Source organism: Pseudoalteromonas piratica (assembly GCF_000788395.1).
Lineage (GTDB): Bacteria > Pseudomonadota > Gammaproteobacteria > Enterobacterales > Alteromonadaceae > Pseudoalteromonas > Pseudoalteromonas piratica.
In genome coordinates this window covers 173,015-288,357 of record NZ_CP009888.1, presented here as the reverse complement: position 1 = coordinate 288,357, position 115,343 = coordinate 173,015, and the positions used below count along the sequence as shown (strand labels likewise).

At 40.8% G+C, this 115,343-nt stretch carries 89 protein-coding genes, 1 tRNA gene and 1 riboswitch (2 of these 91 running past the window's edge); of the genes, 47 read left to right on the top strand and 43 right to left on the bottom strand.

The features are described from left to right. The 3 genes from aroQ to cutA form a co-directional block, all read right to left on the bottom strand. Positions 1-395: the 5' portion of a type II 3-dehydroquinate dehydratase gene (aroQ, locus tag OM33_RS01210; protein ID WP_038637674.1), read on the bottom strand. It extends 46 nt beyond the left edge of the window; 395 of the gene's 441 nt are visible here — the first part of the coding sequence; the start codon lies at positions 393-395; the stop codon falls past the left edge of the window. 182 nt (positions 396-577) lie between these two features. Next, entirely contained in the window at positions 578-2,383 is a 1,806-nt protein-coding gene (locus tag OM33_RS01205) for a protein-disulfide reductase DsbD (RefSeq protein WP_038637672.1), read from the bottom strand. Further along, on the bottom strand, positions 2,383-2,700 hold the full coding sequence (cutA, locus tag OM33_RS01200) for a divalent-cation tolerance protein CutA (protein ID WP_038637669.1): 318 nt from the start codon (positions 2,698-2,700) through the stop codon (positions 2,383-2,385). Before cutA ends, OM33_RS01205 begins: the two co-directional genes overlap by 1 nt. 180 nt (positions 2,701-2,880) lie before the next feature. Between cutA and OM33_RS01195 the strand changes: the two genes are divergently transcribed. The 3 genes from OM33_RS01195 to groL all read left to right on the top strand — a co-directional run bounded on the left by OM33_RS01195 (position 2,881) and on the right by groL (position 5,489). Beyond that, positions 2,881-3,384 carry an FxsA family protein gene (locus OM33_RS01195; protein WP_038637666.1) on the top strand — a complete coding sequence of 168 codons (504 nt, stop codon included), beginning with the start codon at positions 2,881-2,883 and terminating at the stop codon, positions 3,382-3,384. Positions 3,385-3,504: 120 nt separating this feature from the next. Then, positions 3,505-3,792 carry a co-chaperone GroES gene (locus OM33_RS01190; RefSeq protein WP_010562115.1) on the top strand — a complete coding sequence of 96 codons (288 nt, stop codon included), beginning with the start codon at positions 3,505-3,507 and terminating at the stop codon, positions 3,790-3,792. Positions 3,793-3,842: 50 nt separating this feature from the next. Beyond that, a complete protein-coding gene (gene groL, locus OM33_RS01185; RefSeq protein ID WP_038637663.1) occupies positions 3,843-5,489 on the top strand; it encodes a chaperonin GroEL in 1,647 nt (548 codons plus the stop codon). A 723-nt stretch (positions 5,490-6,212) separates the two neighbouring features. On the opposite strand, the gene OM33_RS01180 is transcribed toward groL, so the two are convergent. From OM33_RS01180 to OM33_RS01160, 5 genes are read right to left on the bottom strand one after another with little or no spacing between them, the layout of a single operon-like run. Further along, positions 6,213-6,497 (bottom strand): hypothetical protein, encoded by a 285-nt coding sequence (locus OM33_RS01180; RefSeq protein ID WP_038637660.1) that lies wholly within the window; start codon positions 6,495-6,497, stop codon positions 6,213-6,215. Next, the gene (locus OM33_RS01175) at positions 6,494-8,167 is read right to left on the bottom strand and encodes a hypothetical protein (RefSeq protein WP_038637658.1); all 1,674 of its coding nucleotides are present in this window, start codon (positions 8,165-8,167) and stop codon (positions 6,494-6,496) included. Before OM33_RS01175 ends, OM33_RS01180 begins: the two co-directional genes overlap by 4 nt. Next, the gene (locus OM33_RS01170; RefSeq protein WP_052140848.1) at positions 8,167-9,318 is read right to left on the bottom strand and encodes a VWA domain-containing protein; all 1,152 of its coding nucleotides are present in this window, start codon (positions 9,316-9,318) and stop codon (positions 8,167-8,169) included. The genes OM33_RS01175 and OM33_RS01170 overlap by 1 nt, the downstream gene beginning before the upstream one ends. Continuing rightward, a complete protein-coding gene (locus OM33_RS01165) occupies positions 9,311-11,695 on the bottom strand; it encodes a DUF5682 family protein (protein ID WP_038637656.1) in 2,385 nt (794 codons plus the stop codon). The genes OM33_RS01170 and OM33_RS01165 overlap by 8 nt, the downstream gene beginning before the upstream one ends. Positions 11,696-11,698: 3 nt before the next feature. After that, positions 11,699-12,775 (bottom strand): ATP-binding protein, encoded by a 1,077-nt coding sequence (locus OM33_RS01160; protein WP_038637652.1) that lies wholly within the window; start codon positions 12,773-12,775, stop codon positions 11,699-11,701. A 157-nt stretch (positions 12,776-12,932) separates the two neighbouring features. On the opposite strand from OM33_RS01160, the gene OM33_RS01155 reads away from it, so the two are divergent. Then, positions 12,933-15,938, top strand: coding sequence for a DUF4132 domain-containing protein (locus OM33_RS01155; RefSeq protein ID WP_038637649.1), 3,006 nt, complete (start codon positions 12,933-12,935; stop codon positions 15,936-15,938). 190 nt (positions 15,939-16,128) lie between these two features. Then, entirely contained in the window at positions 16,129-16,623 is a 495-nt protein-coding gene (locus OM33_RS01150) for a DUF3016 domain-containing protein (protein WP_038637646.1), read from the top strand. A 13-nt stretch (positions 16,624-16,636) separates the two neighbouring features. Here OM33_RS01150 and OM33_RS01145 read toward each other — a convergent pair whose 3' ends face one another. After that, the gene (locus tag OM33_RS01145) at positions 16,637-16,945 is read right to left on the bottom strand and encodes a hypothetical protein (RefSeq protein ID WP_038637643.1); all 309 of its coding nucleotides are present in this window, start codon (positions 16,943-16,945) and stop codon (positions 16,637-16,639) included. Between the two features lie 42 nt (positions 16,946-16,987). Further along, positions 16,988-17,281, bottom strand: a complete 294-nt coding sequence (locus tag OM33_RS01140; protein ID WP_038637640.1) for a hypothetical protein — start codon at positions 17,279-17,281, stop codon at positions 16,988-16,990. 73 nt (positions 17,282-17,354) lie between these two features. Between OM33_RS01140 and OM33_RS01135 the strand changes: the two genes are divergently transcribed. After that, positions 17,355-17,561 (top strand): hypothetical protein, encoded by a 207-nt coding sequence (locus tag OM33_RS01135; RefSeq protein WP_038642861.1) that lies wholly within the window; start codon positions 17,355-17,357, stop codon positions 17,559-17,561. Between the two features lie 124 nt (positions 17,562-17,685). Here the strand turns inward: OM33_RS01135 and epmB are convergent, their stop codons facing one another. Beyond that, positions 17,686-18,708, bottom strand: a complete 1,023-nt coding sequence (gene epmB, locus OM33_RS01130; protein WP_038637638.1) for an EF-P beta-lysylation protein EpmB — start codon at positions 18,706-18,708, stop codon at positions 17,686-17,688. 42 nt (positions 18,709-18,750) lie between these two features. Between epmB and efp the strand changes: the two genes are divergently transcribed. Continuing rightward, entirely contained in the window at positions 18,751-19,320 is a 570-nt protein-coding gene (gene efp / locus OM33_RS01125; RefSeq protein ID WP_038637634.1) for an elongation factor P, read from the top strand. A gap of 83 nt (positions 19,321-19,403) precedes the next feature. Beyond that, positions 19,404-20,375: an elongation factor P--(R)-beta-lysine ligase gene (gene epmA / locus OM33_RS01120; RefSeq protein WP_038637631.1), complete on the top strand. Its 972-nt coding sequence runs from the start codon at positions 19,404-19,406 to the stop codon at positions 20,373-20,375. Positions 20,376-20,450: 75 nt separating this feature from the next. Here the strand turns inward: epmA and OM33_RS01115 are convergent, their stop codons facing one another. The 5 genes from OM33_RS01115 to OM33_RS01095 all read right to left on the bottom strand — a co-directional run bounded on the left by OM33_RS01115 (position 20,451) and on the right by OM33_RS01095 (position 24,148). Next, positions 20,451-21,671, bottom strand: a complete 1,221-nt coding sequence (locus OM33_RS01115; protein WP_081990981.1) for a methyl-accepting chemotaxis protein — start codon at positions 21,669-21,671, stop codon at positions 20,451-20,453. A gap of 28 nt (positions 21,672-21,699) precedes the next feature. Continuing rightward, a complete protein-coding gene (locus OM33_RS01110) occupies positions 21,700-22,212 on the bottom strand; it encodes a hypothetical protein (protein ID WP_038637628.1) in 513 nt (170 codons plus the stop codon). Positions 22,213-22,252: 40 nt separating this feature from the next. After that, entirely contained in the window at positions 22,253-22,954 is a 702-nt protein-coding gene (locus OM33_RS01105; protein WP_038637625.1) for a glycerophosphodiester phosphodiesterase, read from the bottom strand. 136 nt (positions 22,955-23,090) lie between these two features. After that, positions 23,091-23,963 carry a DMT family transporter gene (locus OM33_RS01100; protein ID WP_038637622.1) on the bottom strand — a complete coding sequence of 291 codons (873 nt, stop codon included), beginning with the start codon at positions 23,961-23,963 and terminating at the stop codon, positions 23,091-23,093. A gap of 109 nt (positions 23,964-24,072) precedes the next feature. Beyond that, a tRNA-Ala gene (locus tag OM33_RS01095) sits at positions 24,073-24,148 on the bottom strand. Positions 24,149-24,289: 141 nt separating this feature from the next. Between OM33_RS01095 and OM33_RS01090 the strand changes: the two genes are divergently transcribed. The 3 genes from OM33_RS01090 to OM33_RS01080 are packed head-to-tail and all read left to right on the top strand — an operon-like array spanning position 24,290 to position 25,957. Continuing rightward, the gene (locus OM33_RS01090) at positions 24,290-25,081 is read left to right on the top strand and encodes a class I SAM-dependent methyltransferase (RefSeq protein ID WP_038637619.1); all 792 of its coding nucleotides are present in this window, start codon (positions 24,290-24,292) and stop codon (positions 25,079-25,081) included. Continuing rightward, the gene (locus tag OM33_RS01085; RefSeq protein ID WP_038637615.1) at positions 25,078-25,476 is read left to right on the top strand and encodes a hypothetical protein; all 399 of its coding nucleotides are present in this window, start codon (positions 25,078-25,080) and stop codon (positions 25,474-25,476) included. The genes OM33_RS01090 and OM33_RS01085 overlap by 4 nt, the downstream gene beginning before the upstream one ends. Further along, positions 25,466-25,957, top strand: a complete 492-nt coding sequence (locus OM33_RS01080; protein WP_038637612.1) for a prolyl-tRNA synthetase associated domain-containing protein — start codon at positions 25,466-25,468, stop codon at positions 25,955-25,957. Before OM33_RS01085 ends, OM33_RS01080 begins: the two co-directional genes overlap by 11 nt. Here OM33_RS01080 and OM33_RS01075 read toward each other — a convergent pair. Next, complete coding sequence (locus OM33_RS01075; RefSeq protein WP_038637609.1) at positions 25,943-27,085, bottom strand: MFS transporter; 1,143 nt, start codon at positions 27,083-27,085, stop codon at positions 25,943-25,945. The genes OM33_RS01080 and OM33_RS01075 overlap by 15 nt on opposite strands. Before the next feature lie 178 nt (positions 27,086-27,263). On the opposite strand from OM33_RS01075, the gene OM33_RS01070 reads away from it, so the two are divergent. The 3 genes from OM33_RS01070 (at position 27,264) to OM33_RS01060 (ending at position 29,643) form a co-directional block, all read left to right on the top strand. Beyond that, positions 27,264-27,806 carry a DUF2058 domain-containing protein gene (locus OM33_RS01070; RefSeq protein WP_010562096.1) on the top strand — a complete coding sequence of 181 codons (543 nt, stop codon included), beginning with the start codon at positions 27,264-27,266 and terminating at the stop codon, positions 27,804-27,806. Positions 27,807-28,103: 297 nt separating this feature from the next. Then, the gene (locus OM33_RS01065; protein ID WP_234402730.1) at positions 28,104-28,376 is read left to right on the top strand and encodes a c-type cytochrome; all 273 of its coding nucleotides are present in this window, start codon (positions 28,104-28,106) and stop codon (positions 28,374-28,376) included. 82 nt (positions 28,377-28,458) lie between these two features. Further along, positions 28,459-29,643: a BaiN/RdsA family NAD(P)/FAD-dependent oxidoreductase gene (locus OM33_RS01060; RefSeq protein ID WP_038637602.1), complete on the top strand. Its 1,185-nt coding sequence runs from the start codon at positions 28,459-28,461 to the stop codon at positions 29,641-29,643. Here the strand turns inward: OM33_RS01060 and OM33_RS01055 are convergent. After that, positions 29,640-32,414, bottom strand: a complete 2,775-nt coding sequence (locus tag OM33_RS01055; RefSeq protein WP_038637599.1) for a serine/threonine-protein kinase — start codon at positions 32,412-32,414, stop codon at positions 29,640-29,642. The two genes, OM33_RS01060 and OM33_RS01055, sit on opposite strands and share 4 nt — an antisense overlap. Positions 32,415-32,418: 4 nt before the next feature. Continuing rightward, a complete protein-coding gene (locus OM33_RS01050) occupies positions 32,419-32,916 on the bottom strand; it encodes an ECF-type sigma factor (protein WP_038637596.1) in 498 nt (165 codons plus the stop codon). 175 nt (positions 32,917-33,091) lie between these two features. Here OM33_RS01050 and OM33_RS01045 point away from each other — a divergent pair, with 175 nt between their 5' ends. Next, a complete protein-coding gene (locus OM33_RS01045; RefSeq protein WP_038637593.1) occupies positions 33,092-40,081 on the top strand; it encodes an Ig-like domain-containing protein in 6,990 nt (2,329 codons plus the stop codon). A gap of 87 nt (positions 40,082-40,168) precedes the next feature. On the opposite strand, the gene OM33_RS01040 is transcribed toward OM33_RS01045, so the two are convergent. From OM33_RS01040 to recQ, 4 genes are all read right to left on the bottom strand, one after another. Then, the gene (locus tag OM33_RS01040) at positions 40,169-41,893 is read right to left on the bottom strand and encodes a BamA/TamA family outer membrane protein (protein WP_052140847.1); all 1,725 of its coding nucleotides are present in this window, start codon (positions 41,891-41,893) and stop codon (positions 40,169-40,171) included. Between the two features lie 120 nt (positions 41,894-42,013). Then, positions 42,014-43,282, bottom strand: coding sequence for a metal-dependent hydrolase family protein (locus OM33_RS01035; RefSeq protein ID WP_038637590.1), 1,269 nt, complete (start codon positions 43,280-43,282; stop codon positions 42,014-42,016). 61 nt (positions 43,283-43,343) lie between these two features. After that, the gene (locus OM33_RS01030) at positions 43,344-43,619 is read right to left on the bottom strand and encodes a DUF3630 family protein (RefSeq protein ID WP_038637587.1); all 276 of its coding nucleotides are present in this window, start codon (positions 43,617-43,619) and stop codon (positions 43,344-43,346) included. A 14-nt stretch (positions 43,620-43,633) separates the two neighbouring features. Continuing rightward, positions 43,634-45,457, bottom strand: coding sequence for a DNA helicase RecQ (gene recQ / locus OM33_RS01025; protein WP_052140846.1), 1,824 nt, complete (start codon positions 45,455-45,457; stop codon positions 43,634-43,636). A 158-nt stretch (positions 45,458-45,615) separates the two neighbouring features. Between recQ and rarD the strand changes: the two genes are divergently transcribed. Then, the gene (rarD, locus tag OM33_RS01020) at positions 45,616-46,494 is read left to right on the top strand and encodes an EamA family transporter RarD (protein ID WP_038637584.1); all 879 of its coding nucleotides are present in this window, start codon (positions 45,616-45,618) and stop codon (positions 46,492-46,494) included. Position 46,495: 1 nt separating this feature from the next. Here the strand turns inward: rarD and OM33_RS01015 are convergent, their stop codons facing one another. Continuing rightward, positions 46,496-47,731: a GGDEF domain-containing response regulator gene (locus OM33_RS01015; RefSeq protein ID WP_038637581.1), complete on the bottom strand. Its 1,236-nt coding sequence runs from the start codon at positions 47,729-47,731 to the stop codon at positions 46,496-46,498. 289 nt (positions 47,732-48,020) lie between these two features. Here OM33_RS01015 and OM33_RS01010 point away from each other — a divergent pair, with 289 nt between their 5' ends. Beyond that, complete coding sequence (locus OM33_RS01010; protein ID WP_038637577.1) at positions 48,021-48,956, top strand: porin; 936 nt, start codon at positions 48,021-48,023, stop codon at positions 48,954-48,956. A gap of 63 nt (positions 48,957-49,019) precedes the next feature. Here the strand turns inward: OM33_RS01010 and hemH are convergent, their stop codons facing one another. Further along, positions 49,020-50,039 (bottom strand): ferrochelatase, encoded by a 1,020-nt coding sequence (hemH, locus tag OM33_RS01005; RefSeq protein WP_038637574.1) that lies wholly within the window; start codon positions 50,037-50,039, stop codon positions 49,020-49,022. 210 nt (positions 50,040-50,249) lie between these two features. Between hemH and OM33_RS01000 the strand changes: the two genes are divergently transcribed. Next, on the top strand, positions 50,250-51,458 hold the full coding sequence (locus OM33_RS01000; protein ID WP_038637571.1) for an alkaline phosphatase family protein: 1,209 nt from the start codon (positions 50,250-50,252) through the stop codon (positions 51,456-51,458). A 733-nt stretch (positions 51,459-52,191) separates the two neighbouring features. On the opposite strand, the gene OM33_RS00995 is transcribed toward OM33_RS01000, so the two are convergent. Further along, complete coding sequence (locus OM33_RS00995; protein WP_038637568.1) at positions 52,192-53,496, bottom strand: inosine/guanosine kinase; 1,305 nt, start codon at positions 53,494-53,496, stop codon at positions 52,192-52,194. Positions 53,497-53,677: 181 nt separating this feature from the next. On the opposite strand from OM33_RS00995, the gene tadA reads away from it, so the two are divergent. Next, on the top strand, positions 53,678-54,178 hold the full coding sequence (tadA, locus tag OM33_RS00990; RefSeq protein ID WP_081991103.1) for a tRNA adenosine(34) deaminase TadA: 501 nt from the start codon (positions 53,678-53,680) through the stop codon (positions 54,176-54,178). On the opposite strand, the gene OM33_RS22445 is transcribed toward tadA, so the two are convergent. Together OM33_RS22445 and mltF are read right to left on the bottom strand one after the other, a co-directional pair. Beyond that, complete coding sequence (locus tag OM33_RS22445; protein WP_199922475.1) at positions 54,175-54,324, bottom strand: hypothetical protein; 150 nt, start codon at positions 54,322-54,324, stop codon at positions 54,175-54,177. The genes tadA and OM33_RS22445 overlap by 4 nt on opposite strands. Before the next feature lie 143 nt (positions 54,325-54,467). Continuing rightward, positions 54,468-55,814 (bottom strand): membrane-bound lytic murein transglycosylase MltF, encoded by a 1,347-nt coding sequence (gene mltF / locus OM33_RS00985; protein ID WP_038637560.1) that lies wholly within the window; start codon positions 55,812-55,814, stop codon positions 54,468-54,470. Positions 55,815-56,018: 204 nt separating this feature from the next. On the opposite strand from mltF, the gene purL reads away from it, so the two are divergent. Next, positions 56,019-59,903, top strand: a complete 3,885-nt coding sequence (gene purL / locus OM33_RS00980; protein WP_038637556.1) for a phosphoribosylformylglycinamidine synthase — start codon at positions 56,019-56,021, stop codon at positions 59,901-59,903. 371 nt (positions 59,904-60,274) lie between these two features. Next, entirely contained in the window at positions 60,275-60,784 is a 510-nt protein-coding gene (locus OM33_RS00975) for a DUF2780 domain-containing protein (RefSeq protein WP_038637554.1), read from the top strand. A 147-nt stretch (positions 60,785-60,931) separates the two neighbouring features. Here OM33_RS00975 and OM33_RS00970 read toward each other — a convergent pair whose 3' ends face one another. From OM33_RS00970 to OM33_RS00950, 5 genes are all read right to left on the bottom strand, one after another. Continuing rightward, complete coding sequence (locus OM33_RS00970) at positions 60,932-62,068, bottom strand: S8 family serine peptidase (RefSeq protein ID WP_038637551.1); 1,137 nt, start codon at positions 62,066-62,068, stop codon at positions 60,932-60,934. Between the two features lie 130 nt (positions 62,069-62,198). Next, positions 62,199-66,473 (bottom strand): S8 family serine peptidase, encoded by a 4,275-nt coding sequence (locus OM33_RS21900; RefSeq protein ID WP_052140845.1) that lies wholly within the window; start codon positions 66,471-66,473, stop codon positions 62,199-62,201. Positions 66,474-66,544: 71 nt separating this feature from the next. Further along, positions 66,545-68,002 (bottom strand): NAD-dependent succinate-semialdehyde dehydrogenase, encoded by a 1,458-nt coding sequence (locus OM33_RS00960; protein ID WP_038637548.1) that lies wholly within the window; start codon positions 68,000-68,002, stop codon positions 66,545-66,547. After that, on the bottom strand, positions 67,989-69,632 hold the full coding sequence (locus OM33_RS00955; RefSeq protein WP_038637545.1) for an FMN-binding glutamate synthase family protein: 1,644 nt from the start codon (positions 69,630-69,632) through the stop codon (positions 67,989-67,991). Before OM33_RS00955 ends, OM33_RS00960 begins: the two co-directional genes overlap by 14 nt. A gap of 195 nt (positions 69,633-69,827) precedes the next feature. After that, on the bottom strand, positions 69,828-70,253 hold the full coding sequence (locus tag OM33_RS00950) for a hypothetical protein (RefSeq protein ID WP_038637542.1): 426 nt from the start codon (positions 70,251-70,253) through the stop codon (positions 69,828-69,830). Positions 70,254-70,393: 140 nt separating this feature from the next. Here OM33_RS00950 and OM33_RS00945 point away from each other — a divergent pair, with 140 nt between their 5' ends. After that, positions 70,394-70,933 carry a GNAT family N-acetyltransferase gene (locus tag OM33_RS00945; RefSeq protein WP_038637541.1) on the top strand — a complete coding sequence of 180 codons (540 nt, stop codon included), beginning with the start codon at positions 70,394-70,396 and terminating at the stop codon, positions 70,931-70,933. A 521-nt stretch (positions 70,934-71,454) separates the two neighbouring features. Here the strand turns inward: OM33_RS00945 and OM33_RS00935 are convergent. Together OM33_RS00935 and OM33_RS00925 are read right to left on the bottom strand one after the other, a co-directional pair. Further along, positions 71,455-71,808 carry a hypothetical protein gene (locus tag OM33_RS00935; protein WP_199922474.1) on the bottom strand — a complete coding sequence of 118 codons (354 nt, stop codon included), beginning with the start codon at positions 71,806-71,808 and terminating at the stop codon, positions 71,455-71,457. 611 nt (positions 71,809-72,419) lie between these two features. Then, positions 72,420-72,896, bottom strand: a complete 477-nt coding sequence (locus OM33_RS00925) for a hypothetical protein (RefSeq protein WP_199922473.1) — start codon at positions 72,894-72,896, stop codon at positions 72,420-72,422. A gap of 756 nt (positions 72,897-73,652) precedes the next feature. Between OM33_RS00925 and OM33_RS00915 the strand changes: the two genes are divergently transcribed. The 5 genes from OM33_RS00915 (at position 73,653) to thiI (ending at position 80,173) form a co-directional block, all read left to right on the top strand. Then, a complete protein-coding gene (locus OM33_RS00915; RefSeq protein WP_199922472.1) occupies positions 73,653-74,606 on the top strand; it encodes a ribonuclease Z in 954 nt (317 codons plus the stop codon). A gap of 66 nt (positions 74,607-74,672) precedes the next feature. Further along, positions 74,673-77,108, top strand: coding sequence for a ribonuclease R (rnr, locus tag OM33_RS00910; protein WP_038637526.1), 2,436 nt, complete (start codon positions 74,673-74,675; stop codon positions 77,106-77,108). 4 nt (positions 77,109-77,112) lie between these two features. Beyond that, a complete protein-coding gene (gene rlmB, locus OM33_RS00905) occupies positions 77,113-77,850 on the top strand; it encodes a 23S rRNA (guanosine(2251)-2'-O)-methyltransferase RlmB (RefSeq protein WP_010562064.1) in 738 nt (245 codons plus the stop codon). Positions 77,851-77,971: 121 nt separating this feature from the next. Beyond that, on the top strand, positions 77,972-78,400 hold the full coding sequence (locus OM33_RS00900) for a BLUF domain-containing protein (protein WP_038637523.1): 429 nt from the start codon (positions 77,972-77,974) through the stop codon (positions 78,398-78,400). A 312-nt stretch (positions 78,401-78,712) separates the two neighbouring features. After that, entirely contained in the window at positions 78,713-80,173 is a 1,461-nt protein-coding gene (thiI, locus tag OM33_RS00895) for a tRNA uracil 4-sulfurtransferase ThiI (RefSeq protein WP_038637521.1), read from the top strand. Here thiI and OM33_RS00890 read toward each other — a convergent pair. After that, the gene (locus OM33_RS00890; protein WP_052140843.1) at positions 80,151-81,062 is read right to left on the bottom strand and encodes a ketopantoate reductase family protein; all 912 of its coding nucleotides are present in this window, start codon (positions 81,060-81,062) and stop codon (positions 80,151-80,153) included. The genes thiI and OM33_RS00890 overlap by 23 nt on opposite strands. Continuing rightward, a complete protein-coding gene (locus tag OM33_RS00885; protein ID WP_324607045.1) occupies positions 81,031-81,402 on the bottom strand; it encodes a VanZ family protein in 372 nt (123 codons plus the stop codon). Before OM33_RS00885 ends, OM33_RS00890 begins: the two co-directional genes overlap by 32 nt. 255 nt (positions 81,403-81,657) lie before the next feature. On the opposite strand from OM33_RS00885, the gene OM33_RS00880 reads away from it, so the two are divergent. Then, complete coding sequence (locus OM33_RS00880; protein ID WP_038637515.1) at positions 81,658-82,140, top strand: YajQ family cyclic di-GMP-binding protein; 483 nt, start codon at positions 81,658-81,660, stop codon at positions 82,138-82,140. Positions 82,141-82,190: 50 nt separating this feature from the next. Here OM33_RS00880 and OM33_RS21895 read toward each other — a convergent pair whose 3' ends face one another. Next, positions 82,191-85,445, bottom strand: a complete 3,255-nt coding sequence (locus OM33_RS21895) for a M6 family metalloprotease domain-containing protein (protein WP_052140842.1) — start codon at positions 85,443-85,445, stop codon at positions 82,191-82,193. Positions 85,446-85,633: 188 nt separating this feature from the next. Then, a riboswitch (cobalamin riboswitch) is annotated at positions 85,634-85,813 on the top strand. Between the two features lie 34 nt (positions 85,814-85,847). Between OM33_RS21895 and OM33_RS00870 the strand changes: the two genes are divergently transcribed. Then, positions 85,848-87,746 (top strand): TonB-dependent receptor domain-containing protein, encoded by a 1,899-nt coding sequence (locus OM33_RS00870; RefSeq protein ID WP_038637512.1) that lies wholly within the window; start codon positions 85,848-85,850, stop codon positions 87,744-87,746. A 44-nt stretch (positions 87,747-87,790) separates the two neighbouring features. Here the strand turns inward: OM33_RS00870 and msrA are convergent, their stop codons facing one another. Next, positions 87,791-88,315, bottom strand: a complete 525-nt coding sequence (gene msrA, locus OM33_RS00865) for a peptide-methionine (S)-S-oxide reductase MsrA (RefSeq protein WP_038637510.1) — start codon at positions 88,313-88,315, stop codon at positions 87,791-87,793. A gap of 64 nt (positions 88,316-88,379) precedes the next feature. Here msrA and OM33_RS00860 point away from each other — a divergent pair, with 64 nt between their 5' ends. Next, positions 88,380-89,078: an SDR family oxidoreductase gene (locus tag OM33_RS00860; RefSeq protein WP_038637507.1), complete on the top strand. Its 699-nt coding sequence runs from the start codon at positions 88,380-88,382 to the stop codon at positions 89,076-89,078. 28 nt (positions 89,079-89,106) lie between these two features. Here OM33_RS00860 and OM33_RS00855 read toward each other — a convergent pair whose 3' ends face one another. Further along, a complete protein-coding gene (locus tag OM33_RS00855) occupies positions 89,107-92,196 on the bottom strand; it encodes an efflux RND transporter permease subunit (protein ID WP_038637504.1) in 3,090 nt (1,029 codons plus the stop codon). Further along, on the bottom strand, positions 92,193-93,254 hold the full coding sequence (locus OM33_RS00850; protein WP_038637501.1) for an efflux RND transporter periplasmic adaptor subunit: 1,062 nt from the start codon (positions 93,252-93,254) through the stop codon (positions 92,193-92,195). The genes OM33_RS00855 and OM33_RS00850 overlap by 4 nt, the downstream gene beginning before the upstream one ends. A 228-nt stretch (positions 93,255-93,482) precedes the next feature. Between OM33_RS00850 and OM33_RS00845 the strand changes: the two genes are divergently transcribed. The 10 genes from OM33_RS00845 to rpmG all read left to right on the top strand — a co-directional run bounded on the left by OM33_RS00845 (position 93,483) and on the right by rpmG (position 103,736). After that, positions 93,483-94,175 carry a DUF2982 domain-containing protein gene (locus OM33_RS00845; RefSeq protein ID WP_038637499.1) on the top strand — a complete coding sequence of 231 codons (693 nt, stop codon included), beginning with the start codon at positions 93,483-93,485 and terminating at the stop codon, positions 94,173-94,175. Positions 94,176-94,251: 76 nt separating this feature from the next. Then, positions 94,252-94,584, top strand: coding sequence for a hypothetical protein (locus OM33_RS00840; protein ID WP_038637497.1), 333 nt, complete (start codon positions 94,252-94,254; stop codon positions 94,582-94,584). 108 nt (positions 94,585-94,692) lie between these two features. Next, positions 94,693-96,387: an Lcl C-terminal domain-containing protein gene (locus OM33_RS00835; protein ID WP_052140841.1), complete on the top strand. Its 1,695-nt coding sequence runs from the start codon at positions 94,693-94,695 to the stop codon at positions 96,385-96,387. Positions 96,388-96,400: 13 nt separating this feature from the next. After that, complete coding sequence (locus tag OM33_RS00830) at positions 96,401-96,916, top strand: Lcl C-terminal domain-containing protein (RefSeq protein WP_038637492.1); 516 nt, start codon at positions 96,401-96,403, stop codon at positions 96,914-96,916. A 60-nt stretch (positions 96,917-96,976) separates the two neighbouring features. Then, positions 96,977-97,759, top strand: coding sequence for a YggN family protein (locus OM33_RS00825; protein WP_038637490.1), 783 nt, complete (start codon positions 96,977-96,979; stop codon positions 97,757-97,759). Next, entirely contained in the window at positions 97,759-98,610 is an 852-nt protein-coding gene (locus OM33_RS00820; protein WP_052140840.1) for a sulfurtransferase, read from the top strand. Before OM33_RS00825 ends, OM33_RS00820 begins: the two co-directional genes overlap by 1 nt. A gap of 168 nt (positions 98,611-98,778) precedes the next feature. Next, complete coding sequence (locus OM33_RS00815) at positions 98,779-101,901, top strand: efflux RND transporter permease subunit (RefSeq protein WP_038637487.1); 3,123 nt, start codon at positions 98,779-98,781, stop codon at positions 101,899-101,901. An 11-nt stretch (positions 101,902-101,912) separates the two neighbouring features. Beyond that, positions 101,913-102,971, top strand: coding sequence for an efflux RND transporter periplasmic adaptor subunit (locus OM33_RS00810; protein WP_052140839.1), 1,059 nt, complete (start codon positions 101,913-101,915; stop codon positions 102,969-102,971). 360 nt (positions 102,972-103,331) lie between these two features. Next, positions 103,332-103,568, top strand: a complete 237-nt coding sequence (gene rpmB / locus OM33_RS00805; protein ID WP_010562023.1) for a 50S ribosomal protein L28 — start codon at positions 103,332-103,334, stop codon at positions 103,566-103,568. Between the two features lie 12 nt (positions 103,569-103,580). Beyond that, positions 103,581-103,736, top strand: coding sequence for a 50S ribosomal protein L33 (rpmG, locus tag OM33_RS00800; RefSeq protein WP_005493124.1), 156 nt, complete (start codon positions 103,581-103,583; stop codon positions 103,734-103,736). A 63-nt stretch (positions 103,737-103,799) separates the two neighbouring features. On the opposite strand, the gene OM33_RS00795 is transcribed toward rpmG, so the two are convergent. Together OM33_RS00795 and OM33_RS00790 are read right to left on the bottom strand one after the other, a co-directional pair. After that, positions 103,800-105,821, bottom strand: coding sequence for a tetratricopeptide repeat-containing diguanylate cyclase (locus OM33_RS00795; RefSeq protein WP_038637480.1), 2,022 nt, complete (start codon positions 105,819-105,821; stop codon positions 103,800-103,802). A 133-nt stretch (positions 105,822-105,954) separates the two neighbouring features. Continuing rightward, positions 105,955-106,875, bottom strand: coding sequence for a manganese-dependent inorganic pyrophosphatase (locus tag OM33_RS00790; protein ID WP_038637477.1), 921 nt, complete (start codon positions 106,873-106,875; stop codon positions 105,955-105,957). Positions 106,876-107,041: 166 nt separating this feature from the next. Between OM33_RS00790 and OM33_RS00785 the strand changes: the two genes are divergently transcribed. The 7 genes from OM33_RS00785 to OM33_RS00755 all read left to right on the top strand — a co-directional run. Then, on the top strand, positions 107,042-107,503 hold the full coding sequence (locus tag OM33_RS00785; protein ID WP_052140838.1) for a hypothetical protein: 462 nt from the start codon (positions 107,042-107,044) through the stop codon (positions 107,501-107,503). A gap of 8 nt (positions 107,504-107,511) precedes the next feature. Further along, positions 107,512-108,321 (top strand): bifunctional DNA-formamidopyrimidine glycosylase/DNA-(apurinic or apyrimidinic site) lyase, encoded by an 810-nt coding sequence (mutM, locus tag OM33_RS00780; protein WP_038637475.1) that lies wholly within the window; start codon positions 107,512-107,514, stop codon positions 108,319-108,321. Positions 108,322-108,340: 19 nt separating this feature from the next. Next, positions 108,341-109,525 carry an efflux RND transporter periplasmic adaptor subunit gene (locus OM33_RS00775; protein ID WP_081990979.1) on the top strand — a complete coding sequence of 395 codons (1,185 nt, stop codon included), beginning with the start codon at positions 108,341-108,343 and terminating at the stop codon, positions 109,523-109,525. Next, positions 109,526-112,666 carry an efflux RND transporter permease subunit gene (locus tag OM33_RS00770; protein WP_038637472.1) on the top strand — a complete coding sequence of 1,047 codons (3,141 nt, stop codon included), beginning with the start codon at positions 109,526-109,528 and terminating at the stop codon, positions 112,664-112,666. Beyond that, positions 112,659-114,110 (top strand): efflux transporter outer membrane subunit, encoded by a 1,452-nt coding sequence (locus OM33_RS00765; RefSeq protein WP_052140837.1) that lies wholly within the window; start codon positions 112,659-112,661, stop codon positions 114,108-114,110. Before OM33_RS00770 ends, OM33_RS00765 begins: the two co-directional genes overlap by 8 nt. 29 nt (positions 114,111-114,139) lie before the next feature. Continuing rightward, positions 114,140-115,225 (top strand): erythromycin esterase family protein, encoded by a 1,086-nt coding sequence (locus OM33_RS00760; protein ID WP_038637469.1) that lies wholly within the window; start codon positions 114,140-114,142, stop codon positions 115,223-115,225. 82 nt (positions 115,226-115,307) lie between these two features. Next, on the top strand, positions 115,308-115,343 hold the start of the coding sequence (locus tag OM33_RS00755) for a hypothetical protein (RefSeq protein WP_038637466.1). 144 nt of this gene lie beyond the right edge of the window; only the first 36 of its 180 coding nucleotides appear in the window; the start codon lies at positions 115,308-115,310; the stop codon falls past the right edge of the window.

The window sequence follows — 115,343 nt, the reverse complement described above, 5'->3', positions numbered from 1 at the left end:
GCACCAAATCCGCAGAGAACGCCTTTTGCAACATCACTAAAATAGGAGTGATGGCGAAATGCTTCCCTTTGATAAATATTTGAGAGATGAACCTCGATAAAAGGAATTGATACACTCAGCAGTGCATCGCGCAGTGCCAAACTGGTATGGGTAAATGCGGCAGGATTGATAATAATAAAGTCAACCTGTTCATAAGCTGAATGGATAGTTGTTATTAATTCAGCTTCGCTATTACTTTGGCAGTGCGTCAGTGTCACGTTGTGAGAATCTGCATATTGAGTTAAATCATTGATGATTTCAGCTAGCGTCTGCGCACCATATACTTCAGGCTCGCGTTTGCCCAACATATTTAAATTTGGGCCATTTAGTACTAAAACTCGTAAACGTGCAGTCATCTTTCGTGAACTTCCTATTAAGTCATTGAGGTTTGCTATTTTTTATAAAATCCACGTTTAACTTAAGGTTAGTTGTGGTAAATAGCAAGTTTTTCTCACGATGGCGTCTTATTATAGAGAGTTCGCAGAATATAGCAGCAAAATACTGGTCTAATCAGCAGGCGCTGATTAGACCAAGGTAGTTAGAATTTATTAGAAAGGTTTGTTAAGTGGGCTGAAAACTCATCAGCGCTCTGGAAGCCGGTTACGCGCTCATCCGGTAATTCCTTACCTTGGCGGTCAAAGAATAAGATGGTCGGCAGACCGAATACTTCAAAGCGTTCCATAAAGGCGATAGTGGTATCGTTTGACTCGGTTAAATCAGCTTGAATCAACACATAGTCTTTAAACGCTGTTTGCACATTTTCATCCGGAAAGGTGTATTTTTCAAACTCTTTACAAGCAACGCACCAATCAGCGTATAAATCAAACATGACTAACTTTCCTTGCTCACTGGCTTTGGCTACTTCAACTTCTAGTTCATCAACATTTGCGACATGAATAAATTGGCCATGCACATCCAAACTGGCAGTTGTGTTAGCTGTGCTGTTTGTTCTTGGCCAAATTTGGTTGCTAATTGATGTGAGTGCACTAAACACCATGATAAAAGAAACCAACCATAACGCTGTTTTACCTTTATTGTTGTTTGTTAGTGTATGCCAATAATAAAGATAAGCGCCTGTTACAAGTAATAGCACTGAACCAATCGCCACTATAATATGCCAAGGTACGATACGCTCTAGTAAAATTAGCGGTACCATTAACATAATAAAGCCGAATAAGGTTTTTACTTGCTCCATCCAAGCGCCTGCTTTTGGTAATAACTTACCACCCGAAGTGCCTAATAATAACAGTGGTAAACCCATACCTAGGCTCAATACATATAATGTAACTCCCCCAATAAAATAGTCGCCACTTTGTGCAACATATAATAATGCGGCAGATAATGGCGCTGTTGTGCATGGCGAGGCGATAAGCCCTGATAATACCCCCATCATAAATACACCAAAGTAGTTGCCTGATTTTTGGTTATTAGATAGTTGGGTTAAACGTGTCATCCAGCTTTCTGGTAGTTTAAATTCATACAGGCCAAACATAGAGAGGGCTAAAACAACAAATAAAATACTAAAACTGATAAGTACGGCAGGGTGTTGAATATAGCCTTGAACTTGTCCGCCGAGTGATGCGACAACCAAACCAAGTAACGCATAGGTGATTGCCATACCTTGGACATACACAAAAGATAAGGTAAACGCGCGTTTAGTTGATAACCCTTGTTGTCCTGCAATTAAACTTGAAAGAATAGGGAACATTGGGAATACACATGGTGTAAAGGCGAGTGTTAAACCCAGTACAAAAAAGATGGCTAAATTAGTAAGCAAGCTTTGCTGATTTAATTTGTCAGTAAGTGATAACTCATCGTCTGGCTCACTTGCAGTTGTCACAGCTTTTTCCGAAACGCTGTCGTCACTCGTTTTATTACTTGAATTACTTTGAAAAGCCGTTAACGGAATTTCTACGATGACAGGTTGGTAGCATAGCCCCGCTTCAGCACAGCCTTGGTAGCGCACTTTTACATAAGCGCCATCAACAACATTATCTAGCTTAGAAACGGTAGTAAGTTCATTAAAATATACTTGCGTTTTGCCAAAGTACTCATCTTCGTGATCTGTACCTCTTGGCAATTTAGGCAATGTTAAATCAGCGCCTTTGGCGACGAACTCCAGCTTTTCTTTATACAAATAATAGCCATCGGCAATATCCCAGCCAATAAACAAGGTTGACCCTTGTTGGTCAAAATCAATTTTAAATGCTTCATCGACCTTTAAAAACTGTGGTTCATTGGTTTTTATAAGATCGTTAAAGGTGGTATTGGCATTTGCTGGTTGGCCTAAAAAGGCAAAAAGAGTGTTGAGTAGCAACACACAGCCAAAAGTTATAAAGCGCATTACGCGAGTACCTCATCTATCCAACTAAAATATTCTTCATTGCCATCAGTGATGTTAATCACTTGAATTTCTGGCACATCATACGGGTGGATCTGTTTTAATGTGTCGATTAATACGTGGGTTTTAGCCGCTTGGGTTTTTATAAACAGTTTAATTTCCGTATCCCGTGCCATTTTACCTTGCCACATATAAAAAGATTCAATGTGCGGTAAGACATTTACACAGGCAGCAAGTTTCTTCTCTAATAGTGTTTTTGCAATGATATGTGCATCTTCTTTATGTGCACACGTTGTTAACACTAATTGATAATTTGCCATACTGAACCTTCAGAAAACATCTAAGTCTCACATTTTATACATGAATAATCATGAATGATCATTAAAACAGGGTGATTAGGCGATGGTACTAAAGGAGAAATTTTGTCCCACACCACGCCTAAGCTTGAATTAAGACCAGATAACCCCAATATAGATTTCATCTCTTTTTAAGGAAGCGCTATGTTTAAAGCCTTATTTTTTCTTTTTATTGTTATCCCGATTGTTGAAATAGCCCTACTTATTCAGGTAAGCGAAGTGATTGGAGGGTGGAGCACCATTGCTTTGGTTATTATCACCGCTTTTGTGGGTGCTAAGTTGGTTAAACAACAAGGCACTGATGCACTTAGAAATGTACAAGTACAAATGGCGCAAGGGCAAATGCCAGCAGAAGAACTCTTTGCCGGATTATGTGTGATTATTGCTGGTGTGCTGCTTTTAACCCCCGGAATTATGACCGACGTCATCGGCTTTTTGTTATTAACACCAGTTGTGCGCAAGCGCCTTGCGGCGAACTTAATGTCGCAAGCGAAAGTAAAAATGACCAATCCGCAGCAAGGGGGAGGTTTTTATTACTCATCATACACGCATACTCAAACACCTGAGCGCGACCAATTTAGCGAGACCCATATCCATTCAAATAAGCCATCTAATACATTAGAGGGTGAGTTTGAACGAAAAGACTAAAAAATTTGCAATCAACCCCTTGGGATCTATTTTTTAATCCCCATAAATTGCATAACTAACTTTTTTGGCCATTAGGCCTTATTTCTGAGATAGAAAATTAAATCAGGAGAAAAAACCATAATGAACATTCGTCCATTACATGATCGCGTTATCGTAAAGCGTCTTGAAGAAGAAACTAAATCAGCAGGCGGTATCGTACTTACAGGTTCGGCTGCCGAAAAATCTTCACGTGGTGAAGTTGTTGCAGCGGGCAATGGCCGCGTGTTAGAGAACGGCGAAGTGCGTGCACTAGAAGTTAAGGCTGGTGACACAGTTCTTTTCGGCTCTTACGTAGAAAAAACTGAAAAAATCGACGGTCAAGAATACTTGATCATGCGTGAAGACAATATCCTAGGTATTGTTGGTTAATTTTTCGTTTCTAAATTATCGGTTTTAACAGAATTTTAAGGAATTAAATCATGGCAGCAAAAGACGTACGTTTTGCAGGTGATGCTCGCGCTAAAATGCTTGCGGGTGTAAATGTATTAGCAGATGCAGTTAAAGTTACTTTAGGTCCAAAAGGCCGTAATGTTGTTTTAGACAAGTCATTCGGCTCTCCAGTAATCACTAAAGATGGTGTATCAGTTGCAAAAGAAATCGAACTTGAAGACAAGTTTGAAAACATGGGTGCACAAATGGTTAAAGAAGTTGCATCTAAAGCAAATGATGCAGCGGGTGACGGTACAACGACAGCAACAGTACTTGCACAATCAATCGTAAATGAAGGTCTTAAGTCAGTAGCTGCGGGTATGAACCCAATGGATCTTAAGCGCGGTATTGATAAAGCAGTTGCAGCAGCGGTAGAAGAGCTTAAAGCGCTATCTGTTCCGTGTGCAGATACTAAAGCAATCGCACAAGTAGGTACTATTTCAGCTAACTCAGACACTGAAATCGGCGACATCATTGCAAATGCAATGGAGCGCGTAGGTCGTGAATCGGGTGTTATCACTGTTGAAGACGGTCAAGCACTTGAAAACGAACTAGACGTTGTTGAAGGTATGCAGTTTGACCGTGGTTACCTATCACCATATTTCATCAACAACGCTGAGAAAGGTGTAGTTGAACTAGATAACCCATTTATCCTTCTTGTAGATAAAAAAGTATCTAATATTCGTGAGCTTCTACCAACGCTTGAAGGTGTAGCAAAAGCGAGCAAGCCGCTACTTATTATTGCTGAAGACCTTGAAGGTGAAGCACTAGCAACACTCGTTGTTAACAACATGCGTGGTATCGTGAAAGTTGCAGCGGTTAAAGCTCCAGGTTTTGGCGACCGTCGTAAAGCAATGTTACAAGACATCGCTATTCTAACAGGCGGTACAGTAATTTCTGAAGAAGTGGGTCTTGACCTAGAAAAAGCGCAGCTTGAAGATTTAGGCTCAGCGAAGCGCGTTGTTATCACTAAAGATGACACTACAATTATCGATGGTGTTGGTGAGCAAGGTGCAATCGACGCACGTGTTAATCAAATTAAAGCACAAATCGAAGAAGCAACGTCGGACTACGACAAAGAAAAGCTACAAGAGCGCCAAGCTAAACTAGCTGGTGGTGTTGCTGTTATCAAAGTAGGTGCTGCGACTGAAGTTGAAATGAAAGAGAAGAAAGACCGCGTAGAAGATGCATTACATGCAACTCGCGCTGCGGTTGAAGAAGGCGTTGTACCTGGTGGTGGTGTTGCACTAGTACGTGTTGCTAGCAAAATCGAAAGCCTAACAGGTGACAACGAAGACCAAAACCACGGTATTAAAGTTGCTCTACGTGCAATGGAAGCACCACTTCGTCAAATCGTTTCTAACGCAGGTGATGAAGCATCAGTAGTTGTAAATGCGGTTAAAGCAGGTGAAGGTAACTACGGTTATAACGCTGCAACTGGCGAATACAGCGATATGCTAGAAATGGGTATTCTTGACCCAACAAAAGTAACGCGTTCAGCATTACAATTCGCAGCATCAATTGCTGGTCTTATGATCACTACAGAAGCTATGGTTGCTGAAATCCCTCAAGATACACCTGCTGCACCAGATATGGGTGGTATGGGTGGCATGGGTGGCATGGGCGGCATGATGTAATCTGCCCATTACCATTTCATTCGGTATCAAAAAAGCCCGTAGAGCACTGTTCTACGGGCTTTTTGTTTGAGTTTTTATTTCGCTGTATTTTTTTTTGAACAAAGGAAATCTATTACCACTGCATTTCAAAGCTATCAATACAGTGGTTTCGGCCCTCTTTTGGCGATGAATGTGATTAACGCTGTGGTACCTGGGTCCAAGTAAGAGTTTATAAAAAATGAATTTTTCGTAAAATTAGCGATCACTAATGGTAGGTGGAAAGATGATAAAAGAGGCCTTCCGTTAGGAAATGGAGGTTCAGTGGGGACGTATCGCGATATGTTAAATTAAGCTTGTTAATGTAAATGGCATGGCGAACAGATCCTTTCTTCAGATTATATAGCTAAAGCCATCAGTGCAATTACTCCTGCGAATGAAGATTTGCAAGGACCAGAAAACTATTTCTATGGCTATTTATGGTATACAACTAACCTAACTTCGGCTGATAAAGTTACAACGTTAAAGCCGCCTGAGGAGGAGGTGAAAATAGTATTTCGTGATTGATGAGCTTAATGTGGCGATGGCAGTTACGAGTTATAATTTAGTAGATGAAACAATGCTGACGCTAATTTTAAAAGTCATCTTGCCAGCCTCTCTAAGTAACTAAAAAATTTTGTCTGTTTACCCTAATTCTGTAAACGGCCGCTTTCAGATAAGTTTCAACTGGCTCCCTCTTAATTTAAGTTAACCTTTTAGGCTCAAATTAGTATTTACTAAATGGTACTCTTTCAGAATATGAATACGGGTGTTTAGAGTTAACAGTATCGGTACTTTTTCTGAGTGTGGAAAGTCATTCATTAAGCTTAAAACTGCATTTGCTTCTTCGTTAAAGCCGAGATCCGTTGCCAAATTAGCCCAGCTTCTAATTTGCTCTACGGTGTCATCTGAAATTGAACTGATCCCCGACTCGAATAAAGCAGAGATTATTTCGTTTGCGGTTTCGAAAAACAGGTTTAAATTATTGTTCATGCGTAACCCTTCGCAATCGGTTTTAATGAATTGAGTTCCCATGCGAGTAAGGGCGATAAGGTGAGTTGTTGCTCGCTATTAAAAAACCAATAGCCATAGACTAAGCGAATCATGTTTGTACTATTTATATGTCTTACAAATTGATCCGCTTGTGATGTGGTCACTATTTCAATGTTTATTTTATTGTCATCAACGTCGTAACAGATGCCTTGCCAGGTCTGCTTAAAACGATTAAAAATGAGCGGTTCTATAGTGCGAATTGCGATTAATTGTTGTGTTTTCTGTGCAAACGGATTTTGTTTAAGTTGTTCTGCGTACCCCGACAGTATTTGCTGTTTGGTTTTAGCAAGTGTGTAAAAGTCAGCCCAATATTGCGATGATGGTGTTAATACTGTGGTCCCAGTTTGACTTGAAACACGACCATCTGGGCTTACCCAGCCTTTACTGATACGAAACTTTGTCGCAACCAAAGAAGGTAAATCGTAGTCGCCTAATTTAGCTTGCTTAAGTGCTTCTATCGTGTCCCAATTTGGGTCGGTTGAACGACTGCGGCTTTGTGAAAAGCTTAAAAAACGACCTAGGGTTGGGCAATACATATGTAAGGTAAATCCTCGGTGTCCAGTAAGTGAGCGCCAACATTCAATGCCGAAAGAAAACACATCAATATCTTGAACAATGGCGTAGCGCTTGCGATGCTCACCAGTTAATAATGGCAGAGGCAAATCAACAGAAGGTGGCGATAATGCCGAAATAATCGCCCATATCTCGGCAAGTTTATCACTAAACAAAGAGGGGGAGCTTTGTGACATACGCTCAACGTCTTGCTTAAGGTTAACGCAGAGTATGCTGAGTAGCTTAGCAAGTCGAGGTAAATCAGCTTGCGTTAGCTCTGTCACGAGTGCTTGGCCTTGTTCCAATGAGAATTGCGTGGTGCCAACGCGACCATGTAGCAGTAATGATTGTAGCCATTGAGACAGGGCGTTAATGCATTGTGTCGCATAGTCTGATAATGCTAAGGATTGACTGAATACGCTCTGTTTACTGGACTCAGGTAAGGCGTGTAGTACGGCAACAGCGCGGTGCGCGCAGCGCTCTTTTTTACAGGAACAGCTTGAAATTGCGACGCCGCCAGTTTTCGGAATAAAAACTGTAATTACCTGTTCCAAATATATCTCGGTGAGTAAACCGTTTGACTTCACATGTTGGTAAACGGTTACACCTTGCTGTAACCATAATGCTGCTTTTTTGATATTGGTTTGCCCGAGTAGCTTGGCTCTTTGCTTGGCACAGGAAATTTGCCAACTAGGTGATGGGGCAACTGTCCTCATTGCTTTGTCACTAATTTCGGTTTTTGGTTCGGTTGTTGGTTCCGTTATTTGCGATTCAACAGATGCTCGATTAGCAACTTTTTTTTGCAAACCAAGTAGAAAGCAAGTTAAGTGAAAGCAGGGGCCTGCCGCCGCGCAGTTGCACTTAGCAAACTCAAAGCCAATGCCATCTATGGTCTGTTGATAATTATTAATATTGGCACTTGCGGCATGTATGGTGAGTTGCCAATCACTGATTGACTCTTTTTCGAGTTGCTTTTTACCGCGTCTCACTAGACCTTTATTGGCCCAGCCTGTCAGGTATTGTTCATTAATATCAGCCAACCAAGAGATTAATTCCACTAAATATTCTCCGCAAGCCAACCAGCAAGTTGATCAGGTGTCATTGCGCCGATCGGCATGCCTGAGCTCGTCAGCATGTCGACAATATTTTCGTCAAAGTAGGGAATGCATTCGTTATCGAGCGCTGTAATCCCGATGAGGGTCACTTGTTCTTCAATCAACTTGCTTATTTGGTATTTTAAATTAGCTATCGAGCCATATTCTTCAAAGTCACTGACGATGATCACGCTACTGCGCTGTGGCTGCATGATACGAGCCGCTGTAAATTCAACGGCATTGGCAATATCGGTGCCACCACCGAGTTGGCAGGACAAAAGCGTATCGACTGGATTACTTGCAACCTCACTCATATCTACCACTTCTGTATCAAAAAAATACAATTGAGTGCGTAAACTTGGCACTTGGCAAAAAATAGACGCCATAACTGCGGATTGAATAATTGAACGCGCCATCGAGCCACTTTGATCGACCAGAATATAGAGATACCAAGGTAACTGTTGTTCACTGCGTTTATAAAAGGCAAGTTGTTGCAGGATTAAGCTGTCATACTCTGGTTGATAATTCTTTAAATTGCGGCGAATACTCGTTGCCCAATCGAGATTATTAAGTTGAGCGCGCCCACCGTGTTGTGAGCGAAGGCGTTTCGGCGCAAAGTGAGATTGGATTTCTTGTGAAAACCGCTCGGCAATTTGATTGGCAACGTGATTTATAATCTGTTTAACCTGTGCTGTTAATTCTGGTGATAAATGGTTTTTAAATGTGAGTAGCGTTTCAACCAAGTCAATATTAGGTGTCGCTTTTGATAGTACCTCAGGGTCGTTAATCAACTGAGTAAGTTGGTAACGATCAATGGCTTGTTTTTGTAGCTCATTGACCACAGTTTTGGGGAATATCCGTCTAACTTGTTTTAACCAACTCGCTGCGGTGAGTGATTCTCGCTGAGTATTTGCTTGTCGCTCAATATTATCTTGTGCAGTGGCACGTTGGCGTGTTTCATATTCTCTGCGATAAAGAAAATCAAGCGCTTCGTCGCGCGCCATATCCGGGTCGGATAAATCGCTTTTGGACAAAGGGTTACCTTGTTGGCCCGAGCTTAGGTTGTTGGCATCTGGGCCGAGTATTAATCGCCATCGGCGCGCAGCTTCATTCATTGTTGTTAAATCCTAGTTGCCATGCATCAAAAGCAATAGACACGTCTTGTTTTAATTGCCGGGCATAAGTTAACTCTGTTGTACTAACGCTATTGCTTGGGCTTTCAATAATAGGTGCGTGCTTATTGTTAACGGTGTTTGCCAGTTGCTTTATTTCTCTTGGTGTCAATTCACAAAATGCATGTCGTAAATAAGGTAATCCGACAATAAATTCATCTTCGCTCCACGACATAAACAGTTTCTCTAATAAAGAAATGAGTTGCGATGATTGTATTAATTGCGCGCGTGCGATTGATAAAAAGCCTGCAACAAATAACCCTGGTTGTGCTAATTCAAGATTGATATTGGCAAAGCACGCGCTAAATTTTGCACTCGTGGTGTTCGTATCATAGGTTTTATTAAGGGTTAAAATGCCGGTGGCTAGTCCTGCTATTTTGCTTATATGTAATTGCTCGGATAGGCTATCGAGTGTATCGCAAAATAATTTTTCTTGTTCTGTATTCAATGTATTTTGCTGTGACAAGCTATTGATGGTTTTTAGTGCCTCCATTAAGCTATCGATAAGCTCCTCTGGTAACATAAATGACCATGAAAGTTTGTTTAATAGGCGTTCGATATTGACATATAACAGGTTTTTTATCGAATTTTCGTGATTCGGAGATAGCAAGCGATAGCAGCGATAGGCACGATTGAGGAACCGTAAACTAGTGCATAGTTCAGCGATATTATGAGTGTTGTTGAGCCAGCTTTCCACTCGTTCAATAATTGGCGTTATCGTTTGGTGTAGGCCCATACATAGCGCGCTTATCAGTAAGTTCACATGGCCGTCGCGATTAAGACCGTGTAACTGATGCTGTACCGCACTGAACGCAGCATCATGTAAGCTATCGCCGTAATGGCAACATTCAATCAAATTTGCGTGGGTATCAGGTGACCACTTGATATGCCATATTTCTCGCACGCGATATAAATCGTGGCCGCTGACAAATTGAGGGCCTGCAATAAATTGACCATAAGGAATGTTTAAAAAGCGCAGCTTGTGTAGCAATTGCGAAATTTCTCTATGGCGCTCGCTTTTATAAATATCCAGCGTTTTTTCAATTTGCGCGCCAGTTATGGGAAGTTTGTAGTGTTGACACTGTGCTTTAAAATCCGACACCAGTGGCGCAATCGGTAAATTACTGGGGATTGACCCCTTCTTATTACCCGAAAACAATTCGACGAGTTGCTGCTCAAATACGCTTTCAGGGTTTTCCTTAGGTTCTTTAATTAAGCAAGAAACGATGGCATCTTTTACTTCAACTCTACCAACGTGTTGACCACGTAGTGCTGCAAGGCGATTTGCCATCGCAACAGCCTCAATTGCGTCGGCGGTACTGACCGTCGAACGCTTTTGAAATTGATTCACAGCTTGTGCCATCATCTGCGTTAACGTTGCTTGCTGAGCTGATTGAGCGTGACTTTTTTGGCTCGCAATTTGCCAAAACTTTTGATAATAACCGACGTTCGGCATGCCAGCTTGATATAAGTTAAGTTGGTCAAGACGATTAAGCGAATAGGAGATAAGGTGTGCGTGAGAGTTGTTATTTACAGAGTTCGTTTCGCTTATAATGTCTTCTGGGTTTAATAGTAACTGGTTTATGCCACTGCAATGAAAGCCGCCACACACCACTAAGCAGCGTTTACCTTGTTCGAGATAAGAGTTGATCTTCGCCGCCATAAACTGTTCACGCGCAATGCATTGACTCGTCACTGTCGCGCTATTGCGAACTAATATACACAGCATATGGAGCTGCATAAAATAGCTTTGCCAATTTGGCTCTATATAAGCGCTTTCAAAGTAACGGTCCCACCACTGGTTAAAGTCACGGCACTCACTTTGTTGTACTAGGCGTTCCATTGCGTCTGCGGTTGCAAGCGATGCGTCGTGTTGCATGCTTGTTTCTTTATCCAGTTGATTTTGTCTATCGCAGAAATGCAGTTGTTGTGCATAGGGTAAATCAATAAACTGAGCTGCAATACCGAGTTGTCGTGCCATTTTTAGTGCTTGCCACTCCGGCGAAAAATCGACGAAGGGGGCGTAGCAGCGATGGCGTAAGCTAGGTTGTTCAAGTCTTTGCGAAGCGCTATGTTCACTATAAATGTACAATGCTATTGGTGGTTTTGTCTGTTCATCAACTAAGGCATTTATTAAATGATTCGCTTCCGAAGGGCCTTCTATGAGCAGTACATCGGGGCGAAAGTCGGCAATCGCGTGTTTGAGCTGCATCGCACACTGTGGGCTATGGTGACGGATCGGCACAAAGAGCAAGTTTTCGTTTCGATATAGATTTTCTAATATCGCTTTTTGCTCTTTGGGTAGCGGCGGTAACTCCATAGTTTAGCCGATAAAATCTTGCCATAAAGGTAGGTCATTACGTTTTCGCTTTATGGCATTTTTATAATCGTCAAACCGTTTGATATCGTCATTGTTGTCTTTGCAGACAGCGCCAATTAAATAATTGGCTATGTATTTAGGGCGGATTGTTTGTTCGCCAAAGTAATGGCTCTCAAGTGCTGCACTATAAAGTACACTAATCGCTTCAGCAGTTGATAATACATTTGTCAGCGGCGAAATTGACAAGCCTTCAACATGACCCGTTCGCATATCTGTTATCGCAGTCGCAAGCAATTGGCAAATATCATCGCTGGCGCTAATTTCAATTTCAGCCGATGCCAGTTGCTGGTTGGCCTGAGTTGCGATTAGCTTCGCTTGTTGTTGAATATTTTTAAGCGGTTGCATGGTTTCAAAATTGAAGCGACGCTTTAAAGCCGAAGACATTTCATTAATACCACGGTCATTTAAGTTGGCTGTCGCGATTAAATTAAAGCCTTTTTGTGATAATAAAAACTTGTCTTCATCTTGTTTTAATTCGGGAATTTGTAAAATGCGGTCAGATAAAATAGGGATCAAGTTATCTTGAATCTCGGTAGGGCACCGGGTTATTTCTTCAAATCGCATTATGCGACCATGTTTCATCGCGCGATATAAAGGCCCTGGGACCAATGAATCTAAAACGGGGCCTTCTTTTAACAGTAATGCATAGTTCCAGCTATAACGAATATTCTCTTCAACTATGCCAGCACTGCCTTGAATCGTATCAGTACTATTGCCACTAATTGCCGCAGCAAGAAGTTCCGACAGCAGTGATTTAGCAGTACCTGGTTCGCCAACGAGCAACAATCCGCGTTGGCCTGCTAAGGTAACAATGGCCCGCTCAACTAGGGCGTCATTACCATGAATTTTTTTAGCGATAGATCGATTACCAATTGCTTTATTTGAACCCAAAATAAAGGTTTTGACCGCTTGTGGGCTGAGTTTCCAACCTTGAGGTTTTTTATAGGTGTCATTTTCTGCGAGGTGGTTAAGTTCATCTGCATATTGAACTTCGGCGGGCAGCCGCTGTGCACTGTGCATACAATCCTTTGGCTAACTAACAGTAATATAAAGAATTATGCGCATAATTAATTTGTAGACACAAGTTTAATTTTTAACTTTTTGGCTTGTAATAGGGAACAAATGCGAGGTAATGTTGAGGCTCAATTCTAAGTGATTATAAAAATAAGGATATTTTGTGGATCATCAACAAAATTTAAGTGCCATTTCCGAATTGTATCAACACGTAGGCATTTCATTTACTGAAGACGAAACCATCGCTCTTGAAAAGCATCTAGCAAACGGTGGCGGCAGCTATTTAGTGAATGAAAAAGGCTCTGAGCTTGCTTCTATAGCGCATGATATAAAGAGTACATTACAACAAAAAGTGCGGGATTTAATAAGTCAAATTGACCACCTAAATAGCTCTTATGTATTGCTACTTTCAGGCTTTTTTGAGCATATTGATTGGTATCAATTAGAGGCCCCGACTAGTGCTAAGTTACATGATGTAAAATGCTATTACCGAGATGATATTGATATCGTAAAAATTGAATCTTACTTACTGTCATTGACAGATCGTGACGAATTCTTACAAAAGCTGTATTACATAACGATTGGCTATTCACATTCAAGGTGGATTAATCGAAAGTCTATTCCGCCAAAACAATCAAATATAGAGAAAGTAGATTTATTGCATTTAAACCTAATTGAGAAACGACGTGATTTTTACTTCGTTGGAGAAAGGGATGTCGCTCGTGTTAGTTGGAGCAAATTGACTGATGTTGTGAAGGAGATACATTCTGTTCCTTTACTGTCTAAATTGTTATCTGCCCCTTCGTTTAGTCTTGCTATACATGTACTAGAACGTTTAGAAAGGGTTATGAGAGATACGCACTATCATGATTATGAAATTGCAAAACCTGCGATTCATAATGTTGCGGACGAGAATATGGCACGTTTTGTTAAGATGCGTTTCAAATTTAATGATGTTGAACTCACCCAAAAGATGGTTGATTACGGTTCAGATAAAAGTATTGAAATTGCACTTAATAATTGTGAGCGCTGGCCTGAAGATGAGTATAAACAAATAATTAAAGCGTGTTTAACGGCTAACCCATCCCAAGTAGTTAAAATCTGTAAAGAAGAAGGCTTATTCGCCTGTTTAGGTAAGTCGTATATTGATTTTTTATGGCAAGATAAAAGTTTGCATGAACCCTTGATGGAATGTGCACTTTACCTTGAAACTGAGAGTGAACATTACCGATATTATGACGACGATGAAGAGGGTAAGTTTGGGGAAGAAGACGCCAGTGGTCTCGGGCGCGTTATTTTGAAAATGATAACTGAATACCCTGAAAAGCTCGCTCAAGTGAAACCGGGAGGGCTGGTTTATATCATCGTTAAGCTTGCTAATTTAAGCCAATTTAAGGCGATCCTTCCTTATATATTACCAGCTATAAATAAATCTACGCGGGCGCAAAAAAGTATTGCGAAACGCTTGGCACGTGAAGATATTAGCGAGCTAGTGGCGCTTGGTTGGATCGATGCCAAGTTAAAAGGACACCGACAAGCTGCGTTTTATACACTTAAATATATGGCAACTCCAGATACAGTTCCTTATTTGAAGTTGTTACTTCAGAATAAAAAAATTAGTCAAACCGAAGTTGCTGCGGTTAAAGCGTTACTTGGTGAGCTTGGTGAAATCGACGAAGATACACAAGTCGAACTAGCAGATACAAGTAAATATAAAGTGAAAAAGCCTGAACTGATTGCTGAACTTGTTACTGACGAGTTTCAGTTGCTGTTTGGTGAAGGCAGGGAAAGTGATTTAGCGTGGTTAATTGATAAATCGTCAAGCTTTAAAAAACCACCACTTGCCCAATATTTGATTGATATGGTGCACAGTGTAACACCGGTAAATCGTGCGAAAATTGCACATTATTTAATAAATACTTGGGATTGTCGTCAGGAATATGATGATGAGTTACTTAGCGCAAAAAGAAAAAACTACGACTTTATAACTGTGCTTGTTGGTTATTTTGCCGATGATTCACTCGTACCAGAATTTGAGAAGCAAATTAATAAATGGAAAAAGATTAATTATCATAGTTCGATTCGTATAATCCGTGCACTTGGTACGATTAATACCACTTATTCGCTTGCGGCACTTCATGAGATAAGTACCAAGTCAAGCTATAGCGATGCACTAGCAAATGCCGCAATTGATATTCTGGCTGAAACAGCCAAGCTGCGTGGTATTGGTTATCGAGATTTAACGGATCTTTTGGTGCCCGACTTTGGCTTAACAAAGCAGGGGATCACGTTACCCGTTGGTGATAAAGACTATGTTGTTACACTCAACGGTGATTTTACGTTACGCGTAACTAATTCGCTCACCAATAGGGTAACAAAAAGCTTACCAAAAGCAGGTAGCAATGAAGACCCTGAACTGCGCGCCAGTGCTGAGCAAACATTTAAAACGCTGCGCACAAATATAAAGAAAGTTGCTAAAAAACAGGCGCCGCGTATGGTAAGTGCCTTTTATGCTGCACGTTGCTGGACGAAAGATTATTGGCAGCAGCTTTTTATTGACCATTCGTTAATGAATATTCTTGCACAGGCATTTGTATGGCAAGATGCTGACAGCTTAAAAAGTTTTAGAATAAGTGAAGATGGCTCGTTAATTGACTATGAGGATGAGGTTGTCGTTTTAGCTGATGAGTCTCAGATCCGCCTATTCCATCCAGTATTTGCAGATACAACTGAAATAGAGCAATGGCAAGCGCATCTCGATGATTATGAATTGTCGCCGTTGATTGAACAGTTTGATCGCGTAAATAGCTTGCCTGAACTTGCTGAAATTGAAAGTGATTTTGCACACAACAGTATTGATGTTTCAGTGGGTGATGTGAATTCAATTGCTAAAAAATGGAATATGCCAATCAACCAAGAGGGCAGCTATTACTCTGATTTTTCGTATACATCGGCACTTTTAAACCACGTATTAGAGTTCGGCTTCGACAGTTATCGACCAGGGGATTACTTTGATGACATCATTACAGTGACCGAAATTCGAATTTGGAATCGTGAAACATACAAAAACGATATTGCCAATGCGCCTAAACCGCTAATTGCTATGGCGTATGAGATTAAAAAAGCGTTGCAAGAAAAGTCGAAAGTGAGTGAAGAAGTAACAGCTTAGTAAAGTAACGAATAACAAAATTGATATATTGGCAGCTTGTGAATAATTGTTTGGTAAATAAATGAGCTGCTTTTTTGTATTTCTTTCTTTTTTGTTAAGCGTATATTAAGAGACTAGGACACATAATAATTACAAACATATATAGCGAGTAACAACTTTGATGCTTGCTTGGTTAGCTAGGAGAACAGCCATGAAATTTACAAAAGTAGTATTAATCGGCGCCATAATGATTTCACCTATTTCAGCTTTTGCAGGTGAAGCAAATGTCACTTATGGTAAGTTTAACGACTTTACTGATGTAAGGCCTTCAAATGAAGCGCGTGGAGGTTATCATAAGCGAGTTGAAAAGCAATTCACTAAGCACTTTCAAAAACTAGCAGAACAGTTACCTGAAGGGTACAAGCTAGGCATTAAAGTAAATGATATCGATTTAGCTGGTGATGTGCGTTTTGGTGGTGCTAATGAACTGCGTATCGTAAAACCGATTTATTTCCCAAAAATTAAGTTTAGCTATGCATTAACGGATGCTAACGGCAAAATTGTAGATAAAGGCGATGCGGATTTAAAAGATATGAGCTTTATGGATAAAATCCGTCGCGGTCGAGAAGAAGAGTTTATGCATGATAAGCGTATTATCACTGACTGGTTTGAAAACGAGTTACTACCAAAAGTAAATAATTACTAAGTAAATAGCAGCGCTACAATAGCGCTGCTATTTCTTTATACAGCTTATCGGCTTGCGATTCACTTAAATTACCAGCCGCTTTTGATTGGCCAATGGTACTGGTGACACGAATAACATCAGTTTGAATTTGTTTGATCTCTTGCTCTGTTGAGAGCTGAGATTGCAGTTGTTTCTCTCTTGCTAGTTTTGAAATATTAACCACATCTTGACTAAACCCTGTTAGTCCAATGTCAGGGTCGGCATTGTTACTATTTGGGTTTAAATTTGATGTTGTCGAAACGGCAATTTCACTTCCTGCTGTAACAGGTGATACGGCAGACATAACAACCTCAAGAAAAACATTACTGCTTAAATTATAGGCTAGTTACTTAAAGCTGGCTAATAACTGATGTAAGTGTTGCATTTTTACTACCACACTTTTTAGTAAAGTCTGATCGACGCTTTCTTGATTAGAGAGGGCCTCTACTTCACTTGCAACTTCAAGCACGTAAGGTTTAAAGCGCTTAGCTTCAATAGCAAAACCACTTTCCTTATTAAATAGAGTAGAAAACTTACCCTTTCCTTGTTGTTGAAGAGCATCTAATTTGCCATCCGCATCAATAGCTTGGCGATATAATACTTTTAGATTGTTGTTAAGTTCAGAAATAACCGAATTCATGATAAAAAATTACTAAAGTCTAACTATACTTGGCCGATATAGTAGCACAGTTTAATTTACAGGTGAGGTCATGATGAATATATCAGGTGCGAGTTTGCCGACGATGAATAGCAGTGAGAGTGCTGAAGTACTTAGCGCATCACTTGCAAAGCGTCAGCAACAGGCAGACGGTAAAGCTGCAATTGCATTAATCGAAGCTGCTACACAAACTATGCAGTCGCTGCCAAGCCCAAGTAAGCCAACTGCAAGCTTAGGTAATAATATTGATGTGTATGTGTAGTAATTAACACATATTTGGCGTTTATTATTAAACTAAGATTTATTTTCTAAGCTCCCGAAGTAAAGCCCCAGTGTTCTATGGGGGTTTACTTTTTTCCAACCGAATGAACCGTTATAAGCAGCCCCTAAGATTGAAGATACATACCTAAATCAATCGGTGTTTTACTCTTTTCCCCCCCAATTTCACGAACCAGCTTTGGTACCAAAAAACCAGGCAGCTCAGCTAATAACTGCTGGTGAAGGCTAACGGCTTCATCGTCTGATACTGCGAAGTGGTGGGCGCCCTGCACTTTATCGAGTAAATGTAGGTAATAAGGCAACACATCAGACTCAAATAATTTTTCGGATAATGCTACTTGCGCAGACATTGAGTCGTTAATTCCTTTCAATAAAACAGCTTGATTAAGTAATGTGTACCCTGCATGTTTTACTGCTTTTAGTTTGGCCTTTAACTCTTGGTCAATCTCATTGCCATGGTTGATATGGGTAACCAAAATAAGTTTTAACCGAGTCAGCTTAGGTAATGCCAAAAAAGCTTCGGTGATCCGTGTAGGGATTACCACAGGTAGTCTTGAGTGAATACGCAAACGTGTCACATGATTAATTGCTTCAAGCTTTTCAATAAACCACAAAAGCGCCTCATCGTTGGCCATTAAAGGATCACCACCACTTAGAATTACCTCATTAATTTCAGAGTGTTTGGCAATGTATTCAAGTGCTGTTAGCAGGCCTTGCTTATTTTGGTGATTATCTTGGTATGGGAAGTGTCGGCGGAAACAGTAGCGGCAATTGATGGCGCAGCCACCCCTAAAAATAAGTAGTACACGTGATTTATATTTGTGCAATAACCCTGGAGTGCTATTATTCTGCTCTTCAAGTGGGTCATTGGTATACCCAGGGTGAGTTTCAAACTCTTGGGCTAATGGTAAAACTTGACGAAGTAGTGGATCGCTTAGGTTTCCTATTTCCATACGAGAAATAAAAGGAAGCGGAACGCGCATCGCAAATAGTTTACGTGCGGCAATATCTTCACTGAGATTTTTTGAGTCAATTTCCAGTAACTTAAGCAAAGTTTTTGGATCAGAAACGGCATTTGCTAATTCTTTTTGCCAGTTAGTCTGCAAATTTGCTTCAATTCTTTGTATCATTAGCCGATCAGTTATGTAAAAAATTATTCGATAGAGGAAACGATGGCGAATTATAGCACCAATGAGTTCAAGGGCGGTCTAAAATTTATGTTAGATGGCGAACCTTGTTCAATTCTTGAAAATGAAGTTGTAAAACCAGGTAAAGGCCAAGCATTTAACCGTGTTAAAGTGCGTAAATTAATCTCTGGCAAAGTATTAGAAAAAACCTTTAAATCAGGCGAAAGTGTAGAAGCGGCTGACGTAATGGATATCGAATTAGATTACCTTTACGCAGATGGTGAGTTCTGGCACTTTATGAACAACGAAACGTTTGAGCAAGTTGCAGCTGACGAAAAAGCGGTAGGTGAAAGCGTTAAGTGGTTGGTAGAAAACAACACATGTACCATTACACTGTGGAACGGTAACCCAATTTCTGTAACACCACCAAACTTTGTAGAACTTGAGATCACAGACACAGATCCTGGTCTTAAAGGTGATACTGCAGGTACGGGTGGTAAACCTGCTACATTAACAACAGGTGCAGTTGTGCGTGTTCCTTTATTCGTTCAAATTGGTGAAGTAGTAAAAGTAGATACACGTTCAGGCGAATACGTTGGTCGTGCACAAAAATAATTTTGATTAAGTGTTTAATCAGAAAAATCCCGGCAAACGCTGGGATTTTTTATTTGAGTTAGATTTTAGAGTGGAATAGCGAGATGAGTATTAACTGGCAGCCGAGTGCATCGATTGAAAACTTGAAAGCACGCGCAACTGTGCTTAAAACCATTCGGGACTTTTTTTATGCCCGCGATGTGATGGAGGTTGAAACCCCCAGTCTTTCACAAGCAAGTGTAACCGATATTCATTTAGCAAGTTTTAGTACCCAGTTTGTGGGGCCAGGTTTTGCGAAGGGATTACCACTTTATTTACAAACATCACCTGAATTCGCGATGAAGCGTCTTCTCGCTGCAGGCTCTGGTGCAATTTTCCAGCTTGCTAAGGCATTTCGAAATGAAGAGGCTGGTCGTCATCACAACCCTGAATTTACTATGTTGGAATGGTATCGCCCGGGATTTAATGCTGCGCAATTAATGGATGAAATTGATGCGTTAATGATTGAAGTCGTGGGTTCTGAAAAAGCCGAACGTATTTCCTATCAGCAAGCATTTATAACGCATTTACAGTGTGACCCTTTAACAGCATCTATCGAAGATTTAACGCAACTTGCCAAGCAGCAGGGTTTTGACCATATTGCTGATCAAGAAAACGATAAAGACACTTTGTTACAGCTGCTATTTTGCATGTGTATTGAACCCCAAATTGGTCAACAAAAGCCTTGTTTTGTTTACCACTTTCCAGCCTCTCAAGCAGCACTTGCGAAACTAAACGATGATGATAACCGTGTGGCGGAACGCTTTGAGTTGTACTTTAAGGGAATGGAGCTAGCAAATGGGTTTGATGAACTTACCGAGGTGGGTGAGCAGCGTCAACGCTTTGTTGATGACAATAAAAAACGCAAAGCGCTAGGTATCGAGGAAGTGAATGTTGATGAGCGTTTTCTCGCGGCCCTTGCGCATGGTTTACCACAATGCTCTGGCGTGGCTTTAGGCGTCGATAGATTACTGATGTTAGCGCTTAATGCGAAGCGCATTGCCGATGTTATTGCATTTGATGTAGAGAGGGCTTAACCCTCTCTTTGTTAACAGCCTATCAAGCAGAATTTACCTAAACCGCTTAAGTATTTGGTATCGTGAAACACCTGTTTAAATAAATTGCTCAAGATCTTTTTTGGTATCTGATGTTTGGCACTGTAATTCACGGCTATTTTCATTGGCATTGGCAATGTTATCTTTTGCTAAATGGCCTAACTCAACAATTTTTTGTACCGATGAATGGGTTTGCTGCTGTGTATGCTCTAATTGGTGCACCGCTGCAACAATCTCTTGAAGTTGTGTTTGATTGCTTTCCAACTCTTTAGTCATTTCATTAAACACATCGCTGGTAGTTGCAATGGAGCTTTCTGCATTACTCGATTGCTCAATTAGTTGCTCTGTTTCTTTGTTTGTTTCACCAACCAACGTATTCATTTGATTAATAAAATCATTAATCTGACGGGTCGCATCATTTACTTTTACTGAGAGTGAACGTACTTCGTCGGCAACAACAGCAAAGCCTCGTCCTGCTTCTCCCGCACGTGCAGCTTCAATCGCAGCATTTAGCGCCAATAAGTTAGTTTGATCGGAAAACTCTTCAACCATAGAAAGGATTTTGCGAATGTTATCAGAGTTTTCTTTTAAGCCGCCAACAGTCTCTGCAAAACTGCTTAGTAGCTCTGTCATACGCTTAATTTTAGAGACTAAATTACCGATTTCATTTGCTGAAGTGTGCACTTTACTGAGGTTTTCAACATTTGCATCGAAGGTCATTTGAGTATTTTGCGAAATTTGATTGAGGCTTTGGCTGACCTCTTCACTGGCAGTAAAAATTGTATTACTGAGTGCTAACTGCTCTTCACCAATACTGTTGGTTTCACTCATCGACTTAGTCACATTTTGATTGGTCATTTCAGCAAGTTCAGCTTTCTCATATACTTGCTTTAACAGTGCTTCTAAACGCGATACAAAGGTGTTGTATTGCTCGCTCAGTTCTCTAAATTCATCAAAAGTAAACTGTGGTAAATGAGTGGCCAAATCGGCATCTTTCTCATTTATATTGGTAAGGGTTTGTTTTAAGGCGTTGACGGGGCGCACAATTAAAAAGTGCATATAGAAACATGTGAATAAGAAACTGCCAAAACTGATTAACGCAATCAACCAATAACTCATACCGGCTTGACCGTCAGCAGCGAGTTCTTGGTGTAACCAAATTAACGTAATAATTTGAAAGGCAAATAAAAAGCTTAAATTGCCAAAAATTTTACGGGTTAATGTAAAGAAGAGGTTTTTTTCAATTGTTTCGTATAATTGCATATATAAAGAACTCATTTTGCATGCCTTAAATGACCTTTACCCTTTAAAAAAGCTCAATATCATCATCGTCTTGTTGTTTTTCTAGCTGTTGATACATTTCAAGAGCTTGTTGCTTTGTTTTTCCTTCCATAATCGCATCATAAATTTGATGTTCTGAAGCCATGGAATAACTATTTTTTAAATGGGTGCGTAGCGAGAGCCACCTATCTTCATCGGCTAAGTTATCACTATCTTGAATTAATAAGCTCAGTTGATCCATTGTTTGTTGAATATGAGATAACTGCTGGGTGAGTCGATCATAAAACTGAAAAGCCATCACGCCGTTGTTTACACTGTGTTGGATCTGTTGATGTAATTCATCTAATTTCGAAGAGGTGTTCTGCTCGCCTTCTAATTGACTACAAATAGCAGCGAGATCTTGAAAAACAGAACTGAGCGATAAAATATCGTTATCGCTTTGAGTAACGCTGAGCGCTAACTGAGTGTTACATAATAGTAAGAGGCGGGCTGCTTCTTCGCGAAAACAAAACAAATTTTGCAGTTCTTTTTGGTCCATTAAATGCCCCTAAATTAACCCAGTAAATACAGCTGCAGGGTTAAGTTGATTTTTGTAAGAGGAGAGTCTGCGCTTTTGATGGGTAGTTAGTAAATATACCATCAACGCCAAACGCAATCATATCCTCAATATCTTCCTGTTTATCTACAGTATAGGCAAAAACTTTAAGGTTTCTGGCTTTTGCATCTGCGACATATTCATCATTGATAAAATTTTTATCAACATGAACGCTATAAGCATTTAATCGTTCAGCAAATTCACAGTAGCTTAGCGGAATAGAGCTGGTAAGCGCACCGATTTTCACCCAAGGCAAATGTTGTTTTAGCCATTTGAGCTGGTGGTGATCAAATGACGAAATTAATAAGTTCTCTCGAGAAAGCTGCCCAGAATACACATTGTGCTCAATTAATTTGACTAATTTATCGAGGGCGAAGGTGTGTTTTAGTTCTAAGTTGAGCAGAACTCTATCATTTACCCATTGGAAAACTTGTTCAAGAGAAGGCACAAACTGGCCATCGCCGGCATCATATTGCTGTACTTCAGCAAGTGTAAGCTTATTGACCTTGCCTTGACCGTTGGTGGTACGGTCTAACCATGTGTCATGGATAACAGCAAACCCATCAAGCGTACTTTGAATATCGATTTCGATGCCATCAACACCAAGCTCTAATGCTGCTGTAATGGCAGCATAGGTATTCTCTGGATATAAGCCGCTGGCTCCTCTGTGGGCAAAAACTTTCATACACTTAACCCTATCTGCACTGAGGTAAAATTGCGCGTTAATTTATCTCGCATTCAACTTACCACAGCTTTGACGTTAAGCGGCATAATTACGTTAAAATCTATTAAAATTTATTAATCACATTGAAAAATAAATACTATTTCACCGCTTTGGCTTGCTTATTTACGAGGTAAGTTTCGAAAAAAGCGCCGCTGATAACTAATGTACCACCAATCAAAGTGGTCAGAGTAATGTGCTCATTAAGTAGTAAAAAAGCAAAAAAGCTGGCATACAGAGGCTGCAAACATGAAATCAGGCCAGCCGTTTTCGCACTTAAATGCCTTAAACTCGCAGCAAACAAAGCATGAGGTGCTGCGGTGAAAATAACACCTACGAGTAACAATAAATAAAGATCTTTTTCGGCCACTTGGTTAATCGGTACTTCAATAAAGGCACACAACATAATGCTGGCAACAAGTGACTGATAAAGCATGGTTTGTGGACCTGAATAGCCAATAAAATAACGTTTTTGTAATATATTTCTTAGCGCAAATAAAAAGCCAGAGAACATACCGGTTGCAATACCGAGAGTCACTTGGTTACCAAAGCTGGCTTCGGGCACTAGTAAGTAAATCCCCAGTAAAACCATAATGGCAATAAATACATCTTGTAGGTGAGGTAAGCGTTTAGAGAACATGGGTTCCATAAACACCGTCATAACAGGGTAGGTAAAAAACGCAATAATGCCTATGGTAATACCTGCCATTTGCATACCTGCAAAATAAGTAACCCAGTGCAGTCCCACAACAATTCCGAGAATGATGGCTATACCATAGTCTGCAAGTTGTCTTAATCGAATAGCCTGTTTCGTTAATACTAAGAAAGCGCTGAGCGCAACCGCTGCAATGGCGGTGCGATATACGGTAATATCAAGCGCATTCAGCCCGATCAACTTGGCAAATAAAGCGGTGCCGCCGAACAGTAAAACGGCAATATGTAAAAAGGTTAAACTTTGCTTCTCAGGGGACATAATAAGCAGTAAAAATAGGAATTTAATGCATTATATCAAGATTAATAAAACAAGAGATTTTTATTTGAAATACTAGGTATTGAATTTGAAAATAAGAGAGGTTGGAAAGTGGTGGAGCTAAGCAGGATCGAACTGCTGACCTCCTGCGTGCAAGGCAGGCGCTCTCCCAGCTGAGCTATAGCCCCACATTCCAAAAAGGACGTTCAATTGCATGTTGCTTTTGAACGGCGAGAACTTTAATTTTTTTTCTGTCACTGGTCAAGTATTTTTTGTAGCATAAAAGATAATTTTAGCTTGTTTGCACATAAAATGTGCGAGAGAGATGTATGGATATTAAAAATTATAACAATCAAGCGTGGAATAAGCAGGTTGAGGCCAGTAATGAGTGGACTCAGCCAGTCAGCTCAGAGCAAGTGAAAGCGGCACGCCAAGGTCAGTGGTCAATCGTGTTAACGCCGCATAAAAGTGTGCCACATAATTGGTTTGGTGATCTCACAGGCAAAAAAGTGCTCTGTCTTGCCTCCGGTGGTGGTCAGCAAGGACCTATTTTAGCGGCGGCTGGTGCTGATGTAACCGTATTTGATTTATCTGAAAAGCAACTTGCGCAAGATGAATATGTTGCAAAACGCGATGGGCTTACACTTAAAACCGTTAAAGGTGATATGACGGATTTAAGCTGTTTTGAAAATGAAAGCTTTGATCTTATTTTCCACCCCTGTTCTAATAACTTTGTGCCTGATATTTCTGGTCTTTGGTCGGAGTCAGCACGTGTATTAAAAGAAAATGGACGTCTACTAAGTGGTTTTATCAATCCTGCGGCTTATATCTTTGATTGGTTTGAAGCGGAAAAAGGTAACACCAAAGTGCGTCACAAATTGCCATTTAGTGATATCAATAACCTCACTGAAGAGGAGTTGGCTTTACTAAAAGAACAAGACGAGCCACTGGTGTTTAGCCACTCATTCGAAGAACAGATCAAAGGGCAATTAGATAATGGCTTAGTGCTTATTGATATGTTTGAAGATGATTGGCATTCAATGGCATTTTCTGAATATTTTCCGCCAACAATGGCGTGTTTAACAATAAAATTACCCCCTTCATTATGGAAGTGTCAATGACAAGATTTATATTACTGCTACTGTGTTTTTCAGTACTGTTTGGTTGTGCCAAGTCGAAACCTGAGCCGGAAGACTTTGAAATTGTAAATCAACAACTAAAAACACTGACTGCAGATGATGGTGCCAAGTTATTTTCTTATTTAGTGACTGTAAAAGCAGGTTCTGAAAAGTTGATAAACAAAAAGCGCCAACTTACAAAGTCAGAAATAAAAAAACTGTTGCAACAAGAGAATTTTATCGACTCTTCCTCGTTAAAACTCGATTTAGAAGATAAAGCTGCGATGCAATTAGAGGCAGAGCTCAAAAAGCAAAATTACTGCCAAGATAGTTACCAAATTGAAGAAGTGAAATGGCGTGATTACAGCGTTAGGTTAAGTGGACGTTGTGATGAGTGATATTACTTGGCTTGAGCACGTCTTTTCAGATCTTAATATACAGTGTGAGAAAATATCTCACCCAGCCTTGCACACTGCGCTTGAAGCAGATCGTTTACTATTGGAACGGCCTGGTACACGTTTGAAGAACTTATTCTTACGTGATAACTACGGCAAGCGTCATTTTTTACTGATTACTTCACCCAATAAACAAGTCGATTTAAAAGCGTTGTCTAAAGCGCAGGGACTTTCTCGCTTGGGCTTTGCATCAAATGAGCGTTTAGCTAAATACCTAGGCGTTAAACCTGGGTGTGTTTCAATGTTGGCATTACTTAATGATAAGAATAACGCTGTACAATTATGGATTGATAGCCAGCTTTGGCAATCGGATTTGTTTCATTGCCACCCATTTGAAAATACGCAAACTTGGTTGATGGAGAAAAAAGATTTATTGAAGGTGTTTGACTACTCAAACCACAGTGTTGAATTAGTTGATTTGTAAGCGTTTAAAATGAGTCACAAGCCCACCTGATATGATGCATACGATCAGTAATGTGAGTAAAAACGCATTTTTACCATAGTGCTGATAAATAAGCCCAGGTAAGAACGACCCCAATGTACCGCCACAATAATAGAAAGATACATAAATACCGTTAGTTAAAGAGCTTGGTGCACGGCTTACTTGATTAAGCAGTGCTGATGCACTGGCGTGAATAATAAACATCGCAGCACAAAAAACAGTGAAACCTATAAAAAACAATACAAACTGAATGGAAAATAAGCTGCCAATACTGAGAGCATAAATTGCAAAGGTAATAACCAATAGGTTGGTTTTACCATTTGCCAAATGTTGTAATCGCGTACTCAAAAGTGAAAAACACGCACCGAGTAAATAGCCTGAATAAACTAAACCTATGTCTTTTGAGCTAGTAAAGTGGTAATCATTTTGCAGAATAAATGGGAGATAATTTAATAGTGCAGTAAAACAAAAAAACATGCCAAACACCGCACTGTAAACATATAATGTGCTGCCTTTTGTGACCTTGTATAAGTTTTCTTTAAGTGATGCTGGCACTGCTCTTTGACCGACAAAGTCACGCACTTTAGCGTTTGCCAGACTGAGCGATAAAAACAACAAAACCATTGCCAGCAGATAAAAATAAACCTGCCAATACGTATATTCACTAATAGAAGCACTAACAACACGTCCTAAGAAACCGCCAGCAATGGTGCTTAAAATATAGCTTGTCACCGCCTTGCTTAAGTAACTGTAGCGGTAGTGTTCACCAATGTACGATGTCATGGCTGTAAGCGCAGCAGGTAACAGTAAACCTTGTAGAAATCGAATGATAAGCAATTGCTGAAAGGTTTGAGCAAGCGGAAAGAGAGCACAACTCATTGCTAATAACAGCAAGGCTAGTTTTAGCAATGAAAGTGAATTAATGCGCAGTAATAAGTAACCATAAAGTAACGGCGCAATTGCTAGCGGCAACATGGTCGCAGTCATTAACAAGCCTGCCTCAGCGGACGTTAACTGATATGATTTAGCAAGCAGTGGCAAAATAGGCTGCGGCCCGTACAATACAAAAAATGTGAATACTGAACACAACAATAAATGTATAAACTTCATGGTGAGAGAGAGTTGTTTATAACAGGAAAATTGTACCTTATTTTTAATTAGTTAACCTTACGTTTGGTTAAGAAATCATGCCAGAATCTAACTTTTTCTTGATTTAAGTTAAGCTCACTTCACATCTGGTGAATGGCTGTTATAAAATAACGGCAATACTTTTAAAAGAGAATTAATCATGGGTTCATTACAAGATCAGTTGCTAAAAGCAGGCCTTACTACTGAGCATAATATGAAGGTTGCTAAGTCAGAAAAGCGTAAACAAAATAAAAAGAAGAAGAAAAAAGGCGCAACCAGTAACCCAACTGATTTACAAAAACATATTGAGCAAACTAAAGCTGAACAAGCTAAAAAAGCAGCTGAAGTAAATGCACAAAAACAAGCAGAGCTAAAAGAAAAAGAGCAGGTGGCTCGCGTTAAACAAATTCTAGAACACCATAATCAAGACGAAATTAGTGGTGATGTTACGTTTAACTTTACTTTCGAAAGCAAAATCAAAGAGCTTGAAGTAAATGAGATTACACACAAACAACTTGTAAAAGGTCTACTGGCTATTTGCTATTTAGAGGGCAAGTTCTATGTATTGCCTGATGAGCCAGCACGCAAAATAGCGGAAGTAGATGAAAAGTACATCGTGCTACATGCCGAGCCAGAAAAAGATCAAAAGGATGAAGATGATCCTTATGCGGACTTTGAAATACCCGATGACATTATGTGGTAAATCAGCTTCTAAAAAATGCCTCGAACTTCGAGGCATTTTTATTTTGTGTTAAGCAATGAAGTTTGATCAAACGCAAAGTAATTAAGGGTTACTTAAACAAGGGGTAATGAGTGGTTGTTTTTTATTCAGTTATAACTTTACAAAACAGCATCAAAGTGGTCTACAATAGGTTAATATCAATTTAACTCGTTGATTCAAAAGTATATTGCAATTGAGAATTATTTACCGTCGAGATGGAATTATAATATGAAAAAACTTTCAAAAACCCTTAGTGTCGCTGCTTTAACACTTGTAGGCATGGCTTCTGGCAACGCAATCGCGGCTGATGGTGCTGCACTTTATACAGCAAAAATGTGCCAAACATGCCATGGTGCAGAAGGTAAAGCACCTATCATGCCGTTATATCCAAAGCTAGCAGGTCAAAATAAAGAATATGCATTAGCTCAGATGAAAGACATTAAATCTGGCAAACGTAACAATGGTATGGCTTCAGCAATGAAAGCCATGGTTGCGAATGTATCGGATGCAGAACTAGAAGCAATTGCTGATTATTTATCTAAAGTAAAATAATTACTTTATTGATGCAAAAAGCCGCAGATGCGGCTTTTTTTGTTTATAATGCGCGGCCAAAATAGCGAAGCGGGTAATAAAAATGGTTCAGGTTGATGTATTGGTTATAGGGGCGGGTGCCGCAGGTTTAATGTGCGCTGCACAAGCAGGTTACCGTGGACGCTCTGTAACTGTGATTGATATGGGTAAAAAACCGGGCCGTAAAATCCTGATCAGCGGTGGCGGTCGTTGTAACTTTACTAACGAAAATGCTTCACCAGAAAATTATCTGTGTACAAATCCGCATTTTGTTAAGTCGTGTTTAAGCCGCTATACCCAACATGACTTTATTGAACTCGTTGATCGCCATGGTCTTGCTTATCATCACAAAACATTAGGTCAGCTTTTTTGTGATAACTCAGCGCAAGATATTGTCGATATATTATTAACCGAATGCGAATGGGCTGGGGTGACAATTCAATTACGCCAAGAAGTACTGAGCGTGGAAAAAACAGAGAGTGGCTTTACCGTAACTACCAGTGAAGCAAGCTATAGCTGTGAATCGCTGGTGGTGGCTTCAGGTGGTTTGACCATGCCAAAACTAGGGGCAACTCCCATAGGTTATAAAATTGCAGAGCAGTTCGACCTAGAAGTATTACCCACAATGGCTGCTTTGGTGCCTTTCACACTTCATCAGCACGATAAGGCGCGTTTTGAGGCCTTATCAGGTATTAGTGTACCGAGTATTGTAACTGCTGAAGATGGCACACAGTTTAAAGAAAATATCTTATTCACGCATCGTGGCTTATCGGGGCCAGCAATACTGCAAATTTCGTCATTTTGGCGCGCGGGGCAGGCAGTATTAATTAACCTATTGCCTGAGTTAGACCTTGCGGGTGAAATTCATACACAACGTCAATCTAATGGTCAAAAATCGCTTAAAAATGTACTTGGAAGTGTGTTACCAAAGCGTTTTATTGAAATTTTAGTAGCAGGTGGTGATATTCCTGATAAAGCCATAAACCAGCTATCTCACACTGAAATAGAGCAGCTCGCTGACTATATACATAATTGGGAAATAAAACCAAATGGAACAGAGGGTTATAGAACTGCAGAGGTTACTTTGGGTGGTGTAAATAGTGCCGAATTAAGCTCCAAAACATTTGAAGCTAATCAAGTTAAAGGCCTTTACTTTATTGGTGAAGTCACCGAAGTTACCGGCTGGCTTGGGGGGTATAATTTCCAGTATGCATGGAGTTCAGGCTGGGCGTGCGGCCAAGCCTGTTAATCACCACCAAGCATACTTTCAGCAGCTAACCTATACACAGAGCTCTGAGGTAGTTGCTCCACAAGTTGAGAGGCGCTACTTTTTACTTTAGACATATCGTCTGAAGATTCGGAGTTAATCGCTCGAGCAAACTCGATATTGAGAATGTGATGAAGGATGCCTGTACCCTTAGTAAAACTTTGCGCTTGCTTGTAAAATTTATATGCCTCACGATTGTTTTGCTGAGCCAGATATAATTGTCCATATAGCCGATTTACATCTAAATAGGCAGGGTGAGTGAGCGGTATTTTAAACTTCACATAAATAGCTTTAACGTTATCAATAGCTTGCTCAGCTTTATTGGGTTCACTGTAATGCAGTGATAGTTGCGCCATTGCTGCAAGCACCGTTGTGGTTGGTAGAGTGCTTTCGCCATAGGTATCTGAGGCACGTTGCAAAGCCGTTTCTAAAATACTTAAACCGACCAATTTGTCCTGCAAAATACCGACAGTGAGCCCATAGTTAATTTCAGTGCCATAAGTAAAGTCAGGATTATTTTTATACTTATCCATTAAAAATAAGTAGGCTGGTTTTGCATGGCGAAAAGCAGTTTTAAAATCACCTAAGTTGATATAGTAATCTGCTAAGAATGATTGGTAGAGTGCTTTATTTAACTGGTTGCTAAGTGGTTTTGACAGCTCATGCTCAAGAATGCTAATAGCTTCTTGCAACTGATTGTTTTGTTTTAAATAAGTGGTGTAATTAACAACAATATAATAATAAGAGTTTTTGTTGTGGTTAAAATACTTAGTACCTAAATTGTAAGCTCGCTTTGCATATTCACCTTGCTTTTTAGTGTCGCCTTTTCGTGAGTAGAGCTGAGCCATTGCTGCAAAAGTGTGCTGAGCTTCGGGTCTATCTTCCCCATAATATGTGAGGTAGTGCTGAGCTACTTTTTCGTAAAGTGACAGAGCTTTTTCGTCTTGTTCTTTTCGCGCATATTTGGATGCTATATTTGCTAATGTAGTCAGCACAGGAATTGAATAAGGCTCAGAAAGTGCATCAATTTCCGTGGTTGCTTTTGAAAGCATAGACTCCGATTTTTCAATCTTTCCTTGGCGTTCGTAAATAATAGCAAGCATATTGTACAAACTGACTTTGACGTCACTTGAATCATTTGCCGTTAATAGTGACAACGATTGATTTAAGTTTTTTAATGACGCGTCATAATCGCCATTGGCGTAAAGCGCATGGCCTAACTTTAAATAATCAAAAGCTGTTAGTGACAGTTGGGCTTGTTGTTTAAGCTCAATTGCCTTTTTACGTAACAACAGCTCGTTTGTGGGGTCACCAATTTTTTCTGAAACATTACTGAGGGTGTGAAATATCTCAGCGCTCACTTTTGGATTATTGATCTTGGCTGAGCGTGTTTGCTCTATTGCTACGTCAACTAACTCTTGCGCAGTGAGTGTCCCGCCTTTTGAATATTCAGGCGATGCTTGTTTAAACATATTGGTTAAAAGTGCCACTACCTGTTTTGATACAGCTATTTCTTCGTTTAACTGCTGCTGAGCGATTTTTAGATTAGTGGTTTCAATTGCTAATTTTTGGTTTAACTGCAAAGAAGAAATAAAGGCTGCTGCGAATGCAAAAAATAACACTGCAGATAGGGCGCTTGCGATTGGATGACGTGTTAGTAGCTTTTTAGCAACATAGCTCGCATTATTTTTGCGCAATGAAATAGGGCGCTTTTGCATGAGTGCGTTTATATCTTCGAGCAAGGAGTCAATTGAACTATAGCGTTGCTTTTCATCAATGTGTAAGCAGTGCTCAATCACACATTTCAATTCTTCATCTAAAAACTTAAGTTGTTCCCTTGGCTGGCGGGTAAGTATCGGCTGGCAATTTTCTTGTGTAAGTTGCGCGATGGCGGTTTTATTATCTTCGGTATTAGCAATTACAGCTTGATGAGGAGACTGACCTGTCAATAAGGTGTAGAGTAATGCCCCGAGGGAATAGATATCAGATTGAGTCGTGCAAAGCTCGCCCCTTAGTTGTTCTGGGCTGGCAAACGCAAAAGTGGCACTTTCAATAGGCAGGTCGGTATCTTCTGAAAGAGAGCGGCTAATGCCAAAATCTAACAGTTTCACTCGCCCTAGATTGTCCACCAATATATTGTCTGGTTTGATATCTTTATGAATGATCAAGTGACGATGTGCATATTGAATTGCGAGGCAAACATCTTTGAATAGTTGCAGTGTTTGCGCTGTGTTCAGATTATTTTGTGATTTATGCTCAACAATATTAGTACCAGCTACATACTCCATTACTAAAAAGGGGCGAGTATCTGGTGTGATGCCGCCATCTAGCAGAGTCGCAATATTAGCATGTTGTAATTTGGCGAGGGTTTGACGCTCATTGGTGAAGCGTATTTTTTCCTCATCACTTGCGAAACTGGGAAGGAGTTTTATTGCGACTTGTTGATCGTAATGCCCATCGTCCCGCTTGGCGAGAAATACGATGCCCATACCGCCACGACCAATTTCTTCAATAATTTTATAGCTACCAATTCTATCGCCTGTTGTTAGGTTGGTGCTCATATCGACAAATTCTTTTTGCACAATCTCGATGTCAGCACTGCGCGCTTCATCAGATATAGCTAATAGCTGCTTTACTTTGTCGATGGTTGCAGTTGTGTAAATGCATTCTTTGAACACAACATCTCTTTCTTCGTTGCTAAGGGCTTCAACTTGATCAAACAGTTGTTTTACATGAATAAGTGAGTAAGACATAGGACTAGGCGTGAGATTGCAATAATTTATCGGTGATAAATGCGCGAGCAAATTTTAGTTCGCGTTCGACAGTGGCCAGTCCTATTTCTAAATGTTTGGCGATTTCTTTTTGGCTAAAGCTAGCAAAGTAGTGGAGCTCAGCGATATTAACGGTACGTTCACCCAGTTCGTTCATTTCTTCTAAGGTTTTATCTATCGTAAATAAACCTAAGTTTTCATCATTGTTGTTGAGTAACGTGGTTAATGATTGCGTCATAAAGGCGGGTGTGCGTTTTTTGCTAGATTTTGCCCGCGCATGATCAATCAATAAGTGACGCATCGCTTTAGCCGCACAGCGGTAAACATGCGCTTTATTGTTAAACGCTTGGTTGGATTCGTAAACTTTAAGGCAAGCTTCATGGACGATTTCAGTGCTTTGCAGTGTGATACAGCCATTTTGTCCCGCGAGAAGGCGATTGGCGCAACCTTTTAACTCTTGATAAAGACTGTCTGTTAAATCCATAAATACTTCCTCGAATAATAAGTGTGTTACTCATTTTGCCAATCTATCGATTGTAACGAATGCCTAAAAAAGAGACTAGTGAAAAAAATTAAAAAGTTTGAGGGGTTCGCGCCTGAATCTCGTTTCTTAATGTAAGAGCCACATTTAATTGTTAATTTTTCAGGGTAAGGAAAGTATGAGTCGACAGCGAGCAGGTGCGTCACTTTTTAGTTTTAAGTGCTGCCAACTAGTCACATTTTTTATAATGAGTGTATTTAGCTTTGGCGTTTATGCTACGCCAAGTGCGGTATTGATTGCGGATCTAAATGCGGACGCAGGTTTTAGTAGTGATCCCAAGAATTTCGTTGAATATCTAGGAAAACTGTACTTTTCAGCTGAAAGTCGGCCGTTTGGTCAGGAGCTTTGGCAATATGATGGTATTACTGCCACTATGGTTGCTGATCTTAATACGGATGGTTATCAAAGTGGCGATCCTAAATACCTTACGGTAGTACAGAACAAACTTTACTTTGTTGCTGCAACCGCCAATTCAGGTTATCAGATATTTGTTTATGATGGCCAAACAGTGGGTTTTGCATTTGATAGTGCCGCGCTAGGTATTACTTATCCAGAACATTTAATCGCTTTTAATAATAAACTTTACTTTAGCGCTTCAAATACAACCTATGGTAAAGAGCTTCACGAATTTAACCCTGAAACCGGAGCTGTTTCCGTTCCGGAAGATGTGATTCCGGGCACGAGTGGCACTAATATGCGCTACCCGATTGTATTTAATAACATGCTTTATTATTACGGCAGTACACCAAGCAATGGTTCTGAAGTTTGGCAGTTTGATGGTACAACCCACGTACAGTTTTTTGATATTCGAGTCGGCTCAAGCAGTAGTTCTATTGAACATCCGATGATTTATCAAAATGCGCTGTATTTTAAAGCGAATATTGATTCAAACATTGAAGAACTTGTCAGAATTACCGCTGACGGGGTTGTGGAGCAAGTCAGCAATATTGGTAAAAATGGCAGTTGGGCTGGCACCCGAGAGATGACAGAACACCAAGGCAAACTTTATTTTAGAGCGAAAGAAGAGAGTAATTATCAGCTTTGGCGTTACGATGGTAATCACGTTGAATTGGTGTCAGATGGCGCTCAACCGGGAATTACAACACCTTATAACCTCACGAGTTATGGCGAGCATCTGTATTTTCGTTCATCTGATACCGCCAATGCTATAGGCAGTGAATTGTGGCGCTATAGTGAAGCTTCAGGCATTGAATTAGTTGAAGACTTTATGCCTGGCCCTGATGGCTCAAGCCCTGATGAATCGGTGGTTTATCAAAATAAATTATTGTTTGGAATTAGAGATGCTGTTTTAGGCAGAGAGTTGTTTCAATTTGATGGCTCACAAATAACCTTAGCGGCCAAAATAAATGTTGGCAATCGTTCTAGTTCACCATCACAGGCAATCGTTTATAACGGCAGTGTTGTGTTTTCTGCAAAAATCACTGACAGTAGTCGCGACCTCGCATTGATGCAATATGACGGTGTAAACCCACCTGAACTCATTCAAAATTTTCGCTCTGATGGCATTAACAGCAATAACTACACTGGCAATAAGGTTATTTTAAATAATACTGTTTATTTTGTGACTGTGGATGAAGTGAGGCGCTCTAGCTTGTGGGCGTTTGACGGTTCATCAGTATCGCCTGTGCTACCGACTAACTTTTTTGTTACAGACTGGCTGGGGGTATTTAATGGCTATGTGTACTTTGCTGCGGACGATGGTTCAGGGATTGGTAATGAGTTGTGGCGAACGGATGGGGTGAATCCTGCTGAATTGGTAGCTGATATAAACACAGGGACAGGTTCATCTTATGCCCATAACTTTGTTGAGTTAAACAATGTACTTTACTTCTTTGCTGAATCAGCGAGTTATGGTCAAGAATTATGGCAATATGATGGCGTCAACCCACCGTCAATTGCCAGCGATATTTTGCCTGGCTCTGGTAGTAGTTGGCCTCGATATCTGACTGTTTTCGACAATAAACTATATTTCAATGCAACAGGTGCTGGAATAGGGCAAGAACTTTGGGTGTATGACGGTGTTAACCCTGCCACTAACGCTGCTGATATTGTACCTAGTTGGTCTTCATCAAACCCTCAGGCACTTACAGTATTTAATGGGTATTTGTATTTCTCTGCTAATGGTCGTTCATTGTATCGTTACTCGGAGGCAGGTGGCGCCGAGCTGGTTGCAGATATAAATACCGCAGGTGATGATGGTATTGATCAAATATTTGCACATAACAATACGCTCTATTTTTCTGCTCACACCGGTGATTATGATAATGAGCTATGGCAATTTACCGATGCTGAAGGCGTTTCATTAGCGGTTAATATTAATCCGATTGCCAACTCATCGCCTCGAAACTTCTTTAGTTTTAACAATGAACTCTATTTCTCAGCATATAACCAACAGACGTGGGGAATGGAGTTTGGCACTGAACTGCATAAACTAAGTTTTGCTGATTTAGATGCAACGATTACGCTCGATAACACTGCTTCAATCACATTTCATGATCGTTTTGATACGCCGGCAGAGGCAATTAAAGCATTTGAGTTTACCCTGTCTGATGGTGGCACAAGTGATGGTTTGCCTTCAATAATTTATGATCTTCGTATGAAGGTGCTTGGTTCTATGCCAGAAAAAGATCGTATGCAAGTGGACTGGGTGCTGGTGGATGAATCTGATTTTGCTACGCCTGGGTTTTATGATACTGCAACAGACTATTTATACTTCCCAATTGCGCCGATTACTTTAGCGGATGGTGGTTCACAAAAATTTGTTTTATATGCATATTTCAATCAAATTAATGGCATTTTGGATGGTGCTAATTTCCAGCTTTCTTTGCATACACAAGCCGATCTTATTTTTGATCCGAATATGTCGCAGCCTAATGGTAATCAGGTGACTTCTCCCCGTGTTACGGTGGATGTTAACTACGCACCAATTGGTTTTACTAATAGTGTCTCTTTAAATGAAGATAGTAGTCGCTCAATTCAACTAACAGCGAGTGATGCAGATGGTGACAGCTTAAACTTTTTTGTGTTATCACAACCACAGCATGGAAAACTCTCAGGTAGTGCACCAAATCTTGTTTATACGCCAAATGCTGATTATTTCGGTAGTGATAGCTTTACATTCTATGCCAGTGATGGCTACTTAAACTCGCAGTCAACAACTGTTTCTATCTCTGTAACTGCGGTAAATGATAAACCTCAAGCTGACGCTCTTAATTTAAGCCTAAATGAAGATGATTCAATATCAGTAGTACTATCAGGGAAGGATGTTGAAAATGATTTACTTACTTTTGAAATAATTAAACAGCCTTTAAATGGCACAGTTACTGGTAAATTACCTAACCTCGTATACACACCGCATGCGGACTTTTTTGGCAATGATGAGTTTAGTTTTATTGCTAATGATGGCGTTGCCAATTCAACCCCTGCAGTTGTTGAATTAACAGTTGTTGCAGTGAATGACAAGCCTATAGCAAATAATCAGTCCATAAAATTGAACGAAGATGCCTCCATCAACCTATCTTTAACTGCAATGGATATTGAGAACGATTCACTAAGTTATATTTTAGTGAGCGAGCCAAGAAATGGTTCCTTAGAAGGTTCAGCCCCAAATTTTACTTACAAACCAAATGCAGACTATTTCGGAAGTGATGAGTTTGCTTTTATTGCAAATGATGGAGTTGCCAATTCAATCCCAGCAGTTGTTGAATTAACAATAGTTGCCGTGAATGACAAACCCATAGCAAACAACCAATCTATTTCACTAAGTGAAGATGTACCTATAAATCTATCTTTAACGGCAATTGATATTGAGAATGATTTACTAAACTATATTTTAGTGAGCGAGCCAAAAAATGGTTTGTTAGAAGGTTCAGCGCCAAATTTTACCTATACACCAAATGCAGACTTTTTTGGGAGCGATGAGATTGTCTTTATCGCAAATGATGGAGTTGCCAATTCAACCCCAGCAGTAGTTGAGTTAACAATTGATGCTGTGAATGATAAACCAATAGCTGAAAGTACATCTTATATTCTTGAAGAAGATACAAGTGCAGAAATTATATTGGTTGCATCAGATGTTGATAAAGATGCGCTAACTTATCAAGTTTTAGAGGCGCCAAAGTACGGTACTTTAAGCGGTGAAGTGCCAAACCTTATTTATACGCCAAATGCTAATTTTAATGGTGAAGACAGTCTGACCTTTAGCGCTTCTGATGGCCAATTAGCGTCAAATATCGCCTCTATTAATATTACTATTAGTAGCACCAATGATGTCCCGACTGCGATTGGGGAAACGTTTGAACTTGATGAAGATGCTAATAAATCATTTGATTTAAAAGGAACAGATACTGATTCAGATGAGCTCATTTATACGTTAACAAAGCTTCCAGATAACGGTGAAATTACAGGGCAACTGCCATCGCTCATTTACACCCCTAACACCGACTATTTTGGTCAAGATAGCATTTCTTTTACCGTGAGTGACGGTGAACTTACATCGACTGAAGCGAATGTTATTTTTAATGTTAGCGCGGTAAATGATGCACCTATTGCCTATGATGACTTTGTAACAATGCAGAAAAACGCGTTAGATTACATAGTGTTGCCGTTAGAGAATGACAGTGATGCTGAAAACCATAAATTAATTCTTCAAAGTGCTAATGCGGAACATGGTTTCCTGACGTTGGATGACAATCATAAAATTATTTACTCACCAAATTATGAATTTGTTGGGCAAGATATCATTGAATATGTTGTTGAAGATAGTGAAGGTGCAACGGCTATTGGGTTCATTTATATCAATGTTCAAAGTACTTTTGAGCTTAGCCGAATAAATGCTAAAGATGACAGTGTGCAGCTCCAGGGTAACAACAGCATAACCATTGATGTACTCGAAAATGATGTTGCTAGCCAACAACAAGCGTTAACAATTGTTGCGGCTACTTCAGAGTTTGGTGAAGTCGCAATTTCCCAAAATTTACTGACCTTTACACCTTTCGATAATTTTTATGGTGAGTTATTAATTGAATACACAGTACAGGATCAGTTTGGTCAAAAAGGCTCAGCTTATGTTTTTGTCTATCGTGAAAATAGCCAAGCACCTGTTATTACACTTGCGAGTCGAGATTGTGTACAAGCATCACACTTATGGACAGAAATACCGCAGAGCCCTGTCGAAGCAATAAGTGCTTTGGGGCATAAAGTATCCGTTACAGCAAATAGCTTAGCGCGTTATTTCTTGGCAGGTGTTCATTACCGTTCTTGGTTGGCGACCGATCACAGTGGCGTGACACAAGTACAGCAAGAGAAATTATGTGTGTTACCTAACGTCAGTCTAATTGCAAATAATCAAAGTCAGCGCCAAGCAAATGTGCCTGTTGAGATAAGACTCTCAGGACAAGCGTCTGATTACCCGTTGAATTTAGGGTTAACTTACTTGCTTGATGGTCAATTATTTACTGATGAGAATTGGCCTCATGAAATTAGTATCGAATCAGGTGTAAGTAATCACTTTTCACTAGACTTGTCTATTTTAGATGAGCAATTTACTGATAGTGAGGTGACAATTCAACTGGCAGGCACCCATTTTAGTCGTGAGCATACTATTCAATTAGAGACTTCAAAAAGGGCAAATCGAGTTGAGTTAATCGTAGAGCAACAAGGTACTTTAACGCGACGCATTAACCCTAATGCTGGTCCTGTTTCTATTTATACAAAGGTGATTGGCGACATTGCGCCCCAAACACTTACATACAGTTGGTTAGTTGATGAGCTGGCAATTGATAACCAAACAACCAGCCCTGCAGTATTACGTTTTGACCCTGCGGGCATGAATAGTGGTGTGCACATTGTTGAAGTTGCTGTGTCTGACAGTGAAAATGCGTCGGATATAGCATATGGTAAAGCGAACATTGTTGTTGAACAGCAGGTGTTTTCACGTGCCTCAAATGTTGCAACTCGTTCACTCGTTGATAACAACCAAAATGGTATTGTTGATACACAAGATCGCTTTTTAAGCTGTAATCGTTTATCGCTAGATCTAAATAAGGCAAATGCTGTTATTGAGGGCAGTAATAATCTTTGTCTTTCATTAGGTAGGTTCAGTTTATTGTCTGGTCGTGGAATCGAGGTTAATAATAGCCTGTTTACTAATCACACTGACCTTAAGTTTATTTCGCCTGTGTATGACTTAAGTGTTTACGAGAAGGTAGACAATGGTCAGGCTAAAACGTTAGTTATTCCTTTACCTTTTATCATCCCATCGGATGCAAGCGTTATGCTGTTTGAGCAAGAAGAATGGATTGATGCGTCTTCTCAAGCTCTAAATATTGAGTCAGCATTTGCGGCAGCAGGTGCCTGCGACCTAGCCAGCACATCTTGGCAAGAGGGGTTAGGATTTGGCAATAACTGTTTACGCATAACGTTAACTGGGCAAGAAACATATCAAGACCTTACCTTTTCATTGATGAGTGTGTCAGGTGAGCTTACTCAGCAGATTGAAGATAACATAGTTGATGTGGCTTTTAATACTGAAAGAGAAATCAACCTATTTGATTTACTGGCAGATTCATTTGCTGTTGAGCAAGTATTATTTGCATACACTGCATTTGAACAGCTCAATATCTCTGAGCTTACGTTGAAATATAAGGCGATCCCAGAGTTTGTTGGTCAAGATATTGTGCATTATGCAGTTAAGAATCCGGAAGGACAAATAGCTATAGGTCAATTACTGATTAAGGTCGCACCCAACCAAGCACCTGAGGTTGTTAATGAATCTTCGCAGCTTGAGCTAAATGAAAGTATATCAATCAATGTATTAATGAATGACAGTGATCCAGAAGGCAATCCGATGTTGTTAGTTATGGTATCGCACAACCTCTCGTTTAGTGCTGATGGGACTATCCATTTTACAGCAGGTGAGCAAGAACAAACGGTACTTATTAACTATCTTGTTGAAGACAGCTATGGCAACCAAAGCCAAGGTCAATGGCAAATTGCGGTAGCTAAGCAAGCCAAACAATCTTCAGGAAGTTCGTCTCCAGTATGGCTTGTATTATTTTCGTTGCTATTTTTGCGAAGACTTCGATAGTCCGTCCAAATAGAAATGCCAGTAACCGTGTTACTGGCATTTTTCGTTAGCAACTAGAGTGAATATCTAAGTTTTAAATAACCGTTTTTAAAAACGATTTTTAACTTTTATCACCCATTGTACGGTATCGATTTCGTCATCTTTATCGAGCGGAAAGGCAAGATCAATATGAATGACGGTTTTTGCTGTTGCGCGACTTGGCGCTAAGCGAAGGCCAATACCTGCGTCTTTTAGAAATTGACCATTTTCACCGTTGTTTTTGTCGGGGAACCAAGCGCGACCCACATCAAAAAACACCGCCCCACCTACTTTAAACAGTTGCAATAAGTGATATTCCCAGTAATAGCGCTTTTCAAGATTGAGTAACACTGAGCGGTCGCCCAGTTGGTAATGAAGTGGGTAACCTCTAAGGCCTGTATCACCACCGAGAGTCAGTTGTTGATCAGCTGTTAGGTTACCACCATAGCGCAGCGAAAGGTTGGCAAACCATGCGCGATAGCTACTGCTATTGTAGAGAAAATTTGTATCTAAGTAAGCGTGTAAGTTTTCGCTTTTTTGTTGTTCTGTGTTCCAGTAGCCATGCACTCCTGTATACAAGCGCCACAGCATACTATCGTTTAAATGGAGTGCTTTTGCAGCACTGGCTTCAAGTACAACTCGGCTATCGTCATCGGCAAGGCTTTCATCGGAATAACCCAGTCGGGCAAATACATTCCAACCTAAGTTTAAATCTTCGGTGCGACCAATTGAGTCAAAGTTACTTAATGTAATGTATTTATCTTCAATAAGCTGATAACCAACCCATGGATAATTCAGCGAGCGATCTTCGGCGAGTGGTAAAGTGGTTTCAGCGATTTGCTCAAACTTGAAATCTTCTTGTTGCCAGCCTATTAACCAGCGGTTAGTCCAATTGCCAAACTTATCACCTTGTCCATAAAACACCTGATTTATTTGATTTTCTTGCTTGAATTCTGATACCACATCACCGCGATAATAAAGCGGCAACTCTTTTGTATCATCTAAGGTAACTGCACCATAGCTCTGCTGTGAGGCGAGTGAGTAGAACGGCAGTTTAAAGTCTAAATAGATGCGCTCTCCGTCATCATTATCGCTAAATTCAAATCGACTACGATAGCGACTGCCCCATATATTGGGATCTTCATAAATAAACGTATAACCGGTGCGATCGGCATCGCTACGCCAAGAAAGAGAAACGCGTTTACCTAAACCGAGAAGGTTTGTATCACGAAACCCCAGTTGCGTTTTATCCTCTCCACCACTGCGGCTGTAGCTAATTTCAGGCGTGAGAGTCCACAATTCTTTGGTAGTGATGGTCACTACAATATTGTCATCACAATCGAGCTCAGCTTCGATTTTGGCGTCATATAGATAGCGCGCATCCCGTAAAATACGTTCTGATTCGCGAAGCAGTTGTTGGTCGTACTTATCACCTTGTTGAAACAGTAATTGCTGCAAAATAACGTGTTCTTTGGTGACGATATTAAGTGTATTTAAACCACGAAATAAAAAGTTGTCTTCTTTGGGGTTATCGGTATCAAAAATATTATGACGGATGAGCCGAATATCGCTAATGATTGCATTAGGTGCATCGGGTAAGTTGGAATTATCGATGCTTTCTATATTGAAGTTATTTTTACGATCTTTTGGTTGTTCAGCGAGCCATTGGCACTGACTGAGCGAAAAAATATCAGACTTATTTGCAGTGTCGGGTTGTGCTGCACTGAAGCTATAAAAAGGCACTGAAAACAGACAAAAAAGAGCGCTAATACGGCTAAATTTTAATGCTGACATAACACTCCTTTTTGCTTGGCTTTTTTTAATTCTATACCAATAATTTTACTCTTGCAGAAATTTAAGTAAATAAAAAAGCAGCCTAAGGCTGCTTCTAACTATTTAAAATATAATAATTTATTATTTTATCTGTTGACCAGAACGCATCACAAAAGAAACATTCATAAGTTGCTCTATGTCCTTTATTGGCGAGGCTTTGGTAGCAATAATGTCGGCATATTTTCCGCTTTCAATGGTACCTAATTTTGATTCTAAACCAAGTAACTTTGCACTGTTTATGGTGGCCGTTTTTATTACCTGTTGTGCTGGCATACCTGCGCTAACCATCAGTACAGCCTCTCTTGCATTAGTGCCATGTTTTGATACACCACTGTCGGTACCGTAAGCGATATTTATGCCTGATTTATAGGCTTTAAAAAAGTTACCCTTCATATCATTGCCAACACGAATGGCTTTATTTTTTATTGCATCGCTCATAAAGTTTGAGTTATTGGCCATTTCAACTACTGTTTCGCCAGCAAGTAGAGTAGGCACTAAATAAGCGCCTGTTTTCTTAAATAGTTTATAGGCTTTTTTCCCAGCATAAGAGCCATGCTCAATACTCGCCACGCCGGCTTCCAACGCTGCAATAATGCCATCCTCTTGGTGGGCATGAGCAGCGACTTTCCTGCCCATAGTGCTTGCAGCCTTAACCACTTGGTTAAGTTCGTCGTCTTCCATTTGTTGACCAGTACCGGTGGCACGGTCAGTGAGCACACCGCCTGTAGCTGCAACTTTAATCCAATCGGCACCGTATTTAATAGCATGACGCGTTGCTCTACGACAATCATATGGACCATCACAGGTGGTTTTTGTAGCAAATTTATCAAGCATTTCATGGTGCACTCCGCTACTGTCAAGATGCCCGCCGGTGATGGCAACGCCACCTGCAGCAATAATACGCGGTCCTTCCAACCACCCATTATTAATAGCCTCACGCAGCGCATACATATATTGCGGATCAGAGCCGAGATCGCGCACAGTGGTAAACCCGGCTTCTAAGGTTTTCTTTGCATAATAGGCACTTCGCATGCCGACTAGCTCTGGTGAAACTTTAGCTATCTCTGCGTCATTATCAGGGCCTAATTCAAACTGTAAATGCACGTGCATATCCATTAAACCCGGCATAACAAAACTATCTGACAAATCGATAAGGGTTTGATCTTTTTTTGCAGTTGCAAAGCCTGCTTGCACGGCAACAATTTTATCGTTTTCGATGATAATAGTTTGTTGCGAAAGAGGGGCCTTATCTGCGTGATAGAGTAATTCGCCAGCGTGAATAAGGGTTTGTGCTGCAAAGCAGCTTGGCGTGATAAATAAGGCCAGCGTTAGCAGGGATTTTTTAAACATGACATTTCTTCTTATTGTTTCGTTTTACCTCACGCTAGCATGGTGAAAAGCAATGTCAAAACTAAAGCGATGAATAGAGCTCAGGCAGTAAATTGAGGTCTTGTTGGCTGTCACAATTAATCCAAATACTCTGACTGTAATGTTCGAAGTTCAAATTAAAAGGGGTATTTTTAAATTTAAAACGCATTAAGTGGCGATCGGCACCTTGTTCAAATTCTAATGAAGAGATGGCGTCATTATGCAAGTAAATGGTTGCCCACAATTCAAACTCTTCATCATCCGGTAGTTCAACAGGTGTAATGAGGATGTGATCAGAAAAAAGCTTTTTTGTTGTCATGTTTAGAATAACTATTAACTGGTTAAATGGTTACGAATGGCATTCATAAAGTAGGCGCCATATTTGTTTAACTTGGTAAAACCAACGCCCGATACTTTTAAAAATTCTGCGTCGTTTGTTGGCATGAGTTGCGCCATCTCAGCAAGTGTCGCGTCGCTGAAAACAACATAAGGTGGCACATCTTCAGCATCGGCTAACTCTTTACGCAGACCTCGTAGTTTGGCAAACAGTTGTTTGTCGTAGTTAAAGCGTGCAAGTTTATCTTTGTAAACGTGTTTCACTTCGAGTCGAGGTTCAGCTAATTGAAGTTGAAATTCACCTTTTAGAACCGGTCGTGCAGCTTCGGTTAAGCGTAAGCTCGATGATTGCGTAATGTCTTGGTGCAGTAAACCATGATGTATCAGTTGGCGTAAAATACTCAGCCAATACTCAACTGACTTATCTTTACCCAGGCCAAATGTTGATAGTTGATCATGTTGGTTTTCACGGATGCGAATGGTATTGGCACCGCGTAACACATCAATCACGTAGCCTAAGCCAAATTTTTGCTCAACACGGTAAACACAACTTAAGGCTTTTTGAGCGAGCTCTGTACCATTAAACTGTTTCGGCGGATTTAAGCAAATATCGCAGTTACCGCAGGGTTTTCCTTGATATTCAGAAAAATAGTTAAGCAATATTTGGCGGCGACAAGTTTGTGCCTCAGCAAAGCTTGCCATGGCGTTAAAGCGTTGCTCTTCTACCTTACGACGTTGCTCATCGGGAATGTCATCAAAAAAACGTTTAACACGAGGTACATCCGCTGGGTCAAAATACATAATCGCTTCAGCAGATAAACCATCCCGGCCAGCGCGACCAGTTTCTTGATAATAAGATTCGATGTTTTTAGGAATGTCGTAATGAATAACAAAACGCACGTTGGGTTTATTAATCCCCATGCCAAAAGCGACAGTTGCCACCACAATATGAATATCATCACGGGCAAATGCATTTTGCACAAATGTGCGTTGCTCATTTTCAAGTCCCGCGTGATAAGATGCTGCGTTATAGCCCGCATCAACCAACTTCTCAGCGATGTCGTCAACACGCTTGCGACTAGAACAATAGATAATACCGCTTTGCCCTTTTTGCTCTTTTAAAAAGCGCATTAGCTGACTCAATGGCTTAAACTTTTCTTCTATCGTGTAACGAATATTAGGGCGGTCAAAGCTGCCTGTGTAAATATGTGCATCTACTAAGCCTAGTTGCATCACAATATCAGTGCGTGTGGCTATATCTGCGGTCGCGGTGAGCGCCATCACAGGTATATGGCTAAAATGCTGTTTTAACTGCCCTAAACGATAGTAGTGTGGTCGAAAATCATGACCCCAATGTGATACACAGTGCGCCTCATCGATAGCAAATAAGCTGATCTGTAAATGTTGCAATCGCATGAGAAAGTCATCTGTTAACAGACGTTCTGGTGCGACATACAGGATTTTTATTTGCCCTTGGTGTAAGCCTTGATAAATCTGCTGTTGTTCTTCTCGCGATTGACTCTGGTTGATATAAGCAGCCGCAACACCTTGTGCTTTTAATTGAGCAACTTGATCTTGCATTAGGGAAATAAGCGGTGACACGACAATAGTGATGCCGGGAAGTAATAATGCGGGCACTTGATAACATAATGATTTTCCGCCACCGGTTGGCATTAATACCAAGCAATCTTGGCCAGCTAGCACAGCGTCGATAACTTGTTCTTGTCCAGCGCGAAACTGTTTATAACCGAACACTGAATTCAATATCGCGTGCGGGTTATTGTGTTCGGCAATTTGTTGGGTCGCTAGTTGATTATCCATTACATTTAGATGTACTTGATTGGCATTATGTTATTTGCGTTTTCTGATATAGCAGTAAGTGCAACAAGCGCTAATTCTAAAGTCTTTTTGTCGTGCTGTCTTTACTTAAATACAGCAGATCCCTAAACTGGCGCTCCCTGAATTAATGAGTTCTTGATATGCAAAGTCAAAAGCAAGGTGTGATGTTTGCCATCGCTGCATTTTTAATGTGGGGATTAGCACCTATTTACTTCAAAGCAATCGATCATGTCGCTGCAATGGAAATTTTATTGCATCGTGTGGTGTGGTCTGTGTTATTTCTTTTGGTAATTCTTACTGTTGTAAAAAAATGGCAAGCAGTGCGTAGTGCACTTTTCAATGTTAAAACCGCCGGATGGTTGCTGGTTAGTGCTGCGTTACTTGGTTTTAATTGGGGATTATTCATTTGGGCCGTAAATAATAACCATATGTTAGATGCCAGCTTAGGGTACTACATTAACCCACTACTTAATGTGTTATTGGGAGTGGTGTTTTTATCTGAACGATTACGAAAGTTGCAGCTTTTTGCTGTGTTGCTTGCAGTGACAGGCGTGGTTATTCAGCTTGTCAGCTTTGGCTCTTTCCCGGTTATTGCATTTAGCTTGGCAAGCTCGTTTGCATTGTATGGGTTAATTCGCAAGAAATTACCTGTAGATACTTTACCTGGGTTGTTAATCGAATCGTTATTTATGTTACCTGTAGCGCTAATCTATTGGTGGGGGTTAGCAACACCTACCAGTGATCTAACAGGCAACAGTTGGACGCTTAATATGTTATTAGTGAGTGCCGGTATTGTAACCACGCTGCCACTTTTATGCTTTACCGCGGCAGCACGTCGTATTCAGTACTCAACCTTAGGCTTTTTCCAATATATCGGACCAAGCTTGATGTTTATTTTGGCGGTACTGTTTTATGGTGAGACTTTTAGTGTTGATCGCATGATTACTTTTGGCTTTATTTGGTCTGCCTTAGCAATATTTAGCTTTGATTCGTATCGTAACGCCAAACGAAACAAATAAGTTATGAGCCAATAATCAGCCGGTTTCTGCCTTGTTCTTTTGCTTGATAAAGGTAGATATCGGCTGGTTTAAGTAACTCATCAATGTTCTGTGTATCTTGCACGATAGCACCAATTGAAATAGTGACTTTCAGTGTTTCTTGCTGGTGGTTGATTTCTAATTGGCTAACCGTATCTCTGAATTGATCTAATAGCCTCTGATTATTTTCATGTTGTTCATCTTTGAACAACACTGCAAACTCTTCTCCACCAAGGCGTGCGATAAGGTGCTCCTTACCAAACATAGTATCAAATAAACGAGATACCTCCTTGAGTACAAGATCACCTGCATCATGACCGTAATTATCATTCACCGCTTTAAAGTGATCGATATCAAGCATGGCTACTTGATGTGCAAACTTTTGTCGTTTGAGTAAATTAGAAGCTTGCTCAAAGAAATAACGTCGATTTGGTAAGCCTGTTAAATAATCTGAATTAGCTTGGCGACGAATGGTTGCGATATTTTCTTGCATGTCCAAGTTTTGGCTAACGCGACAATAAAACTCTTCAGGATAAAAAGGTTTACGCAGGTAATCATCAGCGCCATTTTTGAGAAAGTTAGCTGACACACGATTATCATCAGTACCAGATATACCAATAATGACTTTGTCTTCAGAGTTAAATTTTTCGCGAATTTTACTCGTTAATGCTGTGCCGTTCATATTGGGCATTTCATTATCGGTAATGATGACTTTAATATCATCGAACTTTTCTAATTGTTCTAATGCCATTTCGCCATCACTGGCTTGAGCAATTAGGTATTTATGCCTCAGCAGCAGGTTTTTAATATAGTTACGAGTGTTTTTAGAATCATCAACAATTAAAACACGGACATCTTCATTTCGCGGTAAGCGTTTGAGTTGTGTTTCTAAGTAAAGGTAAGCCTGACGACTTTCTTTGGTAATGTAATCCACTACTGGGTAGCGCATAACCGTATCGCGGGTTTTATCATCCAGCTTGCCAGTCATAACAATGGTGGGTATTGATGCGCCAATAGTCAGGGGGATGGCTTCACCACCTGGGGCATCTGGCAATACATAATCAACTACTGCACAAAAATAGTCATTTACTTCAATAAGATCGATTGCTGCGGCAAGGCTGTCGGCGACATCAACATGATAGCCAATGCGTAAGGCAACGTGGCGCTGAATTTTTGAGATAGAAGGGTTATCTTCAATTAACAGTAGTTTGGGTAGCACTTTGATCGATATGTTTATTTTTAATTATAGTTTCAGTTTAGAGGCAATAGCTAACTCTGTGAAGATATTTTGTGAATTTATTGCTTGCTGACAAGAGTGTTGCAGATAAATGTCACTTTTTTTAATGCGGAAATACCTTCTCAATTCAGTAAAAACGGCATTAATTACAAAAATAATTCAGAAAAATTAAAAAAAAATGTCAGGTGTAATATTTCTGTCACTTTGTGGTGACACACTTCGCCTCGTTCAAATTGATTACAAATTTAATTTTCTCTTTAGAGGTTTTCACATGAAAAATGTTAAGGCTCCCCTTGCTTTATCTTTATTAGCTGCACTTTCGGCACCTGCAATCGCAGATGTGAATGTTTATGGTAAAGCGAATGTTACAGTTCAAAACAGTGATGAAGGCGAAGGTTCATTCACTGAAATTAAAAGTAACGCATCGCGTTTCGGTGTAAAAGGTAGTGAGACACTAAGTGAAGAGTCAGGCTTAAAAGTTGTTTATAAGCTTGAGTGGCAAGTTGATATGTCTGATGCAGCAAATAGCAGTGATGACCATCTAAAATCACGTAACCAATATGTTGGTTTACAAGGCGGTTTTGGTGAAGTACTGATCGGTCGTAACGATACAGCATTAAAACAGTCACAAGGTAAACTTGACCAATTTAATGACCTTGAAGGCGATATTAAAAACGTTTTCAAAGGTGAAAATCGTATGGGTGACTCAATCACCTACAAAACACCTAAGTTTAACGGCTTCCAAGTTATTGGTTCATTAATTGCTGAAGACGCAGCTGACGCTGACAATGGTTATTCAGCGGCAGTAACGTATGGCGATAAAGGCCTTAAAAAATCTGCATTTTATGCTTCTGTAGCAATGGATAGTGAAGTAAAAGGCTATGATGTTGTTCGTGGTTCAATCCAGGGCAAAGTAGCAGGTGTAAAACTTGGTGCTATGTATCAAACACAAGAGAAGGTTGACGGTTCTGAGTCAGCAGACGGTTTCTTAGTAAACGCAGCATACAAAATTAACGATTACACGTTAAAAGCGCAATACCAAGTACTTGAGTATGACGCAGATAAAGACGACAAAGTTGCAACATCAGTTGGTGTTGATTACAAACTTAACAAAAATGCTAAATTATTCGCTTTCTACACAATGCAAGAGAAAGACGAAACAACAGATAACGATTACCTTGCAATCGGTATGGAATACAAGTTCTAATCGAACTGTATTAAACGAAAAACCCAGCAAATGCTGGGTTTTTTTGTTTTTGAAAGCGGTTAATTATAAATACTGCTTTATTATTTGATAAAACGCTTCAATATGGTCATCGCGGTCATTTAATGCGGGGATATAGCGATAATGCTCACCACCGGCATGTTCGAATACTTCGCGGTTTTCTTCCTCTAACTCTTCAAGTGTTTCTAAACAATCAGAGCTAAATGCAGGGCTGGCAATAGCAATGTTTTTGATGCCATCTTCTTTAGCAAGCTTTTCAAGGGTTTCATCGGTGTAAGGCTTTAACCATTCCGCTTTACCAAAACGGCTTTGAAAGGTGGTGATTACGTCGTTTTTATTAAGGCCAAGCTTTTCAACCACCAAACGCGTAGTCATTTGGCAAAAACAATAATAAGGATCACCTTTTTCTAGGAAGAACTTAGGCGTGCCATGGTAGCTAAGCACTAATTTTTCAGGCATGCCATGCTTATCTAGGTCTTCTTTAATGCTTGTAGCAAGCGCATCTATATAATGCGGATTATCTTGATAGCCATTGATAAAATGTAGTTCTGGCACCCAGCGCCAATTAATCAGTTCGCGACTAATTGCGTCAAAGGTTGAACCCGTTGTTGAGCCACTGTATTGCGGGTATAGCGGGAGCACCACAATTTTTTGGTAACCTTTTTCACGAATGTCTTCGAGTACTGACTTCATCGAAGGGTTGCCGTAACGCATTGCTAAAAATACTTCAGCGTGATCCAGTCCTTTTTCAGCCAGTAAGCTTGCCAGCTTGGCTTGCTGCTTTTTACTGTAAACCAGTAGTGGTGAACCTTGCTCTGTCCAAATTCCTGCATAGAGTTTCGCAGAACGCTTTGGACGAATACGCAAAATGATGCCGTGTAAAATGATTTTCCAAAGTACACGTGGGATTTCGACAATACGTGGATCCGATAGAAATTCAGCTAAATAGGTTCTTAGTGCTTTTGCCGTTGGGGCATCAGGGCTACCTAAGTTAGTTAATAACACAGCTGTTTTTTTATGAAATCGTTTATGCGGTTCTTCTGTGACGGCGGTGAATCGAGACACGTTAACCCTTACTTAAGTTGCTAAATTAAAAAGATTGTACCAAATCTTTTTATAAAATTGCCGACATTACGCACTGTTAGCTTATTAAGATCACTCTTTAATCCAATTGATTGTTTCTAAAATAGGATATTTTAATTGTTCGGACATATACCCTAGACATTTTTGATGCAAGGGGGTTAGATGTGGCAAATCTTAAATTGAGTGAAGCAGATGAAAAAAATAGCTATCTTATTTCTTGTGCTAATTAATGCCTTTAATACAGTCGCGTTTGCTAAAGAGCAAACCGTAGTTTTAATTTCTCTGGATGGCTTTCGCTGGGACTATATTGAAAAGCATCAGGCAAAAAATTTAGCAAAAATAGCCAAAGCAGGCGTGCGAGCTGAGCGCATGATGCCGGTTTATCCCACTAAAACATTTCCTAATCATATTTCGATTATTACCGGTTTACAGCCTGCAAATCATGGCATTATTGATAATCGCTTTTGCGATAAAAACCGCAATGAATGTTACAGCATGGGCAAAGGGGGTAAAGATAGTACTTGGTTAAATGGTATGCCGCTATGGAATTTAGCTGAGATGCAAGGCGTGAAAGCTGCAACCTATTTTTGGCCTGAGTCAGATGCGCGCTTTAATGGCCGCACACCAAGTTATTTTTATCACTATTCACAACATAGCGATTATCAACGTCGGATCGACCAAATTGTTGAGTGGTTGAGTTTACCAGAAGCGCAAAGACCACGATTTATTGCGAGTTATTTCTCGATTGTTGATTCTATGGGGCATGATCACGGACCTAATGCTAAGCAAACGTTTGATGCTGTGCAACAAGTGGATGCGTTAATAGCCCAACTTGATAAGCGCTTAGCACAGTTTGACGATCTTAATATCAACTTAGTACTGGTGTCAGACCACGGTATGTCTGAAGTGGATCCAAAACAAACAATCGAGATTAACCAGCTGGGTATTTCAGAAAGCGATTTTGTAATTAAAAACTCGTATACCCGTGTGCAGCTTTATAAAAAGCCAAAATCCAAGGTTGCTATTTCAGATATTGAAAAGCATTTAGCTGAACAAGCGAAAGGGCGATACACAGTATTGGATAAAGCAACGTTAGCTGAGCGAGGCATTAAATTTGGTCCTCGTGATGCTGATATTATAATTGAAACAGTTGCGCCGAAAACCTTCTCTTTTGAGGGTGAATCTAAATACTTAGGTACTCATGGTTATGCGTATACCCAAGAAATGGGCGCGTTATTTATCGCTAAGGGCCCTGCATTTAAGCAGAATATAACACTGGGTGAAATTCCAAATTTGGATGTTTACCCAACGATTGCAAAAGTGATGGGATTAAAGCTGCTCTCACCAGTGGATAGCGATGGTAAAAGTTTAGCGCAAGCGTTAAATAAGTCAGTTAATTAAGTTTGTGTTAAGTTTAAAAAGCGTAAAGTGGTTTCAAGTTCCAATCTCCCTTGGACTTAATTTCCCTTGTTGATGATTACATCATTTTACCCGCTATTATTAGCGGGTTTTTTTTATGTCAAAATTTAGCTTTTGTTGATTACGATGCGTAAGGCTTAGTTAAGGTTGGGTTAAGTTAACTCTGATTATAGTGTTTTATAAGATTTCCAATCTCCCTTGGATGTTTTCCTTGTTGTTTGAATTAATCGTCAAACACTTAAGCTCGCATTTATGCGAGCTTTTTTTTTGCTTAAAATGTAGATGCTAAAAATTAAGCGAAGGTTAATTTTAAATCAGTAAGCTGCGATTTAGAGCGTGTTGACCTTTGCTGTCTATTTCTGCAGCAGTTTGTTTGGCATTTAGATAAGGTAGAGTGATTGTAGTGTAGTTGCTCTACATAAATGAACGATAAAGACTTTGTGCTCCTGCAAAGTCACCTTACCCTACGTCCATGCAGGGCAACGTAGTATAAACGCCAAACAAGCGCTGCCTAACAGGTTCAACCCAAAGCGTTTTGTTCTTTGTTGTTGCTTCTTGACTTAGCTCGAGGCCTACAAAGCAACGGCGCGATCAAAAAGCTTTGGATTTGAACAGAATTTAGACCACAAAGATCAACACGCTCTAGTTTCTTATCTCCTTTGTTTCAAGCAACAAAAAGCCCGCATTTTTGCGGGCTTTATTATTACGTTGATTATCACTGTTCCCAGTAGGCTTGTTGTAAGCTGTCTTCGCGTTCAGGCAGGCCTCGAGTCAGTCTTGGAGAGTGTTGTACTAACACTTCATAACTAACACGGTTTGCGTATTTACTGATTTGAGAGAGCGAAGAGTAAGTTAAAGCGTTAATTTTATGCTTACTTGAATTTGGCACATTCATTTGGTGATATACATTGGCACTAATGTCATGCAATACCGCTGCAAGTGCACCATCGCCTGCACCATTAGTGTTTTTAATGTAGTCAGGTCCGCCCATGTATGGTGCTGTATGGGTATAAATTTTTACTGGGTTTTCACAGTCTTTGCGGCGCATCGCGCGTGAGTATTCGAATTTATTAAAGTCAGGAATGCTCCCTGGCATTAATTGGTGCTCGGTTTGACGTTTCCAGCAATCATCAATGTAGCTTGCTAAGAACATGCCCTGTGCACCTGCGGTGCAGATGACCATATCGACCCAATCAAGCGCTTTATCAGCTGCTAATAATGGGTCTTCAAAACCAGTAATTGCAAAACCTTCTTCTTCGTTCATGGCAAGAATATCAACATGATTTTTGACAAAGTTTTGCCACCACTGTGGATCTTGTTCAATTAAAAACTTGGTGCCCAGACTAAGCACTACTGGCACATTTGCCGCATTTGCATACTCAACAGCTTTAAGAGCTGCTTCGGTCATGGTGTCTTCACCTTCTGTTCGCATTAAATACGCAGAAATAACTAAAGCTGAAGAGTTGGCAATAAGGTCTTGAGAAATAGATTCGGGGCGAAGGCGATTCATTAACCCTGGGCTAATAGCAAAGGTGCGCTCACCACTTTCATCAATGAGGGTAAAACAGCGACCAATTGGGCCGTCGACGGGTTGTAAATGTTCTAAATCTACACGAGTCGAGGTTTTACTAACAAAGCGGTAGGCGTAGCTACCAATTTTTATGTTTTCACACATCACACCAAGCAGTACTGAACGGTCATCCGAGAGCACTGAATAATTGTGCATGGTATTACCGATTGTGCCACCTGCAAATTCATAATCAATCATATTATGATCTTTTAGGCGTGCGTAAAGTGCATTGGTGGTATCGTCGTCCATTACCTGCGACATACCGCGACGTAAACCAAATTCATCAAGAAAAGCTTGATCCACTTTGGCTTCAATATCGACCACGATTTGGTCTATTCCCACTATATAGTTACGTGCAAGTCTATTGTCTTGCGTGATCACGTTTGTAAGCGGATCTTTTTCTTCCACTGGAAAGTAGTGTTTGTGTCTGCGTCGTCCAGGAAATTTCATCTTGTTTCTACATTGCTTTGGCGTCGTGCAAAATGGCGGCGGATTATAGCCTAAAAAATAATTCAATAACTATGACATTAGCCCTTTATTTTAAAAAATTCTAAGAAAAAGAGTTAACAATGCAGGAATCTTTTTAACTTGGTAAAATATGAGCGACGTTTTTAAATTAATTCGAGTAATTATGTACCCTGAGTTTAGTGATGAATATTGGATGGCTGAAGCGCTGAAACGTGCAGATATTGCAGAGCAGCATGGTGAAATACCTGTAGGTGCAATTGTTGTGCAAGATAACCAAATTATTGCTGAAGGGTATAACTTATCAATTACTGAACATGACCCATCAGCGCATGCTGAAATGTTAGCGATTCGCCAAGCGGGTAAGAAAATAGAAAACTATCGCATGCTCGATTGTACTCTGTATGTCACTTTGGAGCCGTGTCCTATGTGCGCGGGATTACTGGTTCACAGTCGCATTAAGCGCTTAGTATTTGGTGCAAGTGATGAGAAGACAGGTTGTGCGGGCAGTATTATGGATTTAACACGACATGAAAAGTTAAATCATCAAATTGATGTGACCTCAGGAGTATTGGGTCAGCAGTGTAGCGAAAAGTTATCGTCATTTTTTAAAAGACGTCGTGCAGAAATTAAAGCCGCTAAAAAAGCGGCTAGCAGTCAAGATTAACTGTTTTCTACTTCAAGTAATAAATTAAACGCTCTGCGACGTTCAAGAATTTTTCGATGGGTATTTCGTCTAGCAATGCGACGACGAGTAGCACAGGCATTCACCGTGTTGTGCTTAATTTTGAATTTTCTACGCGTTTTTAGCATAGTTTCCCCTTAGGAAAAAATATGAAGAGCTGTTATCTGTGAAGTTTATCTTCATATATAAGTTTATTTTTTAATTGTGACACTTCTATGACAGTGTGTGCTTAGAAAGTCGATTTCAAGTGACTATGAGTTTGCAAAGTGAATTAATCGGCTTGATTTTCATCTAACCACACTAATGTATCGTAATAGCGACGAATATTATCGACGTATTTTACTGCAACATCACCACGAGCAAAGCCGTACTTAGTGTCTCGATAGTAGCGCTTTTTGATTAGCAAGGGTAAGTGTTTTTTAACATCAGCCCATTTATCAGGATCGCCGCCCGCTTTTTCGGTTAGCACGCGTGCATCTTCCATATGACCAAATCCTACATTGTAGGCGGCAAGTGCAAGCCAAGTCCGATCAGGTTCTTGAATACGGTCTGGCACGCGATTAATAAGCTTTTCTAGGTAGATACCGCCGCCGCGAATATTTTGTTCTGGCTCTAAGCGGTTTTTAACGCCAACGGATTTAGCCGTAGGTAAGGTTAACATCATAATGCCACGTACACCGGTTGGCGATTTTGCGCGAGGGTCCCACATCGATTCTTGATAACTTACAGCAGCGAGCAAGCGCCAGTCGAGACTGCGAGAATATTGCTTAAACCAATCTTTATATTTGGGCAATATATCGCGAACAGCTTCAATATAAGCGAGAGTGTTGATGTAATTAAATTGGCGTACATGACCAAAATATTTTTCTTCTAGGTTTTGCAATAAACCTGAGGTTTGAGCAAAACCAAAAAATTCTATCGTTAACGCATAAAGGCTATCATCATCACTTTGTTTAAGCATCCACGCAACAGGTTCTTCTCTCGTTACTGAAAAGGCAATACTTAGCTCAGGGTGATAGCGACGAAACAGCGCCAAAGTGTGTGAGTCGGCAATGGTATAGTCAAATTTGCCATCAATTATGCCTTGTAATAATTCCGCTTCGTCAAATTCATCCGTTTCTATCCAGCGTAAGTTTTCAAACTTACTTCTGGCTTTTAGCAAGCTGGCCGCATGGGCGCTTTTGGCTATAACCGTCACTGGGGCATCAAGTTGTGAAAAGTTGCGAGGACGTTTGCGTCCTTGTTTATACACTAGTTTTTGGCTTATCGAGCGATATTCAGGCGCGAAGCGAAACTGTTCGATACGTGAATTGTTGAGTGTAAGGCCTGACGCAAGTATGTCGATTTGTCCTTTTTCTAACTTGTTCAGCATGTCTTTTATAGAGAAAAAAGGGATGATTTCGAGCTCAGTACCAATAAAGTTAGCAAATGCTTGTGCAAGCTCATATTCAAAACCTAGCTCACCATCAGCGCTGATGTAATAAGTACTTTCACCAGCTAATGTGCCAATACGCACTTTATCTTTTTGTTTAATTTGACCAAGATGGGTTTCTGCAACAGGTTCGCTGCAAGCGGCCAGTAAAAAAATAATGATTGTAATTACAACGCGTTTAAGCACTCGAATCCTAAAATAAATTGCCCCTACTAGCTTGTTATAACAGATAAAGTCACTATCGTCACGAGGACTAATGTCCTATACATAAAAAATGAATTTGCCTATTTTTGTCTATTTTTTGATTTTTATTTAAATCTCATGTCATTTTCCACTATAATGTGCGCCCATAAATCTTCGTTCAATCCTTAACCCCGGATGAAAATACCTATGTTGATCCTACGTGGTGCACCTGCACTTTCTGATTTTAAAGTTCAAAAGATCCTTAAAACCTGCGCTGACGCCAATTTACCAGTGACTGGTGTTTACGCTGAGTTTATGCATTTTGCTGATCTAACAGCAGAACTTTCAGAGTCTGAGTTAGACAAACTAAATAAGCTATTAAAGTATGGCCCGACCATTACTGAACATACGCCTGAAGGTGCACTTATTTTAGTGACGCCGCGCATTGGTACCATTTCTCCATGGGCATCAAAGGCAACTGATATTGCTAACAACTGTGGTTTAGACAAAGTTCACCGTGTTGAGCGTGGTATTGCTTACTACGTTGAAGGTAATTTATCTGCAGAGCAATTAAATGACGTTGCTAAGCTAGTTCATGACCGTATGACAGAGTCTGTTCATAACAGCCTTGAAGATGCAGGTCAGTTATTCCGCGTTGAAGAGCCGCGCCCAATGTCATCAGTAGACATTCTTGGCGGTGGTCGTGAAGCGCTTGTGACTGCAAATGTTGAGCAAGGTTTTGCATTAGCTGATGACGAAATTGATTACCTAGTAGAAAACTTCACAAAACTAGGACGTAACCCGAACGACATCGAGCTATTCATGTTCGCACAGGCGAACTCAGAGCACTGTCGTCACAAAATTTTCAACGCTGATTGGACAATCGACGGCGTAGAACAGCCTAAGTCGCTGTTCAAAATGATCAAGAATACTTACGAAACGCACCCAGAAAACGTACTGTCTGCTTACAAAGATAACGCAGCGGTAATGAAGGGTTCTAAAGCGGGTCGTTTCTTCCCTAATAAAGAAGGTGAGTACAGCTACAATCAAGAGAACATTGAAATCTTGATGAAGGTTGAAACGCATAACCACCCAACGGCAATTGCACCATTCTCTGGCGCATCGACTGGTTCTGGCGGTGAAATCCGTGACGAAGGCGCAACAGGCCGTGGTTCTAAGCCAAAGGCAGGTCTAGTTGGTTTTACTGTATCTAACCTTCGCATTCCAGGTTTTGAGCAGCCGTGGGAAACTAACTTTGGTAAGCCTGGCCGTATCGTTGATGCATTAGACATCATGATCGACGGCCCACTTGGTGGCGCGGCATTTAACAACGAATTTGGTCGTCCTAACCTACTTGGTTACTTCCGTACTTACGAAGAAAAAGTTAACAGCCACAACGGTGAAGAGGTACGTGGTTACCACAAGCCAATCATGCTTGCAGGTGGTCTAGGTAACATTCGTACTGAACACGTACAAAAAGGTGAAATCCCTGTAGGCGCTAAGCTAATTGCGCTAGGCGGCCCTGCGATGAACATCGGTCTGGGTGGTGGTGCTGCATCATCAATGGCATCAGGTCAGTCAAACGAAGACTTAGACTTTGCCTCTGTACAGCGTGAAAACCCAGAGATGGAACGCCGTTGTCAGGAAGTTATCGACAAGTGTTGGCAGCTAGGTGACGAAAACCCAATCGCGTTTATCCACGATGTGGGCGCGGGTGGTCTTTCAAACGCATTCCCTGAGCTTGTAGACGACGGTGGCCGTGGTGGTAAATTCCAACTACGTAACATCCCGAACGATGAGCCGGGCATGGCACCACACGAAATCTGGTGTAACGAATCACAAGAGCGTTACGTATTGGCTGTCGCGGCAGAAGACTTCGCACGTTTTGAAGAAATTTGTAAGCGTGAGCGTGCACAGTACGCTGTAATTGGTGAAGCAACAGAAGAGCGCCACCTAACAGTTGCAGATAGCCATTTTGATAACAACCCAGTTGATCTTCCTCTTGAAGTACTACTTGGTAAAGCACCTAAGATGCATCGTGATGTTGAGTCAAAGCAAGTTGAAGGTGAAGCACTTAAAACAGATAGCATTGACGTACTCGATGCTGCTAAGCGTTTACTTCGTCTACCAACTATCGCTGAGAAAACATTCCTTATCACCATTGGTGACCGTACGGTAACTGGTTTAGTAGCACGTGACCAAATGGTTGGTCCATGGCAGGTACCAGTAGCAAACTGTGCTGTAACAGCTGCAGCGTTTGACACTTACCACGGTGAAGCTATGTCAATGGGTGAGCGCACGCCTGCGGCACTTCTAAACTATGGTGCATCAGCACGTTTAGCAGTAGCAGAAGCGTTAACGAACATTGCTGGCGCAAACATTGGTGGTCTTGAGAACATCAAGTTATCTGCAAACTGGATGGCAGCAGCGGGTCACCCTGGTGAAGACGCAGGTCTTTACGAAGCTGTTAAAGCTGTGGGTGAAGAGTTATGCCCAGCACTTGGTCTAACGATTCCAGTTGGTAAAGACTCAATGTCAATGAAGACAACATGGCAAGATGACGGTGAAGATAAAGCGGTTACAGCGCCTCTTTCTCTAGTAATCACTGCATTTGGCCGTGTAGAAGACATTCGTAAAACAGTTACACCTCAGCTTCGTACAGATAAAGGTGACTCAAGCCTAATCCTAGTTGACTTAGGTGCCGGTCAAAACCGTATGGGTGCATCAAGCCTTGCACAGGTTTACAAGCAGCTTGGTGATAAGACGCCTGACGTTGATAGCCCAGAGCTATTAAAAGGCTTCTACAACGCAATGCAAGCACTTGTTGCTGACGAGAAGCTCCTTGCTTACCACGACCGTTCAGACGGTGGTTTATTTACAACTGTCGCTGAAATGGCATTTGCTGGTCGCACAGGTGTGACTGTAAACCTTGATAACCTAACAGGCTCTGATATCGAAGCACTTTATAACGAAGAACTAGGTGCGGTTATTCAGGTTTGCAACGACGACCTTGCAGCAGTTGAAGCTATTCTTGCAGATAACGGTCTTGCGGCAATCAGCCACACTATCGGTGTACTAAACACTGAAGACAAAATTATCTTCAACCGTGGCGGCGAAGTTGTACTTGCAAATACGCGTACTGAACTTCGTACTATTTGGGCTGAAACAACCTACAAGATGCAAGCACTTCGTGATAACCCTGAGTGTGCTAAGCAAGAATTTGATGCTAAGTTTGACGAAAAAGATCCGGGTCTTAACGTTAAACTAAGCTTTGACCTAAACGAAGACGTAGCTGCACCTTACATTGCTACAGGTGCTAAGCCTAAGATGGCAATCCTACGTGAGCAAGGTGTTAACTCTCACGTTGAAATGGCAGCAGCATTTAACCGTGCAGGTTTTGCTGCAGTTGACGTGCACATGAGTGATATTCTTGAAGGTCGCCTAACGCTAGAAGAGTTTAAAGGCCTTGTAGCATGTGGTGGTTTCTCTTACGGTGACGTACTAGGTGCTGGTGAAGGTTGGGCTAAGTCAATTCTTTTCAATGACATGGCACGCGATCAGTTCCAAACATTCTTTGAGCGTCAAGACACGTTCAGCTTAGGTGTGTGTAACGGCTGTCAGATGTTATCAACTCTGAAAGAGCTTATCCCGGGTACTGAACACTGGCCACGTTTTGTAACTAACAAGTCAGAGCGTTTTGAAGCACGTTTCAGCCTTGTTGAAGTACAAGAAAGTCCGTCAGTATTCTTCCAAGGTATGGCTGGCTCGCGTATGCCAATCGCGGTATCTCACGGTGAAGGTCATGCTGAGTTTGCAAATGATGCGGCAGTTAAAGCAGCGCTTGCGTCTGGCACAGTTGCAGTTCAGTACGTTGATAACTTTGGTAAGCCTACTACGCAGTACCCGAACAACCCGAATGGTTCACCTGAAGGTATTACCGGTATCACGTCAACAGATGGTCGCGCAACAGTCATGATGCCACACCCTGAGCGTGTATTCCGTGCAGTTGCTAACTCTTGGCACCCAGATGAGTGGAAAGAAGATAGTCCATGGATGCGCATGTTCCGCAATGCACGTAAGAATGTTGGGTGAGACTGAACCGAAACGAATTTTCGCAGTTAGTCGAACGCTTTTCAGGGAGGAAAAGCCGGGCCGCAGCTTCAGGACGAATTAGTCTGCACTGCCTCAACTTGATTTAATTGAAAGGTCACTTCGGTGGCCTTTTTTGTTTTTTAAGAAAGCTAACTCTTGGCAGCGATACCCAAAAGAAGAGTGGAACGATGACAGCCCATGGATGCGCATGTTCCGCAACGCACGTAAGAACGTGGGTTAATTGAGAACTCTGTAGTATAAAAAAGGTCACTTCGGTGGCCTTTTTTGTTTTTGAAAAAGCAGTTTCCTAAACAGTTTTTAACTTGATAGTATTTTGATTTGTACCCAAGACCAATAAATTAGGGAATAAGATGAAAAAATGTATGTTATTAGCTTCAATTGCGGTGGCTGTATGTTCAACGCAGGTTGCTGCAGTCGATTTATCAAGTATTGTGAAGGACCCAACAGCTAAACAGAAAACAGTTCAGCCATCATCAAGTGTTTTGGCTGGCTTAGCTGCACAGCAACTTGGGTTATCTGAAGAGTCAGTAAATGCAGGTCTTGGTGCACTGTTAAAAGTCGCGAAAGATCATATCAATGTTGATGATTTTGGTTTAATTAGTAAAGCCCTTCCTGATATGAATTCATATTTAGAGGCTGCGCCTAAGTCGTCAACATCGTCACTATCTTCGATGCTAGGTGGTAGTGATAGTTCAGGGAAAAAGGCATTAAGTCTAGGTTATTTAGACAGTGCGTTTGAAAGTATTGGCATTCCAAAAGAGCAAGTGCCTATGCTAATCGGCACGCTTACGGGATATCTTGCACAAAATGGCTATAGCAAAGAAGCTGAAATGCTTAAACAAGGGTTAAGCTTTTTATAAAATGGCAACCCGTTTATTCAAGTTACTGCCACATCACTAACACTTAACAAAGTGTTTTTAGGTCGAATTGTTGCAGGTTTTGAGTAAGCTAGATAATAAAAAAGCCACTATATTAGGTGGCTTTAGCAGGAAATTATAAGGTAAAAATTACAGGTGAATGATGCTATCTGCGTTGCCGTCAGGATCACCAGATGCGCGTCCGTCTGTACTTGGGTTGCCATTGCGCATCATTATTACAGCACATGCCGCAGGCGATGCCATTGAAGTACCAGACATTGTGGTTGTACCGCCACCTGCTTTTGTTGATAAAATACTTACCCCCGGGGCTGCATAATCAACAGGCGGGTTGCCATAGTTAGAGAAGCTTGCAAAGCGATCGTTTGAATCAGTTGCAGAAATCGTATAAACGCGGTTACCTGATGCACTTGCAGGCGATACGTTACCAGCATGCTGGCTTTCGTTACCAGCAGCTACCACAAAAAATGCACCTGATTGCTGCGCAGCCGCTTCAACCGCATCGTTTAACTCTTGATTAAAGCCTCCACCTAAACTCATATTTGCACAATCTCCGGCATTCGCGTTCGCACCTACATGATCAATGCCCGCTAATACGCCTGACCAACTACCGGAACCGCGTGCATTCAATACTTTAACTGGAATAACCGTTGCTCCAGCAGCTACACCTACAACATCAATCTCATTATTAATTGCAGCAATAGTACCTGCTACGTGAGTACCATGACCATTTTTATCATCCATACCTGCATCACGGCCTGAAGTAAACGCGGTGTAACCACGGCTTGCATCTACATTAAGATCTGGGTGGTCTAAATCAATACCTGAATCGAGTACCCATGCGCTGTAACCAGAACCATCAACAGGACCACCAACACGGCTAACACTCCATGGTGTTGTTTGGTTATTAGAACCACCGCCGCCAGGCTTACCGCCTTTAGGGTTTGCATACACTTTACCATCTGGTGTAAAACGCATTACATCACTGTTACCGGCAAATTTTTGTTTTGCTTTGTCACAACTCATGTTTACAGCCATCCCCTTTATTGAGTTGCTATAAATGTGTTTTGCTTTCGCATTTGCACTAGCCACCATACCGCGCGCTTTACCTTCAACATCAAACTTAGAAATTGAATCGTTAAAACGCACAATACAGGTATTGGCAATTTCCATATCATCAGATGCACCATTACTGGTTGGTTGATTTGCTAGTGCATAGCTTGATGAAAGGGCAAATGAGATAGCGAGCGTGAGAGATTTTTTATTCATTATGTATCCTGTTTTATTGTTATTAGTTTGGTTAACTTTTTGTTAACAAAAAACAGTGTAGTAGAGTGTTTCTGAATTGAAAACAAAAAGCCACCTTATTAGGTGGCTTTTATTAGCAGAGTGTAAGGTATTATTTACGCCTAAATCTTCTTAAAGTAATTGAAATTAGAGCAAATAATCCAATTAACGGCAGTGAACCACCGCTTGATGAACTTGTGTTTTCAGCGGCATTGTTATCTGGCGCAGAAGAGCGACTTGCATCAAGTGGGTATGCGTCTTGTGCATCACTTACGCCATCACCATCATCGTCGGTATCGGCATTGTTACCAATACCGTCACCATCGGTATCAACAGATTCGGTCTCATCAAGTGGGAAAGCATCTTGGCTGTCAGCAACGCCATCGTTATCATCATCTGTATCGGCGTTGTTGCCTATGCCATCACCATCTGTATCAACTGATTCTGTGGCATCGAGTGGGAAAGCGTCCTCATTATCTGAAATCCCATCGTTATCATCATCAGTATCTGCGTTGTTACCTATGCCATCACCATCTGTATCAACTGATTCAGTTGCATCAAGTGGGAAGGCATCTTCATTGTCGTTCACACCGTCGTTGTCGTCATCAGTATCTGCATTGTTGCCGATACCATCGCCATCTGTGTCTAGCCATTCAGTTGCATCAAGCGGGAATGCATCATCATCATCAAGATAACCGTCGTTATCGTCATCGATATCTGAGTTGTTGCCAGTGCCGTCTTCATCGGTATCAACCCACTCGCTTGGATCTAGAGGAAATGCATCTTCTTCATCTGAATGGCCATCACCATCATCATCGGTGTCGGCGTTGTTGCCAATGCCATCACCATCGGTATCTAACCATTCAGTTGGATCTAGCGGGAAGGCATCCTCAGTATCTAAATAGCCATCGTTATCATCGTCGGTATCGGCATTGTCACCCAGCCCATCACCATCACTATCTAACCATTCTTGTGAGTTATATGGGAAGGCATCAACATCATCGTTATAACCATCATTATCATCATCTGGATCTGTATCGTTTGGAATACCGTCATTATCGGCATCGTTAACATCACCAGAATCAGTACCAAATTTGAAGTAATCATTTAATGTGTGGACGACGTCATTACCCATAGAAGAAGTAGTCGTAATGCGTATATCGGCATCAAAACTACCTTCAACTAAGTCTAACGGGATAGAGACAAAACTATCATCATCAATAGAATAATCGAGCACTTGCCATTCACTATCGTTTAAACGCATTTCAACAGATTTAAGGTTAAGTGACCCATCCTGCTCCAAAGTTAGCGTTGAATCTATTTTATTGACAATATGGTGAGCATAAAGCTTGTCCGCATGCTTCAAAGAAATATAATCAGCAGTCGTTACAATATCGCTATCCGCTAAATTAAATGTCAGAACAGAAGTGCTGCTTGAATCGAAATAATTATTTTTATAACTGATGGTATACAGTAGCTTTTCGCAATTAGCTTCTGGACGTTCAGCAGTGGCGTGATAGTAAGAGATACTGCCGCTACTTAATAATTCACGTTTACCTTCTTCATTCTCACAATAAAAACTGTAATTGGCTTCAGGGTTATTAGTATTTCCTTGATGGTCAGAAAATAATACTCTGTCCCAGCGGCTGGGTGAATGCACTAGCTTCGAATCAGAAACATTAATAGTGCCGTTAAAATAACGCCTACTGGTCTCAGAGAAGTTTAATTCATTGCTATCTGAGGTTTGCACAGGTCTATCACTGTATATGCGCAACTCTCCTGATTCATTTAAATCAAACAAATTTGAATATATTGAGTTTGAGTGCCTGCCTTGAATTGGATCATATTTGTATGTAACGAATTGCTTAAAGTCGATAAAATCATTTTGCTGCGGCTGATAGATATTTATTTTATTAATTTTCGAGTCTACCTGCTGTGTAAGCGAATTTGTGTTTCTGTCACTTATACTAAACTGATCTACTTTTTCTGGGTTAGGAGGCAGTATATTGATAACGCTTAGGGAAGAGAGATCTATATCGATATCACTGGCAACTGAGATACCATCAATAATTTTTCGGCTATGTAAATAATAGCCTTCTTCTGATGCGCTCTCGGAAAATTTAAAGTGTGATGACATTTTAAATTCATGAGTATTAGCAATTTCACCCAAGGCTAAATAAATATGTGTGAATTCATTTGGAAAATAACCCCAACCAAAACCACGAGTTCCTGTCCAAAAATCCGTTGAACCATAAAAGTTATGTGTTTTTGACAATATATTATCGCCACTGTGGTTAGTAGCGCTATTAATCCCTGTAATATTAGTTAATTGATTAACATCTAATAAAAACTCTGTGGTTTCGGTTAGTTCAAGCTGGTGTGAGGAAGCACCATATTTTAATTTTGCTACATCAGGGGCAACAGTAATGTCACTCGTATCTAAATCGAAATAAGTGGCGCTAATAAAAATGCTGCTGCCTGGGGAGTTAAGTTCAACGGGACTAAAAGCATCAAGATAATAGCTCGTCATTCTTCCAAGTTCATCGATGATCGTGGCACTTACTTGGCTTGGCGAATTAGTCTTAAGAGTCAGTTTTACGCTGTGTTCAAAGTAAGTTGGAATACGCAGTTCATCGGTATCTGATGAAATAGTGATATTGGAAAAGTGAATACCTGCACTGCTAGTAGCAAATGGTATTGCGGTTGTATCTGGCACCGTAAGGTCAAAATTTAAAGTGTGCGATGAATTAGCCGGTAAAGTGAAGCTTGTTTCTGAAAAGCTGATAGTCGCACCAGTTGGCAACCCATCACCAGCTGTTATTTGATAATTTTTCTCATCACCTGAATGGTTATTAATGGTAATTGAGCGAGTGCTACTCCAGCTATTTGATGCGGTGTCGAGTTTACCAAAGTTGATTGCAGTATCGTTGGCTGTTGTCGTGGCTTTGATACTTTTTTCAATATCCATTCGCCCAGGGCCTTGTGCAAGAGGGTCTGAACCAATATTTATCGCGCCAGCTGCGAGTAATTGTGTTGCTTTCTTTGATGATAAGCTTGGGTCGTTTTGTTTTAATAATGCAATTGCGCCTGCAACATGTGGTGCAGCCATACTTGTGCCGCTGTTATATCCGTATTCACTATTTGGCAAAGTTGAGTTGATGCTACTTCCCGGCGCTGTAATTTCAGGTTTATTAAAAATTTCGGTTTGAGTCGCTTTGGATGAGAAATCAGATATGGCGTCTTGTTTCGTTGATGATGCAACGGTAATGGCTTTTTCAGCTGCGGCGGGAGAGCTTGCGTTAATGGCCCCGTAATAGCCGTCATTACCTGCGGCAACGACAACAATCACACCTGCATCCACAGTATTGTTTGTTGCGATGCTTAGAGGGTCGGTTGCACTACCACCACCGCCTAAGCTCATATTCACAATATCTACAGCGTCATCTGTATTGATATCACCATCAGGGTCAACAGAGCGCTCTAGGGCAGCAATAATGCCGCTGGTTGCGCCTGAACCATAGTCACTGAGAACTTTATATGCATGAAAAGTCACATCAGGTGCTACACCTTTTAATGTTCCATTTGCACCAACAATACCTGCAACATGAGTACCATGACCGTGACCATCCATAGGGTCGTTATCATTATTTACAAAATCATAGCCATGGGTAATACGGCAGTTTTCGCCTAAACAGCCGCCTAGGTCGACATGATTGTAGTCAATCCCCGTGTCGAGAATAGCAACGGATATCCCTTTACCTGTAATGGTTTCACTATTTGCATCAGTCATTGCCCAAATCAAAGGGGCATTTACAAGCGATACACTTTCACTTAAATCAATCGACTTAATTGTATCGGGTGAAACGCGTTTAACATTGGGTAGTTGTTTGATGGCATTTAACGACGTTTTGTCAGCTTCAATCACAATAGCATTGCTTGTTCTTGAAAAGCGGCTAAGTAACTTAATGTTTTTATTTATGCTTTGTATTTGCTGAATCGTTGCTTGCTGGTCGGTTTCTATTCTTGCTTGGGCTTGCTGTAATTGAGAACGAATAATTGATTCTTGTGTTGCCGATGAGGTTTTTGAATTTAAAAACTGCTTAGTAACATTGTTCTTTATTTGGTGCTTTGCTTGTATTAAAGGTGCATTGTGAAGTTCTACGATGAAACGTTCTTTTTCAAAACGTCTGTATACTTTTTGCGATATTACTTTGCCATCTTTGTCAGTGACATGAAAAACGCTGCTAACGATTCCAGGTTCTTTAGTTATTTTTTGTGTATCGTTTCCGACAGTTATATATTGAGTTGCAGACGCATAAAGCGCACTAGAGACAGAAAGGGCGCACAGAGAGACCGCGAAGAGTCCCTTTTTCGCTAAAATTGACATAATAATCCGTTAGTTATTTATAATTTTTTGTAATAGTTTTGTAAAATTCTATCGTTAATTGTTTCTAATTTCTAGACTAAATTCCCTAAACACAAGTACTTAACTTCTAAATAATCATCTAGTCCGTAGTGTGATCCCTCGCGGCCATAACCGGACTGTTTTACACCACCAAATGGGGCGGCGGCATTTGAAATAATGCCTTCATTAATACCAATCATGCCAAACTTTAACTGATTGGCTGTGTGCATAATGCGATTAATGTTTTGGCTATAAAAATAAGCGGCGAGGCCATACTCAGTATCGTTGGCTTGTTTAATAACTTCTTGCTCATTTGTGAAAGTAAAGATGGTTGCAACAGGGCCGAAAATCTCGTTTTGTGCAATCTCCATAGAATTAGTGCAGTTGGTTAAAATGGTTGCAGGGTAACCTGTTGCACTTGCTTCACCTAGATAGTGTAAAGTTGCACCTTGGCTAATGGCGTTATTTACTAACGTTGATACTTTATCGATTGCAGCTTTATTAATAAGTGGGCCAAGTTGCACATCCTCTAAGCCATTACCTTGTTTTAACTGTTTTAATTTTTCTGTGAAGATCTCTAAAAATGGCTGTTTAATGGATTCGGCAAGATAAATTCGATTAGCACATACACAGGTTTGCCCAGCATTTCTAAATTTTGCGGCAATTAACCCTGTGGCTGCTGCCTCTAAATCAGCATCGTCAAACACAATAAAGGGCGCGTTTCCACCAAGCTCCATCGACACACGTTTTACCGTTGACGCCGCCTGCTTGGTGAGTAACTTCCCCACTGCTGTAGAGCCGGTAAAACTAAATTTGGCAATATCTGGGTGTGTTGTTAATACTTCGCCGATGGCCTTAGCATTAGTACCTACAACCACATTAAAAACACCGTTGGGTATGCCCGCTTGTAGGCTTAATTCAGCCATAGCAAGTGCGCTTAATGGCGTAAGCTCAGATGGTTTAACAATAAAACAGCAGCCTGCTGCAAGTGCTGCGGCGGCTTTACGGGTGATCATGGCATTAGGGAAATTCCATGGGGTAATGGCTGCAACTACGCCAACAGGTTGCTTTGTGACAATAATTTGCTGCGAGTTACTGAGTGCAGGCATGGTATCACCATAAACACGCTTAGCTTCTTCACTAAACCATTCAATATAGCTAATGCCGTATTTGATTTCACCGCGCGCTTCAGCTAGCGGTTTACCTTGCTCCAAAGTGAGCAATAACGCCAAGTCTTCTAAATTTTCCGTGAGTAAATTCGCCCATTTTTTTAAATATTCGCTACGCTCATTTGCCGTGGTGTTTTGCCATGCTAATTGAACATTTTTAGCTGCAATAACTGCTTTTTCAACATCGCTAGGGTTAATATCAGCTACTTGTGTCAGCACACTGTTATTAAACGGGTTTACCACATCAAATGTAGCACTGCTCTTGAGCCAATTTCCATTGATAAAGCTACTATTTTTAACTAATGAGTTATCCGTTAATTGTTTTAGGCTAGAGGTTGTCACGGCTAAGTTCCTGTGGTTGTAAAATACTGTCATCGTAAACATAAAAATGTTCACTTGATGCCTGCTGCCACCAGATGCTCCAATTGCCAAGTGGTTTATTTTCTAAAATTTCACCTTCGTGCAGAGGCTTAATAAGGCTACCTACTGACATTAATAATCCATAGGGTGAGCGACGTTTCACCATTTGTGGCAGTAGTTTATCTGGGTCATCTAGTCCCATACTACCAAGTAATTCGTAAAAAGCGTGCAAGGTGTTTTTATGAAAGTTTTTAACTCGTTCACTCTTGCTTTCAATATCAATGGCTTTGGCGCGAGCTGGATCCTGCGTAGCAATGCCCGTAGGGCATTCATTGGTGTTACAACTTCGCGATTGAATACAACCTAAGGCCATCATCATGGTGCGTGCTGCGTTAACACTGTCAGCACCGAGTGCTAGTTTAGCGAGTAAATCAAATGCTGATGCCGTTTTACCTGCAGCAATAAGTGATATTTTATCGCGAATGCCAAGTCCAATTAATGCATTGTGAATTAAATAAATACTCTCTAAGCACGTCATACCTAAGCGGTTTGAAAACTCAACAGGGGCAGCACCTGTACCACCTTCGGCACCATCAATAGTGATAAAATCAGGGTAAATATCCATTTCTAACATGGCTTTGCAAATTGACAAAAACTCGGCAGGGTTTCCTAAGCAAAGCTTAAAACCAACCGGTTTTCCTTGGCTTAGCTCACGAAGCTCAGCAACAAAATTAAGTAGTTCTTTTGGGGTTTTACATTTAGGGTGCGCGGCAGGAGAAATACAGTCTTTATCTTGGTCAATTAAACGAATACGGGCAATTTCTTCAGTGATTTTTGCTTTTGGTAGAACACCACCATGGCCGGGCTTAGCGCCTTGTGAAAGCTTAATTTCAATCATTTTAATTTGTGGTAGGGCGCTCTTTTCGCGAAATATATCAGCATTAAAGTCGCCATTTGGTGTGCGGCATGCAAATAAGCCAGAACCAATTTGCCATACAATATCCCCACCGTGTTTTAAATGATAAGGGCTTAAGCCGCCTTCGCCTGTATTGTGGCTAAAGCCCCCTTTTTTTGCGCCAAGGTTAAGCGCTTCAATTGCATTACTGCTGAGCGAGCCAAAGCTCATGGCCGAAATATTTAAACGTGATGCTGAGTAAGGTTGCTTGCAGTCTGGTCCGCCGATCAAGGTACGCTTATGTTCTTCTTTTACGTCACACGGTGCCAATGAGTGCCACAAGCTTAAATAATTTTCTTCGAGTAAGTCTCTTTGTGTACCAAATGCAATGGTATCTCTTACTGATTTTGAGCGTTGGTAAACCAGTGAACGCTGCTCGCGATTAAAAGGCTTTTCTTCTGTGTCGTTAGCAATAAAATATTGCTGAATTTCAACGCGAAAGGATTCCAAAAAGTAACGAATGTAAGCAACAACAGGGTATAAACGATTTAAGTTACGCTTTGAGAAAAAGACATCATAAAAGCCTATTACACTGTAAATCAGTGAAAAGACAAAAAGAATGAAAGTAAGATCATCTGCGTGGTATTGCCACAGAAAGAATGTAATTAGGTTGCCTAAGGTAAGTATTAACCAATAGGCTTTTTGCATAATTGTCATATTGTTTACTCTTATTTTGCTGACGGATGTCTATAAGAGCTTCAGGATTGGCACAATACCAACTCGGGCAACCCTTGCACTCATTATTGATTTTGCATAATAACGTGTGTTTTGTCACTGAAAGAAAAAGGAAATCATGGCGATTTCCTTTTATTCATAATGGGTTGGGACCCAAATATCTAACTGATTTTAAAATTAGCGAGCAAGCTTTCGCCATACTTCGGTTTCTTCTGTGCCATTCACCATGCCTTTGTGGTGCCAGTAAATCACCTCTTGCCCGTGTTCTTGTTTTGTTTCAAGCCAGCCTTTGAAGGTGAACACTTTACCTTGGTGCTCATTTGATGTGCCTTGTTCGATATGTTCACTGTACTTATCACCATCAAGGGTGAATTTACCTGCTAAATAGCCTAAGAATTCGCCTTGCTGCATATTGTTTAAGGCAAATTTATCGCCCTTTACGGTTTTGATTGCGACAAGCGTAGCGTTATCTGCTTTCAATATTTCACCTGAAGGCGTTTTGTATTCGCCTTTAATAAATTGCCAATCACCTTCATATTGGTGAGCAATGGCATTTGATACAAAAAGCGCGAGCGTTAGGCATAGTCCTTTAATTAAATTCATTGGTATTTCCTGTCATTAAAATTTGGTAACAGTTAATACTAAAGCCCTTTTAAAAAGTAGTGTTAGAATCACAAATCAGAAAAAAATAAGAAAAATAAAACCATTATTTATCGGTTTTATCTCATCACAGGAGTACTCGAATGCAACCTACCTCAAGTCGCCTTAATTATGCGTTTATCACCGAAGATGACCTCGAAGATTTATACCAACTCGACCAAGACCCTGCCGTGATGAAGCACCTTAATGGTGGTAAACCAACTACCATGGAAGAAAAGAAAACCATTTTTTTACCGCGCATGGCTAAATATGCCAATAAAGAAAAAGGTTGGGGCCTTTGGAAAGTTAACATTAAAGAGTCGGGTGAGTTTATTGGTTGGATTTTAGTAAGGCCAATGCATTTCTTTAATGATGAAACTGATACCGAATGGCATAACCTTGAACTAGGCTGGCGTTTTAAGCAAAGCTCATGGGGGAAAGGGTATGCAACCGAAGCAGCTAATGCTTTAGTGGAGCAAATTGCGTTAATGCCAGAATACACCTATATCAGTGCTATCGCAGTGAAAGAAAACCTCGGCTCGATTGCGGTAATGGAAAAGCTCGGTATGAGGTTTGTGAAAGAGTATATGCATAGCGATCCGTTAGGGGATATTCCAGCAGTGCATTATGAAAGGGAACTTTGATTATTTGATGTTGTTTGCAGAGAATGTTATCAGCTGTTATTTGGATTGGCCCTGTGTCAGAATCTCATATTGGTGGCGTTTAGTCTTTGCTACTGTACAAATTTGAAAGCGTATTTGTCGCGCTGGCGACGGCAGCATCCGTGCTTTATATCTAGCGTCATTCATTTTGCTCTAAAACTGATAAGATGCTTTCTACAGATGCAATCGTATATATCTGTTAGTGTATTTGTCGCGCTGGCGACAGCAGCCAAAGGGAGGCTAACGCCGGCCTCCCTTTGGAATCCCTCGGCGCCCCAAAAATCAAACTGATTCTTCAAACATAATTTAAATGTGAACTTAAACGCCATGAATCGGCATCCATGCCTCAGCATGGCTTGCTCGACCGCTTCGCTCCCTGTCTCGCATTATTCATTTAAATAATGTTTTCAGGTTTGATTTAATGGGTGAGGGTGTAAACCTTGAAGCTGTATAAAAGGTTTAGGCAGTGTGGTGCAAGATGCATGACTTGACCTCAAAATTGACTATTGATTCTTCTGAAATTGTTTACGTTTAAGGAATAAAGCAACACCAAGAGCAATACCAAATAAAGTGGAAAAAGGAAAACCTAAAACTAAAACTACAGAGATGAAAGTTAAAAAGTAATAATAAGGTTTAGAGCGATAATTAGTAAACAATAAAACCGCCATTGCAAACAGCCAACCAGGCAATGCCATAAAACAATAAACAACGTAGTTAACTAGTGATTGACTGATATGGGCAGACATAAGTTTCGGGTCACCAACCCCATTAGGAGTTAATGTTTGAACGCCTTCATAAAGGGAAGCGCCTGTTTTATAAATGCCAATAAATATAACTAGCATAGATAAACTTGCCATAGCTAAAACGAAACTAGACTTTGAGTGTTTAATAGATTGGGAATTTGAATTTTCGATGATGATACTTCCTCTGTATACTTAACGCCTCGCATAACGGGCTAATAATGCTTGGCTAAAATTAGCGACGAAGGAGCGCAAGCCAAGCTTTTAGCGTCCTTTTGAGTAACTTGTTAGTTGCCGTTTAGTTTACCCAACGAGGTGATACTTCAAAGGAAAAATCATTAAAAGCAGTACCCGCGACAAACAATAAAACGACGATAATTAGTGAAAACCTAATATCATTTCGCTTTTTAACAAGTAAATCAGAATTTGCGGCTTCACACGCTTTACCGAAAATGACAGGCCACAAGTATGTGAACATTTGTCTGTAAAGATCTATGAATTCTGGCTCGTTCCACTCGCGCCAATGCATAGGAGCCTCAGTTTTCCAAGTTTCTATGAAAACACTTACACTTTTAATAAAAGCCAGGATGGACAAAATAAAAAGGCAGATTACCAAAGTTTGAAACATGAACTATCCTTGAGGCAACTAACGCTTTTGTAAGGGGCGCGTGTAGTTTACGCGTCCCAGCCCAACTCGTTGGGCGAACTTAACAAACTTGTTAGAGGAACTACTCACCAAGATGTCCATCAATATTCTGTGACTGAAGTTGCTCTAGCCAATTATCACGGTTTTCCATTATCTCGTTGAAGTTAACCTGCTCAGCAAATGGAATTCGATGAGAGTAAAAAATTGATTTAACCGATTCATCATCATCTCGATAAAATCGATTTATCACGTACTCATAATGTGATTTGTCAGGAGCTAACAGAAGCATGCGGAAGTATACTTCTTCCTTTGCTTTTGAGGTGTCGGACTGAAGTATATCTGGCTTCAGAGTGAACATTGGCTTAACGCTGTTTATGTAGCCCGGGAGAACTTCTTTTAGTGCTGTTTTCCCTTTGTACTTCCGCACAGTAATCATTGTAGACCAAGACTCCAATGATTGACCTTCCGCAAGTAGTTCAACTGTATGAACACCATCATCCTTATTATTCCAGACTTCGCAAAAGTCTTTATCGTTGAATTTTATACAATTGCTCGCCAAAAGAGACTGCGAACAAAATACAATTGCGAGGGTTAACATCCGTTTCATAATTAGTTCCTCTAACAGTTTATTAAGAGGCAAGTTGCCTCTTTTTTGAACGCAATATCGCCTGTTTACATTCTGAAGCAATTTATAACACTAATAATTAGTTGTTACTAGTCAGATGGTTATTTGAAAACTAACATTTTATCAGTTGCAGAAATCGGGCAAATTGCCCCTTAATATTATTAAGGGGGAAATAATCATTAAGAAATGGAATAGGCATATTTTTTCTTCTAACAACTAAGAGTTTGAAATGTGCATTGAGTAATTTATTCAATGACAGTTCCTAGCACAATTACGACCTAGAAAGCTGTTGCTAAGATTCATTTCCGCTTTTATCAAACCCGAAAATCAAGTTTGAATTGATAATGCGAGACAGGGCGCGAAGCGGTTGAGCAAGTCATGCTGAGGCATGGATGCCGATTCAGGGCGTTTATCATAAGATTCAAATTTGTTTTGAGGATTAAGTTTGATAGTGCGGTCGCCTTTCTTTTGGTTACTTTATCTTTGGCGAAGCAAAGAAAAGTAATATGGAGCCCATGGATGGGCTTTATGAAATACAAGGAGGTGGGATTGTCTTATGCAGCAGAAACTATATGTAATAAAGACAAATGCTTAATAAAATTACACCAAGCCAAATTCTTTACCAATTCCATCCCTAATCAATCTCCTCTACAATTTAACCAGTACCCACCACACCTATAGGCACATAATTTGAAAATTCACTTTTTAGGCACTTCGTCAGCATGTCCGTCACTTAATCGTAATGTGAGTGCAACGGCGGTGAGTTTTGACTCGACTAAGTCGTGGTTGCTGGTGGACTGTGGTGAGGGCACGCAGCATCAAATTTTAAAAAGTGAACTCGCAAGCTATCACCTATCAGTGATTTTAATTACCCATTTACATGGTGATCATTGCTATGGCTTGCCGGGGTTAATTGCTTCTATTTCTCTGGCGGGGCGAAAAGAGCCAGTGCATTTAGTGGCGCCGAAAGCGGTGATTGATTTTGTATTAAGCGCACTTAAATTTACTCAAATGGAAACTGGTTTTGAGTTAATTTGCCTTGAGATTGAAGGGCTAGAACAGGCGCTTGATTTTAGCTTTTGCCAAGTGTCTATTCACCCATTAAAACACCGCGTACCGAGTGTTGCCTTTAAAATAACGGAGCGAAATATTCCGCGTAAATTGCATCTTGATAAGTTGGCCAATGACGGTATTGCAACGGGTAGCCATTATAATTTGCTGCAAAAAGGAGGCGATGTTGAATACCAAGGTAAGTTGTTACGCGCTGAAGAATATAGTTTTCCTAGCTGGCAGCCGCGTAAGGTGATTATTTGTGGCGATAACGAAAAGCCAGCATTGTTATCCAATGCGGTTGAAGATATCGATTTACTGGTGCATGAAGCGACGTTTACTCATAGTGATTTACATAAAGTTGGGATGCATACCGGGCATAGTGATGCCAAACGCATTGCTGAATTTGCCGAGTTATACCATATTCCGCGCCTTGCGCTGTTTCATTTTTCAAGCCGCTACCATGGCGAAGGCATGTTAGAACCGCTAGCAAACGAGGCAAAAAGCCACTTCAATGGCGAGTTAGTATTGGCATTTGATGGCTTAGTCGTTGAAATTGACAAACAAAAGCGCGTGTTAAGCGACTTGTCATAGAAATGACCTGTCACCAAGTGGCTAAATGGTTTAAAATAAAAGCACTTTCATAGATAGTGCGAATTCATGCCGAAAAAAGATCCTTATTTAGACCGCGAACAACAAAAATACGACAATCCAGTGCCGAGCCGAGAGTTTATTCTTGAGCATATCAGCAACCGAACTAAACCTGCCAATTTTGCCGATTTATGTGGCGAACTAAACGTGTTTGAAGAAGAGCGTCAAATCGCTTTAAAACGCCGTTTACGCGCAATGGAGCGTGACGGGCAGTTACTTTTTAATAAACTAAAATGCTACTGCATTCCAGATAAAGTCGGTTTAGTAAAAGGTAAGGTTATTGGTCATCGCGAAGGATTTGGCTTTTTAGAGCTGGATGAAGGCGGTAAAGATTGGTTTATTCCTAAACATCAAATGGAGCAAGTGCTGCATGGTGATCGTGTTTTAGCTAAACCTGCTAACATGGGTAAAAATGGCAAATGCGACGCGCGTATTGTGCGCGTACTTGAGGGCGATAGAGCACCGATTATTGGCCGTTTTTTCCGTGAACACGGCATGGCCGTTGTGGTAGCGGAAGATCCGCGTATTAGCCAAGATATTATGATTTTGCCGGGTTTTGAAGGTGATGCTAAGCACAATCAAATGGTGCAAATCGAAATCACTCAGCGCCCAAGTAAACGTATGAACGCACTTGGTAAAGTGATTGATGTACTTGGTGAACATATGGCACCAGGAATGGAGATTGAAGTTGCGCTACGTAATCACGATATTCCAAATCAATGGCCAAAAGATCTTGAACAGCAAATTGCTGGTCTAACCGACGAAGTGCTTGAAAAAGACAAAGAAGGGCGCATCGATTTACGTCATTTACCATTGGTGACGATTGATGGTGAAGACGCCCGTGACTTTGATGATGCAGTATTCTGCGAAGCGAAAAAGTCAGGTGGTTGGCGTTTGTGGGTCGCGATTGCCGATGTATCGCACTATGTTAGCAAAAACAGCCCATTAGACCGTGAAGCAATTCAACGTGGTAATTCAGTGTACTTCCCGTCAGAAGTTATTCCAATGTTGCCAAAAGTGCTGTCTAACGGGTTATGTAGTTTAAATCCGAAAGTAGACCGCCTGTGTATGGTGGCCGAAATGACGGTATCACAAACGGGTAAATTGTCAGGCTATCGTTTTTACCAAGCCGTGATGAATTCGCACGCACGCTTAACTTACACCAAAGTGGGTGAGTTATTGGGTGGCGATGAAAATGCATTAGGTGAAGAAAATGCAGCGCTTGTGCCGCATATTCGCGAATTACACTTAATGTATAAAACGCTGAAAGCAGCTCGTTTAGAGCGCGGTGCTATTGAATTTGAAACCAAAGAGCCGAAATTTATTTTTAACGCGCAGCGTAAAATCGAATCAATTGTTGCACTGAGCCGTAACGATGCACATAAACTGATTGAAGAGTGCATGATTTTAGCGAACGTTGCCGCCGCCAAGTTATTAGAAAAGCATGAAGCGCCAGCGCTTTACCGCGTACACGACGAGCCTGATCCTGAAAAGCTAATGAACTTTAGCCAGTTTTTAGGTGAGTTGGGTATTGAAGTTACTATGCCGCAAGAGCCTACGCCAAAAGAAGTGGGCGAGTTATTTGACCGATTAGAAAAGCGCCCTGAAATTGAGCTTATTCAAACCATGTTGTTACGCTCAATGAAGCAAGCGGTGTATCAGGCAGATAATATTGGTCACTTTGGCTTGGCATTAAAAGCGTATGCGCACTTTACCTCGCCAATTCGCCGTTACCCTGACTTAGTTGTGCATCGCGCAATTAAGGCAATCTTAAAAGAGCAGGGGCAAAAAACCTCGGGTGAATATGCCTATATTCAAGATGAGGTCGATCAGCTCGGTGAGCAGTGTTCGATGACCGAACGCCGCGCTGACGACGCGACCCGTGAAGTAGCCGATTGGCTTAAGTGCGAATTTATGCAAGACCGCGTAGGTGAAGTCTTTAGCGGTGTGATTTCATCGGTAACGAACTTTGGCCTATTTGTGCGCTTAAATGACTTATACATTGACGGAATGGTGCACGTTACCTCACTTGGTAACGACTACTATCATTTCGATGCGAAAAAGCATTGTTTAATTGGTGAAAATAGTCGCAAAGTATTCCGTATGGGTGATGCCATTGATGTACAAGTAGCGTCTGTTAGCCTTGATGATCGCCGCATAAATTTAACGCTTGGTGAAGAAACAGGGCAAGACCGCTATTCACGTCGTCGTGCACAAAAAGCTGTTAATGAAGCAACCAGTGTGCGCGACCAACTGCGCGCAGGGGCTATTCCTGAAAAAGGAAAAGGCAAAGGTAAGGGCAAGCCAAAACCCGCGGGGAAATCATCAGGTAAACCGACCAAGAAAAGCAAAGCAGGCAAAAAGTCTGCTAGCAAAACCAAATCAAAAGCTTCGGCTGCTAAAAAGCGTCCGGGTAAAAATGCAAGAAAACGTGCTAAGAGCTAATTAAATGAGTAACGAATTAATTTTTGGCTTTCACTCAGTGGAAGCAATTTTAAATAAAGAACCTGAACGCTTTATCGAAATTTATGCGCTAAAAGGCCGCGAAGATAAACGCTTAAATCCAATTATTAATTTGGCGCGCCAATTTGGTGTGTCTATTCAATTTATGCAGCGTAAAGCACTCGATGATAAAGCCAAAGGTGAACAGCACCAAGGGATTATTGCCCGCGTAAAAGAGGGTAAAAAGTACAACGAGAAAGATCTTGACCAGATCATTGCCAATAGCGACACGCCATTTTTATTAGTACTTGATGGCGTAACTGACCCGCATAACTTAGGTGCGTGCTTACGTAATGCTGATGCCGCAGGCGTCGATGCGATTATCGTACCGAAAGATAAATCAGCCAAACTTAATGGTACTGCGCGTAAAGTTGCCTGTGGTGCGGCTGAAACTGTACCGCTTGTACAAGTAACTAACCTTGCACGTACACTCCGTGATATTAAAGAAATGGGTGTTTGGGTTGTTGGCACTGCCGGTGAAACAGATGTTGAAGTATTTGATGCGAAACTAACAGGCCCAATGGCGATTGTAATGGGCGCTGAAGGCTCAGGTATGCGCCGCTTAACTCGAGAGCATTGCGATGAGTTGGTTAAAATTCCAATGGTGGGAACGGTATCAAGCTTAAATGTATCGGTGGCAACGGGTATTTGTTTATTTGAAGTATTGCGCCAACGCCGCGCGTAAACATCATCTTACCTATTTATTGAAAGGTCGCTTTGCGGCCTTTTTTTGTTATTAAACAGTGACCTTTTTAAGATAACAGTCTATATATTTTAAAGTTGAACTTTAAGCCATGGAACTGTTTATGTCACTGCACCAATTAATTTATCAGAGTCGCGAAACACGCATGCTTTCTAATCAGGATTTTTCAGATATTTTAGAAGTTGCTCGCAAGTTTAATGAAAGCCAAGGCATTACAGGGTGCCTTTTTTATAATGGTGGCTGGTTGTTACAAGTATTGGAAGGTGAACAAAGCACCATTGATTCGCTATATCAAAAAATAGCACGAGACGAACGTCATAAAGATTGCAACTTAATGTACTTTGAACCAGTAGGCAAACGTGTATTCTCTAAGTGGACAATGGGCATGATTAACTTAGAAACAGAGAGAGACAGCAAATACCGTGAATTAAAAACCACCATGGATGAGTTTGATTCGGGTAAAGTCTCTATCCCATTAGCGATTAAATTATTTCGTATCTTTACTCAGGATTTTACACCCAAATCGGTTTAATTTTTGTGGGATTGCTATTATCAATATAAAGCCGCCAGAAAGCGGCTTTTTTACGTTTCACAGAGTATTAAAATTTTACCTTTGGTAAGTAAGATAAATGATTTATCTCTGTCTTTGCTTGATTTACTCCACTCTCAATATTCCAAAATGCACAGCAAAATTTAATCATTATTTTATGATTTTTTATCTGCAGCATGTCTTAGAACCTACCTGCGGATAAAATGGATATGCAGACGATGTATAAACTACACTTTTAACAAGCTACCTAGTCTTGGTATAATGATTAATTCACTGTCGCTTTGAGAATGATGTATGTTCAAGTTTATCGTTAAATTACACCCTGAAATATCGATTAAAAGTAAATCGGTTCGCAAACGTTTTACCAAGCTTTTGGCATCGAATATTAAAAACATGGTTATTCGCGTTCATGAAGATGCGAAAGTAATTCAAAACTGGGACAACATTGTTGTGATGTGTAAAAGCCAAGATGAAGCAACGCGCCTTGGCTTAATTGATGCGCTTAAACGTGTACCGGGTATTGTGCAATTCATTGAAGTACAAGAAACCACATTTGAATCGTTAGATGATATTTATCAAGTTGCACTTTCGCTTAATAAGGATTCTTTAAAAGGAAAAACCTTCTGCGTACGCTGTAAGCGTCAAGGTAAGCATGACTTCACATCGAGCGACGTTGAGCGTTACGTTGGCGGCGGCTTGAATCAAAATATTGAGGGTGCGCAAGTAAAACTGCAAAAGCCTGAAGTTACGGTAAAAATTGAAGTTAAAAACGAGTTTGCTTACATCGTAAAAGAAACGCACCTCGGTTTGGGCGGCTTCCCGCTTCCTACTCAAGAAGATGTGTTAAGTTTAATGTCGGGTGGTTTTGACTCAGGCGTCGCAAGTTATTTAATGATGCGTAAAGGCGCGCGTACTCACTTCTTATTCTTTAATTTAGGTGGCGCAACACACGAAATTGGTGTGAAGCAAGCGAGCTATTATTTATGGAAACAATTTAGCTCGACGCACCGTGTAAAGTTTATCAAAGTAGACTTTGAACCTGTGGTTGCGGAAATTTTAGAGAACATTGAAAACAGCCAAATGGGTGTAGTGCTTAAGCGTATGATGATGCGCGCTGGTAGTGCAATAGCGCAAAAGCTTGGCATTGATGCATTAGTAACAGGTGAAAGTGTTGGTCAGGTTTCGAGTCAAACATTAGCAAACTTAAATGTGATTGACCGTGTAACTGAAACCTTAATTTTACGCCCATTAATTCAACATGATAAACAAGAAATTATCGATATTGCGCGTAAAATTGGCACCTCAGAAATGGCAGAAGCCATGCCTGAATTCTGTGGTGTAATCTCTAAAAAACCAACGGTAAAAGCTAAACTTGATAAGATCATCGCTGAAGAAGAAAACTTTGATTTTGATGTGCTTGATACAGTTGTAAATAATGCACGTATTATGTGTATTAAAGAGATTGAAGCTGAAACGAAAGAAGAAGTTAAAGAAGCCGAATCGGCAGCTGAATTGCCAGAAGGTGCAATTGTGATTGATATTCGCTCACCGGAAGAAGAAGATCACGATCCATTAGAGCTTGATGGCATTGAGGTAAAACACCTACCGTTTTATAAATTAGCAACTCAGTTTGGTGATTTACCTAAAGGTGAAGACTATTACTTATATTGTAAAAAAGGCGTGATGAGCCAATTACAGGCGTTGATTTTACACGAGGAAGGGTATACCAATGTTAAGGTTTACCGTCCTGAATAAGCGCTAAAAAGCGAGAGTTAAATGGGGTTGGATAGCAATATTCAGCCCCTTTTTTATGGATGTAACCACAAATACTGTTGATTTCAGTTTGCTGCTGTTTAAACACATCACGATTCATTGATGAATAATTTTGCGCTGTAGCACGCATTACACGGTAAGCACTTTCAAGTGCACCACTAAGCGATATGTTCACACTTTCTTTATTGGCGATAAACACAGCTTCATTTACCAGGCCAAAAATATCACTAGCAAAGTGCGGCGAAACAAGTGCACCATTTTTAACTTGATGCACAGCGGTTAATGGATTAATCGCAATATTAATAATCAGCTTTTGCCACAGTAATGCGTTAATGTTTTGTTCAATACTGATATTTGGCAATGCATTTAACAAGTACTCAATAGTTTGCGTTTTTTGACTATGAATGTTTAACGCGCCAATAAAACTTGCACCAAAGCCGGTGTGTTCTATAGCAAAATCTGCGCGTTTAAGTGCCGCCATGCTAGTGGTTAAAAAAAACAGATTTTGTGTAGTGAGCGATTGGCTAATTTCCGTAAGGTTGGGCATGCCATTATGGCTGAATATAACTGTGGCGCTGTTGTTTATCTTATTTTGCAGTTGGGTTAAAACGTTTGTGACTTGGTAGGATTTAGTTGGAATAAAGAGGTTATCAATCGCGTTTATTTCATCAATCGTCACTGTTTCGATTGAGAGTGTTTCAACCACGAGGTCAAGGGTTTTAACCGTTATACACTCAGTGTTTTTGGTTTTGCTGCGCACAATAAGTTTGACATCAAATTCGCTGTGCAGAAACCGGGCGAACAACAAACCAATGGCGCCGTGGCCAACAATATAGAGCTTAGGCTTGTTCACTTTGTTTCGCTTTTGCATGGCGTTTATGCCATACAGCACTGATCAGTAAGTAACTAAGAATACCCGCGACATCAGCGACAAAGTCAGCAAAAGAGGCTTGGCGATGAGGGATCATACCCTGTACATATTCAACACCTGCACCATAGGCAGCCAAAATTACAATATAGAGCCAAATTGGTGCTTTAAATGCACGTTTTAAAAAGCCGGTTAAAATAAAAAACACGCCGAAATGAGCTAATTTATCAATGTGAGTAATACTTGAAACAGAAGACTTCACTTCTTTAAAAAACAGTAGGCTGCAGGCAATGATAATAATGATAAATAATGCCTGATAAATACGACGGCTCACACAAAACATCCTCAAAAATATGAAAGGCGAGTATATCAAATAGAATTACGCGACAATATGAAAAATTTGTAAGTTTAAATACGCCCTTTAAAATACTAATTTAATCAAATAGCTAATCATGCTTGCAGCTAAATTTATCGGTGTAGAGTGATTACATAAATTAAATTTTGTCTTGTTAGCAATTCATTTATTCACTGCTAGATCTGATCACATACTAAATAATATTGGTATAATCGCATCATTAGCATATTACGGAGATAAACAATGCCTTCATTTGATATCGTTTCTGAAGTAGAAATGACTGAAGCAAAAAACGCGGTTGATAATTCAAATCGTGAATTAGATACTCGCTATGATTTTAGAGGGGTCGAAGCCTCATTTGAATTCGCTAAAGAAATTATCACAATGAAAGCGGATTCTGATTTTCAGCTTAATCAGATGTTCGATATTCTTGCCGCTAAAGCAGTTAAGCGCGGACTAGACGTGAAAAGCTTTGAAGTGAAAGATGTGGTTCACACGGGTAAAACTTACTCGCAACAAGTGATGATTAAGCAGGGTATTGAAAAAGATATCGCTAAAAAAATTGTCAAACTAATCAAAGATTCAAAGGTAAAAGTACAGTCTGCGATTCAGGGCGAAGAAGTGCGTGTTACGGGTAAAAAACGTGATGACTTACAAGCAATTATGCAACTTGTAAGAGAAGCTGATTTAGGCCAACCATTTCAGTTTAAAAACTTCCGCGATTAAGTAAAGTTAAAAAAAGAGTCACATATGTGGCTCTTTTTTTATGGGTAACGTTAGCGTCTTCTGCGCAAACTAATTAGGGTGAGAAGCCCTAATATGGTAAATAAACTACCACCCGAAGAACTGGATGTTGCTTCTGTTGTTGGAGGGGCAATATTTTTAACAGTTACTTGAACACTTGCTGTGCTGGTTAGCAATTGGTCGCTCACCGTAACTTCAAATGTCAGTACTTGATCGCTTTCAACGTTAGGTGCTGTAAATATTAAGTTTGCTTGATCCGAACTAGTTAGGGTCACTGTTGGGCCACTGGTTTGTTGCCAGCTGTAATAAAGTTCATCACCATCAGGGTCGCTCGACTGTGCACTTAACGTAACGGTTGCACCTTCATTTACCGATAAATTATCACCGATTGTAACAACTGGCGCTTGATTTGAACGCTTAATGTCAATTGGAATATGAACACCTGAAGATCCTTTGCCGTCCGATACCGAAACAAATAAATTAATTGCGCTATCAGTGGTTACATCCGGAGCATTAAAGCTCAGAACATTACTGGTATTGCCCGATAGTTCAATTGCTGGTCCTGAAATTTGTTGCCACTCATAAGTTAACGCATCCCCATCCTCATCAGTTGCAGAGACGGTTATTGTGACTAACTCATTCGCTAATACTGATTGTGGTGCGTCAATTTCGACAACGGGTAATTTGTTAACATTTAATACATTAACCGTAATAAAGGCGCTAGTGTTGCCTTTTCCATCATCTGCGGTCAGTTTAAACGTAAGGCTTTCGTCTTCTTGTACTTGTGGGGCTGTAAAGTTTAGATCTGCACTTGTAGTATCTGCAATGGTCACTTCAGTACCTGACATTTGTTGCCAAAGTAATGTGATAGGGTCGTTATCAGCATCACTCACGCTCGCAGTTACCGCAACGGGTTCACCTTCGGCAATGTAAACCGTGGTTTCAAGTTGAATAATCGGTAGTAAGTTATTATCTACTGTGTCTTCTACTTCAAGGTAATCCAGATAATGCGAAATTAGCGCAGATTTACTGCCGGCAGATAAATGTCTCAATGAGCAGGTATTCACGATGAGTTTGCTATTATTGATAGCGCCTTGAATACCACATGGGCCTGCCTCATTTTTCCATTTACCCTCTGTGTTATCGTAAAACCAACCTTTTGCGTTTAGAAAGGGTGTCGCATTTTGCTGTGAAACAAACTCAGAACTCGGTGGTGAAATACTTTCTTCAGCAATGATGGTTTGACTGATAGTTTGTCCATTACTTAAGGGAATACTATCCACTTGCTCTACACGCACATCGGTATTGAGCACGGCCAAACCGAGTGTATTTGTAAGCTCTGGGGATAGACTCAGAACATTTTCACCAGCGATGATAAGTTTGCTGTTAAAGCGCGAGTAGTTATCAATAAATGACACTTCTTCACTGCTTGCTTTTCGGTTTCTGTCAAATGCTTGCAGTGTGTCATCATCAAGTTTTTTCCAAGGTGTACGAGACTCACCAAAATCGATGGAGACAAATTTAAAATTAGTGCTGGTTAGCGGGAATAAAAACTCTGAATAGTAAACAGGCAAGCTCAAGCTATCATAAATTTGTTTTGTTTCAGCGTTTAAGGAATGATCTAAATGAAAGTGGACTGCGGAAGATTCACCGTTATAAGCAAATACTTTCAGGTGTTCAGCGCTTTTGTAACCTTCTGCAGTGACTGCATTAAACTGTAAGTTTAATTGCCCATTTTCAGTAATAAACTCTGCAAAATTGACATCAAAAGGTGCTGATAGTGTATGTTTAAGTTCGCCATTAATTAATAACTCAACATGATCAACTTGAGATAAGTTGTCACTGCTAATCGTGGCTTGTGCATTGTGAGCAATCAATGATTTATCGCTTATTGAGTCGACTGAAATCGTCGCAATACTTGGGTAAACTTGAGCATTAAAGGTGGCCGCACTGCCATCTGTATTGAGGTTTAGAATTTCTACACCAGTATGTTTTGCAGCGTAGTTCTTACTCGCAGGCTGAGTTAGAGGTGAAAAGCTATCGCCGGTAGTAAAAATGTCGTTTTCATCAGCGTAGGCTGCTGCTAGCTCAATTTCATTTAAGTTATCTGCCTGAATAAGGCGAATAAGTTTGTTATCTGAATAACTATTATCGTTGGCAAAGTAGCCCCAGTTATTGAGCTCTGCATTAATGTGCCAAATGTTTAGCCCTTCGGCATTGATATTGGCATCATTTCCCGTTTTGTTTCGGTATTGCACAATAAAGTATTCGTCGTACTTGTTGGTTGCGGCTGTGTCTGGACGCAAAATTAATGCATCTTGGCTGCTTGAGCTAGGTGACAGTTGGTAATTTGTTGCAGACGTTGTGGCAAATTCGGGTGTTAACCAACCTAATGCAAATTTACTAAAGGCGCTATGGTCTGAGCCATTATTATCCATCATGTCCATGCCACCAGTGCCACCGCGCGGGCCAACACTGTCGTCATAGTCATAATAATCCGGTAAGCCAAGTGCGTGACCCGTTTCATGAATGAGTACCAGCGGCGAAAAGGCATCTCCCTCGTTATAAGCCAACCACTGCCATGAAATAGTACTAATTGTTTTGCCGTCAACGGTAAAGCTATTATCACCAAAACCAGAGAAAGTGCCCCACCAAAGACTTGCCCATTCTCCCGGCGGCCCCGTCCAAATAACAGCAACGTAATCAATATCACCATCGCCATCATTATCGTATTGGCTAAAGTCATGGCCGAGTGCATCATGGTGCTCAATGGCTTCTTTGATTATTTGCTGTTTTACTTCAGCGGCGTTTGTGCCATCGTCAAGCGGTCGGTTGTAGCTGGTTTGATACCAATCGAGAACGTTACCTTGAATATCGAGTTGGTTATATGACGCCCGTTGGTAAAAAGCGCGTTGGCTTTCAAAGGGAAAGCTTGCAGCTTCGCCTTCGCCAAAAATTTTATTGGCAATGGCATTTTGGGTGTTATTTTCAGTATGTAAGTAATCGGGAAATTCAACCAATAATACCAACATCTTAGGCGAGCCTAAACTTGGAAAATAGCCATCAAATGGGTCGGCCTCGTTTACTGTATTTTGAATAGTTCGCAGTTGCGGTAAATGATGTAAGCGCTTGTGGTTACCATACGACTTTGCTTGCAAAGCGCGCTGGCTAAGCGTTTTTTCAGCTTTATAACGCTCTAACTGTTCTTGCGTGGGAGGTTGTAAGGCATGTGTGTGTAATGTCATAAGTGCACTACAGGCAAGTAGTAACTTAGTTAAGTGTTTCATAGTTGAATCCGCCGCAATTCTTTTATCGCTGTGTGAGTAATTTAGTTTACTCCGAAATGACCGATTATAGAAACAGTTACTAAGCTGTGGCAGAGGATCTGCTTTTCTAGCAGTTTAGACATCCAAAATTGACATTTCTACCTATCCCCTCCACAATACGCGCCTAAATTTATAGCCTATTGGTGCCGTTTATTTTTTTGTTAGTTGCTTCATGGTGAAGCTGAGCTTAAAGATACACGGATAATCGGGAAGTTGGTGTTTAAGCATGAAGCTTATTAAATCCAACGCTGCCCCCGCAACGGTGATGTGGTTGCCTTTGATTAGAACAAGCACTCAGCCCGGAGACCGGCCAGTTGGTTTTCACTAACTATTTACATTGTGCGGTGGGCACAAGGGGATAATATGTATCACAAATCAACGTTAGGTTTGGCGCTCGGCCTTGCCTTATCTTCTTCACATGCTTTAGCAAACGAACCAGTTAATAACGATATTGAAACTATCGTGGTTACAGCAAATAAGCTGGAACAGTCTATTGATCAAACGCTTGCCAGCGTGCAAGTGATTGGCCGTGCTGAAATAGAACAACTCAATGTGCGTGACGTTCTTAGTCTGCTTGAAACACAAGCGGGCATTCAAGTAAATCGCAATGGTGGACAAGGACAAAATGCTAGCCTGTTTGTGCGCGGTTTAGAGTCTCGTTATTCACTGATTTTAGTTGATGGCGTTCGCGTAGGTTCGGCAACTTTAGGTTACAAAAGCTTATCCACAATGCCACTTAATGCAGTTGAACGCATTGAGGTAGTAAAAGGTTCGCGTGCTGCACAATATGGTTCAGATGCGTTAGCCGGCGTGATTAATATTATTACCCGCAAAGCACAAGGCCATAGCATTGCATTTACTTCTGGTTCAGACAGCTATGCAAGCTTAGAAGGTACATCTCGTTTTTCAACTGAGCATGTTGATGTTGCGCTTAATGCAGGTTACGAGCGAACTGTTGGTTTTGATGTTTTAGAAAATGACGTCACTAATTTTGCCGATCCAGACCAAGATGGTTACGATAATTTTAACCTTGGCGTAAACCTTACTCACAATAACGAGGCGCTGGGTCAGTTTGGCTTAGTAGCGCAATATTCAACGGGCGAAGTAGAGTTTGATAATTACTACGATTACCAAGAATCAACAGCAGATAAAACAGAGTATGAAAACTACCATGTAAATGCGAATTGGTTTAAAGCTGTTGGTGCATTCAGTCATAAAGTAGATGCTTCGTTCAGCCAAGATCAAGATGATAGCTTTGGTACTGGCGATAGTTCTCGCTTTGCAACCGAGCGTGTGCAGCTAGACTACCTGTCAACTTATGACTTTTCTGATCGCATTGATTTCAATGGTGGTTTAAATTGGCATCAAGATAAGATTGATGTAACTAACAATTATGATGCAACACGCCGTGATGCTTATGCTGTTTTTGTTGGTGCTTTTTATGATGATGAGACGTTCCTAGCAAACCTTGCTGTACGCCATGATGATTATGAAGATGTGGGGTCAGAGCAAACTTATAACCTTGCTGGTGGTTACTACTTGCATGAAAATGCGGTTTTACGCTTAAGTCAAAGTACTGGTTTTAAAGCGCCAACGTTTAATGATTTATACTATCCAGGCTCAGGCAATGCAGCACTTGAAGCAGAAACTTCTTTAAACCGTGAACTTGGCTTACGCGTTGATTTTGACAATGTATCCGTTGATGTTGCTGTTTTTCGTAATGAGCTGACTAATAAAATTGCATGGGCACCAGCGCCAACAGCAGATAATCCGTGGCGTTGGTCACCATTTAATATTGACGAAGCGCGTTATGAAGGTGTGGAATTAACTACTCAGTTTGCGTTTTGGGGCTTTAATAACGCATTTAATGTGAGCTACATTGATGCACAAAAGGTGGATAATTCGCCAGACGCATTAACACGCTACAGTGACCTACCATTTGTTTCAAATGAAAATGTTCGCTATAGCATTGCGAAACAATGGCATGGCTTAGATGTAACATTAAGCGTGGCATATCAGTCAGAACAGAAGTCGACGTTAATAACCAAAATTCCATCACATACAATTTGGGATTTAGCGGCTAACTATCAGATTCAACAGCAATTAACCGTTACTGCACGTGTCGAAAACCTGTTTGATAAGGAATATATTCCAAGTCAAGGATATGGCGTAGATAACAATGGTGATTGGGTAAGCGATGCGTTTTACCATTACAACGAAATAGGTCGTCAGTTATTTGTTGGACTTAGCTACGACTTCTAATTAGAACAGATTATTTTGCCTTAAAGCCGCATTTAGCGGCTTTTTTATTGCGTTAATAAATCTGCATAGTTGGTTTCAAACTTCGCAATTTTAGGTCCTATCATAATACTGCAGTAGGGTTGATTTGGGTTATCAGTGTAATAGTCTTGGTGATAGGTTTCGGCAGCATAAAAGCGCTCTGCAGGGCATAACTGAGTCACCACCTTATCTGCCAAAAGCATCTGTTGGCTTGCCAGCATTTTTAAACTTGCGAGCTTCTGTATTTCATCTAAGTAAAAAATAACGCTACGGTATTGCGTGCCGACATCATTACCTTGTCGATTGAGTTGCGTTGGGTCGTGTAAATCAAAAAAGAGTTGCAACAGGGTTGAGTAACTCACTATTTTCTCATCAAAATCTATTTTTACTACTTCAGCGTGACCTGATTGACCCGTGCATATATCTTGATAGGTTGGGTTCTCAATCTGCCCACCGCTGTAACCCGATGTTACAGATTGCACACCTTTGACACGACGAAAGGCTGCATCGATACACCAAAAGCAGCCGCCACCCAAAATTGCTGTTTGCATTGTATTTAATCTATTTGGTTTTTACTTTCGTAAAGGTTATTACAGACAGACAAGGAACGGCAAGATGAAAAAAAGTTTAATTATCGGAGCCGGTGGTATTGGACTCGCTGTAGCAGAGCAACTCCATCAGCAAAATGATCACAGTATTACCCTTATCACTAGTAATAAAGCGTTAGCAAGCGACACGCGGTTTAATGTAATGCTGGTCGAAAATCATAGCGAAGAACAAGTGGCGAGCTGTTTAGCAACGTTATCAGTTAAATTTGATCAAGTTTTTTGTTGCTTAGGCATGCTTCATCAAGACCAAATTCAACCAGAGAAGAATCTCTCGCAGTGGCGAGTTGAATCGGCGATGGCATTAATGCAAGCCAATGCGTTTGCCCCAATGAGTTACCTTGTGCATTTACAAAAGCGATTAGCCCCCAACTGCAAATTGGCATTTTTATCAGCGCGGGTTGGTAGTATCAGTGATAATCGTTTGGGCGGATGGTATAGCTATCGCATGGCCAAAGCAGCACTCAATATGGCAATTAAAACCGCCAGTGTGGAACTTGCTCGAAGTAATAAAGGCATGTGTGTCTTTGCCTTTCATCCTGGCACTACAGATACTAAGTTATCAAAGCCATTTCAGCGCAATGTGCCTGCGGAGAAATTATTTACCGCGCAGTTTAGTGCTGAGTGCCTAATTCGCTTAATGTCACAAGTGAATGAAAAAGATAGTGGACGATTTTTTGCGTGGGATGGGCAAGAGATAGAGTGGTAGCTTAGCCCTAAGCTACCACATTATAAAACTAAAGCGGGTGGTTATTTGCCTGCTCAGTAATTTCTTTTTCTGTTGTTTCTGGTGATTGAGTATTACGTGCCAGCAAGTAATACGCACTTGGAATAACAAACAAGGTGAGTAAGGTTGCTACTGCTACACCTGTTAGAATAACAATACCAATTACCATGCGGCTCTCAGAACCAGGACCGGATGCCAGTACAAGTGGCACGGAACTCATTACCGTTGTGAGAGAGGTCATAATAATTGGACGCAAACGCTGTTTTGATGCACTGATCAGCGCTTCGCTGAAGGCAACGCCTTTATCACGTAGTTGGTTAGCAAATTCAACGATTAAAATACCGTTTTTCGCACTTAACCCTATCAACATTACAATACCAATTTGGCTATAAATATTAAGGCTGGAATCGGTAAAGAATAACCCTGTCAGTGCCCCAACTAACCCAAGTGGTACTGTTAGCATGATTACTAATGGATGCACAAAGCTTTCGAATTGCGCTGCCAAAACTAAGAAGGTCACAGTGAGAGCCAGAATAAACACATAGGTCATTGCCGATGCGCCTTCATAGAACATTTCTGATTCACCTTTATAGTCAATAGCGCCTTCAATATCGTTTTCTTCCATTGCTACTTCATTTAAAAAGTCGAGCGCCTCTGCCAGTGAGTAGTTTGGTGCTAAGTTGGCACTAATGGTAATTGAACGCATTCGGTTATAACGGTTTAAGCGTGCAGCAGTTGCTTGCTCATTAATGGTGATCAAGCTGTCCAATGGCACCAGATCATTACTGCGCGATTTTAAGTAAATAGACGAAATATTTTTCGGATCTGAAAAGTCTGCTTTTGTGCCTTTTAAGATCACATCGTACTCTTCACCGCGATCAATAAATGTTGTCACGCGGCGCTGACCTAACATTGATTCTAAGGTGCGGCCAATTTGCGATACGCTGATACCGAGATCAGCAGCTTTGTTTTTATCGATACTGACTAAAAATTGCGGGAAGGTTTCTTTGTAGTCGTGATCAAGGCGTACTAATCCTTTATTTTCTCGGGCACGCTCTAAAATACGATCGCGCCAATTTACTAGCTCTTCGTAGCTGTTTCCTTGCAGTACAAATTGAACAGGGCGACTATTGCCACGACCACCTATACCTGAGCGCATAATGGCAAACGCACGTACGTCTGTGACATCAGTAAGCTTTCCGCTGATCTCACCCATCACTTGCCATGTGTCACGCTTTCGCTCATCCCAATCAGCCATACCAACAATGGCAACACCGCCGCGTCCGCCCCAGCCTGGTACGCGAATAAGCACACGACTCAATTCGCCATTTTCGTGATAGGGCATTAACTTATCTTCGATTTGTGCCATGTTTTTTGCGTTGTTCTCGTAACTCGCACCTTCCGGGCCATTCATCATAATAAAGAAGGTACCACGGTCTTCTTTTGGTGTGAGCTCTGAGGGCAATTGCTTAAACAATAAATAACTCGCAAGTCCGGCAAAAACCAGTAATAACAACATGCTCTTTGAGCTCGCGACATTATTTCGTAGCAGTGTTTCGTAACCTGTTTCCACCTTGCTAAATAGTGCATCGACTTTATGGCTAAAGGCGGATTCTTTTTCGCTTGGCTTTAGAATTTTTGAACACAGCGCAGGGGACAAGGTCAATGCTGTAACACTTGAGAAAATTACTGCGGCACTGGTTGCCATAGCAAACTCAGTAAACAAGCTGCCGATGCGCCCTTCCATAAATACCAAAGGGACAAACACTGAAACCAGTACCAATGTGGTTGCCACTATCGCAAAGCCAACTTCGCGTGCTCCTCGGTATGCTGCAAGCAATGGTGGCTCACCCAGTTCAATACGGCGGTGAATATTTTCAAGCATTACAATGGCATCATCGACCACCAGACCAATGGCTAACACCAGCGCAAGTAGGGTTAGCAAATTGATTGAATAACCCATGGCGTAAAGAAAAGTAAAACTACCAATCAGTGCAACTGGCACGGTAATGGCGGGAATAATTGTCGCGCGTACACTGCCTAAAAATAAGAATATCACAGCAACCACAAGCGCCATTGCAATTGCCAGCGTGCGGTAAACTTCGGTTATAGATTCGCGAATAAAAATTGATGAGTCGTAACTGTCTTCTATGGTTGTGCCCTCAGGTAAAGAGCGCTTAATTTTCTCAATTTCTTCGCGGGCTTTTTCGACCACAGTTAAGGTGTTGGCTTTGGCTTGTTTAATTACGCCAAGACCAATCATATCTTTACCGTTACCACGGAATAGGTTTTCTTCATCTACCGCTTCTAAACGAACGTCTGCAACTTCTTTTAAACGCACTAAGTAGCCATTATCTCCCCGTTTGATGACTAAGTTTTGGAAGTCATCTTGCGATTTATAGCTACGGGCAATGCGCACGGTAAAGTCGCGATCGACAGATTCAATTTCACCCGCTGGTAACTCCACGTTTTCTTGGCGCAGAACGCGCTCAATTTCATCGGCTGTCACGCCTTTGGCTGCCATGGCATCACGATTTAGCCAGACTTTCATTGAATATTCACGTTGGCCACCAAGTCTGACATTCGCAACGCCATCAACCACGGCCAGTCGGTCAACAATATAACGCTGCGCATAATCAGACAGTTGCAATGAATTCATTGAAGTACTGTTAAGTACAAACCAAGCAATTGGACTTTCATCACTGTCTGACTTTGAAACCTCGGGTGGGCGTACTTGCTCTGGTAAGCTATCAAGTGCGCGAGATACGCGCTCGCGCACATCATTTGCTGCTGCATCTATATCACGGTCGATGTTAAATTCGATGGTGATATTTGAGCGGCCATTGCGGCTTGAAGAATTGATACTTTTTACACCTTCAATGCCCGAAATGCGGTTTTCCAATACTTGTGTTATTTTGGTTTCAATAACCTCTGAAGATGCGCCTGTGTAGTTGGTGCTTACTGACACGATGGGCGTATCAATATCAGGGTACTCTCTTAGTGGTAACATTGAGAAGGCAACTAAACCAAAGGTAAGTAACAGTAAGTTGATTACGGTTGCAAAAACCGGTCTTTTAACTGAAACGTCGGTTAATATCATTTCAGCATCTCCTTCACCGTTACTTGGCTACCTGGTCTTACTTTGATAATTCCTTCTGTGACTACAACTTCACCTTCATTTAAGCCATTACCAATTGCTACCCAACCACCGCGGCGAAGACCAATCGTTACTTGGCGCTTTTCAACTACACCGTCGTTTATAACATAAACAAAGTGCTTTTCTTGTTGGGGGATCAAAGACTTTTCAGGCACCATTAACGTATTTTCAGCGCTTAACTCTAACTGGGTATAAAGCAACATGCCGGTGCGCAATGCGTTATTTTGATTATCAAAGCTCGCTGTGATTTTTACGCTGCGTGTTGCTGAGTCAATACGACTGGCAATGTGCGATACTTGACCGCTAAATGTTTTGGTTGGATAAGCTGGGCTTGACGCTGACACAGTCATACCAACAGATAATTGTGCGAGGTATTTTTCTGGTACGTTAAAATCAGTTTTAATAATGCTGGTGTCATCAAGGGTGGTAATTTCTGTGTTGGAATTCACAAATGTACCTTTAGACACTTCACGCAGACCTAATGTACCGCTAAATGGCGCATAAAGTTTCATTTCTGACAGTTTTATTTTAGCACTGGCCAGTTGGGTTTTCGTCGCCTCATAGCTTGCTTCTTGTTCATCTAATGCTGAACGAGCTGTTGCTTGCGTTTTGGCTAATTGCTGTAAACGTTTTAATTTACGGTTTTCTTCTTTTAATAGGATTTCGAGCTCTTTAACGCGCGTTTTTTCTTCTGCGTCTTGCAACTCAATCAGTAATTGCCCTTTTTTGACCTTTTCACCATCATCAAAATAGATGTTTTTTATGTAGTCAGATTGTGCGCTGACGAGCGTAATTGCTTGATTTGCGCGGGCTGTACCAATTGACTCAATAATATTCGCTTGGCGACTAGTCGCTACTGTGTGCGCTTGAACGGGAGTTGATCTCGCCCCACGTTTATTTTGCTGCCCTTGAGACTCTGGCAGATACAAATAAATACACAAGCCAAATAGAATAATACAAATCAAAGGAAATAAGGCTTTACCAGATTGTTTCGCGTACATAGCAATTCTCGCAACTGTTCGGGGTTTACTATTCTACTAAACAGTTTAGAACTTGTGCGTGTTAGGCATCGTATAATATTGTGAATTAAACGTGTTTTTTATGTTGATATATAGAAGAGATGAAAAATAAAAGTAAAGGTTGTCCCTATTGTAGGCAAATAAGGGCGATGTTAGTTTGGGCTATTTTAATGGCTTTGTTTTATTTTGCTTTTTGGACCTAACGTAACAATGACAAAACGTATCAAAATTTCAGCAAACGCACATAAGCATGGCGGTGAGTTTTTAGTTGCAGGTGGTGTCGTACTCATTGCGGTGTTACTGGTTGTGAAGTTTAAACCTGATCCAGTCAGTATTTTTGACTTTGCTGTTATTATCGCATCTTTGTTTGCCATGTTAATTGGTTATTTTAAGTTATCAGAACCACGCTATAACTTAGTGCTTAGTAAGAATGGTTTAGTGTTCTATCATCGATATGGCAAAGTGCGCATCTCTCGTAAAAATATCGCTTCAATTGGTCAAGTCCAGATAAGTAATGATCAACAGTTCCTTGAGTTACCCTGTTTGGGGTTGAAACTAAAATCGTTGTCACCGTTGATTAAACGAATGCCACCGAGGTTAGCGCTCAAACTAATTATGGAGCAGCGAAGTTGGTTGATTGCTGGTATAAAAATAAAGTGGCCGACAGGTAATGTGCCCGAAGATTGGCTGATAGAAGAAAGTAAATACCATGATAAGTTTAATACAAATGGATTACTGGCGATGCTGACACATCGGCTTGAACATTTTGATACCCTTTTTGGCTATCACTTTTTAATATCCTATAATTACTTTGATCGCTCTGCAGAAGAGTTTGAGAATTTATTACAGCATTGGCTGCGAGATCCCGAGAAAACGATAGAAAAATATAGTAGTATCAATTAGAAATAGTTGGTTTGAATCGTTAGAATTTGAACAAGCACCCCGTTAAATTAACAACTGTGCTTTGGAAAGATTGAATATGACAACAGAAAGAGCATTTGTAAAAAGTGGTCGTAACACAATAATTCATAAAGAAAAAAAATACGACCTAGTAATTATAAATGGCGAAAGTCACCCTAAAATACGTGTGACATCAGATGGGTTACAACCATTCAAAGAAAGTGTGCCGCGCAATCGTCGCGAAGCAAAAGAGCGGTATTTGGAAATTGTTCAAATTGGCTCACCCGATGTTTTCGGTGAAGAGAAACAGTTATTGTTTTTACAAGCGCTTGATGGGCGTGAATACAAAGTAGATTACTCAAAAGTTGGTACTAAGTTGTTTGTGCGAGTGCATCAAGAAAGCTATATGTAGTTACTAAAAAAATTATTCGATTATTAAAAAGCAGCCATGATTTGAAAATTGTGGCTGCTTTTTTGCATCTTAATTTATATTTTTCATAATTTGGGGTTAGGTAGCGTTATGATTAAACAAACACAGCGTGCAACAATTGTTGCTTCAATGTGTGCGCTGGTATTGCTCGGCTGCGGTGGTAGTTCAAATTCATCTGATGATAACTCGGTGACGCAACCGCTTTCAGTAAATGCGGGCTCAGATATATCACTTGATGAAAAATTAACGTTCACACTAGCTGCGGTAGCTAGTCCCGAAGGGGGCAAATTTACTTGGCGTCAATTAAGTGGGCCACAAATTGAAGGCTTTCCTTTAGAGGGCGCTAAGCATGATGTGACTGCACCTGATGTAAAGCAAGATCAGGTATTAGAATTTAGTGTTGAATATGTTGCGCCTGATAATCGCACAGTCAATGACTCTGTATTAGTTTCAGTTAATTCAGTGAATTTATTACCTGTAGTGGTGATTAAACAAACAGCACCAAGTACCTTGCCCTCACAATATGACGACACCATTGTACTTTCAAGCGCAGACTCATTTGACCCCGATGAAAATGGCAAACTTGTCGATTATAAGTGGCAACAAATTGCAGGTTCTAACATTGCAATTACAGATACAACGTCTGCTAATTTGTCATTCAGCCACCCGTTATTAGCTCAAAATGAAGATGTTACCTTTGAATTAACCATTACAGATGATGAGGGTGGGCTAAAGAGCAACTCGCTGACACTCACCTTACAACAAAGTAACCAACTGCTTTATGCCAATGCAGGTGCTAACCAAAGCGCATTTGAATTTTCAACGGTAACCTTAGATGCGACAAAATCTACCAGTGTTGAATCGAGTTTTTCCTGTGCATGGGTACAGCAATCAGGCACCACAGTCACCTTGAATAATCCTGAATTGTGCCAAACCCAATTTATAGTGCCTGATGTCGATGCGCCTGAAGCTTTAACATTCGAAGTAACGGTTCGCGACAGTGCCAATCGAACGGATAGCGCACAAACTCAAGTGCTTGCAGAGCCAAAAGCTTTAGGTCTTATTAACGATACGGGTATGAACCGCTGTTTTGATAACAGTCAAGCGCTGACCAATTGCGTGTCGACTGACTTCCCAGGTCAAGATGCATCAAGAGGTCGTGACGTGCATGCCAGTTTGCTCGATAAAGTGGGCAGTGGGCCGGGTGCTTTTGATTTTACTAAACTCGATCAGTTTGCAGGTGAGCTACCAGATAGCAGCACTACGTTTAGTTGTGTTAGAGACAATATTTCCGGTTTAATTTGGGAAGTGAAGCAAGCCACTAGTGGTACTTTGCCGGCTACTCAATTGCGCGAAGCGCAAAATAGTTACAGTTGGTTTTTAACCTCGGTTAATAATGGGGGGGAGTCAGGCTTTGAAGCACCTGCTCGCACTTCTTGTCCTAGTACTGTTAATTGTGGTTTGGAACAATACATCACAGAAGTTAACGAGGCTAACTATTGTGGTGGTAACAATTGGCGGGTGCCGACGCACAGTGAATTAAGTTCATTACTTTCTTTTGCACAAGAAGGCTCTGGCAGCGTGATGATTGCTGATTTCTTTCCTAACACTGCAACGCAATTAATAAATGATGTAGTCCCCTATTGGACGATGCAAACCAGTGTTGAAGGTGGTGAAAATGCCTTTGCCTGGGCGATTGATATGATTTCAGGCAAAGATATTGGTTACCCTAAACGAAATTTGGGTTATGTGCGTCTGGTACGAGATACCAGTAACAACGATTAAGTGGGGAGTAAGAATGAACCTAATTAAATTTACCTTAATTTTAAGCTGTATTGTTGTTTTCCCTTTAACTGCACAAACCTGCTTCACGAGCGTGCCAGAAACAACACCAACTGCTCAGTTTACAATAAACAATGATGGCACAGTAACGGATAATTTAACCGGTATAATGTGGATGCGTTGCAGTATTGGTCAAAGTTGGGACGCTAACAATCAAACATGTACTGGCGGTGTTGAACAGTTAACTTGGCAACAAGCCTTGCAAACAGGTTCTCAATACCAGTTTGCTGGGTTTGACGATTGGCAATTGCCTAATGTTAAAGAGCTTAGCACCATTGTGGAACGTCAATGTGTCGATGCAGCTATAAACAAAACCTTGTTTCCTGTCACTATTGCGCAAAATTACTGGACCAGCTCTAGTGGTGTAGGTAATGCATCCCAAGCGTGGGCGGTGGCGTTTTATAGTGGTAAAACTAACCTAAGAAGTAAGACGTCAGATATCCATTTACGTTTAATGCGATATGCGAAATGACTTTGTATACACCTTGTTAGTTTGCTAATCTTGCGAAGTTATCTTTAGGGTGTGGTAGTTATGAAATTGGTGCGATTTTGGGTCTGCTTGGTTGTAATCTTATTGTTTTCAAGTCCTTTGTTAGCGGATGAATTATGTGATGTTGAATTAGGTCATGGTGTAATTATCACTAATGATGTAATTCGCATTGTCGATAATGGCCAAACTAATGTGCAAATTAATGATGATTCACAGCTTTTTATTAGAGGTCGTTGGATTGAACTAAACCAAGATGAAGAGCAAATTCTTAGAGAGTACAGCAAAGGGTTAAGAAACACTGTGCCTGAGCTTGTTAAGCTTGCTACCGATGGTGTTAACTTAGGCCTTTCTGCCATAGAGCAAGTGGTAACAGGTTTTACAGATAAAGAACCTGAGGTTCTTAAAGATCAGCTAAAATATGTTGAAATTGCTCTAAAAGATAAGTTTAAAGTCGGCGATGACTTTTACTACATTGCGCCTCAATCCCTTTCTAAATTAGATGATTTTTTTGAAAAAGAGATCAGCCAAAAAATTCACTCTGCTGTTCATGGTTCGCTAGGGGCTATTTTAGTTGCGCTAGGCGATGCGTTTGAATCAAATGAAGGGAATATCGAACAAAAAATTAGTGGTATGGGTGAACGCATTGACATTATTTCGAGTGAAATAGACAAGTCATTACAGAAAAAAGTCGTGCAGTTAGAAGATAAAGCCAATGAATACTGCGGCTGTTTACGTACGTTGAATGAAACGGAAGACAAGTTACAACAGTTAGTGCCTGAACTTGCTGATTTTGACTTAGTACAGGTAAAAGGATTGAGTTTGTAATGACAGAGCAAAAACTTATCAATCATCACTTTCAAGTTGACTGTGATTGGCTAAATGCACACTTGAACGATTCAAACTTGTTAGTGCTTGATGCCAGTATGGATAATCCGATAAACAAATCGAGTATTGAAGCTAAGGGGGTTATTCCCGGCGCATTGCGCTTTGATTTTAGCAATAATATTGTCGACACCAACGCATCAAGTCCTAATATGATGCCGAGCGCGACTATTTTCGAAGAAAAGGTAAAGCAACTCGGCGTTAAACATAACTCATATCTTGTGGTGTACGATAAGCAAGGTCTCTTTTCAGCTGCCCGAGCATGGTTTATGTTTAAAACCATGGGATTTGATAATGTAGCTATTTTGCGAGGTGGTTTACCTGCGTGGCAAGCACAAGGTTATGAAACAGTTGATAATTACCAAGAGCCAAGTGGTGATGGTGACTTTGTGGTTACGCAAGACAAGCAGTTATTTGTTGATAAACACTATGTGCTAAATGCTATTAATAATGACGATATTCAAATTGTTGACGCAAGAGGGTATGGTCGTTTCAGCGGGCAAGAAACTGAACCTCGTTTAGGAATGCGAAGTGGTCATATACCTAACTCTTTAAATTTGCATTATGCCAGTTTGATAAAACAAGGCGCATTGCTTGATGAAAATGAGTTAAAACGTATTTTTAACGAGTTAGTACCTGCACCAAAAGAGTTTATATTTAGTTGTGGTTCGGGTGTTACCGCATGTATTTTAGCCTTAGCGGCAGACATTGCAGGGTTTGAACAGGTAAAAGTTTACGACGGCAGCTGGAGCGAGTGGGGTAAAGACAAGCTATTACCAATAGATACAGTTTAAAACAAAATCATCTATAAACTTCTTTTTTAGATGATTTTGTTCATTTCTCAGTAATTAAACCTTATTAATTGTGTGTTTGTCTTTACGAAATATTTTCACACAAATTACAACTAGCAATGATAGTACAAACAACTAGACTACACCTAGTTAAACCCCTGTATTATCATTATGAATATCACGCGAAGTTCCTTAAAAAATCCAGCCAGTGTGCTGGTAATTTTAGTGCTGATTATGCTGTTTGGCACTATCAGTATTTTTAAACTACCTATTCAACTAACCCCTGATATTGAACAACCTCAAATCACCATAATGTCTGGTTGGCGCCAAGCTGCACCAGAAGAAATTGAGTCTGTGATTATTGAACCGCTGGAAAATGCGGTCAAAAACACCCCTGGTGCGCTTGAGGTAAATACGCAAATAAACCAAGGCCAAGGCTTTATAAATTTAACCTTTGCGGTTGGCAGTGACATGCAAGAGGCGATGCTAAATGTACTTAACAGCCTAAACCAAGCACCGCCATTACCATTAGATGCAATGGATCCAATTGTTACTGCGGGTGGTAATGCAGGGCCTGGCTCTGGGGGACCAACTGCGGCAACCTTGCTGGTTGTACCTACTGAAAGCAGCGGACATCTTGATATGGCTCGCTATCAAAAACAAATCGATGAATTGATTCAACCGCGTTTGGCTAAAATTCCAGGCGTTGCATTTGTTAACTTGGCAAGTGAACGACCACGTGAGCTTCGCGTTACCTTTGATCCGCATAAAGCCGCTGCGCTTGGCGTTAGCTTAAATCAAATTAGCCAAACTTTGGCTTCTTCTACTGATACTTCAGGTGGTATCGCGGATGTTGGCCGTCGCCAATATACTGTCCGTTTCACTGGCCAGTATGACGTTGATAATATGGCGCAAATGCGTATTGGTTATTCAGGTGAACGCGCTATTTTCTTGGGCGATGTGGCACAAATCGAAAATACAGTAACCGATCGTCGTGCGATGACGCTACGAAATGGTAAACCTGCTTATTACATTACCCTGACACGTGCGAATGAATCTAATACCGTTGCGGTACTCGATGAACTCAATGCCACAATAAAGCAGTTAAATGAGGGAATATTAGCCCAAGAAGGGTTAGCGATTGAATTAAGCTACGATGCATCCGTGCATATTCGTAATGCATTACAACTTGTTAAAAGTAACCTTGGGTTAGGCGTGTTATTGGCGTGTGGTATTTTATGGCTGTTTTTTAGAGGCTGGCGAACAACGTTAATTATTGCATCGACAATTCCGGTGTCACTAATGGTCGCATTTTTAGCGCTCAGTATTTTTAATCGTAGTTTAAATGTTGTATCACTTGCGGGCTTGGCGTTTGCAGTAGGCTTAGTGCTCGATGCTGCGATAATAGTGCAAGAAAATATCTCCCGGTTAATGCAAGAAGGCATGGCACGAAAGCAAGCTGTGCTTAAAGGTGCTGTGCAAGTGAGTGGTGCACTGTTTGCTTCAACAGCGACCAGTGTGGCTATTTTCTTACCGATTCTATTTATGGCGGGTATTGAAGGGCAGTTGTTTTCTGATTTGGCCTTAACGCTTTCTATTGCGGTTATTGCGTCATTAATTAGTGCTATCAGCATTATCCCAATTGCAACTAAATACCTGTTAGGTAATGAAGATAATGAGGATAAGTTTCATGCATATTGGCGCAGACTGACCAATTTCATTATGCGATTGACCAGTACCCGAACTAAACAAGTTTCATGGGTGATTGGTTTATTGGGTGGTTCAGTGGTTGTGATATATACCTTAGTTCCACAAACAGACTTTATGCCCAGAGCGCCAACAGATGGCTTTTTCTATAGCTTAGTGACTCCTGCTGGTGCCAATATTGACTATATGGAAGAGGAACTGGCAGAAAAAGTTAAGCAGCGTTTAATGCCTTATTATCTCGGTGAGAAGACGCCAGCAATTAAAGATTTTAACTTTTATGTATTTGGTTCAAATGCTGGTGGCTTTATTTATTCTGCCGATGCGCAACGTGTTGAAGAGTTGATGCAGGTGGCGCGCGAAGAAATCTTTGCAGAGCTTCCCGACACGCAAGTCTTTTTATTTAGAGGCTCAATGATCCAAGTAGCCAATGGCGGCAATGGGCGTACTTTAAGTATCGACTTGCAAGGCTCAGATATGGAACAGCTAATGTCGAGTGCACAATTAGCGCTTGCTGAAGTGAAAAAAGCCATGCCTGAGGCAATGGCACAGCCGCAACCTTCATTGAATATGGCTGAACCAGAGCTAAGGCTTACACCAAATGATAGGCGCATAACCCAAGCTGGTTTAACGCGTCGTGAAGTGGCCAGTGCGGTACAAGCATTTACCAGTGGTATGTTTATCAGTGAATACTTTGATGGTAACGAGCGTATGAATGTTATTTTGCGCGCAACGCCCTGGCAAAGCCCTGAAGAATTGGCAAATTTACCGATAACAACACCACTTGCGGGCGTACAAACCTTGGGAGAATTGGCAACAATTGAGCGTACCGTGGGGCCATCGCAATTACGGCGTGTAAATGGTTATCGTACTGTGAGTATTCAAATTACGCCGCCAAATAATATGAGCTTACAACAAGCACAAAAAATACTGAGTGAGCAAGTGATGCCAGTTGTACGCGAAAACTTACCGCGTTCAGCCAATGCCATTTTGGCGGGTAATGCACAAAAAATGAAATCAGCAATCGAAGAGATGGCATATAACTTTGTACTCGCACTGTTTATATTATTTTTGTTAATGACTGCGTTGTTTAAATCAGCACGCGACAGCTTGTTAGTATTATTGGTAATGCCACTGGCCATTGCCGGCGGTATTTTAGCACTTGCTGCGCTTAACGTTGTGAGTTTCCAGTCACTCGATTTACTGACCATGATTGGCTTTATCATCTTGCTAGGCTTGGTTGTTAACAATGCAATCTTGCTTGTTGACCAAACACGTCAAGGAGAACGCGGGGGGCTATCACGACGTGAAGCGGTTGAAAATGCTGTACTAATAAGAGCTCGCCCTGTTTATTTAAGTACCTTAACTAGCCTCTTTGGTATGTTGCCTCTGATGATAATGCCGGGTGTGGGTTCTGAAATTTACCGAGGACTGGCAACTGTAATTGTTGGTGGTATGGCGATTAGTGCTTTGTTTACCTTGATTTTGATGCCAAGTTTATTGCTGCTTGGTAAACAAGCGCCACCCAAGTTACATCAGGCAAATACAAAAAATAACAAAACATCATTAGATCTGGTTGCAAATAAGTAGGGGACACCAAGATGAATAAACCATTTAATACACTGCTAGTTGCTTCATCGTTTTTTGTTGCGCCTCTTTATGCTGTGCCAAGTGTTGCTGTCAATGTTGTTGAGCAGGCGCCCTTAGTACAAACCGTGGCGCTTAATGGCACATTGCGAGGTAAAGGCGATGTAGACTTAACAATGGGCACTTCAGGTAAGCTAGCCTTTGTTGCGGAACCAGGCGCGGTGGTTAAGCAGGGGGATGCGGTTGCACGTATTGAAATGTTGCCACTAGAACTGGAAGCGGCAGAGCAGCGTATTATGATAAGACGGGCAGAAGTTAATTTAACTTATCAACGCCAAGAGCTTGAAAGGCTGAAAAAGCTTGCTAAAACAAGCAGTGCAGCAGCGAATCAGGTTGATCTAGTACAAAGCCAACATGACTTAGCGTTAACGGATATTGAGCTAGCAAAAGTAAAACTTAAACAAATTGAAGATCGCATGGCACGCGCAACCGTCGTTGCGCCATTTGACGGAATTATAAGTAAGCGCTTTTTACTTGCGGGCAGTGATGCAAGTCGTGCTGATAAACTCGTTCACTTTATCGATATTAATAATTTAGAAGTACGTTTTTATGCGCCCGTTAAATACTTGGTATATGCCGAGGTTGGCCAAAAAGTCACCTTAAGCAGTGGCAGCTTTGATAATTTACAATTTGCTGACGCTAGGGTTACTGCAGTGATTCCAGCGACTGATTCACGTTCTCAAACATTTGAAGTGAGGGCAAAACTGCTAGGTGATAAAAATAAAGGCTGGGCGAGTGGTCAGTTAGTTGACGTGGATTTTAAGATTGAAAAAACGGCGCCAAGTCTACTGGTTGAGCGCGATGCATTAATTTTACGAAAAGCAGGCGTGCATGTAGTAAAAATCCAGTCGGATAATAAAGCGCTGCAAGTTGCCGTTGCTGTAGGGCAGGGGCAAGGGTCAAAAGTTGAAGTCCGTCCGCTTGAGCAAGGTGCGCTAAAACAGGGAGATAAAGTTGCAACACGAGGTGCTGAAAGATTAACGTCAGGGCAAGAGGTGCTTGTGCAGCAATAAATATTTGCTAACTTTTACGTTGCTTGATGGTATAAATCATTATGTGACGTATTACTTTGGCATTTTAGCTGGCTAATTTGATGCTATTTGAGAAAAGAAAACTCGAAAAAACAGGCTGTTTTACTTAATTCGCAGAAATAGTGAAAATAAAAGCAAGTTTTACTTTCCCTCGGGGCAAGAGATCTCTATAATTAGCCGCTATCAAATTTACACATGAGCTGAACTAAAGATCGGGTTTCTTGATCTTAGCCTGTATTTGCTGTATAAAGAGCGCCCTTTGATTATTTCCGGGGCAGAAACGTACACAAAACCTCGGAAGAAAAGATTTAGCTCGAGCGAAGTTATTGGAGATATATAGACATGTCTAAAGTCTGTCAAGTTACAGGTAAGCGTCCAGCGGTAGGTAACCACCGTTCACACGCTCGCAATGCGACTAAGCGTCGTTTTTTACCTAACCTACAAACTCACCGTTTTTGGGTTGAAAGCGAAAAGCGTTTCGTTACATTACGCACTACTACTAAAGGTATGCGTATTATCGATAAGAAAGGCATCGACGCGGTATTAGTTGATATCCGTGCTCGCGGCGAAAAAGTATAAGGAGCTTAAGTCATGCGTGATAAGATCCGTTTAGTTTCTACTGCTGGTACTGGTTATTTCTACACTACCGACAAAAACAAGCGTAACATGCCTGAAAAAATGGAAATCAAAAAGTACGATCCTAAAGTACGTAAACACGTGATTTTCAAAGAAGCAAAAATCAAGTAATTGTGATTTGCTGAAAGAATTAAAAAAACCCGAGCTTGCTCGGGTTTTTTATTGCCTCAATTTCTATTCAACACCGTGAATTGTTTTACTGACAATTAGGTCGTAATTGTTAATTACGTTCGTGAGTGGGATAGAATGCAAATCCAGAAGTTCCCCTTGATTACGGCCTGAACTCTTCGCTTTGTAAAGGGCTTGATCAGCAAGCTCAAGCGCTATATCCAGAGACTTTTCATCATAGATAGACACATTAGAAGCAACACCTACAGACATTGATATGGATAAGGTGTGCTGTTCAAATTCAACGGTTTCATTCTTTATTAAGCAGAGCAGTTTGTGCAGCAACTTAGCATCGCTGTCGTAATTGCTGTTTTCAATCACTAACAAAAACTCTTCGCCGCCCATCCGAATAAAGTTATCTTGTTTGCGGATTGAGTTTCGAATACGCTGACAAAATATTTTAAGAATATAGTCGCCACATGCATGACCATAGTTATCATTGATTGATTTAAAATGGTCGATATCAAGGACAAATAAACTAAAGCTAATCTCGGAAGAGTTTAAAATGTGTTCTCGTTGTTGTACTTCAAAAAAGCGACGACTTAAGCTGCCAGTGAGCGGGTCAATAAAGCGTTCTTCATTTAATTTAGTATTGTACTTAGTAAGTGTTTGGTTTGAGTTTTTAAGTTTACGATAAAAAATGGATAGCATGACAAACGCGAGAATTGCAATTACCGCACTTAATAGCCAAATTTTTTGCTCTAGCGATTTGTTTTCAATTTCAATATTTTTACGTTGATTTTCGAATGCCAGCTTTTCTATCTCTTGGTCTTTTTGAGTTGCTTGATAAAGCTCTTTTATGCGTAACATACGGCTTTCGCGTTCAGTATTAAAAATCTTATCACTAAGCGATTTATAGCGAAGTTGGGCGTTATACGCAGCTTCATAGTTTTTGATACTAGCCATTGCTTCAGACCAGGATTTAAAATTATCTGCTAATTGACTAACCATTTTGAATTCTTCAAAAAAGCGATTGCCCCGCTCAAAATAGTCTTTGGCTATTTCTAGTTCGTTTAAATAAACATAATTAATTGCCATAATGGAGTAGGCATGAGCAGCAAGGCTCCTGTAATCGCTTTCTTGTGCGTAGGCTAAGGTTTTTTCAGCATAGTTATTTGAGAGCTCAAGGTCTCCTTCGGTGAAAGCTATAGCGGCTAAATTACTGTAAATCTCATGGATAGCATCTTGATGATCTAATTGCTCTGCTTGTGAAATAGCATCTAAGTAAATGGCTTTGGCTTCACTTGTATTACCTTGAGAGTTCAGAATAAACCCTCGGTTTTGATAAAGCCCAAGTATTGCGCGCTGGTTATTTATGCTGCTATACCAATCAATCGCCAGTTGATTATTTGCAAGCGCATCGTCATAAAAACCAAGCTCCGCTTCTGATATTGCCATTATTGCCCAGCTGGTAGCCGCGCGATAATTATCTTGGTTAATAGTGGCGATTGTCAGTGCTAACTTAGCCGCTTCTATCGCTGCTGAGTGCCTACCTGTATCTTGTGCCATCATGGAGAAAGTTGTAGCAATCCAATATTTTAAAACGGATGATTGACTGTTTAAAATATGGTTAAAAGCCTGCTCAATAAAAAAGTCATATTGTTCTGTATTTTTATCAAAATAATAAAACCACGCTTTGCAAAAGTTTGCTGCGGCATGAATTGCTGGGTTAGAGGCCGTGGATATTATCAACTCATCTAATACCTGCTGAGTGTTGCTGTAGCTCTCTTGATTCTTGGTGGTAAGTTCTAAATAGCAGCGATATCCTAGTAAATAAGCGAGGTCATCATTTGTTTTTGTTGGATTGTCAGCAGCAAATGAATTTAGAGCAGATAAGGTTTGTCCATTATCCTCATTATATTTTATCGAAAGTAGCTCCACTCCTTGTTCAAACTCAGAAAATACTAAACTGGTTTGCTTTTCTATCTGCGAACTAATCTTTTGCTGAGTGGCTTGCTCTATTTCGGAAGATAGAGCAAATAGGGGAAATACCGCCAGCAGGAATAATAAATACCTAATAGATAACATTAATAAGCTTAACAAACATACTTTAAGTAAGCATAGAATGTAATAACGGGGTTGCATAGCCTTTAACGTGTTTGTTTTTCAAACACATAAAAAAAGGTGCTAGCAGCACCTTTTTCAATATTATTTAAGCAAATTATGCAAATGCATCTTGTAGTGGTGGTACTACTTGCTTCTTACGGCTTAGTACGCCATCGAGCCATACGCGGCTTTGCTCAGGTGCAACACCGTAAGCACGCTCAACAATGCTTTCGTCATCAGACGCGATAAGCATTTGTGAACCTTCTTTCATAATGTCTGTAAGCAGTAAGAACACAGAGTGACGACCGCCTTCTTCTTTCAGCTTTGCAATATCTGCTTCAAGATCAGCTTTGATGTCGTCAAATACCGCTAAGTCGATAACTTCTAACTGACCGATACCTACAAGGTTACCGTTCATATTGAAGTCTTTAAAATCACGCATTACTAAGTCGCGGGCTGGTGTGCCTTCAACCGCTGATTTCACTTTAAACATTTCCATGCCGAATGCTTTGTAGTCTTCGATGCCTGCGATTTCTGCAAGTACTTCAACACACTTGATATCAGCCGTTGTACAAGTTGGTGACTTGAAGATTACTGTGTCAGATAGGATTGCACCTAACATTAGGCCAGCAATGTTCTTTGGAATCTCAACGCCGTAGAAGTCATACATCATCTTAATGATGGTGTTTGAACAACCTACAGGACGGATCCAACACTCAAGTGGTGTAGAGGTTGTTAAATCGCCCAGTTTGTGGTGGTCAACAACACCCACAACCGTTGCTTCATCAATATCATCTGGTGCTTGTGTTTTTTCTGTGTGGTCTACAATGTAAACCTCTTCACCTGCGTAGCTCATTTTAAGCTCAGGTGCTTCAAAACCAAATGTGTCTAGAATGAACTGTGTTTCAGGTGATACATCGCCTAAACGTGTTGCGATTGCTGCTTCACCAATTTGGTTTTTTAAATATGCAAGTGCAATTGCACCACAAATCGAATCTGAATCAGGGATCTTGTGACCCACTACATACATTGCCATGGACGGAACTCCTTAAATTTTGGCGCATAGTTTAGCAAAAAAATAGCCATTTAACAGCGACAGAAATTACTCATTTGGTATTACTTATTCACGAGCTGAATAGGTGCCAAAACTGCTTGTTTCATATAGACTTAGTTATACTTAAATAGGCGCGTTTAGGATCGAAATGATTAGGCTTGGGCGAACTGGTTGGAATAATGTCATTATTTTTGCCATGTTAATAATGATTTTTTTGTTTAATGGACTGCATCATAAAATTATTTCATCTTCGGAGGATGAGACAATTCAACCACTGCTGCCACCAAATAGCGCAGTACTTACCTATCAATATAGCGATTTTAAAATTGAGCGAATTGGCACAAGTTGGCGTGCTAATACTCAGTTAGCGCTAGATCTTGAATTGCTTGATTTAAATTGGCGTCAAGCCACTGGCGAGCTACTCCCTCAAATAGATGAAAACACCTCGGCGCTTACTTACGTTGAAATTTATATTGCCGGTTATGAACGGAGTTTAGTGTTTAACGTATTTTCTATGCCAAATAGTTGTTATCTTGAAGATAATCAATCGCGTCGTCTTAAATTAAATAAACAAACCTGTAGTCAATTATTTCCCAATACGGAGTTTTAGAATTATTTATGCCTGAATTACCAGAAGTTGAAGTGAGCCGTTTGGGCATTAGCCCACACATGCTTAAGCAAACAGTGAAGCAAGTGCGCGTGCATCAAAAACAATTACGCTGGCCTGTTCCCGATGATGTTTATCAACTCGAAGGAAAAGTAATTAATGAGATTAGCCGTCGTGCAAAATACTTAATGATTAGTGTTGATAGCGGAAGCGTTATTTTGCACTTAGGCATGTCGGGTAACCTTCGTGTGGTCGATAATTCTGTGCCATTAAAAAAGCATGATCACGTCGAAATAGAGCTCGAAAATGGCAAAGTGCTTCGTTTAAATGATCCGCGTCGCTTTGGAGCCTGTTTGTGGCAAGCTTCAGGAGAGGTTCACACAAGTTTGTTAAAATTGGGTCCTGAGCCGCTCACTGACGACTTTGATGCTGATTATCTCTATGAAAAATCGCGTCAAAAGCAAACTGCGATAAAACAGTTTTTGATGGACAACAATGTGGTAGTTGGCGTGGGTAATATTTACGCTAATGAATCGTTATTTAAAGCGGGTATTCATCCTAAACGCGCGGCAGGAAAAATCGCGAAAAAGCGTTATCATGAGTTGGTACCAATCATTAAGCAGACCTTAGCTGATGCCATTGAACAAGGGGGAACAACCCTTAAAGATTTTGCGCAAACAGATGGCAAGCCAGGTTATTTTGCTCAGAAGTTACTGGTGTATGGTCGCAAAGGCGAACCTTGTGTTAATTGCAAAGAACCACTAATGGAAATTCGCCAAGGTCAACGTAGTACGGTGTATTGTAAGAATTGCCAAAAATAATAAATTAAAGGATTTAAGCATGTTGCGACCAACATTTGCCACTCACTATTTTGTTGTATTAATACTTTTAGGCACACTTTTAGGCTGTAAAAAGGAGCTTCAAGTTGCAGAGCCTGAGACGGTTTATTACCAACAGGTTGAGAAAAAAAGTGTGCCCATTTATGGCAATTACATTGCTCGCACAGATGCATCGCTTGATGTAGAAGTGCGTGCCCGTGTTACGGGTTATGTTGAGCGTGTCGCATTTATTGAAGGTAGTTGGGTCAATGAAGGGGATGAGTTATATCGCATTGATGACAAACCTTACATCGCTAAAGTTAATCGCGCGACAGCAGCGCTTGAAAAAAATAAAGCAGCGTTGGAAAAAGCGAAACGTGATGTTGCCAGGCTCGAACCTCTGTATCGTCAAGATGCAGCCAGTCAACTTGATTTTGACAATGCTTTGTCGGCCAAAGAGCAAGCACAGGCATCGGTGCTTGCCAGTCAGGCAGAACTCGAAGAGGCGGAACTCGATTTAAGTTATACCAGAATTGTTGCACCGATTAGTGGCATGGTGAGTAGCTCTGAAGCTGATTTAGGTGCACTTGTTGGCAGTGGCGGGATTTCTCTATTAACGACAATTAAACAAATCAATCCAATCTATGTTCATTTTAATATGTCGACTTTGGACTATTTAAATGCACGTCGTCGTATGACCTCTGTACTTGAACAAATGGACGCGGAGCAAAAAGGTAAAGCGCTTGAAGGCTTTGTACGCATTACATTGCCAGATGATAGCGAGTATAAATATTGGGGTGATGTTAGCTTTACCGATCCCAAAGTCAATCCGCAAACGGGTACATTTAAAGTGCGTGCAGTACTGCCTAATCCAGACAGTGAATTGTTGCCTGGGCAACATACTAAAGCCCGCATTAAACTAAGTGAGTTCGCTAACGCCGTTGTTATTCCCGAAGAAAGTACACAGGTTGAGCAAGGCGGAGTTTATGTGATGGTGGTGATGCCAAACAATAAGGTTGAGCGCCGCTTTGTAATTATTGAGCATTATGGTGAAGAAGGATTAGTGATTGGTTCGGGCTTAAGTGCAGGAGAAAAAATAATTGTTGAAGGGTTGCATCGTGCCCGTCATGGACAGCTAGTAAATCCGGTAGCAATTAACGAAAAACCGCAGTCGGCAAGCCAACAAAGCAATAAAGGAGATGAGTAAATGTTCGCTCATTTCTTTATTAAGCGCCCGGTATTTGCCAGCGTTATTTCATTGGTAATTATCCTAACGGGGTTAGTATCACTGTTTACGTTACCGATTGATCAATATCCTGATATAGCGCCTCCATCTGTAAAAGTTTCCGCGTCTTACTCTGGCGCAACAGCCAGTACTGCCTCGGAATCGGTTGCTGTGCCACTTGAGCAAGAGCTTAATGGCACACCGAATATGTTATACATGGAATCAAAAGCGACAAATTCAGGTAGCAGTAATATCACTCTGACCTTTGAAGTTGGCACCGATCCGGATTTAGCTTCGGTGGATGTTCAAAATACGGCGTCGCAAGCGGGTAGTAATTTACCTGTTGATGTCCAAACCGAAGGGGTAACAGTATCAACAGAAAGTTCGGTAGAGTTATTAAAGTTAGCACTGACTTCAGATAACGAACGCTACGATGAAATCTATTTAAGTAACTACGCAACGATTAATGTGCAACAAGCATTAAAGCGCATCCCGGGAGTTGGCCGTGTGCGCAATACTGGGTCGCGTAGTTATTCAATGCGTGTGTGGTTACGTCCTGATGTGATGGCGGGTTATGGCCTGACCGTTAATGATGTTACCAGTGCGATTAAAGAACAAAATAAAGAGGCTGCAGCCGGTGAGCTTGGTGCGCAACCAATGAATGAAAAAGTAAAACTTACTTTTTCAGTAACAGCACAAGGGCGTTTTAATAAAGTCGAAGACTTCAAAAATATTATGGTGCGGGTAAACCCCGATGGTTCAATGATCCGCTTACGTGATGTAGCGCGCATTGAGTTGGGGTCTTCTGCCTACACTTTGCAATCTAAGTTAAATAATCAAAATGCCACAATTTTACAGGTGTATATGCTGCCAGGCTCAAATGCCTTAGAAGTCACAGAAAATGTAAAGAAGGTGATGACTAATTTAGCGCAAAACTTTCCTGAAGGGGTCAAGTGGCAAGTTTTTTATGATGCATCAGAATTTATTAAGCTATCCATTGATGAAGTAATCAATACTCTGATACAAGCGCTTATTTTAGTTATTTTAGTGGTGTATTTATTTTTACAAAACTGGCGCACAACACTTATTCCTGCTTTGGCTGTGCCAGTCTCCATTATTGGCACCTTTATCGCCTTAGCGGCATTTGGCTTTACTATCAACACAGTAAGCTTACTTGCCATGGTGTTGGCGATCGGTATTGTGGTTGATGATGCGATTGTTGTGGTGGAAAATGTTGAGCGTTTAATTAACGAGAATGACCTGTCACCATTTGAAGCAACTAAACAAGCAATGACTGAACTGTCAGGGGCATTGGTTGCCACTTCATTAGTACTTGCTGCGGTATTTGTACCTGTATCCTTTTTAGCAGGTATTACCGGCATTATGTATCGCGAGTTTGCAATTTCTATCACCGTGGCAGTACTTATTTCAACGCTTGTTGCGCTGACGTTAAGTCCTGCATTGTGTGCCATATTCCTAAAAAAATCTTCAGGACAAACAAATACTTTATTTAACTGGTTTAACCATCATTTGGACCGTTTGAGTGAGCGCTACACCTGGCTTGTGAAGCTCACTTGTACCAATGCAAAACGCGGATACCTATTCTTTACACTTATTGTGATTGTGTGCGTTATTACATTTAGAGCGCTGCCAGTAAGCTTTATGCCACAAGAAGACCAAGGTCGCTTTTTTGTTGATATACAATTACCAGATGCGGCAACAGTAACGCGAACCGATGCGGTTATCACGCAAGCCAATGAGATTGTGCTGGCGCACCCTGCGGTAGCGTATTCCTTCTCATTGGCGGGTGAAAATCGCCGCTCTGGCAGTGCGCAAGCTAACGGCCAACTTGAAGTAGTACTAAAAAACTGGGCAGAGCGCAGCGAGTTAGGTTATTCAGTTGAAATGGTTGCAAATGAAATCGAGGCGCAATTACAGCAGATCGCCAGTGCTGAGTTTAATGTGTTTCAACCGTCCGCGATTGCAGGCTTAGGCAGTGGCTCAGGTGTTGAGTTTGCGCTGCAAGATCGCAGTGGTGCGAATTGGACTGGGTTAATTGAAACGCAGCGTAAATTATTAGCAGCGCTAAGTGAGCGTGCTGAAATAGAAAAAGCATCAACATCATTAAAAGGGGAAATCCCTCAACTATTTTTAGCCGTTGATCGTGAAAAAGCGAAAGCGTTAGAAGTACCGATTGCCGATGTGTATAGCACGATGAAAGTGTTAACGGGTTCATCTACGGTCAATGATTTTAATTTATTTGGTCGTGTGTATCGCGTAAAAGTTCAAGCTGAGCAAGACTTTCGTGAAAGACCTGATGATCTCAATGAGTTTTATGTACGCAGTAGTAATGGAGCCATGGTGCCACTCAATGTGCTCGCTGAACTAGAACTGACAACAGGGCCTTCAGCAATTAATCGCTATAACATGTTTACCAGTACTAATATTAATGTCACCCCTGCTGAGGGCTATTCGTCAGGCGATGTGATTAAAGTGATTGAGCAAGTGAGTGCGGATATTTTAGGTCCAGGTATGGGGTATGAGTGGACAGGACTGACATTTCAAGAAATCCGTTCTGCTGGTCAGCTTAGTATTGCGATTATGTTAGCAATTGGCTTTGTGTATTTATTTTTAGCGGCGCTTTATGAAAATTGGGCTTTACCACTAGCGGTATTATTGATTAGCCCTGTTGCTATGTTTGGAGCCAGCTTATTTGTATTGTTAACCGGCGTTGAAAACAACTTGTTTTTCCAAGTCGCTTTTATAGCGCTGATAGGACTTGCAGCAAAGAACTCCATTTTAATCGTTGAAGTAGCAAATCAATTATACCGCGAAGGTGCATCTGCATTTGATGCCGCACTTGAAGCTGCACGCTCACGCTTTCGCCCTATCTTAATGACGGCTGTGTCATTTATTTTAGGGGTGTTGCCACTCGTTATTGCAACCGGTCCAGGTGCTGTAAGTCGTCAATCTATTTCGATTCCTATCTTAGGCGGGATGGTGCTAGCAACCACATTAGGAATTATTTTGGTACCGCTATTTTTTATTACAATTAGCCGTTTTGTTGGCAGTAAAGTGCCTCAAAAAAAGAGCATTGTAAGCGAGGGGGTGACTAATGAATAAGTTAAGATTTAATCGTTCGCTTTGCTATGGCGCTATTGTCGCTAGCTTGTTAGTGTCTGGATGCACATTAGGCCCTGATTTCAAAGCGCCTGGTCACAGTGAATTGCTTACTTATATGGGTACAAAAGCGCCCTTGGAACAGCAACAAGTCAGCGCCGCTGAACGAGGCTGGAAAGAAATCTACCAAGATTTGCACCTGCAAAACTTAATCGAAAAGGCGCTTAAAAATAATCTTGATTTACGCATTGCGCAAAGCAAAGTTCAGGCAGCATTAGCTAATCAAACTATCAGCGATTCCGCGCTCTGGCCAAGTCTAAATTTACAACCGACTTTTGAACGGGAAGAAGGGTTGGATAGTTCACCTGCTAATTCCTATGAGTTTAAAGGTTATTTTGCTTGGGAGCTTGATTTGTTTGGTGCTAATCGACGAGCAAGTGAAGCTGCATTAGCGGATTTAATGGCAACACAGCAGGCAGCATATGCCATGCAATTAAGTTTAATTGCGCAAGTGGCGAGTCAGTTTTATCAGTTAAAAGAAATAGAGCAGCAGCTTGAGATAACAGAGAATACACTCGAAATAAGGCAAAACGAACTACGCTTGGCGCGTATTCGCAAAGAGGGTGGGGTAATTTCAGGCTTAGAGCAAAAGCAAGCGGAAGTAGAAGTTGAAAGTACCAAAGCGACCATTGCGCCGTTACTGCTTGCTGAACATAAAGCTAAGACACAGTTACGTTTGTTAGTGGGCGATGCAGATACCGATGTTTCTGGTGGTAATGATATTTTTGCTCAAGTACTGATTAAAAATTTGGAACCCAATATGCCTGCAGAGTTGCTTAAAAGGCGCCCTGATGTTCAGCAGGCACTAAAAGAGTGGGAAAGTGCAACAGCACAAATCGGTGTTGCAAAAGCAGACTTATTTCCAAAATTGTCTCTTACCGGTGAGCTGGGTACCGAATCCAGTGATATTGGCGATTTGCTCTCAGGCGGTAATGTTGTTTGGATGTTGGGCCTCGATGTTTTTCAACCACTTTTTAATGCTGGTAAAAATCGCGCCAATTTATCTGCTAAAGAAGAGTTGGCTTATCAAGCAGGGTTAAATTACCAAAAGGTGGTGCTGCAGGCACTCAAAGAAGTTAGTGATGAAATGCGTGCTTTTCAGTCAAGCAGTGATAACTTTGAAGCGCAACGTAGTCTTGTGATGAGTACACGCGAATATTTTCGTTTAGCGCAACTGCGCTATCGTAATGGTGTGTCTAGTTCGCTTGATTTGATGGATGCACAACGTCAGTTATTTTCAGCTGAGAAAGCATTAGCATCAGCGCAGCTGCAGCGTTTAGAGTCAATGACCCGTTTATATCGTGCATTAGCGGGTGGCTGGTATGCCACAACACCTGTAAATGAAAAAGAGTTGCAACCGAAAACGAAAGAAGTATTGAGTAGCTAAGTAAAACATTAACAAGAAAAGGAATAGGTATGTTTAAACGGAAATTAGCATTTTTGTTACTCACTTTTTTATCTTTTTGTTGCAATGCATCACAACTTTCACCGTTGTATCAAGATGCGTGTAACAAAGATGTTGTTTATTTGGGCGAAGAGAGTTCTCATAAAAACGCTTCAGCTTTTTCATTAAGAACCGAGGTAATTCAATTTTTAGTTCAGCAGTGTGGTTTTAATGCTGTATTTTTTGAAGCACAAACTTATGATTTCATTTACATCAACAAAGAATTGAATTCAGGAAAGCTCAACAAGTTGGCAATTGAAGGTGCTTTAGGTGGTTATGCACATGACACGAAAGAAGTTAAACCTCTCGTTGAATTTATTTATGATAAAGCAATTAAAAGAGAGATTTACTTTGCTGGGTTAGATATGCAAACAGGCGGTCGAAGTAACCTGTACACCCAGCAATATCTACCTGAACTTGCCTTTTTATTAGAAAAGCCGCTTTCTGAACAGTGCTTCATAATATTAAATCGTCATCTTAAGTGGTTGTACAATGAGCAGTACCCTTTCACTTCTGAAAGTAATCGGTTGGTTGCCAACTGTGTTGAAAGTATTTATCAGGCGTCTAAAACTGAGAAAGACAATATAAATAAATATTTGGCAGAACGTTTCTATACCTCTTTATCAGTATTTGGTAGGCAGGGGTTTTCTAAACGCAGCGTAGGAATGTTTGATAGCTTCCAGTGGCATATTGCACAGACACCTAAAGTTAATAAGGTTATTATTTTTGGCGCTAGTATTCATGGCGCAAAGCGATATGAACTTATTAACAAAGAATTTAGCACATTGGGCGGGAAGTTGCTGCAAACATATGGCGATAAGTATGCGAGTTATGCATTTGTCGGGCTGGATAAACAAACGACCATAAATACACTGCCTAATGATGTAAAAAACGGCGAAAAAATGGTTTATCTATTACAAGGTGATTCACTTGAATCAACATTTGATGTTAACTTAATCTCTTATAATCGCTCTCTAAAAGTGGATTGGGCAAAGCAGTTTGATGGTTTAATCTTTATGCCAAGTGAATTACCTTTCACTAAATTTAATAACCAGTAACCCTCAATAATTGCCGGATTTCACTTAGCTTATTTGTTTGTCTTTCTTTTTAGTAGTTTATTAACAACGAGAGGGGGGATAAATGAATAAACCTAAGATAATGAAATTGTATGCTGTA

Coding starts and splice junctions, on each gene's coding strand:
- OM33_RS21900 (WP_052140845.1), bottom strand. CDS start 66,473: ATGTCAATTTTAGCGAAAAAGGGACTCTTCGCGGTCTCTCTGTGCGCC.
- groL (WP_038637663.1), top strand. CDS start 3,843: ATGGCAGCAAAAGACGTACGTTTTGCAGGTGATGCTCGCGCTAAAATG.
- OM33_RS00815 (WP_038637487.1), top strand. CDS start 98,779: ATGAATATCACGCGAAGTTCCTTAAAAAATCCAGCCAGTGTGCTGGTA.
- OM33_RS01090 (WP_038637619.1), top strand. CDS start 24,290: ATGGATATTAAAAATTATAACAATCAAGCGTGGAATAAGCAGGTTGAG.
- purL (WP_038637556.1), top strand. CDS start 56,019: ATGTTGATCCTACGTGGTGCACCTGCACTTTCTGATTTTAAAGTTCAA.
- OM33_RS00825 (WP_038637490.1), top strand. CDS start 96,977: ATGAAATTGGTGCGATTTTGGGTCTGCTTGGTTGTAATCTTATTGTTT.
- rpmB (WP_010562023.1), top strand. CDS start 103,332: ATGTCTAAAGTCTGTCAAGTTACAGGTAAGCGTCCAGCGGTAGGTAAC.
- OM33_RS01145 (WP_038637643.1), bottom strand. CDS start 16,945: ATGTCTGCCGTATCACCTGTTACAGCAGGAAGTGAAATTGCCGTTTCG.
- OM33_RS00970 (WP_038637551.1), bottom strand. CDS start 62,068: ATGAATAAAAAATCTCTCACGCTCGCTATCTCATTTGCCCTTTCATCA.
- OM33_RS00775 (WP_081990979.1), top strand. CDS start 108,341: ATGTTGCGACCAACATTTGCCACTCACTATTTTGTTGTATTAATACTT.
- OM33_RS01050 (WP_038637596.1), bottom strand. CDS start 32,916: ATGGATTTAACAGACAGTCTTTATCAAGAGTTAAAAGGTTGCGCCAAT.
- OM33_RS00830 (WP_038637492.1), top strand. CDS start 96,401: ATGAACCTAATTAAATTTACCTTAATTTTAAGCTGTATTGTTGTTTTC.
- rnr (WP_038637526.1), top strand. CDS start 74,673: ATGCCGAAAAAAGATCCTTATTTAGACCGCGAACAACAAAAATACGAC.
- OM33_RS01165 (WP_038637656.1), bottom strand. CDS start 11,695: ATGGAGTTACCGCCGCTACCCAAAGAGCAAAAAGCGATATTAGAAAAT.
- efp (WP_038637634.1), top strand. CDS start 18,751: ATGGCGAATTATAGCACCAATGAGTTCAAGGGCGGTCTAAAATTTATG.
- OM33_RS00870 (WP_038637512.1), top strand. CDS start 85,848: ATGTATCACAAATCAACGTTAGGTTTGGCGCTCGGCCTTGCCTTATCT.
- OM33_RS01060 (WP_038637602.1), top strand. CDS start 28,459: ATGGTTCAGGTTGATGTATTGGTTATAGGGGCGGGTGCCGCAGGTTTA.
- OM33_RS01070 (WP_010562096.1), top strand. CDS start 27,264: ATGGGTTCATTACAAGATCAGTTGCTAAAAGCAGGCCTTACTACTGAG.
- OM33_RS01010 (WP_038637577.1), top strand. CDS start 48,021: ATGAAAAATGTTAAGGCTCCCCTTGCTTTATCTTTATTAGCTGCACTT.
- OM33_RS00845 (WP_038637499.1), top strand. CDS start 93,483: ATGACAAAACGTATCAAAATTTCAGCAAACGCACATAAGCATGGCGGT.
- OM33_RS00885 (WP_324607045.1), bottom strand. CDS start 81,402: ATGTTTTGTGTGAGCCGTCGTATTTATCAGGCATTATTTATCATTATT.
- OM33_RS00760 (WP_038637469.1), top strand. CDS start 114,140: ATGTTTAAACGGAAATTAGCATTTTTGTTACTCACTTTTTTATCTTTT.
- OM33_RS00955 (WP_038637545.1), bottom strand. CDS start 69,632: ATGACAATTATGCAAAAAGCCTATTGGTTAATACTTACCTTAGGCAAC.
- OM33_RS00950 (WP_038637542.1), bottom strand. CDS start 70,253: ATGAATTTAATTAAAGGACTATGCCTAACGCTCGCGCTTTTTGTATCA.
- rarD (WP_038637584.1), top strand. CDS start 45,616: ATGCAAAGTCAAAAGCAAGGTGTGATGTTTGCCATCGCTGCATTTTTA.
- OM33_RS01065 (WP_234402730.1), top strand. CDS start 28,104: ATGGCTTCTGGCAACGCAATCGCGGCTGATGGTGCTGCACTTTATACA.
- OM33_RS01030 (WP_038637587.1), bottom strand. CDS start 43,619: ATGACAACAAAAAAGCTTTTTTCTGATCACATCCTCATTACACCTGTT.
- thiI (WP_038637521.1), top strand. CDS start 78,713: ATGTTCAAGTTTATCGTTAAATTACACCCTGAAATATCGATTAAAAGT.
- OM33_RS01100 (WP_038637622.1), bottom strand. CDS start 23,963: ATGTCCCCTGAGAAGCAAAGTTTAACCTTTTTACATATTGCCGTTTTA.
- OM33_RS00975 (WP_038637554.1), top strand. CDS start 60,275: ATGAAAAAATGTATGTTATTAGCTTCAATTGCGGTGGCTGTATGTTCA.
- OM33_RS00945 (WP_038637541.1), top strand. CDS start 70,394: ATGCAACCTACCTCAAGTCGCCTTAATTATGCGTTTATCACCGAAGAT.
- OM33_RS00995 (WP_038637568.1), bottom strand. CDS start 53,496: ATGAAATTTCCTGGACGACGCAGACACAAACACTACTTTCCAGTGGAA.
- OM33_RS01115 (WP_081990981.1), bottom strand. CDS start 21,671: ATGAGTTCTTTATATATGCAATTATACGAAACAATTGAAAAAAACCTC.
- OM33_RS00770 (WP_038637472.1), top strand. CDS start 109,526: ATGTTCGCTCATTTCTTTATTAAGCGCCCGGTATTTGCCAGCGTTATT.
- OM33_RS01150 (WP_038637646.1), top strand. CDS start 16,129: ATGAAATTTACAAAAGTAGTATTAATCGGCGCCATAATGATTTCACCT.
- OM33_RS01205 (WP_038637672.1), bottom strand. CDS start 2,383: ATGCGCTTTATAACTTTTGGCTGTGTGTTGCTACTCAACACTCTTTTT.
- OM33_RS00790 (WP_038637477.1), bottom strand. CDS start 106,875: ATGGCAATGTATGTAGTGGGTCACAAGATCCCTGATTCAGATTCGATT.
- OM33_RS01075 (WP_038637609.1), bottom strand. CDS start 27,085: ATGAAGTTTATACATTTATTGTTGTGTTCAGTATTCACATTTTTTGTA.
- OM33_RS01000 (WP_038637571.1), top strand. CDS start 50,250: ATGAAAAAAATAGCTATCTTATTTCTTGTGCTAATTAATGCCTTTAAT.
- OM33_RS00855 (WP_038637504.1), bottom strand. CDS start 92,196: ATGATATTAACCGACGTTTCAGTTAAAAGACCGGTTTTTGCAACCGTA.
- OM33_RS00900 (WP_038637523.1), top strand. CDS start 77,972: ATGTCACTGCACCAATTAATTTATCAGAGTCGCGAAACACGCATGCTT.
- OM33_RS01105 (WP_038637625.1), bottom strand. CDS start 22,954: ATGAAAGTTTTTGCCCACAGAGGAGCCAGCGGCTTATATCCAGAGAAT.
- OM33_RS21895 (WP_052140842.1), bottom strand. CDS start 85,445: ATGAAACACTTAACTAAGTTACTACTTGCCTGTAGTGCACTTATGACA.
- OM33_RS00795 (WP_038637480.1), bottom strand. CDS start 105,821: ATGTTATCTATTAGGTATTTATTATTCCTGCTGGCGGTATTTCCCCTA.
- rpmG (WP_005493124.1), top strand. CDS start 103,581: ATGCGTGATAAGATCCGTTTAGTTTCTACTGCTGGTACTGGTTATTTC.
- OM33_RS00810 (WP_052140839.1), top strand. CDS start 101,913: ATGAATAAACCATTTAATACACTGCTAGTTGCTTCATCGTTTTTTGTT.
- cutA (WP_038637669.1), bottom strand. CDS start 2,700: ATGGCAAATTATCAATTAGTGTTAACAACGTGTGCACATAAAGAAGAT.
- OM33_RS01170 (WP_052140848.1), bottom strand. CDS start 9,318: ATGAATGAAGCTGCGCGCCGATGGCGATTAATACTCGGCCCAGATGCC.
- recQ (WP_052140846.1), bottom strand. CDS start 45,457: ATGGATAATCAACTAGCGACCCAACAAATTGCCGAACACAATAACCCG.
- OM33_RS01045 (WP_038637593.1), top strand. CDS start 33,092: ATGAGTCGACAGCGAGCAGGTGCGTCACTTTTTAGTTTTAAGTGCTGC.
- OM33_RS00860 (WP_038637507.1), top strand. CDS start 88,380: ATGAAAAAAAGTTTAATTATCGGAGCCGGTGGTATTGGACTCGCTGTA.
- rlmB (WP_010562064.1), top strand. CDS start 77,113: ATGAGTAACGAATTAATTTTTGGCTTTCACTCAGTGGAAGCAATTTTA.
- OM33_RS01035 (WP_038637590.1), bottom strand. CDS start 43,282: ATGTTTAAAAAATCCCTGCTAACGCTGGCCTTATTTATCACGCCAAGC.
- OM33_RS01180 (WP_038637660.1), bottom strand. CDS start 6,497: ATGAACAATAATTTAAACCTGTTTTTCGAAACCGCAAACGAAATAATC.
- OM33_RS00890 (WP_052140843.1), bottom strand. CDS start 81,062: ATGCAAAAGCGAAACAAAGTGAACAAGCCTAAGCTCTATATTGTTGGC.
- OM33_RS01190 (WP_010562115.1), top strand. CDS start 3,505: ATGAACATTCGTCCATTACATGATCGCGTTATCGTAAAGCGTCTTGAA.
- OM33_RS01160 (WP_038637652.1), bottom strand. CDS start 12,775: ATGCACAGTGCACAGCGGCTGCCCGCCGAAGTTCAATATGCAGATGAA.
- OM33_RS01135 (WP_038642861.1), top strand. CDS start 17,355: ATGAATATATCAGGTGCGAGTTTGCCGACGATGAATAGCAGTGAGAGT.
- OM33_RS01040 (WP_052140847.1), bottom strand. CDS start 41,893: ATGTCAGCATTAAAATTTAGCCGTATTAGCGCTCTTTTTTGTCTGTTT.
- OM33_RS01085 (WP_038637615.1), top strand. CDS start 25,078: ATGACAAGATTTATATTACTGCTACTGTGTTTTTCAGTACTGTTTGGT.
- OM33_RS00765 (WP_052140837.1), top strand. CDS start 112,659: ATGAATAAGTTAAGATTTAATCGTTCGCTTTGCTATGGCGCTATTGTC.
- OM33_RS01110 (WP_038637628.1), bottom strand. CDS start 22,212: ATGGACCAAAAAGAACTGCAAAATTTGTTTTGTTTTCGCGAAGAAGCA.
- OM33_RS00785 (WP_052140838.1), top strand. CDS start 107,042: ATGATTAGGCTTGGGCGAACTGGTTGGAATAATGTCATTATTTTTGCC.
- OM33_RS22445 (WP_199922475.1), bottom strand. CDS start 54,324: ATGCTAAAAACGCGTAGAAAATTCAAAATTAAGCACAACACGGTGAAT.
- OM33_RS00935 (WP_199922474.1), bottom strand. CDS start 71,808: ATGGCAAGTTTATCTATGCTAGTTATATTTATTGGCATTTATAAAACA.
- OM33_RS00840 (WP_038637497.1), top strand. CDS start 94,252: ATGACAACAGAAAGAGCATTTGTAAAAAGTGGTCGTAACACAATAATT.
- OM33_RS01195 (WP_038637666.1), top strand. CDS start 2,881: ATGTTTAAAGCCTTATTTTTTCTTTTTATTGTTATCCCGATTGTTGAA.
- tadA (WP_081991103.1), top strand. CDS start 53,678: ATGTACCCTGAGTTTAGTGATGAATATTGGATGGCTGAAGCGCTGAAA.
- mutM (WP_038637475.1), top strand. CDS start 107,512: ATGCCTGAATTACCAGAAGTTGAAGTGAGCCGTTTGGGCATTAGCCCA.
- epmB (WP_038637638.1), bottom strand. CDS start 18,708: ATGATACAAAGAATTGAAGCAAATTTGCAGACTAACTGGCAAAAAGAA.
- epmA (WP_038637631.1), top strand. CDS start 19,404: ATGAGTATTAACTGGCAGCCGAGTGCATCGATTGAAAACTTGAAAGCA.
- OM33_RS00850 (WP_038637501.1), bottom strand. CDS start 93,254: ATGTACGCGAAACAATCTGGTAAAGCCTTATTTCCTTTGATTTGTATT.
- OM33_RS00820 (WP_052140840.1), top strand. CDS start 97,759: ATGACAGAGCAAAAACTTATCAATCATCACTTTCAAGTTGACTGTGAT.
- OM33_RS01055 (WP_038637599.1), bottom strand. CDS start 32,414: ATGTCTTACTCACTTATTCATGTAAAACAACTGTTTGATCAAGTTGAA.
- OM33_RS00835 (WP_052140841.1), top strand. CDS start 94,693: ATGATTAAACAAACACAGCGTGCAACAATTGTTGCTTCAATGTGTGCG.
- msrA (WP_038637510.1), bottom strand. CDS start 88,315: ATGCAAACAGCAATTTTGGGTGGCGGCTGCTTTTGGTGTATCGATGCA.
- OM33_RS01140 (WP_038637640.1), bottom strand. CDS start 17,281: ATGAATTCGGTTATTTCTGAACTTAACAACAATCTAAAAGTATTATAT.
- OM33_RS00880 (WP_038637515.1), top strand. CDS start 81,658: ATGCCTTCATTTGATATCGTTTCTGAAGTAGAAATGACTGAAGCAAAA.